Origin of the sequence: Campylobacter concisus (assembly GCF_003049085.1) — a bacterium.
GTDB classification, from domain to species: Bacteria; Campylobacterota; Campylobacteria; order Campylobacterales; family Campylobacteraceae; genus Campylobacter_A; species Campylobacter_A concisus_H.
The window spans coordinates 287751-403093 of the sequence record NZ_PIQX01000001.1; the positions used below are offsets into that span (position 1 = coordinate 287751).

115 protein-coding genes, 2 tRNA genes and 2 pseudogenes (2 of these 119 cut by a window edge) are annotated in these 115343 nt (G+C 36.9%); 29 read left to right on the forward strand and 90 right to left on the reverse strand.

All coding sequences use genetic code 11. The annotated features are described in order from the left end of the window. The 6 genes in view from hemA to CVT13_RS01495 are tightly spaced (at most 48 nt apart) and all read right to left on the reverse strand, a layout consistent with a single transcriptional unit that may run on beyond the window. Positions 1 to 57, reverse strand: partial view of a glutamyl-tRNA reductase gene (hemA, locus tag CVT13_RS01470; protein ID WP_107811358.1) — the 5' end (the start) only. 1227 nt of this gene lie to the left of the window's left edge; the window shows 57 of its 1284 coding nt (coding positions 1-57); it begins with the start codon at positions 55 to 57; its stop codon lies beyond the left edge, outside the window. Beyond that, positions 57 to 950, reverse strand: coding sequence for a polyprenyl synthetase family protein (locus CVT13_RS01475; protein ID WP_107811359.1), 894 nt, complete (start codon positions 948 to 950; stop codon positions 57 to 59). The genes hemA and CVT13_RS01475 overlap by 1 nt, the downstream gene beginning before the upstream one ends. 10 nt (positions 951 to 960) lie before the next feature. Next, on the reverse strand, positions 961 to 1392 hold the full coding sequence (locus tag CVT13_RS01480; RefSeq protein ID WP_107811360.1) for a hypothetical protein: 432 nt from the start codon (positions 1390 to 1392) through the stop codon (positions 961 to 963). Further along, entirely contained in the window at positions 1385 to 1639 is a 255-nt protein-coding gene (locus tag CVT13_RS01485; RefSeq protein ID WP_107811361.1) for a DUF2018 family protein, read from the reverse strand. The genes CVT13_RS01480 and CVT13_RS01485 overlap by 8 nt, the downstream gene beginning before the upstream one ends. Positions 1640 to 1687: 48 nt before the next feature. Continuing rightward, positions 1688 to 2311, reverse strand: coding sequence for an HAD family hydrolase (locus tag CVT13_RS01490; protein ID WP_107811362.1), 624 nt, complete (start codon positions 2309 to 2311; stop codon positions 1688 to 1690). Then, positions 2308 to 2640 carry a hypothetical protein gene (locus CVT13_RS01495; RefSeq protein WP_103569806.1) on the reverse strand — a complete coding sequence of 111 codons (333 nt, stop codon included), beginning with the start codon at positions 2638 to 2640 and terminating at the stop codon, positions 2308 to 2310. The genes CVT13_RS01490 and CVT13_RS01495 overlap by 4 nt, the downstream gene beginning before the upstream one ends. A 107-nt stretch (positions 2641 to 2747) precedes the next feature. On the opposite strand from CVT13_RS01495, the gene CVT13_RS01500 reads away from it, so the two are divergent. Beyond that, the gene (locus CVT13_RS01500; RefSeq protein ID WP_107811363.1) at positions 2748 to 4019 is read left to right on the forward strand and encodes an O-acetylhomoserine aminocarboxypropyltransferase/cysteine synthase family protein; all 1272 of its coding nucleotides are present in this window, start codon (positions 2748 to 2750) and stop codon (positions 4017 to 4019) included. A gap of 609 nt (positions 4020 to 4628) precedes the next feature. Here CVT13_RS01500 and CVT13_RS01505 read toward each other — a convergent pair. The 5 genes from CVT13_RS01505 to CVT13_RS01525 form a co-directional block, all read right to left on the reverse strand. Beyond that, complete coding sequence (locus CVT13_RS01505; RefSeq protein ID WP_107811364.1) at positions 4629 to 6071, reverse strand: potassium/proton antiporter; 1443 nt, start codon at positions 6069 to 6071, stop codon at positions 4629 to 4631. A 20-nt stretch (positions 6072 to 6091) separates the two neighbouring features. Next, entirely contained in the window at positions 6092 to 6529 is a 438-nt protein-coding gene (locus CVT13_RS01510) for a pyridoxal-5'-phosphate-dependent protein (protein WP_107811365.1), read from the reverse strand. Positions 6530 to 6560: 31 nt separating this feature from the next. Next, on the reverse strand, positions 6561 to 7802 hold the full coding sequence (locus CVT13_RS01515) for an ArsS family sensor histidine kinase (protein ID WP_107811366.1): 1242 nt from the start codon (positions 7800 to 7802) through the stop codon (positions 6561 to 6563). Next, positions 7802 to 8479 carry a response regulator transcription factor gene (locus tag CVT13_RS01520; protein WP_103579602.1) on the reverse strand — a complete coding sequence of 226 codons (678 nt, stop codon included), beginning with the start codon at positions 8477 to 8479 and terminating at the stop codon, positions 7802 to 7804. The genes CVT13_RS01515 and CVT13_RS01520 overlap by 1 nt, the downstream gene beginning before the upstream one ends. Positions 8480 to 8576: 97 nt before the next feature. After that, a complete protein-coding gene (locus CVT13_RS01525; protein ID WP_107811367.1) occupies positions 8577 to 9980 on the reverse strand; it encodes a Do family serine endopeptidase in 1404 nt (467 codons plus the stop codon). A 156-nt stretch (positions 9981 to 10136) separates the two neighbouring features. On the opposite strand from CVT13_RS01525, the gene CVT13_RS01530 reads away from it, so the two are divergent. The 3 genes from CVT13_RS01530 to CVT13_RS01540 are packed head-to-tail and all read left to right on the forward strand — an operon-like array spanning position 10137 to position 13040. Beyond that, positions 10137 to 11033 (forward strand): DnaJ C-terminal domain-containing protein, encoded by an 897-nt coding sequence (locus CVT13_RS01530; protein WP_107811368.1) that lies wholly within the window; start codon positions 10137 to 10139, stop codon positions 11031 to 11033. Positions 11034 to 11036: 3 nt separating this feature from the next. Beyond that, on the forward strand, positions 11037 to 11411 hold the full coding sequence (locus CVT13_RS01535; protein WP_084041465.1) for a heat shock protein transcriptional repressor HspR: 375 nt from the start codon (positions 11037 to 11039) through the stop codon (positions 11409 to 11411). 3 nt (positions 11412 to 11414) lie between these two features. After that, positions 11415 to 13040, forward strand: a complete 1626-nt coding sequence (locus tag CVT13_RS01540; protein ID WP_107811369.1) for a cation:proton antiporter — start codon at positions 11415 to 11417, stop codon at positions 13038 to 13040. A gap of 103 nt (positions 13041 to 13143) precedes the next feature. Here the strand turns inward: CVT13_RS01540 and CVT13_RS01545 are convergent, their stop codons facing one another. The 3 genes and pseudogenes from CVT13_RS01545 to secA all read right to left on the reverse strand — a co-directional run. Beyond that, positions 13144 to 14343 (reverse strand): ABC transporter permease, encoded by a 1200-nt coding sequence (locus CVT13_RS01545; protein WP_107811370.1) that lies wholly within the window; start codon positions 14341 to 14343, stop codon positions 13144 to 13146. A gap of 51 nt (positions 14344 to 14394) precedes the next feature. Then, positions 14395 to 14496, reverse strand: a pseudogene (locus CVT13_RS10625) (SEC-C metal-binding domain-containing protein); the annotation flags it as partial. Positions 14497 to 14604: 108 nt separating this feature from the next. Further along, positions 14605 to 17001: pseudogene (gene secA, locus CVT13_RS01550) on the reverse strand (preprotein translocase subunit SecA); the annotation flags it as partial. A 97-nt stretch (positions 17002 to 17098) separates the two neighbouring features. Between secA and lolA the strand changes: the two are divergent. After that, a complete protein-coding gene (gene lolA / locus CVT13_RS01555) occupies positions 17099 to 17611 on the forward strand; it encodes a LolA-like outer membrane lipoprotein chaperone (RefSeq protein WP_054196481.1) in 513 nt (170 codons plus the stop codon). A 26-nt stretch (positions 17612 to 17637) separates the two neighbouring features. Here the strand turns inward: lolA and CVT13_RS01560 are convergent, their stop codons facing one another. From CVT13_RS01560 to CVT13_RS01585, 6 genes are read right to left on the reverse strand one after another with little or no spacing between them, the layout of a single operon-like run. Beyond that, entirely contained in the window at positions 17638 to 18177 is a 540-nt protein-coding gene (locus tag CVT13_RS01560; protein ID WP_107697831.1) for a hypothetical protein, read from the reverse strand. Beyond that, positions 18174 to 19493, reverse strand: a complete 1320-nt coding sequence (locus tag CVT13_RS01565; RefSeq protein WP_107811372.1) for an ATP-dependent DNA helicase — start codon at positions 19491 to 19493, stop codon at positions 18174 to 18176. Before CVT13_RS01565 ends, CVT13_RS01560 begins: the two co-directional genes overlap by 4 nt. Then, on the reverse strand, positions 19494 to 21503 hold the full coding sequence (locus CVT13_RS01570) for an SH3 domain-containing protein (protein WP_107811373.1): 2010 nt from the start codon (positions 21501 to 21503) through the stop codon (positions 19494 to 19496). Continuing rightward, entirely contained in the window at positions 21500 to 21994 is a 495-nt protein-coding gene (locus CVT13_RS01575; RefSeq protein WP_107811374.1) for a chemotaxis protein, read from the reverse strand. Before CVT13_RS01575 ends, CVT13_RS01570 begins: the two co-directional genes overlap by 4 nt. Beyond that, a complete protein-coding gene (locus tag CVT13_RS01580; RefSeq protein WP_107811375.1) occupies positions 21987 to 22433 on the reverse strand; it encodes a DUF523 domain-containing protein in 447 nt (148 codons plus the stop codon). Before CVT13_RS01580 ends, CVT13_RS01575 begins: the two co-directional genes overlap by 8 nt. Next, on the reverse strand, positions 22430 to 23296 hold the full coding sequence (locus CVT13_RS01585) for a D-amino-acid transaminase (RefSeq protein ID WP_107811376.1): 867 nt from the start codon (positions 23294 to 23296) through the stop codon (positions 22430 to 22432). The genes CVT13_RS01580 and CVT13_RS01585 overlap by 4 nt, the downstream gene beginning before the upstream one ends. Before the next feature lie 104 nt (positions 23297 to 23400). Between CVT13_RS01585 and CVT13_RS01590 the strand changes: the two genes are divergently transcribed. Then, positions 23401 to 23904 (forward strand): hypothetical protein, encoded by a 504-nt coding sequence (locus CVT13_RS01590; protein ID WP_021090515.1) that lies wholly within the window; start codon positions 23401 to 23403, stop codon positions 23902 to 23904. Between the two features lie 137 nt (positions 23905 to 24041). Here CVT13_RS01590 and CVT13_RS01595 read toward each other — a convergent pair whose 3' ends face one another. Both CVT13_RS01595 and rsmH read right to left on the reverse strand, forming a co-directional pair. Then, complete coding sequence (locus CVT13_RS01595) at positions 24042 to 24335, reverse strand: hypothetical protein (protein WP_021090986.1); 294 nt, start codon at positions 24333 to 24335, stop codon at positions 24042 to 24044. Positions 24336 to 24337: 2 nt separating this feature from the next. Next, the gene (rsmH, locus tag CVT13_RS01600; protein ID WP_107811377.1) at positions 24338 to 25261 is read right to left on the reverse strand and encodes a 16S rRNA (cytosine(1402)-N(4))-methyltransferase RsmH; all 924 of its coding nucleotides are present in this window, start codon (positions 25259 to 25261) and stop codon (positions 24338 to 24340) included. A 127-nt stretch (positions 25262 to 25388) separates the two neighbouring features. Between rsmH and CVT13_RS01605 the strand changes: the two genes are divergently transcribed. From CVT13_RS01605 to ftsZ, 4 genes are all read left to right on the forward strand, one after another. Further along, positions 25389 to 25976, forward strand: a complete 588-nt coding sequence (locus tag CVT13_RS01605; RefSeq protein ID WP_084041477.1) for a class II aldolase and adducin N-terminal domain-containing protein — start codon at positions 25389 to 25391, stop codon at positions 25974 to 25976. 139 nt (positions 25977 to 26115) lie between these two features. Continuing rightward, positions 26116 to 27573, forward strand: a complete 1458-nt coding sequence (locus CVT13_RS01610) for a peptidylprolyl isomerase (RefSeq protein WP_107811378.1) — start codon at positions 26116 to 26118, stop codon at positions 27571 to 27573. A 6-nt stretch (positions 27574 to 27579) separates the two neighbouring features. Further along, a complete protein-coding gene (gene ftsA / locus CVT13_RS01615; protein WP_021090773.1) occupies positions 27580 to 29007 on the forward strand; it encodes a cell division protein FtsA in 1428 nt (475 codons plus the stop codon). A gap of 14 nt (positions 29008 to 29021) precedes the next feature. Next, positions 29022 to 30161, forward strand: a complete 1140-nt coding sequence (gene ftsZ, locus CVT13_RS01620) for a cell division protein FtsZ (protein ID WP_103624034.1) — start codon at positions 29022 to 29024, stop codon at positions 30159 to 30161. 89 nt (positions 30162 to 30250) lie between these two features. Here ftsZ and CVT13_RS01625 read toward each other — a convergent pair whose 3' ends face one another. The 16 genes from CVT13_RS01625 to rpmH all read right to left on the reverse strand — a co-directional run bounded on the left by CVT13_RS01625 (position 30251) and on the right by rpmH (position 45027). Next, complete coding sequence (locus CVT13_RS01625) at positions 30251 to 30544, reverse strand: metal-sulfur cluster assembly factor (RefSeq protein ID WP_021091019.1); 294 nt, start codon at positions 30542 to 30544, stop codon at positions 30251 to 30253. 3 nt (positions 30545 to 30547) lie between these two features. Next, positions 30548 to 31738, reverse strand: a complete 1191-nt coding sequence (locus tag CVT13_RS01630) for a peptidase M50 (RefSeq protein WP_107811379.1) — start codon at positions 31736 to 31738, stop codon at positions 30548 to 30550. A gap of 1 nt (position 31739) precedes the next feature. Next, positions 31740 to 32078, reverse strand: coding sequence for a hypothetical protein (locus CVT13_RS01635; protein WP_107811380.1), 339 nt, complete (start codon positions 32076 to 32078; stop codon positions 31740 to 31742). A gap of 73 nt (positions 32079 to 32151) precedes the next feature. Next, on the reverse strand, positions 32152 to 33192 hold the full coding sequence (gene msrB, locus CVT13_RS01640; protein ID WP_107811381.1) for a peptide-methionine (R)-S-oxide reductase MsrB: 1041 nt from the start codon (positions 33190 to 33192) through the stop codon (positions 32152 to 32154). An 80-nt stretch (positions 33193 to 33272) separates the two neighbouring features. Further along, positions 33273 to 34805, reverse strand: a complete 1533-nt coding sequence (gene purH, locus CVT13_RS01645) for a bifunctional phosphoribosylaminoimidazolecarboxamide formyltransferase/IMP cyclohydrolase (protein ID WP_107811382.1) — start codon at positions 34803 to 34805, stop codon at positions 33273 to 33275. Positions 34806 to 34835: 30 nt separating this feature from the next. Further along, a complete protein-coding gene (locus CVT13_RS01650; RefSeq protein ID WP_107811383.1) occupies positions 34836 to 35402 on the reverse strand; it encodes a hypothetical protein in 567 nt (188 codons plus the stop codon). Beyond that, positions 35403 to 36137 carry a TerB family tellurite resistance protein gene (locus CVT13_RS01655; RefSeq protein WP_107811384.1) on the reverse strand — a complete coding sequence of 245 codons (735 nt, stop codon included), beginning with the start codon at positions 36135 to 36137 and terminating at the stop codon, positions 35403 to 35405. Between the two features lies 1 nt (position 36138). Beyond that, positions 36139 to 37200 (reverse strand): SDH family Clp fold serine proteinase, encoded by a 1062-nt coding sequence (locus tag CVT13_RS01660; RefSeq protein ID WP_103618700.1) that lies wholly within the window; start codon positions 37198 to 37200, stop codon positions 36139 to 36141. Between the two features lie 3 nt (positions 37201 to 37203). Next, positions 37204 to 39393 (reverse strand): phosphoribosylformylglycinamidine synthase subunit PurL, encoded by a 2190-nt coding sequence (gene purL, locus CVT13_RS01665; RefSeq protein ID WP_107811385.1) that lies wholly within the window; start codon positions 39391 to 39393, stop codon positions 37204 to 37206. A gap of 274 nt (positions 39394 to 39667) precedes the next feature. Next, a complete protein-coding gene (locus CVT13_RS01670) occupies positions 39668 to 40255 on the reverse strand; it encodes an NAD(P)H-dependent oxidoreductase (RefSeq protein WP_107811386.1) in 588 nt (195 codons plus the stop codon). 41 nt (positions 40256 to 40296) lie between these two features. Continuing rightward, the gene (gene mnmE, locus CVT13_RS01675; RefSeq protein ID WP_107811387.1) at positions 40297 to 41622 is read right to left on the reverse strand and encodes a tRNA uridine-5-carboxymethylaminomethyl(34) synthesis GTPase MnmE; all 1326 of its coding nucleotides are present in this window, start codon (positions 41620 to 41622) and stop codon (positions 40297 to 40299) included. Then, positions 41619 to 42677 carry a Jag N-terminal domain-containing protein gene (locus tag CVT13_RS01680; RefSeq protein ID WP_107811388.1) on the reverse strand — a complete coding sequence of 353 codons (1059 nt, stop codon included), beginning with the start codon at positions 42675 to 42677 and terminating at the stop codon, positions 41619 to 41621. Before CVT13_RS01680 ends, mnmE begins: the two co-directional genes overlap by 4 nt. Next, entirely contained in the window at positions 42677 to 44230 is a 1554-nt protein-coding gene (gene yidC / locus CVT13_RS01685; RefSeq protein ID WP_107811389.1) for a membrane protein insertase YidC, read from the reverse strand. The genes CVT13_RS01680 and yidC overlap by 1 nt, the downstream gene beginning before the upstream one ends. A 1-nt stretch (position 44231) precedes the next feature. Beyond that, positions 44232 to 44573 carry a membrane protein insertion efficiency factor YidD gene (yidD, locus tag CVT13_RS01690; RefSeq protein ID WP_087576887.1) on the reverse strand — a complete coding sequence of 114 codons (342 nt, stop codon included), beginning with the start codon at positions 44571 to 44573 and terminating at the stop codon, positions 44232 to 44234. Then, on the reverse strand, positions 44570 to 44905 hold the full coding sequence (gene rnpA, locus CVT13_RS01695) for a ribonuclease P protein component (protein ID WP_080658720.1): 336 nt from the start codon (positions 44903 to 44905) through the stop codon (positions 44570 to 44572). The genes yidD and rnpA overlap by 4 nt, the downstream gene beginning before the upstream one ends. Next, positions 44893 to 45027 (reverse strand): 50S ribosomal protein L34, encoded by a 135-nt coding sequence (rpmH, locus tag CVT13_RS01700; RefSeq protein ID WP_002940373.1) that lies wholly within the window; start codon positions 45025 to 45027, stop codon positions 44893 to 44895. The genes rnpA and rpmH overlap by 13 nt, the downstream gene beginning before the upstream one ends. A 122-nt stretch (positions 45028 to 45149) precedes the next feature. Here rpmH and CVT13_RS01705 point away from each other — a divergent pair, with 122 nt between their 5' ends. Beyond that, positions 45150 to 45803: a uracil-DNA glycosylase gene (locus tag CVT13_RS01705; protein WP_107811390.1), complete on the forward strand. Its 654-nt coding sequence runs from the start codon at positions 45150 to 45152 to the stop codon at positions 45801 to 45803. Further along, positions 45800 to 47050, forward strand: a complete 1251-nt coding sequence (locus tag CVT13_RS01710; protein WP_107811391.1) for a hypothetical protein — start codon at positions 45800 to 45802, stop codon at positions 47048 to 47050. The genes CVT13_RS01705 and CVT13_RS01710 overlap by 4 nt, the downstream gene beginning before the upstream one ends. Positions 47051 to 47094: 44 nt before the next feature. Here CVT13_RS01710 and CVT13_RS01715 read toward each other — a convergent pair whose 3' ends face one another. From CVT13_RS01715 to CVT13_RS01780, 14 genes are all read right to left on the reverse strand, one after another. Beyond that, on the reverse strand, positions 47095 to 47484 hold the full coding sequence (locus CVT13_RS01715) for a YbgC/FadM family acyl-CoA thioesterase (RefSeq protein ID WP_107811392.1): 390 nt from the start codon (positions 47482 to 47484) through the stop codon (positions 47095 to 47097). 9 nt (positions 47485 to 47493) lie between these two features. Next, positions 47494 to 48615, reverse strand: coding sequence for a hypothetical protein (locus CVT13_RS10165; RefSeq protein ID WP_159071094.1), 1122 nt, complete (start codon positions 48613 to 48615; stop codon positions 47494 to 47496). A 10-nt stretch (positions 48616 to 48625) separates the two neighbouring features. Beyond that, entirely contained in the window at positions 48626 to 49819 is a 1194-nt protein-coding gene (locus CVT13_RS01725; protein WP_107811393.1) for a Cj0814 family flagellar-dependent secreted protein, read from the reverse strand. A 116-nt stretch (positions 49820 to 49935) separates the two neighbouring features. Then, entirely contained in the window at positions 49936 to 50460 is a 525-nt protein-coding gene (locus CVT13_RS01730; protein ID WP_107811394.1) for a threonine/serine exporter family protein, read from the reverse strand. Next, the gene (locus CVT13_RS01735; protein ID WP_107811395.1) at positions 50453 to 51235 is read right to left on the reverse strand and encodes a threonine/serine exporter family protein; all 783 of its coding nucleotides are present in this window, start codon (positions 51233 to 51235) and stop codon (positions 50453 to 50455) included. Before CVT13_RS01735 ends, CVT13_RS01730 begins: the two co-directional genes overlap by 8 nt. Next, positions 51219 to 51698 carry a DUF4149 domain-containing protein gene (locus CVT13_RS01740; RefSeq protein WP_107811396.1) on the reverse strand — a complete coding sequence of 160 codons (480 nt, stop codon included), beginning with the start codon at positions 51696 to 51698 and terminating at the stop codon, positions 51219 to 51221. The genes CVT13_RS01735 and CVT13_RS01740 overlap by 17 nt, the downstream gene beginning before the upstream one ends. A 10-nt stretch (positions 51699 to 51708) precedes the next feature. Next, positions 51709 to 52521 (reverse strand): peptide chain release factor N(5)-glutamine methyltransferase, encoded by an 813-nt coding sequence (prmC, locus tag CVT13_RS01745; RefSeq protein WP_107811397.1) that lies wholly within the window; start codon positions 52519 to 52521, stop codon positions 51709 to 51711. Next, complete coding sequence (locus CVT13_RS01750; protein WP_107811398.1) at positions 52511 to 53713, reverse strand: M48 family metallopeptidase; 1203 nt, start codon at positions 53711 to 53713, stop codon at positions 52511 to 52513. Before CVT13_RS01750 ends, prmC begins: the two co-directional genes overlap by 11 nt. Before the next feature lie 11 nt (positions 53714 to 53724). After that, positions 53725 to 55098, reverse strand: a complete 1374-nt coding sequence (locus CVT13_RS01755) for a sodium-dependent transporter (protein ID WP_107811399.1) — start codon at positions 55096 to 55098, stop codon at positions 53725 to 53727. Between the two features lie 179 nt (positions 55099 to 55277). Further along, complete coding sequence (locus CVT13_RS01760) at positions 55278 to 55718, reverse strand: hypothetical protein (protein ID WP_107811400.1); 441 nt, start codon at positions 55716 to 55718, stop codon at positions 55278 to 55280. 105 nt (positions 55719 to 55823) lie between these two features. Continuing rightward, a complete protein-coding gene (locus tag CVT13_RS01765) occupies positions 55824 to 56624 on the reverse strand; it encodes a 3'-5' exonuclease (protein WP_107811401.1) in 801 nt (266 codons plus the stop codon). Then, positions 56621 to 57268, reverse strand: coding sequence for a ribulose-phosphate 3-epimerase (gene rpe / locus CVT13_RS01770; RefSeq protein ID WP_107811402.1), 648 nt, complete (start codon positions 57266 to 57268; stop codon positions 56621 to 56623). The genes CVT13_RS01765 and rpe overlap by 4 nt, the downstream gene beginning before the upstream one ends. A gap of 9 nt (positions 57269 to 57277) precedes the next feature. Next, positions 57278 to 58600 (reverse strand): hypothetical protein, encoded by a 1323-nt coding sequence (locus CVT13_RS01775; RefSeq protein WP_199907261.1) that lies wholly within the window; start codon positions 58598 to 58600, stop codon positions 57278 to 57280. A 47-nt stretch (positions 58601 to 58647) separates the two neighbouring features. Next, complete coding sequence (locus CVT13_RS01780) at positions 58648 to 59394, reverse strand: hypothetical protein (protein WP_107811404.1); 747 nt, start codon at positions 59392 to 59394, stop codon at positions 58648 to 58650. Between the two features lie 173 nt (positions 59395 to 59567). Between CVT13_RS01780 and rpmB the strand changes: the two genes are divergently transcribed. The 3 genes from rpmB to CVT13_RS01795 all read left to right on the forward strand — a co-directional run bounded on the left by rpmB (position 59568) and on the right by CVT13_RS01795 (position 61236). Further along, positions 59568 to 59759 (forward strand): 50S ribosomal protein L28, encoded by a 192-nt coding sequence (gene rpmB / locus CVT13_RS01785; RefSeq protein ID WP_021090707.1) that lies wholly within the window; start codon positions 59568 to 59570, stop codon positions 59757 to 59759. Between the two features lie 23 nt (positions 59760 to 59782). Further along, on the forward strand, positions 59783 to 60913 hold the full coding sequence (locus CVT13_RS01790) for a potassium channel family protein (RefSeq protein ID WP_021090478.1): 1131 nt from the start codon (positions 59783 to 59785) through the stop codon (positions 60911 to 60913). 116 nt (positions 60914 to 61029) lie between these two features. Next, on the forward strand, positions 61030 to 61236 hold the full coding sequence (locus CVT13_RS01795; RefSeq protein WP_084041511.1) for a YdcH family protein: 207 nt from the start codon (positions 61030 to 61032) through the stop codon (positions 61234 to 61236). 19 nt (positions 61237 to 61255) lie between these two features. Here CVT13_RS01795 and epsC read toward each other — a convergent pair whose 3' ends face one another. The 13 genes from epsC to yajC all read right to left on the reverse strand — a co-directional run bounded on the left by epsC (position 61256) and on the right by yajC (position 76133). Then, positions 61256 to 61807, reverse strand: a complete 552-nt coding sequence (epsC, locus tag CVT13_RS01800) for a serine O-acetyltransferase EpsC (protein ID WP_087576869.1) — start codon at positions 61805 to 61807, stop codon at positions 61256 to 61258. A gap of 4 nt (positions 61808 to 61811) precedes the next feature. After that, positions 61812 to 62717, reverse strand: a complete 906-nt coding sequence (gene cysK / locus CVT13_RS01805) for a cysteine synthase A (RefSeq protein WP_107811405.1) — start codon at positions 62715 to 62717, stop codon at positions 61812 to 61814. Between the two features lie 118 nt (positions 62718 to 62835). After that, entirely contained in the window at positions 62836 to 63504 is a 669-nt protein-coding gene (locus CVT13_RS01810) for an endonuclease III domain-containing protein (RefSeq protein WP_107811406.1), read from the reverse strand. Continuing rightward, positions 63501 to 64265 carry an ATP-binding protein gene (locus CVT13_RS01815; RefSeq protein WP_107811407.1) on the reverse strand — a complete coding sequence of 255 codons (765 nt, stop codon included), beginning with the start codon at positions 64263 to 64265 and terminating at the stop codon, positions 63501 to 63503. Before CVT13_RS01815 ends, CVT13_RS01810 begins: the two co-directional genes overlap by 4 nt. Beyond that, positions 64262 to 67207: a transcription-repair coupling factor gene (gene mfd, locus CVT13_RS01820; protein WP_107811408.1), complete on the reverse strand. Its 2946-nt coding sequence runs from the start codon at positions 67205 to 67207 to the stop codon at positions 64262 to 64264. The genes CVT13_RS01815 and mfd overlap by 4 nt, the downstream gene beginning before the upstream one ends. Beyond that, the gene (locus CVT13_RS01825) at positions 67188 to 68390 is read right to left on the reverse strand and encodes a Mur ligase family protein (RefSeq protein WP_107811409.1); all 1203 of its coding nucleotides are present in this window, start codon (positions 68388 to 68390) and stop codon (positions 67188 to 67190) included. Before CVT13_RS01825 ends, mfd begins: the two co-directional genes overlap by 20 nt. Further along, positions 68387 to 69961 (reverse strand): GGDEF domain-containing protein, encoded by a 1575-nt coding sequence (locus CVT13_RS01830; protein WP_107811410.1) that lies wholly within the window; start codon positions 69959 to 69961, stop codon positions 68387 to 68389. Before CVT13_RS01830 ends, CVT13_RS01825 begins: the two co-directional genes overlap by 4 nt. After that, positions 69942 to 70481, reverse strand: a complete 540-nt coding sequence (gene lptE / locus CVT13_RS01835; protein ID WP_107811411.1) for an LPS assembly lipoprotein LptE — start codon at positions 70479 to 70481, stop codon at positions 69942 to 69944. Before lptE ends, CVT13_RS01830 begins: the two co-directional genes overlap by 20 nt. Before the next feature lie 3 nt (positions 70482 to 70484). After that, on the reverse strand, positions 70485 to 72950 hold the full coding sequence (leuS, locus tag CVT13_RS01840; RefSeq protein ID WP_107811412.1) for a leucine--tRNA ligase: 2466 nt from the start codon (positions 72948 to 72950) through the stop codon (positions 70485 to 70487). An 8-nt stretch (positions 72951 to 72958) separates the two neighbouring features. Further along, positions 72959 to 73297, reverse strand: a complete 339-nt coding sequence (locus tag CVT13_RS01845; protein WP_021090699.1) for a DUF6394 family protein — start codon at positions 73295 to 73297, stop codon at positions 72959 to 72961. A 9-nt stretch (positions 73298 to 73306) separates the two neighbouring features. Beyond that, positions 73307 to 74278 carry a protein translocase subunit SecF gene (secF, locus tag CVT13_RS01850; protein WP_103589472.1) on the reverse strand — a complete coding sequence of 324 codons (972 nt, stop codon included), beginning with the start codon at positions 74276 to 74278 and terminating at the stop codon, positions 73307 to 73309. 2 nt (positions 74279 to 74280) lie between these two features. After that, complete coding sequence (gene secD, locus CVT13_RS01855) at positions 74281 to 75861, reverse strand: protein translocase subunit SecD (RefSeq protein WP_107811413.1); 1581 nt, start codon at positions 75859 to 75861, stop codon at positions 74281 to 74283. Further along, positions 75861 to 76133, reverse strand: a complete 273-nt coding sequence (yajC, locus tag CVT13_RS01860) for a preprotein translocase subunit YajC (protein WP_021090619.1) — start codon at positions 76131 to 76133, stop codon at positions 75861 to 75863. Before yajC ends, secD begins: the two co-directional genes overlap by 1 nt. Between yajC and CVT13_RS01865 the strand changes: the two genes are divergently transcribed. After that, entirely contained in the window at positions 76109 to 77401 is a 1293-nt protein-coding gene (locus CVT13_RS01865; RefSeq protein ID WP_199907263.1) for an apolipoprotein N-acyltransferase, read from the forward strand. The two genes, yajC and CVT13_RS01865, sit on opposite strands and share 25 nt — an antisense overlap. A gap of 41 nt (positions 77402 to 77442) precedes the next feature. On the opposite strand, the gene metK is transcribed toward CVT13_RS01865, so the two are convergent. Next, entirely contained in the window at positions 77443 to 78648 is a 1206-nt protein-coding gene (gene metK / locus CVT13_RS01870) for a methionine adenosyltransferase (protein WP_107811415.1), read from the reverse strand. Positions 78649 to 78785: 137 nt separating this feature from the next. On the opposite strand from metK, the gene sstT reads away from it, so the two are divergent. From sstT to CVT13_RS01935, 13 genes are all read left to right on the forward strand, one after another. Next, the gene (sstT, locus tag CVT13_RS01875; protein WP_413784293.1) at positions 78786 to 80153 is read left to right on the forward strand and encodes a serine/threonine transporter SstT; all 1368 of its coding nucleotides are present in this window, start codon (positions 78786 to 78788) and stop codon (positions 80151 to 80153) included. Positions 80154 to 80240: 87 nt separating this feature from the next. Beyond that, positions 80241 to 81962: a M3 family oligoendopeptidase gene (locus CVT13_RS01880; protein ID WP_107811416.1), complete on the forward strand. Its 1722-nt coding sequence runs from the start codon at positions 80241 to 80243 to the stop codon at positions 81960 to 81962. Between the two features lies 1 nt (position 81963). Beyond that, positions 81964 to 82413 carry a hypothetical protein gene (locus CVT13_RS01885; protein WP_107811417.1) on the forward strand — a complete coding sequence of 150 codons (450 nt, stop codon included), beginning with the start codon at positions 81964 to 81966 and terminating at the stop codon, positions 82411 to 82413. A 51-nt stretch (positions 82414 to 82464) separates the two neighbouring features. Next, positions 82465 to 84534 carry an ATP-dependent helicase gene (locus CVT13_RS01890; protein WP_107811462.1) on the forward strand — a complete coding sequence of 690 codons (2070 nt, stop codon included), beginning with the start codon at positions 82465 to 82467 and terminating at the stop codon, positions 84532 to 84534. Beyond that, on the forward strand, positions 84531 to 85352 hold the full coding sequence (truB, locus tag CVT13_RS01895; RefSeq protein WP_107811418.1) for a tRNA pseudouridine(55) synthase TruB: 822 nt from the start codon (positions 84531 to 84533) through the stop codon (positions 85350 to 85352). Before CVT13_RS01890 ends, truB begins: the two co-directional genes overlap by 4 nt. Further along, positions 85346 to 85576 (forward strand): carbon storage regulator CsrA, encoded by a 231-nt coding sequence (csrA, locus tag CVT13_RS01900; RefSeq protein WP_021090864.1) that lies wholly within the window; start codon positions 85346 to 85348, stop codon positions 85574 to 85576. Before truB ends, csrA begins: the two co-directional genes overlap by 7 nt. Beyond that, the gene (locus CVT13_RS01905) at positions 85573 to 86316 is read left to right on the forward strand and encodes a 4-(cytidine 5'-diphospho)-2-C-methyl-D-erythritol kinase (RefSeq protein ID WP_107811419.1); all 744 of its coding nucleotides are present in this window, start codon (positions 85573 to 85575) and stop codon (positions 86314 to 86316) included. The genes csrA and CVT13_RS01905 overlap by 4 nt, the downstream gene beginning before the upstream one ends. A gap of 14 nt (positions 86317 to 86330) precedes the next feature. Beyond that, positions 86331 to 86783, forward strand: coding sequence for an SsrA-binding protein SmpB (smpB, locus tag CVT13_RS01910; RefSeq protein ID WP_035167311.1), 453 nt, complete (start codon positions 86331 to 86333; stop codon positions 86781 to 86783). Between the two features lie 8 nt (positions 86784 to 86791). Beyond that, positions 86792 to 87388 carry a thioredoxin gene (locus CVT13_RS01915; RefSeq protein WP_107811420.1) on the forward strand — a complete coding sequence of 199 codons (597 nt, stop codon included), beginning with the start codon at positions 86792 to 86794 and terminating at the stop codon, positions 87386 to 87388. 62 nt (positions 87389 to 87450) lie between these two features. Further along, on the forward strand, positions 87451 to 87885 hold the full coding sequence (gene flgB, locus CVT13_RS01920) for a flagellar basal body rod protein FlgB (RefSeq protein ID WP_107811421.1): 435 nt from the start codon (positions 87451 to 87453) through the stop codon (positions 87883 to 87885). A gap of 8 nt (positions 87886 to 87893) precedes the next feature. Further along, complete coding sequence (gene flgC / locus CVT13_RS01925; RefSeq protein ID WP_054196420.1) at positions 87894 to 88394, forward strand: flagellar basal body rod protein FlgC; 501 nt, start codon at positions 87894 to 87896, stop codon at positions 88392 to 88394. Next, positions 88394 to 88687, forward strand: coding sequence for a flagellar hook-basal body complex protein FliE (gene fliE, locus CVT13_RS01930; protein ID WP_021090507.1), 294 nt, complete (start codon positions 88394 to 88396; stop codon positions 88685 to 88687). The genes flgC and fliE overlap by 1 nt, the downstream gene beginning before the upstream one ends. A 7-nt stretch (positions 88688 to 88694) precedes the next feature. After that, positions 88695 to 90527, forward strand: a complete 1833-nt coding sequence (locus CVT13_RS01935; protein ID WP_107811422.1) for a peptidoglycan D,D-transpeptidase FtsI family protein — start codon at positions 88695 to 88697, stop codon at positions 90525 to 90527. A gap of 96 nt (positions 90528 to 90623) precedes the next feature. On the opposite strand, the gene CVT13_RS01940 is transcribed toward CVT13_RS01935, so the two are convergent. From CVT13_RS01940 to rpmG, 24 genes are all read right to left on the reverse strand, one after another. After that, positions 90624 to 91124, reverse strand: a complete 501-nt coding sequence (locus CVT13_RS01940; RefSeq protein WP_234411946.1) for a hypothetical protein — start codon at positions 91122 to 91124, stop codon at positions 90624 to 90626. 54 nt (positions 91125 to 91178) lie between these two features. Beyond that, positions 91179 to 91610 carry a fatty-acid--CoA ligase gene (locus CVT13_RS01945; RefSeq protein ID WP_084108329.1) on the reverse strand — a complete coding sequence of 144 codons (432 nt, stop codon included), beginning with the start codon at positions 91608 to 91610 and terminating at the stop codon, positions 91179 to 91181. Next, on the reverse strand, positions 91611 to 94826 hold the full coding sequence (ccsA, locus tag CVT13_RS01950) for a cytochrome c biogenesis protein CcsA (RefSeq protein WP_107811423.1): 3216 nt from the start codon (positions 94824 to 94826) through the stop codon (positions 91611 to 91613). It lies immediately after the preceding gene. A 45-nt stretch (positions 94827 to 94871) separates the two neighbouring features. Further along, on the reverse strand, positions 94872 to 95429 hold the full coding sequence (locus CVT13_RS01955; protein ID WP_087578611.1) for a c-type cytochrome: 558 nt from the start codon (positions 95427 to 95429) through the stop codon (positions 94872 to 94874). A 92-nt stretch (positions 95430 to 95521) separates the two neighbouring features. Then, entirely contained in the window at positions 95522 to 96769 is a 1248-nt protein-coding gene (locus CVT13_RS01960) for a major outer membrane protein (protein WP_107811424.1), read from the reverse strand. 255 nt (positions 96770 to 97024) lie between these two features. Then, the gene (locus CVT13_RS01965; protein ID WP_107811425.1) at positions 97025 to 97462 is read right to left on the reverse strand and encodes a hypothetical protein; all 438 of its coding nucleotides are present in this window, start codon (positions 97460 to 97462) and stop codon (positions 97025 to 97027) included. Between the two features lie 133 nt (positions 97463 to 97595). Continuing rightward, positions 97596 to 98183: a hydrogenase-4 component G gene (locus CVT13_RS01970; RefSeq protein WP_107811426.1), complete on the reverse strand. Its 588-nt coding sequence runs from the start codon at positions 98181 to 98183 to the stop codon at positions 97596 to 97598. Between the two features lie 82 nt (positions 98184 to 98265). Continuing rightward, a complete protein-coding gene (locus CVT13_RS01975) occupies positions 98266 to 98700 on the reverse strand; it encodes a Dps family protein (protein ID WP_021090517.1) in 435 nt (144 codons plus the stop codon). Between the two features lie 150 nt (positions 98701 to 98850). Beyond that, positions 98851 to 99228 carry a rhodanese-like domain-containing protein gene (locus tag CVT13_RS01980; protein ID WP_103580606.1) on the reverse strand — a complete coding sequence of 126 codons (378 nt, stop codon included), beginning with the start codon at positions 99226 to 99228 and terminating at the stop codon, positions 98851 to 98853. A 380-nt stretch (positions 99229 to 99608) separates the two neighbouring features. Continuing rightward, positions 99609 to 99685, reverse strand: a tRNA-Arg gene (locus CVT13_RS01985). Between the two features lie 76 nt (positions 99686 to 99761). Further along, positions 99762 to 101840 (reverse strand): elongation factor G, encoded by a 2079-nt coding sequence (fusA, locus tag CVT13_RS01990; protein WP_021090828.1) that lies wholly within the window; start codon positions 101838 to 101840, stop codon positions 99762 to 99764. Between the two features lie 12 nt (positions 101841 to 101852). After that, on the reverse strand, positions 101853 to 102323 hold the full coding sequence (gene rpsG, locus CVT13_RS01995) for a 30S ribosomal protein S7 (RefSeq protein ID WP_021090980.1): 471 nt from the start codon (positions 102321 to 102323) through the stop codon (positions 101853 to 101855). A gap of 78 nt (positions 102324 to 102401) precedes the next feature. After that, complete coding sequence (gene rpsL, locus CVT13_RS02000) at positions 102402 to 102800, reverse strand: 30S ribosomal protein S12 (protein ID WP_021090705.1); 399 nt, start codon at positions 102798 to 102800, stop codon at positions 102402 to 102404. Between the two features lie 131 nt (positions 102801 to 102931). Then, positions 102932 to 103321, reverse strand: coding sequence for a DoxX family protein (locus tag CVT13_RS02005; protein ID WP_107811427.1), 390 nt, complete (start codon positions 103319 to 103321; stop codon positions 102932 to 102934). Between the two features lie 121 nt (positions 103322 to 103442). Beyond that, positions 103443 to 107957 (reverse strand): DNA-directed RNA polymerase subunit beta', encoded by a 4515-nt coding sequence (gene rpoC / locus CVT13_RS02010; protein WP_021091033.1) that lies wholly within the window; start codon positions 107955 to 107957, stop codon positions 103443 to 103445. Further along, positions 107944 to 112089: a DNA-directed RNA polymerase subunit beta gene (gene rpoB, locus CVT13_RS02015; RefSeq protein WP_107811428.1), complete on the reverse strand. Its 4146-nt coding sequence runs from the start codon at positions 112087 to 112089 to the stop codon at positions 107944 to 107946. The genes rpoC and rpoB overlap by 14 nt, the downstream gene beginning before the upstream one ends. Before the next feature lie 118 nt (positions 112090 to 112207). Then, on the reverse strand, positions 112208 to 112588 hold the full coding sequence (rplL, locus tag CVT13_RS02020; protein ID WP_021090592.1) for a 50S ribosomal protein L7/L12: 381 nt from the start codon (positions 112586 to 112588) through the stop codon (positions 112208 to 112210). Between the two features lie 29 nt (positions 112589 to 112617). Then, entirely contained in the window at positions 112618 to 113103 is a 486-nt protein-coding gene (rplJ, locus tag CVT13_RS02025) for a 50S ribosomal protein L10 (RefSeq protein WP_072594865.1), read from the reverse strand. A gap of 105 nt (positions 113104 to 113208) precedes the next feature. Further along, positions 113209 to 113910 (reverse strand): 50S ribosomal protein L1, encoded by a 702-nt coding sequence (gene rplA / locus CVT13_RS02030; protein WP_107793183.1) that lies wholly within the window; start codon positions 113908 to 113910, stop codon positions 113209 to 113211. A gap of 59 nt (positions 113911 to 113969) precedes the next feature. After that, a complete protein-coding gene (rplK, locus tag CVT13_RS02035; RefSeq protein ID WP_084040690.1) occupies positions 113970 to 114395 on the reverse strand; it encodes a 50S ribosomal protein L11 in 426 nt (141 codons plus the stop codon). 10 nt (positions 114396 to 114405) lie between these two features. Beyond that, positions 114406 to 114936 carry a transcription termination/antitermination protein NusG gene (gene nusG, locus CVT13_RS02040; RefSeq protein ID WP_021090793.1) on the reverse strand — a complete coding sequence of 177 codons (531 nt, stop codon included), beginning with the start codon at positions 114934 to 114936 and terminating at the stop codon, positions 114406 to 114408. A 17-nt stretch (positions 114937 to 114953) separates the two neighbouring features. Continuing rightward, positions 114954 to 115133: a preprotein translocase subunit SecE gene (secE, locus tag CVT13_RS02045; protein ID WP_035167317.1), complete on the reverse strand. Its 180-nt coding sequence runs from the start codon at positions 115131 to 115133 to the stop codon at positions 114954 to 114956. 17 nt (positions 115134 to 115150) lie between these two features. Continuing rightward, positions 115151 to 115226 (reverse strand) — tRNA-Trp (locus CVT13_RS02050). 13 nt (positions 115227 to 115239) lie between these two features. Beyond that, positions 115240 to 115343, reverse strand: partial view of a 50S ribosomal protein L33 gene (gene rpmG / locus CVT13_RS02055; protein ID WP_107793184.1) — the 3' portion only. It continues 55 nt past the right edge of the window; 104 of the gene's 159 nt are visible here — the last part of the coding sequence; the start codon falls outside the window, past its right edge; its stop codon occupies positions 115240 to 115242.

A 115343-nucleotide genomic window follows, 5' to 3' on the forward strand; every position in this document is an offset into this window, starting at 1 on the left:
TTCTCTGACAGAAATATCAGTGTTTTTATATGTAAAACTTATATCTAAATAGTGCATTAAAATTCCCTATCTATCATGCTTTTTATGATCCCTTCAAGCTCGGCGTTTTTATACTCTCTTATCGATTCTATCGCTTCAGTCCCAAGCCTTTTTGCCTCGCTTATAGCTTTGCTAACCGAGCTAGTTTTATCAAAATTTTCTTTTAGCCATGAAATTTCACTCGCGTTTAGCTTCTTTGACCAAAGCGATCTAAGCTTTGCCCTGCCAGCTTCGTCTAAGCTCTTATAAAGATAAATGTAAGGAAGTGTAGTTTTGCCTTCGACAAAGTCATTGAGTGCTGGCTTGCCAAGCGTTTTCTCATCTTGAGTTATGTCTAATATATCATCCACGATCTGAAAAGCAAGACCTAAATTTTTGCCATAAATTCCAAATTTCTCGCTATCTTTGCCAGCTAGCTTTGCTCCGCAAATAGCCGTGGCTTCTATCAAAACAGCTGTTTTATAGTAGATCATTTTTAAATATTCTTGCTCGTTTTCATTAAAATTTTCAGCCATTTTCACATCCATCATCTCGCCGATACTTAGCTTGCTGACTGCATCTGAGATGATAGCTGCGATGCTTGAATCAAATTTTGTAAGCTCAAAATAAGCCTTTGAGTAGAGAATATCACCTAGCATGACTGAGTTTTTACTGCCAAAAAGTGCGTTTATGCTTGGTTTGCCACGTCTTATATTTGCCTCGTCTATGACGTCGTCGTGTAGTAAGCTTGCAAGGTGAATAAGCTCGATGATAGCGCAAAGTTTAAGAGAAATTTCGCTCTCGCCTGCGATCTTTAAAAGAAGTTTTGAGCGAAGCTTTTTGCCAGAGCTTATCTTTAAAAACATCTCAAACGCCTCTTTGTAGCCAAGCTCGCTTATAAATTTGCTCATTATTTCATCGATTTTATCCATTTTTATCCTTCTATTTAGCCTCTTGCGGATCTCTAAAACCCACATCCACACGCTTACTCTCATCTAGCAGCACCACCCTAAAATGCGCCTTTTTATCCCTAAAATCAATAAATGATATATAAAGGCTCACGCTCTCGTTTGGCGGCATCATAAAATCAGGCAAAACTCGCTGCATGTAGGTGTTTTGTCCTTGTCTTAGCGAAAAGACCATCTGCCTTGGATAGCGCCTAAAAAAGCTTTGCACGGTGATATTTGTGCTATCAAACAGCGTCCAGCGAAAGTCAAACGTCTCAACCCTTTGAGTTCGCTTCTCAGTTATAAAAACTCTCGCCCACTCATCTTTTTTAAGCTCAAATGTATGTACCGAACTTGGGTCAAAATTTGGCTCTTTTGCAAAGACAAGAGCGGCTAGCAAAGCAATGAGCGCAAAAATTCTACTCATTTTGGCTTAAAATTTCTCCGCTAAGCTCGATATATAGGTCATTTACTCCGTTATAAATTTTATCTTGCTCTGAAGCTATAAAATTTCTGATATCGTCCTCGCCAACGCCATGCTTTTCGCAAAGCTCGCTCATAGCCACAAATTTCTCAAAAATTTTATCTATCTCGTTTTTAACCAAAACGGCATTTGCATTAAACAAAATGTCATAAAATTTATCTCTCGCACTGCCCTCAAATATATCTATCATCGCTGTTTCTTTGAAAATTTCTTAAGATTATAGCCAATTAAAACTAAGTTAAAAATTTAATATTATCTCCCATGCCTCGCTAACATTTTTGGCGTTATACGTGGCTGTTTTGCTCTCCTCGCCAAATCCCCAGCAAACTTGCACATAAGGCATATTTGCATTTTTGGCAGCTAGCTCGTCTTTTAGGCTATCTCCTATAAAGATCGCTTTATCGGCTCCAGTTTTACTAAAGGCCAAGTGAAGCATCGCAGGATCTGGCTTTTGCGGTATCTCCTTGCTAGCGCCGATGACCTCGTCAAATAGCTCAAAAATTTCATTTTTCTTTAAAATTTTCTCTAACGTATCGTGCGGTGCGTTGCTTGCCAAAACGACCTTATAGTGAGCATCTTTGCACTTTTGTAAAAGCTCTTTTACGCCATCATAGGTACTCGCACACTCATCGTAAAATTTCTTAAATTTCTCTTCAAAACCCTCTTTTAAGCTCCTACTTGGCGTGTCGATGCCGTAAAACTCAAGGGCTAAATTTCTACCTGGTTCATTAATCGCTTTTATGATAAATTCTTTTTCAAGTGGCGCTAAATTTAGCTCATCTCTCACTTCATTTACCGTTTTATATATCGCCTCGCCGCTATCGATCACCGTGCCATCCATATCAAAAATAACTACTTTCAATCCTCATCCTTAAATTTATTTTTATGCTTTTCTTTTTTATATGTCTTTTGATTTTTTAGCTTATCAAGTAGATTTGCCGCCTTTAAAAGCTCCTCTTTTGAGGCGTTTTTGATAAGCAAATTTATAAAATTTTCTAGCGCCTTTGAGTATGGCTGGTCAAGATAAACAGCTTCGACTTTTTCGATGACTTTCGCATTTTTCTCAACTCTTTGGCGAAATTCGCTCTCGTCAAAGTCATCTCTTTTTAGCCCGTTTATCGCTGATTTTGCAAATTTTTCTAGCGCACGAAGATATTTTACACGCTTAAATTTGTCCGTGACTTGGTTCAAATTTTTCCTTTTTTTTGGCAAATTATATCAAAATTTGATTTTATCCCCTAAATTTTGGCTTTGCTAATGTATAATTTACGCCAAAATTACTTAAATAAGGAGCAAAAATGAGGCAAGAAACCGCTGCGATCCACGTAGGCTACGACACAAACGAGGGCTTTGGCACGATGGCTGTGCCTATTTTTCAAAGCACAGCTTATGACTTTGGAAGTGCCGAGACAGCAGCTGCTAGGTTTGATCTAAAAGATAGTGGCTACATCTACACAAGACTTAGCAACCCAACGACAGATATCTTTGAAAAAAGGGTCGCCGCACTTGAGGGTGGAGCCGCTGCGATAGCGACTGCAAGCGGTCAGTCAGCTTTGTTTTACAGCATTATAAATTTAGCCCAAGCAGGCGATAATATCATCATCGCTAAGAAAATTTATGGCGGCACGACGGTGCTTTTTACGCACACGCTGAAAAGATTTGGCATAGAGGCTAGAGTCTTTGACAGCGACACAGCTGATGATCTGGAGAGTTTGATAGATGATAAAACAAGGGCTATATTTTTTGAAACGCTTTCAAATCCGCAAATTTCTATCCCAAATATCGAGAAAATCGTAGAAATCGCAAATAAATATGGCATCATCAGCATCACTGATAACACCGTGCCAACGCCTATCATCTTTCAGCCACTTCGCCACGGTGTCGATGTTTGCGTGCATAGCGCTAGCAAATATATGAGTGGTCAGGGCCTTAGTCTAGCAGGCGTGGTCGTCAGCGCAAATCACCTAAACGAAAAGCTAAAAGGCAACAAGAGATATGAGCACTTTAACGTGCCAGATGCGAGCTATCACGACATCGTTTATGCTGATATGACCGACAACTTTGACATCTACACGCTAAGAATGAGGCTTGCCATCGTGCGCGACATCGGCGCTGTGATCTCTCCGTTTAACTCTTGGCAGCTCATACAAGGGCTTGAAACGCTCGCTGTTAGGGTTGAGAGACACTCTCAAAACGCGCTAAAAGTGGCTAAATTTCTAAACTCTCACAAGCATATAAAAAGCGTGGCATACCCAGGGCTTGCCGACAACGTAGATCATGCAAAGGCGCAAAAATACTTTAAAGATGGCATGGCAAATGGACTATTTTGCTTTGAGACTGATAGCTTTGAGCGTGCAAAAAAGATGCTAGAGCGCGTAAAACTCTTTAAGATCGTAGTAAATATCGGCGATACAAAGTCGCTCATCACACACCCAGCCTCGACAACTCACCAGCAGCTAAGCAGCGAAGAGCTCATCAAAGCTGGCATCACAAAAGAGCTGATAAGAGTTAGCATAGGTCTTGAAAACGCCGAGGATCTGATAGCTGACCTAGCCCAAGCCTTAGAATAAAGAAATTTCTAGCTCATTTTTGGGCTAGAAATTTAACTCAACTTTTAAACCTTCTGTATGCTTTTGATCAAAATAATAAATCAATGTAATTTTTCTCATATACTGAAAATGCGCCACATCGCATAGCTTTAGTTAAAGGTCTATCGAATTTTAAAATTTCATAAACGATTAATTTCAGCTCTGATTTCAGTGTCAAGCTTTGCGAAACCAAAATTTAGTAGTCAATTCTTGCGAGTGAATGGAATTTTAAAATTTGCAAAAATATTTTTTAGAAATTTAAAGTTTTGTTTCATCAAAATGGAGACAAAGGGGGCTTGAATTTTACTTCGCAGGCTCGCAACTACGCGGCAGATACGAGAAGTCGTCTCCTTGTCTCTCTTTTAAATCCACTAAAACCACTCGAATATTGGAGGTAGCACGCAAAGGTGCTAACGCACCGCATGCTATTAAAAACTCTGGCAAATTTTAAAATTTATGAGCGAGCATATCACGGCTCTAAATTTAGTGCTAAACGAAGTGTAGCCTAAATTTAGTAGTCTGCTAAGGCGAATGAGTAAAGTTTTAAAATTTACAAAGAGAAATAAAATGTGGCAATTTTTATCAAAAATTTTAATATGTCAAATACTTAATCGTGTCTTGATAAAGCACTTGATTTTCGCATTGTATCAGTAACAGGTCATTTTCTTCAAAGATTGTTGAACCAGTTGGCTTTTGATACTCATTTTTTCGTTTTATTAAGATTATTAAAAATTCGCTTGGAAGCTCTAGCTGAGCCAAATCTTTACCAATTAGTTTTGAGCCATAGTGGATAGTATGCTGACGAAGTGTGTAGCTTAGGATCGGAGAGTTTTCTACCGGCTTAACATCCTCTTGTTCGCTCTCTTTGGCCTTAAATTTATCAGCCGCAAAGCCAAGCGACATGCCCTGTATCAAAATAGAAATCAAAACCATAAAAAATATAATGTTAAAAATCATATCCGCATCACGTATGCCATCTACATAAACATAGGTAGCTAGCACCACTGGCACAACACCTCTTAATCCAACCCAAGAGATAAAAATTTGCTCATTTATCTTAAATTTTGAAAATGCAAGCGATGCAAAGACACCAAGCGGTCTTGCAAAAAACATAAGCCATAAGGCCAAAATAAGCGCCATTAGTGCCGTTGCTGGAAGCTCGGAAGGATTTACCAAAAGACCAAGCGTCAAAAAGACAACTATCTGCATAGTCCAAGCGATACCATCGTGAAAACCGACTAAATTTTTCTTATGAGAAAACTCTTTTTTGTTTATGAAAATTCCAGCAATATAAACAGCCAGGTAGCCATTACCACCAACCTTAAAGCAAAGTGTGTATAAAAGCAATATCCAAGCGATAGAAAAAACTGGATAAAGGCCCCAGCTTTTTAGGCGAAGTCTATTAAAGATGGCTGGCAAAGCAACGCCAAATAAATAACCCATAGCGATGCCTATACCAAACTGTTTAACCAGTGTAATCGCCCACTCTGACGCACTTGGAGTGCTATTTAGTGAGATCATTTGAACGATCGTCATAGTTAGAAATATCGCCATTGGATCGTTTGAGCCAGATTCAAGTTCAAGCAATGGTGCAATGCTATTTCTAAGTGAAATTTTCTTAGCTCTTAGTATGGCAAATACCGCTGCTGCGTCTGTTGAGGAGATAATGGAGCCTAGCAAAAAGGCCTCCGCCCAGGTAAAATCAAGCAGATATTTTGCAACTGGAGCGATAGCTAGTGCGGTTAAGAAAACACCAAGTGTAGCAAGCGCTAAACCTCTACCAAAAATCGGTTTAATCGCTGCAAAATCAGTATCTAGCCCACCAGCGTAAAGTATAAAAATAAGTGCTAGCATGCCGACATTTTGAGCGATCACTTGATCATCAAAATTTACACCGAGCAGCCCATCTGAGCCAGCTAGCATACCAACGCCTAAAAATATTATTAAAGATGGAATTCCAAATTTATCAGAGATCTTACTTAAAAGAATGCTAGTTATAAGCAAAACTGCAAAAAATAGTAGTAAATTCTCCAAACAAACTCCACAAAATTATATTAAATCATGCTTTCAAAAGCTTCAAATTTTTCTTGATTTGAAAGCATTTCAAGCAATACGCCATAATTATCTTTTATCTCATCTTGAAGCTTAGTAGTAAGCTCTTTAGCGTTTCTTCCATCTTTTGGATAGCTTACTATCAAATCAATTGGCTCAGCGTTTAAAAACTCCTGAATACCTGATAATAGTTCGCTAGCTCCTCTTTCATTTGTTCCATGAAGCACGACCACATAATGCTCATTCTCTCTTACAACAACATCAGCTTGTCTTAAAAATTTTTCAAATAGTTCACTATACTCTTTAGTACTTGGCAAAGAAAAATATATCAAAGATAAATTTTTTGCATAATCTTTTACATTTTTATAACGATTTATAAAAGCTATTTCAAGATCTATTATTGATAAGATATCAACTGGTGAGAAAATTTTTGCTGCCATTTTTAGCCCTCTTTTGTTTATTATGTTTTATTTAAGTCACTATTATATCTTGTAAATTTTCAAAAACAAAGACATTCATTCCGTTTTTGTATTCGTATCTAAATTTGAGTCCATGAGCATCAAGTATATTGCTAACAATATATAAACCTAGTCCAAAACTCTTTTGTGTATCCTCTCCTTTGATAAATGGCTGGATATAAAAGTCAAGATCATTTTTTAGCTTCTCACCTTGAGTTATAAATTTCATATGGTCCTTGCTAACAACGATATTTACGTGCTTATCAGTTGAATATTTTATGCCATTATCTATCATATTTTTTATAGCAACTGAAAATAGTTTGAAATCAACAAGCACTCTAACCTCATCAAGCTCACTGACACCAACACACTCTTTTTCAACCATGGCTATATCGATAGCCTCATCGATGAGATCCCTCATAAAACATGGCGTTTTATTGCTAAGTCCTATTTTTGATGTTATCTGCTCGATCGCTGCAAGCTCGTTTATCAAATTTTCAAGCTTGTGAAAGACAGAGATTAGCCTTTCTTGATTTTTACTTTTTTCTATCATTTGAGCGGCGATTAGCCCTTTTGTGATAGGAGTTTTTAACTCATGCATTATGTTTCTTAAAAAAAGATGCCTTGAGTCATTAAGCGCCTTGATCTGACAAACCGCCTCATAAAATGCTTCAGAAACTTCAGAAATTTCATCCTTGCCGTTGCCAACATTTTGTACGCCATCAAGCTCACCATTTGCAAATTTTACGATCTGACGCTTTAGCTTTCTAAGTGGTTTTATCTTATAGATAACAAAAATATAAGCACCTAGCAAAATGACCGCAACCACCAAAAAAACAGCCTTTATCACCTCGTATCTGTAAGGCTGAAATTCCTTATCCATTAAAAGCTTTAGCTCGTCTAAATGCTCAATCCTTAAGTAATGATGCTTGTCATAAAGCAAGATCGCACTTGAGCCTAGATCGCTTGAAATTTCTTCTAAAACGGTTGCTTGTTTTAAAATTTCATCTTTTCTCTTCTCGTCTATTATCTCTGGCATATCGATATTTGAAAGCTGGCGGTCGTACTGAGTTTTATTTATAATGCCACCCATATAAAACAAATTTGTCCTAGCAACGTTTGAATATTTGTTATTTAGCTCTCTTGTATAGTTTTGCTTATCAAAGCCCATGAGCCACAAAAAAGCTAAAAATATCGAAACGAGTGCAAGGGCAAAGATAAAAGTTATGGTTATAAAAATAGACGATCTTGGCATCAAAGAACCAATTTATAGCCGATACCGCGGATCGCGTGGATGTATTTTGGCTCTTTTGGATTTTCATTTAATTTTTGGCGAATCCTGCCGATGATGACATCTATACTTTTGTTTGAGCTATCTTCATTTATGCTCTCGCAGTTATAGATGAGTTCCTCTCTAGTAACCGCTCCGCCCTCTTTTAAAAGTAGGTATTTTAAGATATCGTATTCTGCGGCAGTTAAATTTAGTACGTTTCCTTTAAATAAAATTTCACGCTCAAATTCTTTTAAAACCAGGTCTTTATTTAAATTTCTCGCCTCACTTGCTGGGGTGATACTCTGCCTTCTTAGATGACTTTTGATACGAGCCAAAAGCTCTTGTGGATCATATGGCTTTGGCAAATAATCATCTGCTCCGTTATCAAGAGCATTTACCTTATCTGTTATATCATGTCTTGCACTTGATATGATAATAGGAATATTGTGATTTTTCCTGATCTCTTTACAAACTTCCAATCCATCCATACCAGGCAATGTAAGATCTAGTATAACTAGGTCAAATTTACTTGTATTTAGCGTAGATAGTCCGATATATGGCTCTTCAGCAGTTACTACTTCAATATCGTAGTTTTCTAGATATTCAGTTAAAATTTCAGCAAGCTCCATATCATCTTCTATCATTAAAATTCTAGTCATGATCTTTCCTGTTGTAAATTTATTTTTAAGGATTATAGCAGATTAAGATTTTAAAAATTTAAAAGGGTTAAGAGCTGAAATTTCAGCTCTTAGATGATTATTTTATAACAAGGCCTTGTATGATACCACCGCGATTTATCCACACTAGTGTCTTTTTACCTTTTGTATTTTTGATTGTATTTGCAAATGTTTGAAGATCTTTTATACTCTCTTCACCAACTTGCACGATCACATCGCCTCTTTCAAAGCCAAAGTCTTCAGCTTTTGAGCCTGATTTCACATCAGTTACTAGCACGCCTTGAGTATCTGGGCTGATTTTGTATTTATATCTTATCTCATCACTTAGATTGCTAACGCTAAGTCCTTCGATGATAATGCTTTTTGCTATGTCTTTTGAATTGTGATCAGCGTTTGCAAGCTTGATTTTTGCATTCATTATTTTATTTGATCGCTCGTAAGTTATATCAACGCTGCTATTTGGAGTTAGTGAACCGATGAAATTTTTAAGATCATTTGCGTTTTTTATAGCTTTGTCGTTAGCTGATATTACCAAATCGCCTCTTTTTAGCCCAGCCTCATCTGCTGGCATGCCTTGCTCTACGCCACTTATTAAAGCTCCCTCTTTATTTGTATAAAGCTCTTTTTGCTCATCAGTTAAATTTGCAATCGTAACTCCGATAAAGCCACGCTCGATCTTGCCGTCAGTTACCAGCTTTTTAGCGATATCTTTTACCATATTTGATGGAATAGCAAAGCCAATGCCGTTGTTGCCACCACTTTTTGAAAGTATGGCTGAGTTTATTCCAACCAAATATCCTCTACTATCAACCAAAGCGCCACCTGAGTTTCCAGGATTTATCGAAGCGTCTGTTTGGATGAAATTTTCATATTGATTAAGGCCGATATTATCTTTATTTAGCCCTGAAATGATACCTTGAGTGATGCTTTCACCAACGCCAAATGGATTACCTATTGCAAATACGACGTCTGCATCAAGCAGCTTTGATGAGTCTGCAAAAGTGATCGCATTTAGTCCGTTTGCTTCTATCTTTACGACGGCTAGATCGGTTTTTGGATCACTTCCTATTAGTTTGGCTTTATACTCTTTGCCACCATTTGCAAGAGTTACGACTATTTGATCGCTATCTTCTATAACGTGGTTATTTGTAACGATATATCCATCATTTGAGATAATAACGCCAGAGCCAAGCGAAGTAGTTTTTTCTTTTTCTTTTGGTTTTGCAAAGTTAAATCCAAAAAATTCATTGAAAAAAGGGTCGTTAAACATCTGCTCAATACCAGCGTTATTCACCGTTTTTGTAGTTGAGATATTTACAACTGAAAGCTTTGCCTGAGAGATCGAGTCATAATAAGAAAGTACGCTATTTTTATCGCTAAGTGGCGAGACTCTCGTGATATTAGAGTTAGCTTCATTAAATTTAATATCAGCCCCCACTAAAAAAGAAGCTACTACTAATGAAATTAGCACAATCTTTTTCATTTTTTTTCCTTTAAACTAAAAATTTTTGCAAATTATAAATATAGTGAAAAAATAAAATCTTAACACTTTTTCTTGTTATTAAACAAAAATAAACTTGACTTGCATAGACTAAAGCTTTGTGATATAATCCGTATCAAAAAAATATAAGGAGAATATATGAGTGAAAGCTTATATGAGACTTTAGGGGTTTCAAAGGGTGCCTCAAGCGACGAGATAAAAAAAGCTTATAGAAAACTTGCTAGAAAATATCACCCAGACATCAATAAAGACCCTGGAGCAGAAGATAAATTTAAAGAGATAAATGCTGCTTATGAAATTTTAAGCGACGATAAAAAACGAGCTCAATACGACCAGTACGGCGATACTATGTTTGGCGGTCAAAATTTCCACGACTTTGCTAGTAGTTCAGCCGATATGGGTGATCTAAATGAAATTTTAAAGAATATCTTCTCAGGTGGCTTTGGCGGTGGTGGAGCTAAATTTAGCAGCGGATTTGGTAGTAATTTTGGTGGATTTGACGGATTTAGTAGTGGTGGATTTGGATTTGGCGGAGCTGATCTAGACATAAATGCAAAAATTTCTATACCATTTGACGTGGCTGTAACTGGTGGCGAACATAAGGTAAATTTTAATGGCGAAAGCATTAAGATAAAAATTCCAAGCGGCATAGAAGGTGGCGAGAAACTTCGTGTAAAAGGCAAAGGCAAGAGTGCTGGTGGTCAAAAAGGCGATCTTATACTTGCTATTAGCGTTGAGCCAAGCGACGAGTATGAAAGAGTCGGAGACGATCTTTATAAAGATATAGAAATTCCACTAAAAACTATGCTTTTTGGCGGAAAAGTCGATGTGCATACTTACAAAAAAGATGTCACGATTAAGATCGCTGAGAACTCAAAAACAGGTACAAAGATCCGCCTAAAAGGATATGGTGTGCAAAATAGAAAGAGCGGAATTTATGGCGATCTTTACTTAAAAGCCAGGGTAAAACTTCCAAATATCAGTGAGCTTGATGAAGGCTTAGTAAAAGAGTTAAAAGAAAAATTACCGGAGTAAAAAATGCAAAATTATGAAGAACCACTTTTTTTAATAAGCGTTGTTGCAAAGGTTTTAAGCATACATCCACAAACTTTAAGACAATACGAAAGAGAAGGACTTATCGAGCCATCAAGAACAGATGGCAAGATGAGGCTCTACTCACAAAAAGACGTTGATCGCGTAAAAACTATACTAAATTTAACACGCGAACTAGGTGTAAATTTAGCCGGCGTTGATGTGATACTTCAGTTGAAAGAAAAAATTGACGATTTAGAATCAACTATTGATGAGCTAAATAAAAAATTGCACGAAGCTACCAGCCAAACTAGCACAAAAAGATCGCTCGTAAAAAGAAAAAGTAGCTTTGATCTAGTCTTTTATGAAGGTAAAAAATAATTTATGGAACAAATTTTAGAAGGTTTCTTGCTTGTTGCAGCGATCTCAGTCGCATTAAATGTCATTTTTAAAAAATTTCAGATACCAACCATCATCGGCTACATCGTAACAGGTACGCTTATATCAGAATTTTTCAACCTAAAAAGCAATGATGAAATTTCTCATATCGCGGAATTTGGTATCGCGTTTTTGATGTTTACCATTGGGCTTGAGTTTAGTTTTAAGCACTTAATGGGCATGAAAAAAGAGGTCTTTTTAAACGGTGGCTTACAGGTTTGTTTAAGTGGCTTTATAATGGGCGTTATGCTTTATTATGCCCTTCACTTAAAAGACGAAACGGCACTTATTGCAGGTCTTGCGCTTGCACTCTCATCAACTGCGATCGTGTTAAAGACGCTAAACGATAGTGGCGATGTGAGTAAAATTTACGGCAGAAAAGCACTTGGAATTTTACTATTTCAAGATATTGCCGTCATTCCTATTTTACTTATGATTGATATGTTTAGCTCGCAAGATGCTTCAATAAATGAGCTTTTGCTAAAGACATTTACAAGTGCGATTATTCTTATCGTTGTACTATTTTTACTTGGTAAATATGTCATCAACTGGATATTTTATAAAGTTATTCAAACAAATTCGCAAGAGGTTTTTATAGCTACGATTTTATTTATGGTCGTTGGCTCTAGTACTTTGGCTCACTTTTTTGGCTTCTCATACTCTTTGGGTGCATTTTTGGCCGGTATGATGATGGCTGAGACACAGTATAAACACCAAATCGAAGTTGATCTCATACCTTTTAGAGATTTGCTCTTAGGGCTATTTTTTATAACCGTTGGTATGCAGATAAATTTTGCTGTCGTCATCTCAAGCATCTGGCTTGTTCTTGGCTTAGTATTTAGTGTCATGGTGGTAAAAGCAGTTGTCGTTTTTGCTATCTTAAACATCTACTTAAAGCGAAGAGTTGCTGCAAAAACTGCACTTAGTGTTTGCCAAATAGGCGAATTTGCACTAGCTGTTTTTGGACTAATGACTACTAGAAATTTACTTGATATACAAACAGCTCAAATTTTTATCGCAGCATCAGTTGTGTCGATGTTTGCCACGCCTTTTATACTTAAAAAACTAGACGCGATAGCAGACCTCATAGAACGTGAGATCGTTGTTGAACCAAATGAAACTCTAAAGCCGCAAAAAATCAAAAATCACATCGTAGTCTTTGGCTATGAAAGGCTTGGACAAGAGGTCGTTTTAAGACTAAAAGAGACAAAGCTTTTGTACCTTGTGCTTGATAATGATATTAGTCTAGTTGAGCTTGGCAGGAGCCGCGGGGAAAATGTATTTTTAGGTAACGTTCTTCAAAGCCACACACTTGAAAATGCCTGCCTAAGCGATGCAGCTGCTGTTATTATAACCGTTAATAATGAGCAAAGAGTGGAGCTCATCGCGCAAAAGATAAAAGACTACGGCGTAAATACCCAAACTATAATAAAAATAAATGGTGAGGGTAATAAAGATATTTTTGGTGAGCTAGGTAAAAATTTTCACCTAATAAATGAAGAGCGTGTCATGGCAAAAACGCTTGTGCACGAGGCTCTTCAATGCAAAATCGATCATGATATAAGAGCATAAAAGTATAAATTTATTCTAGAATTTTACAAGTTTATGTTCGGTTTTAAAATAATCTTTTAAAAATAACTTTTACAAGCAATGAGTAAGCCTAAGTCTCTAGGCTCTACTCATTTCTTAAAGTTTGAAGCACATTTACTTCTGTGGCTTTTTTAGCTGGATAGTAAGACGAGATAGCCACGATAAATACAGCTCCAACTATAATAAGCACAAGGTCGATGGTTGAAAGCTCGAGTGGTAGTTTGCTTGAGCCATAAACGTCAGCTGGCAGGTCTATAATGTTGAAATTTCCAAGTAAAAATAGCCCTAAAAAGCCAAGCGCTAAGCCAAATATAATGCCACCCCCGCCGATAACTAGCCCTTGATAAAAGAAGCTCCTTTTTATCTCGCCTTTGCTAGCTCCAAGTGCTAAAAGCAAAGCAATCTCTTGCCTGCGGTTCATCACAGTCATTAGCAGTGAGCTTATTATATTTAGTGACGCCACAAGGATGATTAGCATCAAAACGATAAAAAGAGCTCTTTTTTCAAGTGCGAGTGCTGAGAAAAAGTTGCCATTTTGCTCCCACCAGCCAATGGCAACCGTGCCTGCTGGAAGCCCATCGCGCACCCTTTTTATATCATCAAATGGCTTATTTGAAAAGATGTGAATTCCATCATAAACACCCTTTGGATAGTCTAAAATTTTCCTTAATGCATCAACTGAAGTATATGAAAATGCCTTATCGTAGGCGATTAGCCCAGATGTAAATGAGCCGCCGATATCAAAGCGCTTCATCTTTGGCGTTAGTGAAAAGCCAGCTGGGTCAGCCTTTGTAAAGATAAGCGTTAGTTTTTCATCATTTCTTAGTCTAAACTCACTCGTTATACCACTTCCCACAAGTATCTCAAAACCCTCTAACTCTTTGTCTTTTAAAGCTTCGTTTACGACTGAGTTTATCTGCTTTTCATCTTTAAAATTTACGCCATAAATTAGCCCGCCTTCAAGCGCATTTGCCGAGCGGTAAATGACCTGCGTGCTGATATATGGACTAAATTTAAGGTCGCTAAATTTAGCCTTTAGCTCATCTACAAAGCCATCATCGATCGATCCTTTAAAGGCGCTTTGAACGGTTATAGGATAGTTCATCGTAAAAAGTTTGCGCTCAAATTCTTTGTCAAATCCGTTCATAATAGCCATAGCAACTATTAAAACCATAAGACCGATGCTAACACCAAGAAAGGCAAGCAACGCACTTAGAGCGATAAATGGCTGAGTTTTATCAAATCTTAAATATTTAAAAAGTAGGTACTTTGGTAAGCTTGTCATCAAATAGCCTTTAAAAGATTAAGGCGCTTTGGCGCCTTAAAAGTAGAAATTTTAAGCAAATATGCCTTTTTTAGGGCCACTTTTGCCGTGGCAATCTTTATATTTTTTACCGCTTCCGCAAGGGCATGGAGCGTTTCTTGGTATCTTTTTTTCTGGCGTGAAATTTTCATCTTCACCTTGGTTGTTGTAGTTTAGAGGCTCATTTTCAGCATTTTGACTAGCTTCTAGCATCATCCTAGCTTGCTCTTCTTGCTCCTCACGGCTCTTAAATCTTACAACCTGAAGCGTTTTAACGCTCTCAGTTTTTAGTCTGCCAACTAGCTCCATAAAGAGGTTGTAGCTCTCTTTTTTATATTCAACTAGCGGATCTTTTTGATTATACCCTCTTAGACCTATACCAGTTTTTAGGATATCCATCTGATAGAGGTGCTCTCTCCACGCATTATCAAGTACTTGAAGGTATAAAATTTTCTCTATATCTTTTCTTTGCTCTTCGTTTAGCACGCTCATCTTTTCGTTATATCTAACCTCTAAAATTTGCGCTATTTTCTCTACTAGTTCATTATACTCTAGTCCTTTTAGCTCGCTCTCGTCGATCTCTTCGCCGCAGTCCGCAAGGATGATAGAGCATAAATTTTTAATGTCATAGTCATCTTTCAAGCCGCCATGGAAAATTTCAGCCGTATCAAGTAAATTTGTAGCGTATTCAACTCTGTTTTGAGCTATCTTTTCGCTCATATCGTAGTTTTTATCAAGTAGCTCATCGCGGTATTTATAGATAGTCTTTCTTTGTTCATTTGCCACGTCGTCATACTCAAGCAAGTGCTTTCTAGCCTCAAAGTGCAAGCTCTCGACTTTCTTTTGAGCATTTTCAACAGCTCTTGTCACCATGCGGCTTTCGATGCTTTCGCCCTCGTCGATACCAAGCCTATCCATGATCGCTTTTATGCGGTCGCTACCAAAAATTCTTAAAAGATTATCCTCCAAGCTTAGGTAAAATCTACTCATGCCAGGATCGCCCTGACGTCCAGCACGGCCACGCAGCTGATTATCTATCCTTCTACTTTCGTGCCTTTCGGTGCCGATGATATATAGACCGCCAAGGTCTCTCACCTCGTCATTTATCCTGATATCAACACCACGTCCAGCCATGTTTGTAGCGATAGTTACAGCGCCTTTTACACCAGCTTGCGCGATGATCTCAGCCTCTTTTTCGTGATTTTTAGCATTTAGCACAGAGTGTGGGATGCCAGCTTTTTTAAGCATCTCGTGAAGCACCTCACTACGCTCGATACTTGCAGTTCCTACAAGCACTGGCTGACCTTTTTCGTGAGCCTTTTTGACTTCGTCGATGACAGCTTTAAATTTCTCATTTTGAGTTTTGTAGATAAGGTCGTTTTGATCGATCCTCTTAACTGGCACGTTTGTAGGTATCGAGATAACTTCAAGATTATAAATTTGAGAAAACTCAGTAGCCTCTGTCTGAGCCGTACCAGTCATACCTGCAAGTTTTTTATACATTCTAAAGTAGTTTTGATATGTTGTGTCAGCTAGTGTTTGGCTCTCTTCTTGGATTTTTACGCCCTCTTTTGCCTCAAGTGCTTGGTGAAGCCCCTCACTAAAGCGTCTGCCCTCACTTAGACGTCCTGTAAATTCATCAACGATGACAACCTCGCCATCTTTTACGACGTAATGAACGTCTTTTTCAAAGAGATTGTGCGCCTTTAGAGCTTGATCTAAGTGGTGGCTTAGCACGGCATTTTCAAGGTTGTATAAATTTTCAACCCCAAATAGCTTTTCAGCCTTGCTTATGCCAGCCTCTGTGATCATTATCGTTCTATTTTTTTCATCTACTATAAAATCCCCCGTTGGCTTTGAGCCTGGCACGTTTGGATCGGCCGGAGTGCCTCTAGTAAGCTGTTTTGCGACTTGATCAGCTCTTATGTAACCATCAAGCGTGCGGTTTGTTGGGCCAGAGATTATAAGCGGCGTTCTAGCCTCATCTATCAATATACTATCGACCTCATCCACGATAACGAAGTTGTGGCCTCTTTGCACCTTTTGACCAGCTTCAAATTTCATATTGTCACGAAGGTAGTCAAAGCCAAATTCTGAGTTTGTGCCGTATGTTATGTCAGCGTTATAGGCAGCTTGCCTAACCTCATCATCGTATCCGCCACTTAGTATCACATCGACGCTTAAGCCTAAAAAGTTATAAAGCTCGCCCATTTGCGTCGCGTCACGCTTTGCAAGGTAGTCATTTACTGTTACTACATGCACACCCTTGCCACTCATCGCGTTTAATATAACTGGCAAAGTCGCAACCAAGGTCTTACCCTCGCCTGTCTTCATCTCAGCGATCCTGCCCTCGTTTAGCACCATGCCGCCTATTAGCTGAACATCAAAATGGCGCATCTTAAGCACCCTTTTGCTAGCCTCTCTAACTAACGCAAAGACATCATTTAAAATTTGATCCAAAGTGACTTTCTCTTCGACAACTTGGGCTTTTAGCTCGTTAAATTTAATCTTAAGCTCATCATCACTCATCTTCTCATAAGTAGGCTCTAGCGCGTTTATCTGCGCCACACGTTTTATGTATTTTTTGACTTCTCTATCGTTTTTCGTGCCAAAAATCTTTCTAAATACCGATGAAATCATTACTTTACCTTCCTAAATTTTTAAACTTTGGATCTTAGCATAGTTTAACTATTTATTTAATTAAACTGGGCTAGAATACGCCAAAAAAGGATAAAAAATGAGAAAATTTTTAGTTGCATCTCTTGTCGCAGTTTGCTCATTTGGCGCTGGCTTAAATTTTAAAAGCCTGCAAAGTGACTTTACGCAAACTGTTTTTAGCGAAGGCAAAAGCATAAATTACAAGGGTAGATTTTACGCAAAAAACGACAATACTGCACTTTGGATATATGAAAGTCCAACGCCAAAAAGAATTTATTTTAACAAAGAGCGTGTGATCGTAATTGAGGACGAGCTTGAGCAAGCCATCATTTCAAAGCTTGATGATACGCCAAATTTGACGCAAATTTTAGCTCACGCAGAGCAAATTCAACCAACACTTTATAAGGCGATATATGACGGAGTTGAGTACTTTATAACTATTAAAAACACACTTCCAACGACGATTGACTATAAAGATAAACTTTCAAATAAAATAAAAATCACTCTAAGCAACCCTGTAAAAGATGCGCTCATTCCACAAGAGACGCTAACTCCTGTCATTCCTCAAGGTTACGACATCGTAAATCAATAAATTTGGCTAGCTTTAGCCAAATTTATTCACTTCTCTCCGAAGTCTTTTCCAAATTCCTGCACGTTATTTAGATCGATAGGCTTTTGAACTACATCATTTGGATCTGGCGAAATGATGATCTCATTGCCCTTTTTCTTCTTTTCTGGTTTTGTTACAATCTCTTCATTAACGCTTGGATCGGAGCATAAATTTTGGCTTTTTATTGCTTTTATGATCTCGCTTAGTTCAAGATTATTTATCACTTTTATATTTAAGATAAGCACATCATCGATATCAAGAGAGTGCTTTTTGGCTGCGTATTTTATGAAAAGCTCTTTAAATTTCTCTTTTCCCATTGAGGTTAAAATATCTTCCACGTAAAAGCTACCAACTATTATGTTTAAAGTATCAAGCACGTAGGCTTCATTCTCCTCCACATCACGTCCGACAACTTCAAGGTTCATATTTATCTTTTTTGTTAAATTTTGTCCAGCTTTTGAGTAGATATCTGTTTGAAAGTCACTCACTTTTAGCACGTCTGCGAATGCAAAAACGCCAAAAACAAGGCTTAAAAATAGCTTTTTCATAAACTCTCCTTAATATGCAAAAATACGTTTTCTTGGTAAAATTTCTTAACTTCGTCGTCAATTTTAACCACTTTTCTTAAATGCTGCCTAAAATCACTTTTCTTATCATAAAAAAGTTTTAAATTTTTAGGACTTACTGCGCGAGAAAGTGCGACATAGAGCTGTCCTTTGGCAAAAATGTGGTTGATATTACAAATGAGCGAGTTTATGCTCATTCCTTGAGATTTGTGGATAGTTAGAGCGTAAGCAAGCTTAAATGGAAACTGGTAGAGTGACGCCTGTACATTTTCTTCGATCTCATCTTCGTTTAAATTTAACGAACTAAATATATAAGCGGCTTTTTCTATCTCACAAATTTCGCCACTATCTTTTTTCACGATCACGCTTAAAATGACTCCGTTTTCTTTTAAGATTTGCATGATCTTACCTTGCTCGCCGTTATAGTACTCACCCCATTTATTTGACGTAAAGATGATCTTAGCGCCTATCTTCATCTCCAAATCTCTTGAGATATTTAGTGTATTTGCCCATTTTTCAAACTCTTTTTTATCTAAATTTTCATCCAAAATGCTTACATCTGAGTTTGAAATTTCAAGTGGCGTGCTAAGCTCTGAAAGCCTTTTTTGATTTAGCATTTCAGCCTCGGCGTTTCTGCCAAAAAGCACGCTCGTATCATCATCTGGCTCTATCTTGGTCACTCTTAAACTCTCTATATAGCTCATTATTTCATCATCTAGCTCGCCTACTCTAAGACGAGAGAGAATCTCGTAAAATTTAAGATCGTTTGTACGTTTTGAGATTAGTAGTTCAACATTTGTAAATTTCATATCCTCCCACGCACTGGAGTTAAAAGCGTATAAAAAATTAAAAAGCCTATTTTCGTTTTGCTCCTTTTGCACTGGCGGAAGCTGATAAAAATCACCCACTATAAGCACCCTGCCTTTAAATTTGGAAGTAAGTAGTCGGTATCTTATCATCTCCATTAAATCTGAGCTCACCATTGAAATTTCATCGATTACTAGTAGATCACAAGCATCTAGCATATTTCTTAGCTTGCTTAGTTTGTCTTTTTGATGATAGTCAAAGCGCCTTAGCTCCTCATAGTCCTTGCAGTAGCCAAATTTAAAAAAGCTATGCAAGCTAACTCCTCCAAGGCTAACGGCACTTATGCCAGTTGAGCCAAGGATTATGACGTTTTTAAAATTTTCTTTGTAGTGTCTGATGATGGAGGCAGTTAGATAGCTCTTGCCAACACCGCCACCGCCTGTTAAAAAGACGTTTGAGCGAGATAAAATTTCTAAAATTTGCTCTTTCATCTACTCAAACATCTCTGGGCGATACTCAAAGTGCATCGTATCAAAGTGCTTCCAGCGTCCACCCCAGATAAATTTATGTTTTTCAAAAACACGCACTATCTTTTCAGGGATGAGGTTTTGGTAGCCCTTGCTCCACTGCCAGTAGTGGCTCTTTTTCACATTTATATCAATCGCAATACCGTAGCTGTGCGGACTCAAGCGGTTTGTGCCAGCGATGATGCGCCATTTAAATGTCCCACCTGGATCTTTTAAATACTCAAGCGAGCTCGCATCACTTTTTACCATATCGTTTAGCTCATTGCTTACGTCTTGCAAAGCAGCTGCGGCTCCATTTTTAGAATTAAATTGTAACTTTAGCGCAAGGCTATCTTTTAGCCAAACGACATCTACCAAATTTGCTTTTACCTCGCTCTCGCTTGAGCCATAAATTTTGCCTAAAAGCTCGTAGTTTCTACATCTGCCAGCATCACTTAGTGTGGTGCTAAGTGGCGAAAATGCAGCGTAATCAAGCGCATTCATATCCTCTATATCAGCACCGATACTACACTCATCATCTTTTTGTTTAAAGTCATCATAGACAAATATTGTTCCATCACCAAATTTGACCAAATTATCCTCAACCTTAACATCATAAGCCCTTTGTAAAGCTAAAATTTTTCTAGCTTTATCGCTTATTACATTTTCGGGCTTTATCACATTTATAGAATCGACTTTTGAAATGAGCAAATTTGAGTTTTGTATATCACTTCTGTTTTGTCCGATATTTAACGTAGTTACTGCCGTAGCACCGATTAATGCTCTGCCGTTATTTTCGGTTTTTAACCCCCAAGCATCATGCACCACATATATATCATCACCCTTGTATCCAGCATAAAGCATGATATGCCCTGGCAGATGCACAAGCGTAAGATATGGCACACCTTTTTCTTTTATCTCTTTTGTCTTAGCAGCGTTATTAAGTCCTTTTAGATCAAATTTTTGTCCCATATTTGCTTGGGCTCTTGAGTTTCTAGGCAACCACACGCCAAAACTTGCTAGCAAATCTTTGGTGAAAAGTGAGCAATCCCTTAACTTATCGACCCCACCCCAACCATAAGGCTGAGTAAGAAGAGAGCTAATAAGTGTTTTTAGATTTGAGTCATTAAATTTAAGAGGAAAAAGAGCGCCAACAGACTTTGGCAACACAAATTCTCTCAAGAGATTTCTCACATAAATTTTACCATAGTAGTTTTTACTATCCTGCGCCAAAACGGGCAGTATCGCTCCAACCCTTGAATAAAACAAGAAATTTCCAGCCTTGTCATAAACTGGCATCTTGTCCGTTTTTATAGTCACAAAACTTGACTTTTGATAGGCATTCGCCTCATCATCGCTTATAAATTTTATATCCTCGACCTTTACCCAGCCCCAAACCGCATCATCGCTAACAAATGCCCATGCCCTATCTTTAGAAAGATGTGAGATAAAAAGTGGATGAGCGATGCTTAGGGTTGATTCTTGTAGATAATCAAACGGATAGCCCTCGCCTGGAGTTTGCGGATTTAAAAATATCGGCTCATCGGTTGGAAAATTTCTTAAAGCTGTGTTTGCCGAAGTTAAAGCATAAGCAGAGATGCTTGAAAGAGCTGAAAAATTTGCATTGTCCTTTTGTGCGTCAAACCAGCTTTGTGGGATCTGTCTAAAATTTGAGCCAAAATACTTTCTCTTTTCGCTTGGCTTATATATATTAAATGCCCAAAAGACATCATTTGGATTAAATTTTACGCCCCTTAATGTAAAAACCTTAAACCTTCTTTTTAAAATTTCTTCTTGGTCAAAGCTTGCGCTTTGCATATTTTGCGGTAGCGACGAGGCGTCTTGCTTCATTTCAAAATCAAGCAAACTAATGCGTTCATTTGGCTTATATACATTTTCATCTGGTAAAGAATTTTGCACACTTGGCTTTGGCTGGGTCTGTGAACATCCCAAAAACAAAGCAACGCTAAATGCTAAAAATATACCCTTTTTCAACTTTTTTCCTTATCCTTAAAAATAGCTTCGACGATCAAAACAAAAATATAAAACATCTTTTCATCGTTATTTTTACAAATTTGCTTCATAGTCTCATTCTCACTTTTTACTTTTATGTCATTTGATTTTAAAATTTCTACAATATCAGAGCCAAATTTCTTTGAAAGCTCGCCAACTTTTACATCATTTAGAGCGTTTAAAAACCTAGTTGTATTGCAGTCCATCTGCACTGGCTTGTGATTTAAGATATTTTTAAACTCAAGGCTTAGTTTCTTTAACTTTTTCTTCTTAACATAACTATGGACAATCGTCAAAACAACCAAACTAAAGCCAAAGAAAATGTGTAAATTCAGCGAATTTTCACTCATCTCCCCATTTAAGAAAAGAACGCCGCTCATAAAAAGACCGATCACACAGATAAAAAGCAGCAACAAGATGATGTACTTAAAAATCACCTCAAGTATAATGTTGTCTTTTAGCCTATCAAACATCAAGCCCTACTATCTCATCTTCGCTTAATACTAAAATTTCATTTTCTTTTAGCAGTTTTGCTGTGATGCCATCGCCTAAAATAAGCCTCTTACTAAAGCTTCCGTCATAAATTTGCCCACTTCCACAACTTGGACTTTTTGATTTTAAAATAGCCTTTTTGCAACCATTTAGTTTGGCTATCTTTAGGCAAATTTCTGCTCCATTTTTGAAATTTTCACTCACATCTTTGCCTGAAAATTTACAAACAACCGCACCATTTTTCATCTCAGCCGGTTCTCTTGGCGTGCTAAGTCCACCATAAACTTCAGGACAAACAAAAAGCAGATGAAATCTCTTTGAAATTTCATCTAAAACATCTTTATTTAAAAGATTATTTTCGCCGTTAAATTTACAATTTATGCCGACTAGGCAAGCACTTATTAGGATTTTTTCTTTCAAAGTCCAGCTTCTTTTAAAAGTTCACCAGCATAAATTTCTCGAAGTTTGCTTGAAATTTCTCCTACTTTTGCACCATTTATCGCCTTGCCATCAGCATAAACGACTGGTAATAGTATGAGCGTTGCAGCCGAGATAAAGACTTCATCAGCACCATAAACTTCATCCATGCTAAATTTTCGCTCCTCTATCTTAAGTCCAATATCTTTAGCGATCCTTAAAAGTCTCATACGGCGAATTCCTGGCAAAATTTCATTTGAAAGTGGTTTTGTGATTAAAGTTTTATCCTTGATAATAAAAGCACTTGAGCTGCAACCCTCTGTGACAAAGCCATTTTCCACCATAAAGCCCTCATATGCACCTTTTTTGTGAGCTTCATTTTTAGCATAGCACTGAGCTAGAAGCGAGATTGATTTGATATCGCGCCTCTTCCATCTGATATCCTCGACACTTACCACCTTTATACCAGTTTTTGCAGTAGGATTGTTTAAAATTTCACTCTCGTAGCAAAAGATAAAGACGCTTGGTGTTAGATTTTCCATAAAATAGAAATTTCTAAACGCTACACCTCTTGTTACTTGCATGTAAATTCCGCCCTCTTTTAAGGCGTTTTTAGCGATTATCTCGTTTAAGATTGTCTCAAATTTTTCCTTTTCGTATGGCAAGCTTATATCTATCTCATTTAAGCTTCTTTCAAATCTCGCCCAAAATCCATCTTTATCAACCATTTTTGAATTTATTACAGGCACAACCTCATAAATTCCATCGCCAAATATAAATCCTCTATCAAAAGCACTAACTTTTGCCTCGTCTTTTTGCAAAAATTCTCCATTTAAAAAGACGGTTTGTAAAGCTTGATCTGCCATTTTTAGCTCCTTAAATTTTGGGCAAATTGTATCTAATTTTGTTTGAATTTATAGATTCTTAGATATAATGAGCCAAAATTTTAAAGGTAAAAAGTCTATAAAAAATGCAAGAAACTTTAAAAGATAGAATCATAAAAAACGTTTTTTTTGTTTCAAAACAGCCAGTTTTATTCAGGGATCTACTTGAAGCAAATGCCCTTTTTAACGAAGGTATGCTAATAGATGGAGCAAAGCTAAATTTTAGATTTAATCACATCAAGCTCTATCAGATTTACGCACTTATCTGTTTTGTCATTTTATTTCCATTGTTAATCATCACGCATCATTTTTTAGCAAAAACTGATGCACACATATCGATAATAGCGACTGCTGTCGTTACTTCGGCCGTTTTTATTGGCTTTGATATGTTTAAAGTTTGGGCAAGAAGAGAGATAAGTCACGATCTTATCAAGAAAGCTTGGAGTGTGCATTTTCCTTATTTTAGCTATGAAAAATACTCAAGCAAGGTCGAAGAAATTTATAATACTGCTATAAAAAACGACATATCAAAAAAAGATTTAGAACAATATATATATGAAAAGCTAATCTCTCAAAAAGAGAGTAATTAATTAGCAAGTTAAGCTTGGCTTTGTTTATTGAGCTAATTTTATTTTTGTGCAGTTATATACAAAATAGCTATATTATTTGCCAATATAATTGAATCGCAAAAATTTAGATGAGAATAAATAAAGCTTTAAATGTTTCGTTATTTCCATTGGCGCTCTTGCATATTGTTTAAAATTTGATTTTTATAACGTAAATTTTCAAGCTTTATATTAAGAGCTCTATTTTCCTCTAAAAGCATATCTCGCTTACCGCTAATGTCCGCTATATCTCTACTTATATAATAAATTTGATTCGCTATGTAAATTTTTGGCAAAAATATAGCTAGAGCTATAAAAACAGCTAAATAGACCATCACTAATGTCTTAAAGCTTAAATTTACCTCACGTTTTTGCTCCTCGTCGTGAAGCGTTAGTAGCTCTTCTTTTTCTTGCATTTTTATCCCTTTATCTTAAAAACCCGCAGTTTTGCGCTCTTGCTTCGTGAGTTTATCTTTAGCTCATTTTGGCTTGCTGTTAGTGGCTTTTTTGTCAAAATTTCGCCTAATTCGTGGTTATTTCCGCACTCACATCTATAAACACCAGGTAGGCAGATACAGCTATTAGCCCATTTTTTAAAGCGCTCTTTTACGATCCTATCTTCAAGCGAGTGAAATGTAATAATCGCCACAAGACAATCTTTAAACCCACATTTTTCTATACTATCAAGTAAATTTGTTAGCTCATCTAGCTCTCCATTTACCTCTATCCTGATGGCTTGAAAGGCAAGTATTGCAGGGCTAACTCCACGCCCTTTTATATGGGCTGTACCTATTAAATTTGCAAGCTCTTTTGCACTCGTTATCTTGCCTAAATTTCTAGCATTTATAATCTTGTTTGCGATCCCGGCAGCATTTTTTAGCTCGCCATAATCTCTAAAAATTCTAACCAACTCATCAAAAGAGTAATCATTTACAACATCATATGCGCTAAAATTTCGCTCTTTGTCCATGCGCATGTCAAGCGTACTTGAGCCAAGACTAAAGCCTCTATCATCTTTATCTATCTGAAGTGAGCTAACACCGATGTCAGCCAAAATTCCTCTAACATTTAAAATTTCTTCTTGGCTTAGCTTACTAGTCAATTCAGAGAAGTTACTTTTATAAATTTTAACCCTACTACCAAATGGCTCAAGTTTTTTTAGTGAAAAATTTATAGCTTCATTATCTCTATCACAGGCAATTAAATTTAAATTTTTATTTTGAGACAAAATGGCACTGGAGTGTCCGGCATATCCAAGCGTGTAATCTATAAAATTTCCATTTAAATTTTTAAAAAAAGATAGAACTTCATCAAGTAAAACACTGATATGTGGACTTTGCAACACTGCCTCTTTATAGTAAATAGTGTGGAAAATTTATCGAAATTTTACTTAAAAAGCTATCATTACACAAAATTTTACATAAATTTTAAGATAGCTTAAATATAATCGCTTAAATGTAGGAGAAAAAATGGAGCTAGAACACTCAATAAATGAGATAAAAACGATATCACTTTCTATGTTTAGAAAGAATTTTTTTGGCGTCTTTCACGGCTCGATTTCGGCAAGAGTCGAAAAAAATCAATTTATAATCAATAAACAAAATGCCATTTTTGATAATTTAAAAGATGATGATTTGACACTTCTTTCATCAAAAAAAGACTATCGCTGGAATGAAGCTAGTCTTGATGCTGATATACACTTAAATATTTATAAAAATATAAATGAGGCAAGATTTGTTTGCTACGCGATGCCACCATACGCAACTGCCTACGCAATGAAACATGAAAAAATTGTACCGAAAGATTATTTTGGGTATATGAGATTTGATAAAATTTCTGTTTATGATCCAAAACAATATGATGACTGGTATGAACGTGCAGAAACTGAAATTTATAGATATATGGTTGAAAAAAATACAAACATTATTATCATTAAAGGATATGGTATTTATGCATACAGCAGAAGCCCACAACTTCTTGCAAAAGAGATAGCTTTACTAGAAAATAGCTGCAAATTGCTTCATTTAACTAGTGGTTATAGCGATTATAGTATTTAAAAATTTTGCTAACAATACTAAAAAATTGTTAGCGAAATCCTCCACAAAGATATTTTTAAAGCCCCTATTTTAAGCTTATTTAAGGCAATTTTATATAATATATCATACAAATTTCGTTAGTCTTTTAAAGGAAAATTTAATGTTGTCTTGGATGCAAAAACATAAAAAATACCTAGTTGTTACCATTTGGGTAAGTACAATAGCCTTTGTTGGAGCAGGCTTTGTAGGCTGGGGAGCATATGATTTAAATAGCAATCGAGCCACTTCAGTAGCAAAAGTAGGACACAGAAATATAAGCATTCAAGAACTGCAACAAAAATACGATAGTTTGTATCAATACTACAATAATCTTTTTGATGGTAAATTAACGCAAGAAAAGGCCAATGAGTTAGGCTTACAAAATGCTGCACTTCAGGCTACAATTCAAGAGAATTTACTATTAAATTTTGCAGACGATATAGGTCTTAGTGTTAGCAAAGATGATATTTTAAAATATATAATCGTTGATCCAACATTTCAAAAAGATGGTGCTTTTGATAAAAATTTATACTATGATATTTTAAGAAGGGTCAGAACAAATCCAACCGATTTTGAAGAAAATTTAAAACTAACAATACTACTTGATAAGCTTAGAACTATTTTAAATTTACCAGCTAGCAAAGAAGACATTGCAATGATGGAAGCAAGCTTTTTTATGCAAGACAAATTAGCAATACAGATAATAAATGCTAATCAAAGTGATATAAAAATAGATGAAAAAGAGCTAAAGGATCTTTGGGAAATAAATAAAAACAACTATATGACAAAGACTATATACGGTCTAGAAACATACTTTATAGAGTCAAATAAAAATGATGTAAATCAAACTACTTTGAGTGACTACTATAACGAAAACAAGGAGAGATACAAAGGCCCTGATGATAAAATCAAATCATTTGACGAAGTAAAGACTGAAGTTGTCAAAGACTACAATATTGAGAAAAGTAAGACCGATGCTTTAAAAAAATATACCTCTATCAAAAAAGCTGAGCTTGCAACAAATGAATTTGTTAGTATAAATGAAGATAATGCGACATTCTCGCTCGATGAAATAAAAGGGGCAAAAGTTGGTGAGGTGATAAAACCGTTTACATATAAAGATGGATATTTGATAGTTAGAGTAAAAAGTATAACTCCTCCACAACCTATGAGTTTTGAACAAGCAAGAGCAATGGTGCTTGAAATTTACAAAGATAAAAAGAAAAAAGAAAACCTAATAACCATAGCAAAAGAGTCTTTACAAAATTTCAAAGGAACTGATATAGGCTTTATCAGTAGAGATATAAATGGCTCTATCTTAGGACTAAATGAAAGTGAAACTAGAGCTTTTGTTTCTCAACTTTTTGAAACTAACAACAAAAAAGATTATGTTATATTAGAAGACAAGGCCGTTATATACGACATTTTGGAACAAAGGTTGCTTGTAGATAATATAGATAATAACTATAAGCAAATAACACAGCAGAACGTTACAATGCTTAAAAATAATGAGCTAATAAAAGATTTAACAAACAAACTTAAAAAATACTATGAAGTTAAAGAATATATCAAAAGGTAATTTATCTTGAGTACAAAAATTTTAGGTATAGATATCGGCTCTTTCCAGATTTGTGCAGTAATAGCACAACATGATGAAAATGGTATTAAGATAATTGGAATTGGAACTGAAAAAACGCAGGGAATAAGAAAAGGTGTTATAACTAATATTGAACAAGCTGCAAAGTCGATAAAAAATGCATTGATAGAAGCACAAAGAGTTGCAGGAACACGCTATGAAAAAGTCATAGTTTCTATTTCTGGTGCGTATACAAAAAGCGTTGATAGTAGCGGTGTAGTAAATATACCAAATCATGAAATAGGTATAAAAGAGATTGAGCGTGCTATGCAAATGGCCGATCATACGGCTGACATACCTCATGAATATGAAAAACTACATGTTCTTCCTTATAATTTTAAAGTAGATGGGCAAGAACATATTGAAGATCCAATAGGTATGAACGGTAGTAGGCTAGAAGTTCAAACACATATTGTTACAGTACAAAAGTCATCTATTAGCAACCTAAGAAAAGCCGTAAATTTAGCAGGTGTTCAACTAGATAATATAGTGCTTTCAGGATATGCTTCTGCGATAGCAACATTAACAAAAGATGAGAAAGAACTTGGTGCCGCACTTGTTGATATGGGTGGTGCGACTTGTAATCTTGTGGTACATTCTGGAAATTCTATAAGATACAATGAATTTTTACCTGTTGGCTCAGCAAACATTACAAATGATCTTTCTATGGCTCTGCATACACCTCTTCCAAAGGCAGAAGAGATAAAATTAGGTTATGGCGCTTTAATAAATAAGTCAGTTGATCTAATAGAGCTCCCGATCCTTGGAGATGAAACAAAAAGCCACGAAGTTTCACTAGACATAATATCAAATGTTATATATGCCAGAGCAGAAGAAACTCTTATGGTACTTGCTAAGATGCTAGAAGATAGTGGCTATAAAGATAGCATTGGTGCTGGAATAATACTTACTGGCGGTATGACTAAGCTAGAAGGTATTAGAGATCTTGCATCCGCGATATTTGACAAAATGCCAGTTCGTATAGCAAAACCAAAAGAGATGGATGGATTATTTGAAATTTTAAGAGATCCAGCAAATTCTTGTGCTATAGGACTTTGTTTATATGGTGCTGGCAACTTTAGCCCATACGAGATTGATTCTGAGAAAAAAATGAGATACCAAGGGGAAATAGCCTCAAAACCAAAAGCAAATTTTAGAAATGTTTTTGTAGAAGAAGAAAATGTGCAAAATTTTGGACAAGAGGTGCAGGATCCAAATGAAAAAGAGGATAGTTTTTCTGATAAAGATTTTGAATTAGAGATAGCAAATAAATCAAAAAATAAAGAAGAGCTTGCCAATATTGCAGATATTAGCAAACAAGAAAAAAAGCCAAATGCTTTTGCAAAATTTTGGTATAGTATTACACAATTATTTTAAGGAGAATTTCAAAAATGAGTAGCTTCACAGTAGAAGAAAATAAAAGCATCTATGGTGCAAAGATAAAGGTCGTAGGTGTAGGTGGAGGTGGTGGCAATATGGTCAACCATATAATAAGAGTTAATCCGAATTTAAATATAGATCTTATTGTTGCCAATACAGATGCTAAGGCTCTTGAAAATTCTCTTGCACATACGAAAATTCAACTAGGCGAGAAAACAACAAAAGGTCTAGGTGCAGGCATGAGACCTGAAATAGGAAAAGCTGCTGCTGAAGAGAGCTACGATGAAGTAAAAAGTGCACTTGAGACATCAGATATAGTTTTTATCGGTACAGGACTTGGTGGTGGAACTGGTACAGGTGCTGCTCCAGTAGTTGCTCAAGCTGCAAAAGATATTGGTGCACTAACAGTTGCGGTTGTTACTATGCCTTTTATGTTTGAAGGAAAAAAACGTAGAAAACTGGCTGATTGTGGTCTTGAAGAGCTCAGAAAAGAAAGCGATTCTATTGTTGTCATTCCAAATGATAAGCTCCTAACATTAATTGATAAAAATGCTGGCATAAAAGAAAGCTTTGAAATGGTTGATGAAGTACTTGCAAGAGCCGTCAATGGTATGAGCACGATCGTGCTTGATTCAGGAAAAAGCGATATAAATCTAGACTTTGCAGATGTTAGAACGATTATGAGCCATAGAGGACTAGCTTTAATGGGTGTTGGCGAAGCAAGTGGCGAAGATGCAGCACAAGAAGCTATAAAAAATGCTATACAATCACCACTTCTTGATAATATGACAATAAATGGCGCATTTGGTATTTTAGTTCATTTTAGAATAAGCCCTAGTTGCCCACTAGCTGATATCAATAATGCGATGAGCATTATTCATGAGGCAGCAGATGAAGATGCTGAAATTATATTTGGTACAACAACTGATGACAAAATAGAAGATAATAAGGTTGAAGTTACAATAATAGCCACAGGTTTTCAAAGCTCACAAAAAGAAACTGAAAAAAAAGATGAAGTACAAACTTCTAATGCAAACGATATCATAAAAAAAGAGCGTATATTAAGACTTAAAAAAGTTAGTGGTGGATATGACGAAGACTATATGTCACAACTTGATGTGCCATCATTTATGCGCCATCAAATGGACTAATAAAAAACAAACTCCTTAAAATTTCTAGAGAGCTTTTGCTCTCTAGCTTATTAAAAATTTACAAACTTTCAAATCTAAAAACTTAAAATTTAAACTCCAAGTTGTGCTTTTACAAAATCGCTTGCCATTTGTATATTCCACTCAGGCTCCCAGACAAGATCGATCTCGCACTCTTTGACACCTTCTATATCAAGCACGGCAGTTTCTACCCAGCCAAGTATCATTTCATGTAGTGGGCAAGATTTAGTTGAAAGCGTCATAGTAACTTTTGCTTTGCCATTTTCATCGCAGCTCGCATCGTATATAAGTCCAAGCGAAACGATATCAAAGCCAACTTCTGGATCAACGATATTTGACAGTGCGTTATAAATTTTTTCTTTCATTTTTTATCCTTTAAAACCAGTAAATCTAAAAATATTTATTATATTTATCGACAGCAAAACTATACTAATAGCTATAAAAATCATACCTGCTTGCACTAAAATTTCTAGCTCAAAGCAAGTTGAGAAAAGATAGCAAAGAAGCGAGATAGCATTAAAAGCTATACCAAAATAAGCTATCTTTTTTAGTATCATGGCATCAAGAAGTGGCACTTTTACCTTTCCAACAAAAGGTGCTACATAGTGATACCATATGAGAAATGGTGCGATCTTATAAAGATGAGCTACAATAAAAGCAAACAAAAAGCCATATATTAAAAAATATGCAGCTAAATTTAATTTATCCAAAGCTATAAAAACAGCAGCACCAAGCAAAGCCACCAACGAAAACACTATATTTACATTCCAGTAATCATACGCCTTTCTAACGCGCTTTTTTAAAATATAAAGTGCTTGAGCTATAAAAAGTAAAGCTGCCACGCATATTGACAAAATAGACAAATTTTCATTAAAAGCTAGTAAGATACCACCCAAAATATAGCATGCTAGTGAGGCTTTACTAAGTGCAAATTTTAGATCGTGAGCCAATGCAAACATAGGTAGGAGTACGCTAGCAGCTCCAAGTATCACAAGAAACACAAATCCCAGTACAAAATAAACGTGAAATTTTAGTGTCATCTCAAAATCAAGCATCAACGTACCGCCAAGTATCATAAGCAAGCAAAAACCAAGCGTTATTCCAATTATCAAAAAGATAGCTGAAACAAAAAGTGCAAAGGCCGCAAAGCTCTTTTTTTCATTATCCATAAAGCTTAATGCATAAGTCGTTGCAAAAAAGGCAAGTGAGCAAAAAAGCAAAACTCCACTAATTTGTAAAATTTTAGCCTCAGCAAATAACATCCCGTAGCACATGCCCAGCAACGATAGACAAAAAATAGCCAAATTTAAAATAGCACCTTTTGCGGTAAAAAATGGCTTTTCTAAGATGACTGAGGTTAGCTGATAAAGTGCTCCGATGATAATACTCATAACAAAGCCAACAAAAAATATATGCAAAAAACCAGCTGTATTTAGCGAGCTAATCGCATCAAAATCTGCATAAAAGAATGCTGGCACACTTAATGCCAAAAACAAAATTCCAGCAATAAAATATCCACCAACTAGCTTAAATGGTGGTGCATAAGTATTTAAAAGCATCTTAGTGGCAAAGACTCGTATCTACGTCTTCTATATTTGCGCCGTCTTTTAGGCTAAAAACCATCTTTACAGCCCCACTATCTATATCTTCACGCTCTATATCAAAGCTCTTATCTATCTTTGGTATAAGACCAGCTGGAAATTTATGATTTAGCATCATAATTTTTGTATTTTTATCAGCAAATTTAATAGCGATTAATGCATTGACCATTGGCTCTGGCGGCACGCAAGGACGTGAGTCAAAGCCAACAAAATTTACACCATTTTCACTAAATTTATAAAATGGCACGGTTGCACCATCAACATTAAACTGCTCCGCGTTTTTGAAAAAATCGCTCATTTTTTCTCCTTTTAATTTTGGAGAATTATACTCTGATTAAACTTTTTAAACTATTGATTTGCTTCAACAAAAGCTATTTTACGTAAGGTATAAATTCCTCGTATCCAAGCCTAGCCATATCTTCAAGTGGTATAAATTTAAGGCTTGCGCCGTTTATGCAATATCTTAGCCCACCCTTATCGCTTGGGCCATCGTCAAAAACATGTCCAAGGTGCGCATCGCTATTTTGAGACTTAACTTCGACCCTTTTCATCATAAACGAGTTGTCCTCCTTATACGAAAGAGCTGTTGTCGTGATAGGCTTTGTAAAGCTTGGCCAGCCACATCCTGCATCAAATTTATCCGCACTTGAAAAAAGTGGCTTTCCGCTTATTATATCTACATAAATGCCTTTTTGATCAAATTTATCATACTCGCTGCTAAATGGCCTCTCAGTCGCCGCTTCTTGTGTCACAGCATACTGCTCGCTACTTAATTTTTTCTTTAGCTCATCTTTACTAAGCGGCTTAAATTTCGCCTCATCGTAAAGTGGTTTATCAGCTAAACCTAGATCGATATGACAATATCCAAAAGGATTTTTATCAAGATAGTCTTGATGATACTCCTCGCCTAATATGAAATTTTTAAGTGGCGCCACCTCAACTACGATCTTATCTTTAAATTTCTTTTGCTCTATTTTCATAAAGCTCTCTATCGTTGGTAGATCACTTTCACTAACATAGTAAATTCCGCTTCTATACTGCCTACCGACGTCATTGCCTTGTTTATTTAGCGATGTCGGGTCGATTACTCTAAAAAAATGAGCCAAAATTTCAGCCAAAGCGACTCTATTTTCGTCGTATTTTACATAAAGTGTCTCAGCATGATCACTCTCATGAAGCTCGCGGTAGCTAGTATTTTCGCTCTTGCCATTTGCATAGCCTACCTTTGTATCCACTACGCCAAATATCTTTTTAAAATATCCCTGCATACCCCAAAAGCAACCACCTGCTAGATAAATTTCTTTTAAATTTTGCCCTGCCATCGTCTGCTCCTTTATAAGCTCATCTTTTGCCATCAAATTTAGACCAAAAAACACTGCTGCCATTAAGATAAATTTTAAGATCTTTTTCATTCTATCTCCTTTCATTTTTGAAAGATTATACGAAAATTAAAGTTATAAAGTGTGAAGAAAGGGGCAAGCGCCCCTAAATTTTAGTGTAAAAAGTGTCTAACGCCAGTAAAGTATAGCGACATGCCATGCTCATTGGCAGCCTCTATCACCTCATCATCTCTGATGCTGCCACCTGGCTCGATGACACATTTTACGCCGACCTTACTAGCGATGTCAATGCTATCTCTAAATGGGAAGAACGCCTCACTTGCAAGTACGCAGCCACTTAGATCGATCTTTAGCTCTTTTGCCTTTGCCACGGCCGCACGAGCAGCATCAACGCGGCTTGTCATACCCATGCCAATAGCTACCATTGCGCCGTCTTTTACATAAACTACACAGTTGCTCTTCGTTAGCGCAGCCACTTTCCACGCGATCTGAGCATCTTTTAGCTCGCTACCAGTTGCAAATTTCTTGCTCATTTGCTTCATATTTTCAAGCTCTTCGTCTTTTACATAGTCTCTTTCTTGAAATACAAATCCACCATCAACGTGCTTAAAGTCAAATTTATCATTTGAGCGAACTAAAAATTTATTGTCTTGAGTGAAAATTTTGATGCGTTTTTTACTCTCAAATACTTTAAGCGCAGCATCATCTACGTTTGCAGCGATGATTACTTCAACGTAAATTTCATTTATCTTTTTTGCTAGCTTCTCATCAAGTGTGCCATTTATTGCAACCACACCGCCGTATGCCGAGATCGGGTCGCATTTTAGTGCAGCTCCGTAGCTCTCAAGCAAATTATCTTTTACCGCAAAACCGCAAGGATTAGCGTGCTTGATGATAGCCACAGCTGGCGCGTCATCAAAGCTAGTTGCAAGCATCAATGCGCCATTTATATCGGTCATATTATTGAAACTTGCCTCGCCTTTTAGGGCTCTAAAGTTGTTCGTAAAGAAATAATCAAACTCATAAAGTGCGCCTTTTTGGTGTGGATTTTCTCCGTATCTTGTATCAAAAACCTTGCTTCCAACGATAAATCTAGCATCACCAAAACCGCCATTAAATCTATCATTCATATAGTTTGCGATCATGCTATCATAGGCCGCTGTATGCTCGAATGCCTTTATCATCAGCGATCTTCTAAACTCAAAATCATCGCTTTTCTCTTTTAGGCGCTTTAAAATTTCATCATAATCAAGCACGCTTGTAACTATAAGTACGTCTTTAAAATTTTTAGCAGCACTTCTTACCATGGCTGGGCCACCGATATCGATATTTTCGATGATCTCAGCAAAGTCATCAGTCCTAATTGTAGTCTCTTTAAATGGATATAAATTTACGCAAACCAAGTCTATGCCCTCGATGCCATGCTCTTTTGCCTGAGCCACGTGCGTAGAGTCGTCACGTTTGTACAAAATGCCACCATGTATCTTTGGATGAAGCGTCTTTACCCTGCCTTCAAACATCTCCGGTGAAGCTGTAAATTCACTAACCTCAGTTGCTTTGACACCCTCGCTCTTTAAAAGTTTGTAGGTTCCACCGGTTGAAAGTATCTGCCAGCCAAGCTCTTCTAGCCCCTTTGCAAACTCTACAATGCCCTCTTTATCGCTAACGCTAAGCAACGCTCTCATTTTTTCTCCTTTAGATTGATTAAATTTATTTTATTTCTCTGACAAACACATCGCTTTTTCAAGCACAAGTAGCCCCATAGCTGTATCTTTTTTAATATTTTGTTCCGTTATGCTTTCAAGTTTTTTTAAATTTTCATCGCTTGATTTTATGGCAAAATGACTATTCTTATTTAAATTTTCTAGCTTGCCATCAACGATATCAACACTAAAAGCATATCTTGAAATTTGTCTGCCATTAAAGTAGCTAGAATTTAACACGTTTAAATTTACAGCCTCTTTTTTGTCAAAGGCCTCACATATAGGTCTTTTTGAGCTAAATTTGACGACCTTTATGCCGCCTTCATCTGAAAATATATACTCTTTAAATTCATTTAAATTTTTAGTCTTTACAGCCTTAAAACTACTCTCCATGCCACTATAGCTGGCTAGAATAATACTAACACTACTTGTTTTGTTGTAGTCGCCTATTTTTTTACCATTTTCAAAAAGTGTGCTATCTTTTAGTTCAAATTTGAACTCATTGCGATTAAGATCGGTCACACTTAGCTCTTTGCAAAAGGCAACCGCCGCCAAAAGCAAAATAGCAAATTTCTTCATCTAAGCTCCAAATTTCTCTTTCAAACGCCCATAAGCCTCATTTATCTCTTGAAGCTTTTTGGTTGAGCGCTCTATCACCTCTTTACTCTCGCCCCTACCCATTAAAATGTCGGGATGATACTGCCTTACAAGCTCTTTATAGCGAGCTTTTACCTCTTCAAGATTTGCATTTTTGTTAAGCCCTAAAACCTCAAATGCATCTTTTTCTTGGACCATTTCATCGGGATTTGCCTCAAATTTTGAGCCATAAAAGCTATCAAATTTAAAGATGATCTCATCAAGTGTTTCTTTATCAATGCCAAATCCATAAGCGATATTTCTAATGACAGCTTGCTCGCTTGCATTAAACTCACCATCAATATAAGCCAAATTTAGAAAAAATGTGAGTCTGGCGACACATATATCGTAGTTTAGATTAAAAGCACTCTTGTAGTTTCTAGCGGTTTCGTAGGCGTTATCTACATTTTCTTTTTGGCTCTTATAAACCTCTTTTAGATACTCACGCACACCGCTAACGCCGCTAACTTTCTGGCTTAGATCATCTAGCACTTGAGTGATCAGCCTAGCCTCTAGCTCGCTAACTCTGCCGTCACTTTTAGCTACTTTTGCAAGCAGTGAGACTAGAAATTTAGCCTCATCTACATCTGCTTGTTTCTTGCGGTTACTACCTATTTGGACATTCATAAAGAGAAATATCGCACCGCCTAATATCAGTAAAAACAGGACTCCAGACATATTACCACAAGTGATAGATAGTATTTTTTATTTTGCCATTTACTAGTTCGTTTTTACGCCAAGAGCTCTCGTCATTCATCACATTCCAGCGGCGCTCTTCAGGGCGGTAGAACCAGTCCTTGTCTATTTGATAATAAATTTGCTTGCCATTTGTTTCAATGATGTTTGCGATATTGTTATCGTGGTAGCTATTTTCATCGTAGTCGGTAAAAGCTCGCTGACCCATCTCAGAGTAAAGTAGCGTTAACTCTTGAAGCATTTCATTTAGATCATCATCCATCTTTTTTACATGAAGGCCGATCTCGTGTGCCTCTCTAAATAGGATCGGATATTCATGAGCTGGGTAGTCGCCATTTAGCCTTTCAGAAATTTCTGCGATCTTTTTATCATCATCGATGTGATACCTAAGAAGCTCGGTGCAAATCTTAAGCGATAGTGAGCTAGCACGATCAACCGCACCAAAGACTAGCGGATGGATATACTCATAAAGTGAGTTATAAGGGTTTGTGTCGTTTGGTCTGTCTTTATCTTGCTCTTTCCAAAGTTTGACCACACGACTAAGTTCGTCCATCGAAACGCTCACAAGCTCATTGCCTTTGTTTGTCGGGCTAAGCTCGTGTTTTAGTGAAGTATCAACAGGCGTTAGATAGGCAAGTGGTCCCATGACGATCTCATTTGCGCCAAGTGCCATCATGGTAGCAGCTGAGGCGCAGTTTGCAGGTATTAGGGCTATTAAATTTTTGCAGTAATTTCTAAGTGTGGTTATGATCCTAAGAGCGGCAATACCGCTTCCGCCGTCACTTTTTATAAAAAGATAAGCAGTATCTATCTTTTTGCCCTTTAAAATTTCATACATAGCACTCGCATCGTTGCCGCAAACGCTACCAGCATTTGAATTATAGTAAGTTATCAAGGTGGCGTTTAGTCTTTTTTCGATCGATTTTATTAAATTTTGCGTCTTACTAAAAAGTACTGGCGGCTTTGCTACGCCTCGTTTTTCAACTTGTTCTGCTTCCTTTTGCTCATTTTCAGCCTCAGCAACCTTGCTCTTTTTTAAAGCCATTTCTTAATCCTCTTTTCTAACGATTTTTGCAAACTCATTTAGATAAATTTCTCTTATCTCATCCACGCTCTCATCGATATCATTTAGTTTAAATCTCTTGCCACCACTAACGCCGATCTTTTCAAATTTCACACCAAATTTAGCTGCAAGCGCTTCAAATTTAGCCTCGTCTTTTACTCCCACAACTGCTCTTGAAAAGCTCTCATCAAAGATGAAATTTGGCTCTTTAAATTTCACTTCGCAATTTACGCCGATGTTTGAGATGCTAGCCATTTTTGCTAGCGTAATAGCAAGGCCGCCTACTCCTACGCTATTTGCAAACTCTAAAATTTGCTCTTTATTTGCTTCGATCACTAGGTCCCAAAGAGCTCGCTCAGCTTTATAATCAACCTCTTTTAGCTTTCCGCCAACCACGTTAAATAGCGCCTTTGCGTAAAGCGATGCAGCAAATTCTCCACTTGTCTTACCAAGTAGGTAAATCGCTCTGCCTTCGCTTAAAAAAGTGCTTTTTAGATTTAAGTTTGCATCTTCATTTACGCCAACTGTAACAATGGCTGGTGTCGGATAGACGCTCACGCCATCAGTATCGTTATAAAGGCTCACGTTGCCGCTAACGACTGGTGTATTTAGCTCATGGCAAGCCTCTTTTATGCCTTCACATCCCTCTTTAAACTGCCACATTACCTCTGGATTTTGTGGATTGCCGTAGTTTAGGCAGTCGGTGATCGCAAGTGGCACAGCGCCACTCATCGCTACCTTTCTACCAGCTGCCGCGACGGCTCTTGCAGCGCCAATTTTAGGATCAACGAAATTTGCTCTAGGATCGCACTGTGCAGCCATAGAGACGGCCTTTTTAGTGCCTTTTACTCTAATACTTGCAGCACCCAAGTGGCCAGGCTGTTTTATTGTGTTTGTTTGGATATTTGCGTCGTATTGGTCGTAGATAAAGCTTTTATTTAGCACTTCTGGCTCTTTTAAAAGCTTGAAAAATGCGGTTTTGTTATCAACATTATTTGGAATTTCTAAATTTGCTATCTCATCAAGATATTTTGGACGTGCAACTGGGCGGTCAAGCACCGGAGCTGCCTCGCTAAGTGGTCCGATAGGAATTTCACCTGCAAGCTCATTATGCCAGTAAAGCTGCATCACGCCGCTACTTGTGACCTCGCCAATGATCTCAGCGTCAAGGTCCCATTTTCTAAAAATTTCAAGCACCTTTTGCTCATAGCCTTTTTTAGCGCATATTAGCATACGCTCTTGGGACTCGCTTAGCATTAGCTCATAAGGCGTCATGCCAACTTCGCGCATCGGCACGCGCTCTAGATACATCTTCATACCGCTGCCACTTCTGCCAGCCATCTCAAAGCTAGAGCTTGTAAGTCCTGCTGCGCCCATATCTTGAATGCCGATGATGTAGTCTTTTTTAAAGAGCTCTAAGCACGCCTCCATGAGCAGTTTCTCGGCAAATGGGTCGCCCACTTGTACCGTTGGGCGAAGTGATTTATTTTCGTCATTAAAGCTATCGCTCGCCATAACAGCGCCGCCAAGTCCGTCCCTACCGGTCTTTGAGCCCACGTAAATAACTGGGTTGCCCACACCTTCAGCCTTGCCATAGAAAATTTCATCACTTTTGCAAAGTCCAAGCGCGAAGGCGTTGATTAGGATATTGCCATTAAAGCTAGGATCAAATGTAGTCTCGCCGCCGATCGTTGGGATGCCCATGCAGTTGCCGTAATGCCCTATGCCAGCGACACTTCCTTTTAGCAAATATCTATGCTTTTTGGCTAGTTCACCCTCGCCTCTTATCTCGCCAAAACGAAGCGAGTTCATGTTCGCAACAACTCTTGCGCCCATCGTAAAGACGTCTCTTAAAATTCCACCAACTCCAGTGGCAGCACCTTGAAACGGCTCGATAAAGCTTGGATGGTTGTGACTCTCCATCTTAAACACAGCCGCAACCCCGTCTCCAACGTCGATGACACCGGCATTTTCGCCAGGTCCTTGGATGACCCAAGGGGCCTTTGTCGGAAAGCCGTTTAGGTATTTTTTGCTTGATTTATAGCTGCAGTGCTCGCTCCACATCGCCGAAAATATGCCAAGCTCTAGTAAATTTGGCTCGCGTCCTAAAATTTTTAAGATCTCTTCATACTCTTCGTCGCTGATTTTATGTGCTTGTATGGTAGCTTTATCCATTGATGTAACCTTTTAAGAATTTTAGGCCATTTTACAATCTTGCTTATAAAAAGTTACTAAAAAGCCTTTTGAAATTTAGCAGAATAAAGCATTATTGAGAGAATTTTGCCTACTTTGATAAGGCCTTTTTTGTAGTAGCATTTTTAAAAATTTATGCCAGTGTTTTATTTTAACTAGCATAGCAATAAAAAGTGGCAAAATTTTCAAACCTAGCTCGTAGCTATTTTGTTGCCACTTTTATTTATATTTGCAGTTTTATTTCTGGTTTAAATTTCTATTTCGTATTTTTAAAAACTTTTTCAAGATGCGCTTCATACTCTTTTATGTATCTTGGTACATCTGGCATCTTGATCACATCATTGCACATAAAATATGGAAGTGGCTTCATGCCCAAAAACTCATTTACCTTTCTAAAATGAAAATAAACCCCATCGATCCCGCGCGCTTCAAAAAACTCGTTTGGATCGCTAAATGCCTCAGCTGGAGCATTCCAAGTAAGGCTTAGCATAAATTTCTTTTCATTTAGCAAGCCGCCCTTGCCGTAGTTTTTAGTTGGATCGACCCTGTGCCTGCCATCACTCGTATAAAGCTTGCCGTGGCCTGCGGTAAAGACCTCGTCGATATATTTTTTAACTATCCAAGGCTCACCCATCCACCAAGCTGGCATCTGCCAAACTACTGCGTCCATCCATAGAAATTTCTCAACTTCAGCCTCGATATCATAGCCTTGATATATCACGGTTTGCTTTATCTCGTGACACATTTTTACGAGCTTCTCACATGCAAGGTCGTGAAGTGTTTGATTTAATCTGCCATCTGAGTGGGCAAATTTTTTACCGCCATTTATAAGTAAAATTTTCATCGTATCTCCTTAAAAAATGAAAATTTTAACCAAAAAAACTATCATTTTCCTAAACAAAAATGGCTAAACATCTCGTCTAAAATTTCACTTCTCTCAAATGGCTTTGTGATGCTTGCAAGCGCCTTTATCGCACTATTTAGCTCATAAGCAAAAATTTCTAGTTCATCTTCGCTGAGCCTCAAAAACGCTCTTTTTAAAGCCTCACTCGCCTCTTTACAGCTTAAAATTTGGCGGTTTGAGCTTAGCATGATCTCATCAGTATCTTGCGTCTTGAGATATTCCTCAAGCTCTTTTAAAACTACGCTCGTATCAGTTTTTGCTGAAATTTTGATAGCACCCTCTAGCTCTATGTCAAATTTAAATGCAAGATCGCTTTTGTTTAGGATAAAAAAGGCTTTTTTGTTTGAGTTAGAAACGAGCTTTATTATCTCTTTGTCTTGCTCATCGCTTGGATTTGAGCCATCAAAAATAGCCAGGATAATATCAGCCTCGTTTATAGCAGAAATAGAATAGTTTATACCGATTTGCTCGATCTTCCCAGCATCTTTTCTGATGCCAGCGGTATCTATTATACGAACTAGATGTGAGCCGATCTTGAAATTTTCTTCTATCCTGTCTCTAGTAGTGCCCGCCTCGTCGCTAACGATCGCCCTCTCGTATGCCAAAAATGAGTTTAAGATAGAGCTTTTGCCAACATTTGGCTTACCAACGATAGCGATCTTAAAGCCATCTATCAGTCCTCTTCTTTGCTCGCTAAGAGTTGCTATGCGCTCTAGCTTCTTGCTATTTTTTAAAAGCATCTGCTTAGTCTGCTCTAGTAAATTTGCTGGCAGATCATCATCAGCATAGTCAATCATCGTCTCAACAAAAGCAAGAGTTTTGACCGCTTCGCCCCTGATCTCGCCTACAAATTTACTAAGATCGCCTTGCATCTGGCGGGTCAAAATTTTAGCAGCGATCTCGCTTTTTGAAGTGATGAGCCCTTGCATAGCCTCAGCCTTGGCTAGATCCATCTTGCCATTTAAAAATGCTCGCTTGCTAAACTCGCCTGGCATAGCAAGCCTAGCACCAGCCTTTATTAGTTCATTTAAAATTCTCTCGCTCACCATCACGCCGCCATGAGTTTGAAACTCGACGATATCCTCGCCTGTGAAGCTTGATGGAGCTTTAAAATATATAACGATGCCCTCGTCTAAAATTTCATCATCAAGGGAGTAAATTTTGGCTAGTTTTGCGTATCTTGGCTCTAAATTTGAAAGTTTAAGAAGTTTTAAAGAGGTGGCCAGAGCGTCCTTACCACTAAGCCTTACGATAGAAACTGAGCCGATGCCATAAGCTGTGGCAAGGGCTGCGATAGTTTCACTCATTTTTTGAAAAAGTCATTTACAACGACAAATTTGCCGTCATTGCCACTTTTTATGCCGACATATTTATCTGGAAATTTTTCGCGAAGCTTTTCAAGCGCGATCTTGACCAAAACCCCGTCAAGTGGCTTTGTTTGAGCTCTGCCACTATTTTGCACACGCTCGATCACGCCATTTAGATATTGATCCATCATCGCTTCTTGATTTTGCAAAAATTGCGCGATTTCAAGGCGGATAGCAAGGTTGTATTTTGAGTTTAGCCAGTTATAAAGCATGTAAGATATCGCTTTATACCTATAACCTTCTTTACCTATAAGTAGAGCCGCATCAGCTCCATCAAGCTCTATAAGCACCGTTTCATCGTCAAATTTGCTAACTTCAATTTTACTAATATCAAAACAACTTGCCTTAAAAAGACTATTCATGCCCTCTTTGATCTCAGGTAAAATTTTATCAAAGTCGATTGTTGCTTTTTCTTTTTTTTCTTTTTGTAAAGCTTGAGCCGCACTATCTTCATCAGTTTGGTTAAAATTTTCAATAATAGAATTATCTAAAATATTTTTAGGAGCATTTTTGCTAGCTTGTGGCTCCTTTATTTCTTTTGGCTCGTCAAGTCTCTTTATCACATATCCTGGTTCAGCTTCTTCACCCTTTTGAGCAAACGCATCTTTAGCTAGAGCTTCATTTTTTTCACTTAAATTTGACTTTTCATTTTTATGTTCTTTTTGCTCAAATTTAGTTTCGCTTTTTTCATCTCTATGTTTTTTAGGGCCTCGCTTTTTATCACTATGATCGTGTTTTTTAGCTTGCTTTTTATCTTCTTTTATAGCCTCGTTCTCATCATTTTTTTTAACAAAATTTTTATCATTTTTTGGCTTGTGTTGTGGTTTTGGCTGATTTTCTAAATTTGCTTCAATGATCGCACTTCTTTTAAAAAATCCAAAAAAACCACTGCTTGGATGCTGTAAAACTTTTATATCAAGCTGAGTTACTGAGCAGTTAAGCTGCTCGGCTGCCTTTTGAAATGCCTCTTGAAGGGTATTTGCTTCTATTTTCATTAAGCCTTTACCTCCGTAGCTTTTTTATGTTTTTCAAAAAGTTTGTTTACAAATACTTGTTGAACAACCGAGCAAACGTTATTTACAAACCAGTAAAGTGTAAGACCAGCTGGGAATGTCACAAAAAAAAATGTAAATATAAGAGGTAAAAATTTCATCACCTTTTCTTGCATAGGATCAGCAAATGTCGTTGGTGTAAGCTTTTGCTGTAAAAACATCGTTAGACCCATCAAAATAGGTAATACAAAATATGGATCCATTACTGAAAGATCATGTATCCAAAGTATCCAAGGAGCACCTTTTAGCTCGATCGCATTTAGTAAAACGCGGTAGATCGCAAAAAATACTGGTATTTGAAGCAAGATCGGCAAGCATCCACCCATTGGATTTGCGCCATGCTTTTTATAAAGTTCAATCATATGAACTTGCATTTTTTGCTTATCATCTTTATATTTTGTCTGAAGCTCTTTTACCTTTGGAGCAAGCTCTTTAAGCTTGTTCATGGATAACATACCCTTATATGTAAGTGGGAATAAAACTATCCTTATAACAAGTGTTAGCACAACTATTGCCCAACCCCAGTTGCCAATGTAGTTATGTAGGAAATTCAAAAATGCAAACATCGGTTTTGCTATAAATGTAAACCAACCATACTCAATAACGTCGTTTAATCTCTCGTCCATTGAGCTTAAAATTTTATGCTCTTTTGGTCCGATATATGCGCCTAATTTTAAATTATCATTTGCCTTTACAAAAAGAATAGGATTGTTGTTAGAATCTTTATCTACGGCTACTTCAAATGGTTTTTCAAATGAGTAAAATAGCGTCGTATAGTATCTATCAGATGCGGCCGCTATTGTGGTATTTGCATAGTTTTTAACCTCTTTGGCGTCACCATCTTCTATGATGTTTAGGCTATCGTCTGTGTTTCTAAGCATCACGCCATGAACTGTGTAGCTATCTATCGCGATATTTGGTCTAAAACCAGGAGTGATGAAATAATCAACATTTTTACTTAAATTTACTTCAACTTCATATCTACCATTTGGGTAAAATTTGATATTTTTTGTGACTGTAACTCCATCCAAATTTTGAGTAAGTTTTATAGTTTTAGGCTCGCTACTGGCATCTATCTCACTAGCATCACTGCTATATGCAACCTTAAAAGCATCAGTATTTAAAGTACTATCGTTAAATCTAAGCTCAAGTGGCAATGGATTTTGTGAAACAAGCTCGATTTTGTTACCATCTTCTGTTTTATACTTATCTTCAGTTAGATAGAATTTTGAAATTCTTCCTAGCTTATCTATTTTTGCTTCGTAGCTTTGACCTTTGATAGTAGCGATTATCTCATTTGAGACCAAATTTCCATTTGATTTTGGTGTATTTTGATTTATATTTGGAGCTTTATTTTGATCTATTGTTTGAGACATTGTAGTTTGGTTTTGCTCAGGTATCACTCTTTTTGGCATAAAAAAATCATACACTATAAAAAACACAATAGATAAAAGCGCTGCAAGAAGCAACCTTTTTTGCATAGACATCTGTTCCATTTTAATTTTTTTCCTTTAATTTATCTAATACTTTTACGACATAAAATTTACTATTCTGACAAGGGACAAACCAAAAATTTACATTTCTGGTATCACTTTTTTGAGATATAAAACATAGGTTAAATTTTTTGTAGATGATTGGGTAGTTGATACCGCCTTTAAAAAGCTGATTACATTTTAAAATTCGCATGAAGGTTGCAAAAAAAGCAGAAAAAAAACTATTTGTTTGAAATTCCCAAATCGCGTATTGTGAACAAGTCGGGTAATAGCGACAGCTTTTTGGTAGAAGTATGGAAATATATTTTTGATAAAAAGCGATAGCTTTAATCGCAATTTTTTTCATTTTAAACATCCCATTTTTTTTGTAGACCAACTTAAATTTTTACAAATTTTTTCAAATGAAATTTCTGTAATTCCATTTTTTGCGATCATAATATATGTGCCATCTTTTAATTCACTAGAAATGTTAAAAAAAGCGGCTCTCAAAAGTCTTTTAGCTCTATTTCTAACTACCGCTTTTCCTACTTTTTTACTAGCAACTACTGCTATTTTTTTTTCATTTGTTGGTTTATAAAAAATAATGCAAGCATCACAATGCCACTTGCTAGCCTCTTTATAAACTTGAGAGAATTCTTTTGAGCCGCTTAACGACTCAAAACCAGCTAAGCAGCCAATCTTTTTCTACCTTTGGCACGTCTAGCGTTTATTACCTTTCGTCCATTTTTAGTTTTCATTCTTAAGCGAAAGCCGTGAGTGCGTTTTTTAGGGGTTTTATGAGGTTGATAAGTCCTTTTCATTTCTATCCTTAAAGTTAATATAAAAATTGGGATTTTATCAAAGCAATACTTAAATTCCTTTGAATAACTTAGCTTAAAAAGCCACAACTCAAACTTTAAGCAAATCAAGTTATAATCCAAAAATGAATTTTAATAAAGACAATAGGCTTTTAAAAAAATTATTTTTCTTAAAACTAATTGGCTATAAGTTTATTGATAAAAATTTTCTTAGTCTAAGCAATTATCATGATTACAACAATATTGATGAGCTAAACCGCGAAGTAAAAAAATGTTCTCTTTGTTCTTTGCGAAACAGCTCAAAAGGCGTAACAGCCGGTATCGGCAATGAAAATAGCAAAATCATGTTTATATTATTTTCTAAAAAAAGTGGCTCTTATGAAAATAACAGTAAAAAATTTTTAGAAAATGCCATAAAAAATAGTTTAAATTTAGATATAAAAGAAATTTATATAAGTTCTCTACTTCGGTGTGAAATTTCACAAAATGATGATAAAAGTCCGATTTTAAGCCGTTCTATTGAACTTTGTCGTCCTTATTTGTTTGAAGAGATTAGACTGATAAAGCCAAAGATAATCGTGACTTTAGGGGAAAAAGCTTTTATGCATTTATATCCGAATTTATTATTAAAAGGCGGATTTGCAAGCATAAGAGGTAGTATTTTAAAAAATGAAAATAGCCTTATTTTACCAACGTTTTCGCCAGAGTGGATCAGCAAAAATCCTAGTTTTGAAAATATTTTTATAGATGATTTAAGAAAGATCAAAGGACTGATATGAGAAAAATTTTACTTTTTTTAGCCATTTTTTCGACTATTTTTGCATCGCAAGATGAGATAAATTTTGAGAGTAATGTTACAAAAAACCAAAGTCTATCAAGCATACCTCCAGCAAAGATTACTTATATAAATTTAGAACCAGAATTCTGTGATAATGCCTGCTTAAATGAGCTTATCAAGGCTGATTTACTGGCTAGTTTTATGGCGAGATTTGAGCCAACAAAAATAGACGATAACGCTCTTTTAGAGCTTTATATCTCTCTTGGTGGTGAAGCTATTTTAAAAGTTAATAAAAGCGGCAAAATCGCTGTAATCATTCCACAAAAGATTATAAAATCTTATGCAAATGTTGTATCAAATGCGGTCTTAAGCTATGTCTTAAAGCAAGACGCAGATATTGAGATCAAATTTATAAATAGCAACGATGAAAGCCCACAAAGTCTTACAAATGCTATGCAAACGGCTAGAGTCCAAGGTTTTAATTATTTTATCGCAGCCCTTACATCAAATGGTGCAAACATTATAAATTCGCTAGTTCTATCAAATGAGCTTATCTACATTCCAAGCGTTCATAGCTCTTTTATCATAAATCCAAAGCCAAATTTGATCTTTGGCGGCATTGATTATAAAGACCAAATTTCAGCTTTGCTAGCTTACTCGAATGAAAAGATAGTTGCATTTGATGATGGTAGTTCATTGGGACAAAAGCTAAATGAATATGTCCGCATGCAAAGTAACGATTATCATGAAGCCTCTATCGTAGGCAAAGATATAAATTTAAACGATACTTTAAGCAAAAAATCCAAATTTGATAATGCAAGTATATTTTTAAACATCCCAATCGTCAAAGCTTCTCTTGTAGCAACGCAGATGAGGGGCTTTGAGATAAAACCATACGCACTTTTAAGTACACAGATAAATTTTTTACCAAATATCTTTAATGCCATCGCACAAAGAGATAGACAAAATCTTTTCATTGCAAACTCACTAAATCCTATTAACGACTTATTTTTGGGGCTTGGTGATCTTTTTGATGTAGATTTTAGATATTCACAAATCGGCTATTCAAGCGCTTTTGGTGCCGAGTATATATATACAAATTTTATAGATAAAAGTGCTGATAGAATTTTTACCGAAAGAGTTGAAAACTCACAAGTTTTATATGGAGTTAAAATTTATAACGCAAAAGGCGACCACTTTAACGAAGCAAATCAAGAAATTTTGCTCGATCAAAATAGCTCAATGTAAAAGCACAAAGTGGCTAAAGCTAAATTTCTAAACTTAGCCACGATCTAAAATTTAGAATTCTCCAAAAATTTCTTTATCTCATCATTTATCTTAGCAAGCTTCTCTTCTTTCATAAAGGCTAACGTAATCGTCGCTCTAAAAAGTAGCTTTTCGGTATTTTTGTCATCAAATTTATAAATTCCTTGCTCCAAAACAAGACTAGCTTTTTTAAGCTCTAAAATTTTGGTTCTAACAAATACTTCATCGCCAAGCACAGCAGAAGCTATAAATTTAGCCTCAAGCGACGAAACTACAAAGTATCCGCCCTCTTTTGTAAAATTTAATCCAGCCTGAAAAAATGCTTCACTTCTAGCTCGCTCGCAAAATTTAATGTAGTTTGTATGATAGACTATGCCACCAGCATCGGTATCTTCGTAGTAGATTCGTATTTTCACGGTATTTCCTTAGACTTTTACATTAAGCCCAATTTTACTAAATTTTCTTAAAAGCTCCATTATATCCGTTCCTTTTTCTTGTTCGGCTTTGATAAATTTCTCGAAAAACTCGCGCTTTATATCCTTATAAACATAGGTTTGGCTTTTACTCGTCGCTTTGATCGGTTTAAATTTCTTTTCTTTTGCGGCGTCTGCTTGCGCTTCTTCTTTGACCGTTTCGTCAAAATCGCCTTTTTTTAGCGCGATTTTTTGAAGCGCGTCTCCGATGCTTTCGCCGTTTTTAAATAGGCCTTTTAGAAATTTAAAAAACTCTTTTTTGCTCGCTTCGTCCGCGTAGCTCACGCGAGTTTCGAGATCTTGCCCAAGAAGCGTAATACGCTCTTTTGCGGGCGTTTGGTCGAAATTTAGCGCGCCGTCCTTGAGCAAAATTTTGACGTTTGCGTATTCGCCTAGGATTTTATTTGCCGCGTACTCGAGCCATTTATCTTTAAATTCCTCCTCGCTCATATCTGAATCCAGCAGCTTTGAGGCCTCGGCGTCCATTGCCACACCGCTACCGCTACGCATGAGCCCTAAGCCAAACCCGCCCAAATCCACATCAAATCTCTTCATAAATTTATCCACGCTAAAGACGTCCCGCCTAAATATATCGGACGGATCGCCCGCCTGCGCTATCAGAGCTCGCGTACTATCTACGAAACTTTTTAGCTCGGCGGCTTTTTCTTTGCTTACCGATGAGTCAAGCCCGTTTATCTTGCCCCAGACGCTTATTTTATCGTCTCTCGTGTAGCCGCTTAGAGAAAATATCCTCCTCACGGCTACCGGCTCGTTCGGATTTAGGCCAAGCTCCTTACGCCATCCGTCCTCCAACTTATCAAACTCCATTTTCGCACCCAACCACATACTTAATTTTTTACCGGTTAGCTTCTCGGGATCAACGTTATCCGCCCAAATTTTGAGTTGGCCATAGTCTAGTTCGTCGGGATTTACGGTATCGTAATCAATCCGTGCCGTTAAATTTGGTGCTAAATTCGCTACCTCTTTTTCCTCATGCGTCTTTAAATTTTGCCTGCGAGCGCCGCTAAAATCGAAATTTGCATTTGCGTTAAATCCGTTTACGCCGCCTATCATATTAATCCTTTCAAGCCTTTATATCCACGCTCTTAGCGTTAAATTTCATCATCGCCTCAAGTTCTTCTAAATTTTTTCTAGTATTTTGCTCTAGCTCTTTGTCGTATTTTCTGTTTTTACCCAGCATCTTTTGCGTTCGCTTTTCTTGCTCTATTAGCTTTTCTAGACGTTTTTGCACCTCTTTCATATCCTCTTGCATTATTTCAAAGAGGCTTTTTGATTCTTTGCCGTCGGAAGTTATGTTAGAGTTGCCGCTTAAGGCAGTGCTACCGGGCAAAAGCGACTCTTGCATTTTTTGAAACGTTAGTACATATTCTCGGTAATCCTTGCTAAGCCCGTCAAGCTCGCTTCCTTTGATGCCATAGATATTGCGTGAATCAATAAAGGCGTCCAGCTTTTGTCTGTATTCTTTGCCACTTATGCTTTTGTCATAACCTTGCATCTTGCCCCAAACCGTAGTTTCGCCCTCTCGTACGTCTAAATTTGAGTTTATTACGGCTGCTATCAAGCCTCCTTTGGTTATGCTACCGTCAGGGTTAGTGTATCTTTCGCCGTGAGGATTTATAAACACGCTCACATTTTCGCTCTCTTTGCCGCCGTTATTGTTATCAAAGATATTGGTTGACGGCTTATATTGCGGCGTTGTTGTTAACTCATGATATGAACTATTAAAAAATAGCGTTTCCATATTGGTTTTCCCGGACTTATCGTCAAATGCGCTACGTGCCGACGTATAGTCGTAGATGTTTTTATTTACTTTAGTTACTTTTAGACTTGATTTTTCGTACTCGTATCCTTGAGGAAATTTGGCGAGGTCTTCTTTGTTAAAACTTTCTTTGGAATTTAAAACGTCCTCGCCGACTACTTGGGATAAAATTTTATATGCATTGCCGACTGTTTTTGCTATGTCGATTTTTGAAAACATTTTATTAAATGCGATCGCTTTATCATTTACGTTCACGAGCGATTTTAAGGTATCTGAGTGGATTTTGTAGTCCTTTGGGATACCTGCGGCTTCGTTAAATTCGGACGTAAAATATCCGTCCGTATCGACTTTGTAGCCTAAAACTTCGTTAAATTTATGCTCGACCGTATCCGGCTGCGAGATTTCATTTTTATATATGATTTGACTCTTTATGTTATGTTTTTCATTTAGCTGAAAATTTTTAGCGACGCTAGAAAATCCGCCGATACCGCTTAACATCATAAATCCTTTTGAAATTTGGTTTTAAGTTACATCGGCAAAATTGAAAAAATATCTAGTAAAAAATAATAAAAACTATCAAAAAGCCATACAAAATTTCTATGCAAAAGTTAAAATTATCCGCGCGTCTTTCTCGTCGCCAGATCGCACTTAGCGCCGCGAGTAATCATCAAGGACTGATCGTAAAATAAAATAAGCACCACCGAAACCCCAACGCCAAGCGCTAGCGAGACCGTCGTAGTCGTGATTGCGTTATCGAAAAATATGATTAGGTATTCGTTTTTCTTAGCGATATCAGTCTCGTTTAGAAATGAAAACAGCGCCAAAATGCCCTTGTACGCGTAGACTCCCGGCACCATCGGCAAAAGCGCCGGAAATGCGATGATCTCGGCGGGCGCTTTGAGCCGTTTGGCAAAGAGCATACCTAAAATCCCGCTTAAAAAAGAGACGATGAGAGTGGCGACGCTGATGTTAAAAAATCCCATCTGCATGATCCAAAAGCGGCTGGCGTGCGCAAATGCCGCAAGCAGCGCGCAAAATACAAGAGTTCTTTTAGGCGGCGAGCTAGCGTAGGCAAAGCCAAGACCCGCCACCGCGGCAAAGGCACCGTCTATGAGAGTCGCAGTCAAAAGCTCAAACATGTAAAATCTCCGCGCTGCTAAGCGAGAGCGTGATATAGACGCCCACCGCGATGCAAAGTATCAGGATGCCCGTGCTCACGGCCCTGCTGATGCCTACTAGCGTGTTGTCGTTTAGGATATCAAAGACCGAGTTTATGAGAAAAACGCCCGGCATCAAAAAGAGTATCGACGAGCCGATCGCCACGTCGCTAGTGTGCGTAAAGCCGTAAAATACGCCAAGATAGGCGATAAACGAGACTACAAACGAGGTCAAAACGTACTGGATTTTTAAATTTACGCCCATTTTAGCAAACGCAAATCTAAGGCTATATCCCACGAGCGTCGCGAAAAATACGCAAGCCACCGAGCCCGCATCGCCGCCGAAAAGCTTGCAAAACGCCGCATTTGCAAGGCTGATCAAAATAAGCGAGCTTGTAAATTTATTCGCACCTATCCGCATGACGCCTTCAAACTGTTCTTTGGCCTCGCCCAGGCTCAAATTTTCATCCAAAATCCGCCAGCTAAGCGACGAAAGCTCGGAAATACGGTTAAAGCTCACCTGCCCCAGCGGGATCTTTTTTACGTAAGTTCGGCGCAGGGAGTTGTCGGCCGAGTCCATGACGCTAATCGTAAAATACTTCACGAAAATCGTCACGCTAACGTCGTAGCCATAGCGCCTAGCCACGCGGTCGACGCACTTTTCGACGCGCGCGGTGTAGGTGCCAGCACTCACCATCGCGCTCGTGTATTCGGTTAGAAAATTTGTTAAGACTTGAATATCAGGCTTTGCGTTCATTTTGGCTAATCTTAAATTTCACAAAAAATAAAATAATTTGCAAAACAAGCATGATTTTCATCACATATTCACTCGCACTATGTATTTTGGCAAATTCAGCCGTCTGTGTCGCATCAACACCCAAATTTTGAGCGTAAACTATAAAAGGCGTAAAGAAAAATACAAAGCTCAAAGCTAAAGCCAAATTTAAAAAAGCAAGCATTAACATGCTAAATTTTAGTGAAAAAATAAGCTTTTTTCTAAGATCAAATAGCTCGCTAATCATTATAACTATGCTTATAAAAAGCAAAATATAATTAAATTTCAAAAATATCTTTGTCATCATTTGACCGCTCATAAAATGCGTAAGTACGCCATCTCCTATGATGTTTTGCGGGAAAAATATGACTGGCGCCACCAAAATACCAAGCGTTAGCTCAGCTCCTATAAGTACTGCCAAAAGCAAAAAATAAACTCCTCTCAAATTCTCTCCTTTATATTTTTAACTTCGCGCAAAAGCCTCTATCAAAGCCAGCCAAATCTTTGTAAAAACTATACTCAAAACCATTGGCCTCTAAAAAATTTTGCATACTTGCTTTTTGATCGTACCCCATCTCACAAGCAACGTTTTTGATATTGCGATCTTTGACTATGAGAATAATGTCTTTTAAGATTTCATCTCCTACTTCACCTCCAAAGAGCGCACTTTCTGGCTCATTTAGTACAAATTTACTAAGTTTATAGCTTCTTGCAATATATGGTGGATTTGAAACCAAAATATCAATATCTTCTAAAATTTCATCCACATAAGAGCAGTTTAAAAATTTGATCCTCCCACCTACATCAAATTTATCTGCATTTTTTTTAGCAAGCATCAAAGCTTTTTCGTTGATGTCTGTCGCTACGATATTTGCCTTTGTTTTTAGAGCTAGCATGATACTAACAATGCCGCTTCCTGTACCTATTTCTGCGATCTTTGGTTCATTGTATTCGCGTGAAATTTCTATTACTTTATCCACTAAAATTTCTGTTTCAGGTCTTGGGATCAGCACTCCGCTTTCCACATAAAAATCAAGCCCATAAAAGCTAGCTTTACCAGTTATATATTCAAGAGGCTCGTAGTTTTCACATCTTTTAACTAGAGCAAAATAGCCGCTGTCATCAAATTCTTCTTTTTGATTTAAAAATATCCATTCAATGCTTACATCAAGATAGTTCATAAGCAAAATTTTAGCAACTCTGCTTGGATTTTGACAAAGTGAGCTTAGCCTTAAACTAGCCTCTTTAAGAGCCTCTTCAATTTTCATTTTCCAGCTCGTTTATACGCTCAAAAAGGCTTGGATGCGAGTGATAGACGAACGCATAGAGCTGATGAACCTTCGGGAAGGCCTTGTTTTCGCTGCCTAGCTTTTTTAGCGCGCTTATCATGTCGGCTTTGTTTGAGACCTCGCCAGCGAATCTATCGGCGCCAAATTCGTTCGCGCGGCTAAAATACGAGCTCACCGGCGAAAATAAAAACCCGAAAATCGGCGAAAAAAGCAGCAAAAACACGATCATTCCGCCGCCTCCGCTATGAAGCCCAAGCGCTTGATACGCCGCGTCAGGGATGTTGCCAAATATAAAAAACATCGCAAAAAGCATAACCGCGCTTAGAGCGATCATTTTTAGGATATCTTTATGCTTAAAGTGCCCCAGCTCATGCCCCAAAACAGCGATTATTTCATCTAAGCTTAGCTTTTTAACGAGCGTGTCGAAAAGCACCACGCGTTTAGTCGTGCCAAGGCCGCCGAAATAGGCGTTTAGGCGGTTGTCGCGCTTGCTAGCGTCTATCGTAAAAACGCCGCTACTTTTAAACCCGCACTGCGCCAAAAGCCCTTCAATACGGCTTTTTAGCTCGCCCTCTTCTAGCGGCTGCATTTTGTTAAAAATTGGCGCGATGAGCGTCGGGTAGATGAGATTTATAACAAGCGCGACGGCAAAGCTAAGCAAAAACGCCCAAAACCACCAAAAATCACCCAAAAATCTAATGCAAAGCAGCACCAGCCACACAAATAGCGTGCCAAACACCAGCGTTAGAGCTAGCGTTTTAAGCAGGTCAAGCGCGAAAATTTTAGGCGTTACGTTTGAAAAGCCGAGCTTTTTATCCTTGACGAAGGTTTCGTAGATATTTAGCGGTAGTTCTAGCAGCGACGAAACGAGCAAAAATACCATGACCATAAAGACGTTATCGCCTATATCTCCCGTTTTATAGGCATGCCCCGATATCGCGCCAAGCCCCCAGCACGCCCACATCATAAATATCGCGGCGTGATAAAGTAGGCTAGCTATCTCAAATTTTTGATTAGTTATCGCTGCAGCGGCGGCGGTTTCATACTCCCCCTGCTCTAGCACGACAGCCGGCTTTTTAGCCTCCGCGCGAATAAAATTTATCTGCAAAATCGCCAAAATCGCCTTTACGGCAACGTAAAAAAAGTAAATACCGAGTAAAAAATAAAACATATTTTTACGCCCTATTTTAAAAAATTATCGTAAAACGAGCTGATAAAAAGCACCAAAATGATAAACGGTACGACAAATTTTATATACCAAAACCAGATATTTATTAGTTTTGCATGCTTTTCACTACCTTGCAAAATTTCTTTTTTTGCATCATCTTTTAGCACCCAACCTACGAATATTGCACACCCAAATGAAGTAAATACAAAAAATATCGTTGCGCTTATTGCATCATATGCATCAAAAATATTCTTACCAAAAATACTTACGTGACTTAGTATGTTTGTGGCCATTAGCGAAGGTAAATTTCCTAAAATAAATATACCTCCAAGGACTAAAAATATTGCTTTTTTACGTTTTATCTTAAATTTTTCTTGAAGTGTTGTGATTATTACTTCATATATTGGTAGCGATGTCGTAAGTGCAGCGATCATTAATAGTGTAAAAAATGCAACCGCGAAAAAACCACCAAATGGCATGTGAGAAAAAACAATTGGTAGCGATTTAAACACCAAACTTGGGCCACTATCTGGCGATACGCTGTAGCTAAAAAGAGAAGGGAAGATCATAAAGCCTGCAAGCACAGCGATTACCGTATTTAAAATGCCTGTAATGATAGAAATTTTAACCAAACCCTCATCCTTTTTCACAAAGCTAGAAAGCGTGATCATCACACCAAACCCAAGTGAAAGCGCAAAAAAGACTTGCCCCAAAACATCAACGAAAAGCTTTAAGTTTATCTTTGAAAAATTAGGCGTTAAGTAAAATTTTACGCCTTCTATTGCACCATCAAGTGTGATATTTTTAGCAATCATAATAAGCATTAAAATAAAAAGTAGTGGCATTAAAAATTTCGCTGATCGCTCGATACCACCGACCGCACCCTGTACCAAAATAGCGTAATTAACTAGCACAAAAACAAGCGTTGCAAAGCTGATAGCAAGTGGATTGCTTACGATATTTTGCTCATAAAACGCACTTGTCTCCTCAAAACTAACCACATGCGAGAGATCAAGCAAACCAAATGAAATTTGTGCGATGTAGTTTAGCACCCAGCCACCAATAACCATATAGTAAGCCATAATGCCAAAAGCACCAACAAGCCCCATCCAGCCAACGATCTGCCACTTTTTGCTGATCTTTTTGCCATTTATCGATCCACCAAAAGCATCCACAGCGTTGCATTTTAGGCGTCTACCGATCGCATTTTCAACTAGAATCATCGGTATGCCAATCACGATCATCGCGATACAAAACACGAGCACATAGGCGCCACCACCGTTTTGCCCGACTAGATACGGGAAACGCCACGTCGCACCAAAACCAACCGTAGCTCCTGCAACAGCTAAAATGTATGTGAGCCTTGAACTCCAAGATTTTCTATCCATCTTTTTGCCTTTGTGAAAAATAGGGATTATATAAAAAAAATGATTAAATTTTGCTAGCAACAAGCGGTGTTAGGATGCAAGCTCAGTTTTTTGTTAATTTTAAGAATTTTTACGAATAATTTTTCTTTCACGTTTTGTTTTTATGGACAAATTTAGACAACTGCTTAAAAATAAATTTATTAGTGCAAAACACCAAATTCTACATATCCCTCTGTTGCAATGAACAATATCCAGCCCTCCTTGGGACTACAAAAATAGTGATGCTCTGGGATATTTTCAACTATAAATTTTAAAAAATCGCAAAAATACTCAGACTTAAATTTAACCTCTATGCTTGTTATATTGTCGCCGATGTAGTTTATATCGCCACTTAAAATTTTACTTTTGATGCTTGGATTTGAGCTGAGAAATTTTTCAATGTCGGTAAAATTTTTATATTCAGCCGTTTTGTAACCTTTTAAATTTTGTAAAACTGGCTTTGAGCCAATGAAGGTCAAATTTTGTTCTATAAACTCTGCTCCATCGTTACTCACGCACCACTTATTGCTAAAATTTGATAAAAAAGCGAGCATCTCATCGTCAGCTGAGATAAAATTTGAAACTAAATTTTTCTGGCTCATTTGTCTCCTTTTTTTAAAATTTAGCAAAACTACCCACAATCCTTTAAAAACAAAGATCGCATAAAAATTAATAATTAAATTTAGGATTATGGATAATTTTTATCGCTAATTCGCACATAAAACCGGTTCGGGTTTTAGCTTCACGCTTGGAGCTGTTTTGCTAAAGCTTATGAGATCCTCTGTCGTTTGGATACTAAAAGGTAGGCGTGTGAGGCAGACTTTAAAAATTTCAGCAGCCGCTATTGCGTCATTTAGGGCTCTGTGGTGGGTATTGTTTATGCCAAGAAGCTCTTTTAGCGAGCCAAGTCCGTATTTTTGCGAAGCGATAGTGCGACGGCTAAGATCGATGGTGCAAAGCTTTCTATTTAGCAGCATGCCAAGGCCGATCTCATTTAGGCTATGAGAGATAAAGCCATAGTCAAAATTTACGTTATGCGCGATAAAGACGCTAGTTCCAAGAAAAATTTTGAACCGCTCAAGTACATTTAGCAAATTTGGCGCACCGACTAAATCGCTAGCCTTTATACCGGTTAGCTCAGTGATATTTTCAGGTACTTCAGGGGCTGCTATAAAGCTTTCAAAACGCCCTATCTCAATGCCATTTTTCATTTTTATTGCGCCTATTTCAATGATCTGTCCGCTCGTCGTACCGCCAGTCGTTTCGATATCAACCACGCAAAATTCCTGCTCGCTAATATCTCTAAACCTTGTGCCAAGCTCTATCTCATTCTCTTCATTTCTGGTGATGTCAAGCCCAAGAGTTCGCCACATATCAAGATCGCGCACGTCAATGAGTGATGAAATTTCTTCAATATCGCTAAATCTTAAAATAAACTCATGGTAGCCTAAATTTTGCTTGGCTAAAATTTCTATGCTATTTTCTAAACGCTGTTTTTTTGGTTTCAAAACTCAAGCTTTATGGCGCGAATGGCTTGTTCGTAAGAATTTGACGAGAAGATGTAGTTACCAGCCACCAAAATATCAGCTCCAGCCTCTTCAAGATCAGGCGCATTTAGTCCGTTTACACCGCCATCTACTTCGATCAGACACTTGGCGTTTTTTCGTTCTATCAGCTCTCTTAGCGACCTTATTTTTTCAAGCACGACTGGCATAAATTTCTGACCGCCAAAGCCAGGATTTACGCTCATCAAAAGTACCATATCGACTTCATCGATAATGTGTTCGATCGCACTAACTGGCGTATGCGGATTTAGCACGATGCCAGGGCCAACGCCATTTTTTCTGATGTGATCGATGAGCCTTAATGGATGCTTCTCTTCTTCGATATGAAAGGTTAGAAATTTTGGCTTTAGTGGCAAGAAAAGATCAGCAAAAAACGAGTTATTTTCAACCATCAAATGTATATCAAGTGGCTTTGTGGCTGCTTTAGCAACGGCATTTACCACAACTGGTCCGATGGTTAAATTTGGCACAAAATGTCCATCCATAACATCAACATGCACCAGATCGCACCCAGCCTCACAAATGGCTCTTATCTCAGCTGCCAAATTTCCAAAATCAGCCGATAAAATACTAGGTGCAACGTACATTTCTTCTCCTTACTTGGTTACAAATACAAAGCCTATTTCGTCATCTTTTACATCTAATCTATTCATGATGCCTACACTATTGTGATCGAAAAAAACATCATCGGATAAAATTTTAGGTAAGCTAACTTTTACTTTTATGCCTTTTTGCCAAAGATGAGTCAAAAATTTATCCGTAATGATACTAAAAATTTGAGAATATCCACTTAAATAATCATTTGAATCATTGCCTTCAGGCATAAAAATAGAGCAAATTTTGTCTAACTTATCTTTTTTTACTCCAAATAGTACTCTTGCGTAAATATCACCATAATACTGAACACAAATACGTAAATAATCGCACTCATCCTCTATGTCAAGCGCACTAACTTTGGTATCAACGCACAAAATTTCTTCTTCTGCTAACTGTGAGATAATTTTGCTCGCAATTTGCGTCACATAAGATGAAATTTGAGCAACGCTCTTGTTGATATCTACTGGCTCCGCATCAAAGTCTCTTTTTTTAAGATAAAAAATAGTGTCATCTTTGTAAAAGTCATTTAAATTTTTATAGATAAATATATTTACATCTTTAAGGTACGTTATTAATTCAATAGATAAATTTGATTCGTTTATGCCACAAAGCGAAATAAATGCACCTGATCTTTTGCTAATGCTAGCAAGTTTGATTAGAAATTTTGCACCCCTTATATTTAAAGCACCAGAAATATTTACCCATAAAATAAAAAATTTATATCCGATTTTTAGCATAATGTCATGAGCTGACATATCAAAATCTTCAATAAAATCTGAGTCCATAAAACTTTTTATGGCATAAACAACGACACCATCTTTTATAAAAGTATCTATCTGATTTTGTCTTAATCTCACATGATTTAGCTGTGACACTGCATAACTATATAAATTCTTTTTTTTATTAAACTCGATCGCATCTCTAGCCTCAACCACATCAAATGATCGATTTTTGAGATAATTAGCTAAATAGTGCTTGTACTGCTCAGTTGAGTTGTAAATAAATACTTTGTCATTTGCATTGTTTAGAAATTTATTTAAAAACAAGCTTGCGATATTTTCACTTTCAAACATCGAAATATTTAAAATATTCTTAACTGTTTTCATCATCAATTCATAAAAAATTTCATTGTAATCGCAAATCGCAAATACCACGCCAAGCTTTTGCGCTTCTTCGCTTAAATTTTCAATTACTCTACCAAGCCAAATAGGACTAAAAAATGTAACTTTTTTTAGTGAAAGCAGTATAGCGCTGATATCACGCGATGAAATTTGGTTTATATATTTTTCACTTAATTTTAATGGAACATTCTCTGCTTCCAAAAAACCAAAAGGCCTTATAATTACCATAGAACCATTAAAAGTTAATTTCATTTTTGTAGAGCTTTTTTAATAAATATAATGGTTTGCATCTCTGGATAAACATTGATATCTAAAATTTTATCAACTCCAAAATCATAAAATTCAGGCCTGCTGGACTCATAAGAGAGCAAAATCTCAAAAAAGCAAAGCATCTCTTTATCAATCTTGCTTAATGATTGTTTATTCATATTCATTGCTTTTAAAAAAATATCCCAAAGACTAAAGCCATATTTTTTTTGCAAAATTTCATTATAGCTTACATCAGAATACAAAATAACATCTGACATGCAAGATGGAAATTTCGAAAATAAATTCTCACACACTATAATACAGGCTATAGAATACGGAGCAAGCGATAAATAGTTATAGTGTTTTTCTTTAAAAGAATTTAATATCTTTAGCCAATCTGATAAAATTTTAGCATTAAGCTCGATTAAATCGACGATTTTAAAATTAAATACCTTATAAATTTTTGGGGATTTTAAAAATATAAAATAAGAAAGCACTATCGCTCTAAAAGTATCAATGCCAAGCATATTTGCTATTACTACCAAATCGTTGCCATCATAAGGAATATCAAATTTTGCACGTTTAAAAATGGAGCTAAAATAAGTTTTAAAAGATGCTATATTTTGTAAAGTAGCAACTGCCTCAGTTACATTACTAGCTAACAAAAAGTGCTCGACCTTTTCAAAAAGAGTTGGCATCTGTAAAACAAAATCAACATTTTTTTCGATTAACTCTTTACTAAGCATTTTGTATCACTCAAGATTTCTAAATATTTTTGCTATTTATAATTATAGGCAAAGGCGTTATTTTATCTAGATTATTAATAAAAATCAATTCTTTTAAAAAAGAATCTATTTAAGCATTACTTTTGTTTGTTTTAGATAAAATCAGCAGAAATTTTTGTTTATAAGGAAAAAAAATGTCAAAAAGATGTGCGATAACAGGCAAAGGACCGATGATAGGCAACAATGTGAGCCACGCTAACAATAAAACTAAAAGAAGATTCTTGCCAAATCTTAGAACGATTCGCGTTACACTAGAAGATGGTACTACAAGAAAGATAAAAGTTGCTGCTTCTACTCTAAGAACGATGAAGAAACAATCAAACTAAGAATATAAAATGAAGAGGAATTTATGTCTTTTCTCTCAAGACTTTTAAAATTCCTCAACTGGTCAAACTCTACAAAACCAGAAATAAGCCTAGATACTGAGCTTTACGAACAATTAAAACCTTTTAGATTTCCACTAATTTCAGTCGTATTACTGTTACTTTTTGGAACATTAGGTTATGTCTTAATAGATAATTTCTCGCTAATAGATGCCTTTTACCAAGCTGGCATGACTTTTACAACAGTTGGTTTTACCGAAGTTGCTCCAATAACTCCAAAGGGCAGAATTTTTACTATCACGTTTATACTTATTGGTTTTATTATATTTACACTATCGATTGGTATTGTGGTTGAGGTTTTAAAAAGAGGCACATTAATTAGCATTTTAAAGGAACGACGCATGCTTTATAGGATCGCAAGACTAAAAAATCACTTCGTTATTTGTTATCACAATCTATACACAATCGAACTTAGTGCTCAATTTCGCGAAAATCATATACCTTTTGTAGTGGTCGATGATAGAGAAGATATCGCAGAGCTAGCTCAAATTTATAAATATCCATATTTCATAAAAGCTCAGCCACACACACAAATTGCCTTTTTGAAAACACATCTATCAAGCGCAAAAGGTCTTATAACTCTTAGCTCAAATATTGCTGATAACATCGCCCTTATAGCATCTGTAAGACTTTATGAAAAAGAGATAGGTCGCAGAAAGCCTTATCATATCATCACAAATGCAGAGACAGAAGACGATACGCAAAGATTAAAAAAATTAGGTGCTGACAATGTAGTAAGCCCATCTCGATTAGTCGCGCAGCGGTTAAGTGCTATGAGCGTAAGGCCAGATATGGAAAATTTATTAGAACAGTTTTTGTATACAAAAAATTCACCCATCGATATAGAAGAAATTCTTGTTCCTGATTACTCTTGGATAAGATTTAAAAGATTAAAAGAGACTCATCTACGAAACATAACAAATGCAGACATAGTGGGTATTAGAGATATAAATAATAATTTTGTACCAATGCCAAATGGTGACACATTAGTGGGGACAGGATCAAAGCTTTTAGTCATCGGCACCGTTGATGGAATACGTCTAACCAAGCGCGTTGTAAAAAGCAAACATAAACCTGAAGAATTCAAATACGTATAAAATAATTTTTTCTACTTGCCTTTTTTTAAAAATTTAAGCAATGACTTGGTGCTTATTTTATATCCAAGCATTTACAAAGTCTTGATAAAATTTCTCAAATTTTTATAGGAGCCGATATGTTACATGAATATACAGACCTTATAAATGAGCTAAAGAAAACCGATGCTCGTTTTGCTACTCTTTGCAAAAAACATGATGAGCTAAATAAAAAAATAGATGAGAATCTAGCAAAACCATCAGAGCTTGATGGTTTAAAGAAAGAAAAATTAAAACTAAAAGATGAAATTTATGCTCAAATTTTAAAATACAAAGAGCAAAAATAAATTTATTTAAATTCTAAAATTAGATAATAAATTCTGGTTCAAATTTTGTCCCATTTACTCGAACTATTCTTGCTGGTATACCAACGACTGTCGCGTTTGCTGGGACATTTTTTAACACGACTGAATTTGCACCGATCTTAGCATTTTCACCGATCGTTATGGCACCTAGTATCTTTGAGCCAGCTGCGATAGTCACACCATTTTTTACAGTCGGATGCCTTTTGCCACACTCTTTTCCGGTACCTCCAAGTGTTACTTGATGATACATCATTACATCATCGCCTATCTCAGCTGTCTCACCGATAACCACACCCATACCATGATCTATGAAAAATCTCCTGCCGATCTTTGCTCCAGGATGGATCTCGATGCCCGTTAAAAATCTTGCAATTTGTGAGATGAGTCTAGCTAGAAAAAAACGTTCTTTTTTATATAAAAAATGAGAAATTTTATGAAACAAAACCGCATGGATGCCAGGAGTGTTTATAAGTATTGCCAAAAAGCAACACTTATGTACTGATGGATCTTTTTCACGAACAGTTTGAACTAGCTCCTTTAGGCTCTCCCACATATTTTTATGCTCCGTAAAGCTCTGTGCTTAAGTATCTTTCGCCATTATCTGGAGCTATGAAAAGTACTTTTTTGCCAGCGCCAAGTCTTTTAGCTACTCTTTTTGCAGCCACGTAAGCAGCACCACCACTTAAACCTATCATGAGTCCATCACTTTTAGCGATTGCTCTAGCTGCGTTTAGCGCATCATCGTTGCTTACTTTTTCTACTTCACTAACTAGGCTCATATTCATAGTATTTGGTAAAAATCCGGCTCCAATGCCTTGAATTTTATGCGGTCCTGGGTTACCACCACTTAAAACCGGCGATGCTTCAGGCTCAACTGCGATGATCTTAGTATCATAGCCCTTTTCTTTTAAAATTTTTGCTACGCCACTTATTGTGCCACCTGTACCAACGCCAGCTACAAAGGCATCAAGCTTGCTAAAATCAGCCACAATTTCAGCAGCTGTTGTTAGTTCGTGAGCTTGTGGGTTATACTTGTTTTCAAACTGGCTTAGCATTACGTGATTTGGCTGAGCTGCTAGCTCTATAGCTCTTGCGATCGCTGCTTTCATGCCACCAGACGCTGGAGTAAGCTCAAGCTGTGCACCATAAGCAGCTACGATCTTACGTCTTTCGATACTCATGCTCTCTGGCATGCAAAGTATCACTTTAAAACCAAGTGCAGCACCGCACATCGCTACACCAATGCCAGTATTTCCGCTCGTTGGCTCAACGATAGTATCACCATGTTTTAGCGTACCGTCAGCTAGCATCTTAGTTATCATATTAAATGCGATCCTATCTTTTACAGAGCCACCTGGGTTAAAAAACTCTAGTTTTACGTAAATTTCGGCTTCATCAGCACCTGTTTTTATCTTTACAATAGGTGTATTACCAATCGTTTTAACGATGTTATCGTAAATCATCACTCCTCCTAAACTAAATAAGATAAATTTTGTGTAAATTTAGCACAGAATTTTAAAATAGACTATAAAAAGCCCCGATATTTGGCAAATTTATAAATAGTTGTTACATATTAGTAGTTTAATTTTTAATGCTGCTTAATATTTTTTGACCATTTTGGCTTAAGATTTTACCTTTGAAATTTTCCTTGCAAAACTCCAAAATAAGAGCGTGATAGAGTTTTAAAATTTCAACCTCATCAAATTCCTCGCTATCAAGAAATTTATAAATTTCATCATAATCAAGCGAGCTAAACCACTCAGCCGCCTCGTCATAGCTCTCAAAAATGTAGTCAAAATATGCCATTATCCTAAGCGCGTAAGCATCAACGACCATATAAGGCTTGCCGCAAGCATATGCCAGTATCGCGTCGCAAGTCTCGGCTCCAACGCCTTTTACGCTTATTAGCCACTCACGGCTGGCATTTTCTTTAAAATTTTCAAAGCTCTCGAATTCATTTTTTATAGCCAGACAAAGCGTCTTTAGTCGTTTAGCCTTTGTATTATAAAAGCCACTTGGCTTTATAAGTGTGGCAAGCTCACTGTTTTCAAGAGAACAGATGCCATTTAGGCTATCTTTACCTGCATTTTTTAGATTATTTAGCGCTTTTTCTACGTTTTTCCAGTTGGTATTTTGCACTAAAATAGCACCTAAAATAACCTCAAAAGTACCCTCGTCTGGCCATTTTAGCTCATCAAAATTTCTACTTTTGTGATTTAGCAGAGCCAAAAACAGATCAGTTGATCTCATTTTAAATTTTCTTTAAAAGTTAGATAAAACTGCTTTGCTGTCCTACCACTTCTGCTGGCTCTTAGCGTGGCAAAATTTTTAGCAAGCGTATGAAGCTCCTCTTTGTCACCTGCGTAGTCTTTGAAGTAAAAATCAACCATTTTTAGGTACTCGTCGTAGTTACCTTGATAAAAGCTGATCCAAAGGCCAAAGCGATCTGAGAGAGAAATTTTCTCCTGAGCTGCGTCGCTGTAGTGAATTTCTCCGTCAATTAGCTCTGAGTTTTCATTTTCACTTTTAAACTCACTTATTAGATGTCTACGATTTGATGTAGCGTATAAAAGGACGTTTTTTGGTGGCTTTTGGATAGAGCCATCCATAATAGGCTTTAGAAATTTATACTCATTGCTGCCATTTTCAAAGCTTAGATCATCGCAGAAAATGATAAATTTAAACTCGCTTTTTCTGATCTCATCGATGATGTCGCCAAGGTATTTTAGATCCTCGCAACCGATCTCAATGATGCGAAGCCCAGCTTTATAAAATTTAGTAAAAACAGCCCTTACAAGGCTTGACTTGCCACATCCTCTCTCACCCCAAAGAAGCACGTGATTTGCATCCTTACCTTTTATAAAATTTAGAGTATTTTTCAGCAAAATTTCTTTTTGTTTCTCTAGCCCATAAAGCGAGTCGATATCGACAAAATCGATATCCTCAACCGGCTTTAACATCCCTTTTGTACTTTTATAAATCGCTGCGTACTTCACACCCCAATCTATCATTTCTTATCCTTTCTTAGATAGACCAAAATTTCAGCCAAAACATCATCATCATCCTTGCTATGTGACTTTAGCCTGATCTTCTCATCATCATTTTTTGTTATTAGTATGTTTTGCTCGCTGTTTGAGATCGTTTTTATGCCAGCTTTTAGAGCTAAAATTTTAATGATGATGACATCTAAAAACTGCTTTGTAAATGTATCTATCTTGCCAAATCTATCCTCAAGCTCGCTTTGTATCTCATAGACCTCGCCAACCTCTTTGCACTTGCTAAGGCGCCTATAAATTTCAAGCCTTAGTCTATCTTCTCTTATAAATTCTTGATTTAAAAAGGCGCTCACACTAAGCTTTAGATCGATCTTGTCAAGCTTTGCGGAGTCTTGATTTAGCAGTTTGTTTATCTCATCTTCTAGCATTTTTAGATATAGCGAGTAGCCAATAGCCTCGATGTGGCCACTTTGCGCCTCGCCGATGATGTTACCACCACCTCTTATCTCAAGGTCGTGATATGCTAACACCGAGCCAGCGCCCAAAAATGAGTTGCCCTCAAGTGCAACAAGTCGTTTTAGCGCGTCTTTACTAATGGCATCTTTATCTTCCACCAAAAAGTAGCAGTAGGCCTGCTTGTCGCTTCTACCAACTCGTCCACGCAGCTGATGCAGGTCAGCCATGCCAAATTTATTAGCATTTTCTACGATTATGGTGTTTGCATTTGGCAAGTGGATGCCGCTTTCAACGATGCTGGTGCAAAGCAATAAGTCATATTCGCCTCGCTCAAATTTCATCATCTCATCTTCAGCTATTTTTGCATTTACCTTTGAGTGAAGTATCAAAATCCTAAGCTTTGGCAAAATTTTTCTTAGCTCATTTGCTGTCTGCTCGATGTCTGCGATATGGTTGTGGATGTAAAAAGTCTGTCCACCACGTCTTAGCTCACGCATGATCGCCTCTTTGACGACCTTTTCGTCCCACTCTCTAACACTTGTTCTCACATCTAGTCTCGAGCTTGGCGGAGTGGCTAAAATGCTATATGTTTTTATCTTGCTAAGCGCCATATTTAGGCTTCTTGGTATCGGTGTGGCGCTCATACTTAAGATGTGTGAGTGCTGAGAAATTTCTTTTAACTGCTCTTTTTGTTTAACGCCAAATTTATGCTCTTCATCAACCACTATAAGCCCTAAATTCTCAGCCTTTACACCAAGAAGCGCATGCGTTCCCACGCAAACTATTGGCTCATTTTCTTTTAGTGCTTTTTGTAGGCTCGACTTCTCTTTGGCACTTGAGAAGCGGTCCAACCTAAAGACCTTTATGCCAAATTTGCTAAATCTTTGGCTTAGTGTCTTGTAGTGCTGTGAGCTAAGAAGCGTCGTTGGCACAAAGAAAAATGCGCTAAAGCCTGATTTTATGCAGGTAAATATAGCATTCATAGCAACTTCAGTCTTGCCAAAGCCAACATCTCCACTAAGCAGCCTATCCATGACCTTGCCGCTTTTTAGCTCATCTTTTATATCATTTACTGCTTTTTGCTGGTCGCTCGTGTATGAAAAACCAGCGTCTTGGACAAAATTTAGATAAGAGATGTCTTCTTTTTGCAAAATTTTACCAGTCACAAGTTCTCTTTTTGCAGCCATTGCTACGATCTTTGAAGCGATCGCGAAGAGTTTTTCTCTAACCTTTTCTTTTATCTTGGCAAAATTTGCCTTGCCTAAGCGATCAAGCACCGCCATAGAGCCATTTTGAGCGATGTAGCGGTCTATCAAATTTAGATGTTCAACCGGCAAAAGAAGCTTGTCGTCATTTTGGTAGGCGATAACCACAAATTCTTTCGTCGCGCCCAAAACCTTGATCTTTTCAAGGCCCAAAAAACGTCCTATACCATAGTCTTCATGCACGACGTAATCATTTACTTTTAACTCGTCTACCACAAGACTTGAGCGTTTAACTCGCCTTTTTTTCTCAAATTTATTTAGTGAAACGACTATCTTGTCGCTTGAAGTTATATTTACCACAAGAGGCGAAATTTCAAGCTTTACATTTGTAAAGCCATCAAGCTCATAACCCTTAAAAAGTCCCTCATTTCTTGAAAGAACGGTTATGCTTTTGCTCTTATTTAGCTCGAAAAAGTCAAAATTTAAAGTGACCTCTAGATCTTTAAAGGTCTTTGGTTCGGGTAAAATTTCAATGCCCTTAAATTTCTCCTCTGGTGCGTCATAAATTTCAAAATCGATCTTTTTAACAAGCCTTGAGTCAAAAACTTTTAAATAGTCACTAAAGCTATCGATCGCCCAAAATCCAAGCGAATTTAGGTCGCTCACCAAGGCGTCGCTTTGCATATCCTCGATCTTTTGGCTGACCTTTTCAAACTCGTCTTTGCTCAAATTTGCGATAAATGGCACGATCTCGGCCTCGCTTAGCTCAGCTTTATTGCTAATTTGCGTGGCGGTGTTATAATTTCTTATGCTCTCTACCTCATCGCCAAAGAGTAAAATTCTAACAGGATCATCCATATTTACGCCGTAAATGTCGATCACTTCGCCACGAATGCTAAACTCGCCAACGCTCTCAACGATATCGACGCACTCGTAGCCAAAGCGTATGAGCAAGTCGGCAAATTCGCTTAAATTTAGATTATCTTTTAGCTTAACAGTTGAGCTTTCTAGATTTTTTTGTGTTGGAAGTGGGTTTAAAAGCGTGCTAAATGGGCTTATGATGATCTTTTTGCCATCAAATTTATAGTATTTGCTAAGCACGGATGAAATTTCAAAAAGCTCTTCGTTAAAGCTTCTTAGATCATCGCCCTTTTTAGCTCTAAAATCAGGTAATTTAAAAGCGTTAAAGCCAGCAAAACTGGCCGCATCAGCACAAAGTGCCGCCTCTTTGTCATCTTCACAGATGAGAATTTGTGGGGCGTGCGTTAAAAGATACTCATAGACCTTTGCTTGCATAGTACTCTTTTAAAAAGGCTTCGGCTAGATGAAATGAGCCAAAGGCTAGATAAATTTTGCCGGTTTTTGCCTCTTTTATATCGTTCATATCGCTTGGCTCAAACTCTCTATGTGAAATTTCAAGCTCGTTTAGCGCTTTATTTATGAGCTCTCCGCCAAGCTCCCTGCCCTCGCAGTGGTAGTGATAAAGCAGCACATCCTCAACGACTGGCTTTAGAGCTGCCAAAACCGCCTTGAAATCTTTATCTAAAAATGAGTTATAAACTAGAGTTAGCTTCTTGTCACTAAACTCTTCTTGGCTAAATTTCTTAGCCACAGCCTTTGCGCCAAGCTCGTTGTGACCGACATCAACGTATAAATTTGAATCGATCTTTTCACATCTACCTCGAAGCGTGAGAGCGCCAAGCTTTTTTATGTCTATGCTGTTATCTAAAATTTTAGCAGCGGCGTAGGCTAGAGTTAAATTTGAGCGTAAAAATTCCGGTAAGTTATATTTGTCAGCGTATCTTGCTATCTCATCTAAATTTTTAGCAGTTAAGATTTCTCTTGGAAGGCTTAAAGCTGCCTTTTTCTCGCTTGAAATTTCTTTTGCTATAGCGATACTTATCTCGTTCATTTCGTCATTTAAAATAGCTCTTGTGCCCATAGCCTCAAACTTCGTGCGTGAAATTTCTTCTAAACTATTTCCAAGAACTGCCGTGTGATCGAGCCCAATAGGCGTAAAAATGCTTAACTCTTTTTCAAAAACATTTGTCGCATCAAGCACACCACCCATACCAGCTTCGCAGACAAAGTAGTCGCAACCCTCAAAAAGTACAGCTGAAAGCAATGTCATATACTCAAAATAGCTCGTTTTTATCTTGTATTCATCGCTTAGAAGTCCTTGCAAACGCTCATGAGCTGCCTCTAAAATTTCATCACTAGCGACCTCGCCTTTTAGCCAAAATCGCTCGTTAAATTTAAATATATGAGGGCTTGTATAGTGCCCGACTTTTGCACCGTTTTGGCTTAAAATTTGCGCTAAAAAGCGGCCAGTGCTACCTTTGCCATTTGTGCCGATGATGTGAATAATCTTAAATGGCTTTATATGCTCTTTTATAGTCGCATACGCTCTAATAATCCTGCCATAGTCAATCTCTTTGTAGTAAAGTGGTTTGCCATCAAGAAATTTAGCTAGGCTCATTTTTCCTCGATTATCTTTGGCATTACTTGATTTCTACCATTTTCTTTTGAGAGATAAAGCATCTTGTCGGCAGCCTCAAGCGTCATCGTCTCGCTTAAATTTGCACTTCTTGTCGCTATACCAGAGCTGATAGTAACCTTAATACGCTCATTTTTATAGATAAATTTAAAATTTTCTATCATACTTCTTAGCTTATCCCCAAATTTAACACTATCTTTTAAGCCAGTGCTTGGAAGCAAGATTACAAATTCTTCACCACCATATCTACCAACAAAATCAACCTTTCTAGCATTTTTCTTAAGCACTTGAGCCACTGCTGAAAGAATAACATCTCCAGCCTCATGCCCATAAGTATCGTTTATGCTTTTGAAAAAGTCAATATCAACAAAACATATAGAGTAATCAGTCCCATAACGTTTATACGCTTCTTCAATGCGTTGAATCTCATTCATCAAAGCACGCTTAGTAGATACTTTTGTCAAAAAGTCCTCTTTGCTCTCCAACTTAGCTTCTTCAAGCTCTTTTTCAAGACTATTCACTCTGTTTTGAAGCTCTAAAATAGTAGCTTGCCTATTGTGCATCTCGACACCAAGCTCTTTGCTCTCGATCTCCAAAGCACCAGCGATCTCAATAAGCATGCTTCTTACTTGATCAATACTGTTTGTATTTAAATTTACATTTTTAAGATCATTTTTAATGCTTTTTACTTTATCAGAACTACTTTGTGAACTAACCGCGATATCAGAAATTCTCTCGCTTATATTTTGCAAGACATTATTTAGTGAACCAACTTTTTCTATGATTTCTGTTCTATCTTCTTCTATTCTGCGATCAACAAATGCCTTTACCTTTTCTTGAAATTCTTTGCTATTTAAGGTCTTAGGATTTTGCTTCAAAGTACTTCTTATCGTGCTAAGCTCTTCATCAAGATCCTTTGTAATAGAAGGTTCAAGAGTAAGGCTTAAAAGCTGAATCAAAACATCCTCTTCGCCATCTTCATCTTTTTGTGTAAGAAATTTCTCAAGTTCAGAACTCATTGTCTTTAAATCATCAAAATTTCTAACACCATAATATTTCAAAAATTCTAAAAATTCAGTGTCGTACGAGCTAACAAAATCAAACCATCTAAGGCACATTTCTTCAAGATTTTTCTCATCATATCTTCTGGCAAGCAGCTGCATACTTTGCTCTGCTAAGCTTTTTGCATCTTTATTGTGAAGCATTGAGATAGCTTGGAGAATTCTTCTAGCAAATGCGTTTAGTGATTGTAATTTTTTATCGTCAGCCGCAAGTCCTGCTCCCTGTTGAGCACCTCTAGAGAGCCTGGCAGTCATAAAAGCGACAAACTCATCGACCGTCTTTATATGAAGGCTTAGGGCTTGATTTTTATATTCATCACCAAGCCTTGAGATATATTTTTCTATCTTTTTACTCTCTTCTGTCGTAAAGCCGTATTTTTTAGAAATTTCATTATAGACTTCAGTGTAATTCTCTGGCGTTAGCATCAAATGGCGATCTTTGATCTCATTTAAGGCTTCCTTGACTATTTGACTAACGGTTACTGCTGCCATTTCTATATCCTTTTACCGCTAAACTTGCGATATACTCATCAAAGGCTTCTTTTGATGCCTCTTTGATAGCTTCGTATTTTTGAGTATCACTAAGAACGCTGTCAGCAAATCTTACATCTTTTTGACGTCTTGCGACACTAAAGTCATACTCGCCAGTGGCTGGAATATCAACTACGCTACCATCTTTAAATTTAGTCTTATAATTTAAGCTTAAATGTGCTTTATATGACGTAATGTAGCCAAACTCATCATAAATAATTGCTTCGTAATTTAAATCTTTTACCGAAATAATTATCGAAGTATCAGCACTCTCTTTACTTGATAAATCTTTATTTAGCCTTGCGACCATACCCTCTTTTACAGCATCCTTTATCCAAACACTATTTTTTGGCTCTTCTTTACTGATAATCACATCAACGTAAATTTTATCGCCCACTAGATCATGTGTGATCTTTGAAACCGGCTTATAACCACACCCGCAGATAAATATCGCAATAAAAAACGCTAAAAAATATCTCAAAATTTATCCTTTAATGACAAAATTTACTAATTTGCCTTTTATATAAATCTCTTTTAAAATTTCTTTTCCTTCAAGCCATTTAGCCACATTTTGCTTAGCTAGCTTTAAAATTTCACCCTCGCTCTCGCTTGCTGCCACTTCAAACTCGGCTCTTTTTTTACCATTTACTGTAACTGCAAGAGCGATGCTATCTTTTACAAAAACCTCTTCTTTTACAGCTATCTTTGTGAAATTTTTTCTGCCAAAAAGCTCTTCGCTAAGCTCATTTGCAATATGCGGCACGATAGGCTCGAGTAAATTTAAGATGATAAAAAAGCCCTCAGCATTTACATCTTCGTTATCCTGCGCATTTATGGCATTTAGTGCCTCCATGCAAGCAGCGATCAATGTATTAAAAGCAAATGTGTCGCTAAAAACCTCGGTTGATTTTTTAAGCGCTTCATAAATTTTTAGCCTTGCAAATTTCTCATCTTTGTTTAGGCTTTCATGGTCTATCTCAGGCAGTTTATCTATCTTTTTGATAGTTTGTGCCTTCTCCCAAAGCCTATTTAAAAACCTAAATGCACCCTCAACTGCACTATCGTTCCACTCAAGCTCTTTTTGAGGAGGTGCTGCAAAAAGGATAAATAGTCTTGCCGTATCGGCGCCATATTTACTGATAATATCGTCAGGATCTACGACATTACCCTTGCTTTTGCTCATCTTTTTGCCATCTTTTAAGACCATGCCTTGAGTTAGCAAATTTTCAAATGGCTCATCATCTCTTAGATAGCCCAGATCTCTTAAGACTTTTTGGAAAAATCTAGCGTATAAAAGGTGCAATATCGCATGCTCGATACCGCCGATATACTGATCTACATTCATCCAGTAATTCACGCTCTTTTCGTCAAGTGCTTTTTGCTCCCAAGTCTTCTCATCACTTGCAAATCTAGCAAAATACCAGCTACTCTCCACAAACGTATCCATCGTATCAGTCTCTCTGATCGCATCTTTACCGCATTTTGGACACTTTGTAAATTTCCAAGTTGGATGTTTATCTAAAGGATTGCCCTCACCTGTGATCTCGACATCTTCAGGTAGTGCGATAGGTAAATTTTCCTCTTTTTCAGGCACTACGCCGCAGCATTTGCAGTGCACGACAGGTATCGGCGCACCCCAGTATCTTTGGCGAGAAATTCCCCAGTCTCTTAATTTATAGTTTGTAATCCTTTTACCTAAACCATCTTTTTCAAATTTTTCTATTATGAAATTTTTAGCTTCTTCTGAAGCAAGTCCATTTATAAGCTCAGAATTTATAGAAATTCCATACTCAGAGTATGCTTTAGAACCGTCGCTCTCGCCCTCAAGCGGCTTTACGACTGGCTTTATAGGAAGATTAAATTTACTTGCAAACTCGAAGTCTCTTTGATCATGTGCAGGGACAGCCATAATAGCGCCACTGCCGTAGTCAGCTAAGATAAAATTTGCAACCCAAACTGGGATTTTTTCATTGGTAAGTGGATGAACGACGTAAATTCCTAAAAATTCCCCGTCTTTTTCGCTCGCTTGGCGCTCTCTTGGGCTTTGATTTAGGATTGCTTTTATCTTTGTCTTTTTGTTTTCATCAATCTTATCACTCTCAAGCAATGCTTTTACAATAGGATGTTCAGGTGCAAGGGCTGTGTAGCTAACGCCGTAAATCGTATCAGCCCTTGTAGTAAATACCTCAAAGCCGTCAAATTTACCACCTAAAGCCTCTCTTGAAGCTTCATTAAGATAAAATTTAAACTCCAAGCCGTAGCTTCTGCCGATCCAGTTTTCTTGCATTGTAATTACTTGATTTGGCCATTTGCCTTCAAGAAGCTTCAAATCATCAAGTAGCTCGCTAGCGTATTTTGTGATGTTAAAGTAATATCCTGGAAGCTCTTTTTGTACAACATCATTACCACATCTCCAACATTTGCCATCCTCTACCTGCTCATTTGCAAGCACAGTTTGATCGTATTCGCACCAATTTATAATTGCATTTTTTCTATAAACAAGCCCTTTTTCAAACATCTTTATAAAAAAGCTTTGCTCCCATTTTGTGTAAAGTGGGTCAGACGTAGCTAAAATTCTCTTTTTAGAAAATGAAAAGCCAAGACTTGCTAGCTCTTTTTTCATATAGTCGATATTTTCATAGGTCCAAATTTTAGGGTGAATTTTATGTTTTATGGCTGCATTTTCAGCTGGCATGCCAAAGCTATCAAAGCCAATAGGATGAAGCACGTTGTAGCCGCTTTTTCTATATGACCTAGCCAGCGCATCACCGATAGAGTAGTTTCTTACATGCCCCATATGTATGCGTCCGCTTGGATATGGAAACATGCTTAGGATATATTTTTTTGGCAAGCTTAGGTCATCCTTTGGTTCAAATTCTTCATTTTTATCCCAAATTTCTTGCCATTTTTTTTCTATCTTTAAAGGCTCATATTTTCTCTTTTCAGCCATTTTTTCTCCTAAAATTCTTCTTGAGCTTTGCTTGATTCTATTAAAACCAAGGCTAGTGAAAATATATTTGCGATGACTGCGCCAATAGCCAACGAATAGCTAAGTGTTATATTTTCAGAGACTTGCAAAATAACAAAAGCTGGTATAAGGTGTAAATCAGCAACCAGCGAACTTGCAAAAAGCTCAGCTGAGAGTAAATTTTTAACACCGATCTTAAGTAGCGTTGAAACCAAATTTATACTAGCTGCCACAAAGAGTGCAATCTCGTTTTTATCATATAAAAACTCCGCCGTGGTCGTAAGACTCATCAGCGCAAAAAATATGTAGATAACTTTTCCCCAGTTCATTATCCCTCCTTACACAACACCTTTCTCAAACATAGCACGCTCTTTTTCGCGCTCTTTTTTTATCTTTTGTTTTTCAGTCTCTCTGCTTCTAAAATGCTCGATGCTAAATTTAAACCAGATAAGAAACGGCGAAGAGATGTAGATCGAGCTGATCGTTCCTATGACAATACCAACGATAAGAATAAATGAAAATCCATGTATCATATCTCCACCAAATAAAAATAACACTAGAACTGTCATCATAGTAGTGGCTGAAGTTAAGATAGTCCTTGAAAGTGTGGCTGAGACTGACTCATTGATAACGCCCTCGATATCAGTTCTCTTACTCTCTTTAATGCCTTCTCTGATCCTGTCAAAAATAATGATCGTATCATTTAGAGAGTAGCCAAGCACTGTTAATACAGCCGCTAATGTATCCAAATTTACATCAATATTAAATAGCGAAATAGCACCAACAGTTATAACTATATCGTGAATTTCAGTTGCGATCGCAGCAAGCGCAAATCTCCACTCAAATCTAAATGTGATATAGATCAATATTCCAATTAGTGAAATTCCAAGAGCCATTAGACCTTTTTCTCTAAGCTCATCACCAACCTTTGGTCCAACGATATCAACACGTCTTACTTCAAAATTTCCAGTATCTTTTAAAATTTGCTTTATCTCAGTACCAATGTCGCCAGTTAAATTTGAGCTTGAACCTGAAAATCTAATAACGGCCTCATCTTCGCTTCCAAACTCAGTAACAGAGGCGTTTTTAAGCACCTCATTTGTGCCAAAAGCATCACGAATTTTATCAAGTGGCGCTTTGGTGTCGTATTTTAGCTGAATAAGCGTACCGCCAGAGAAGTCAATGCCGTAGTTTAACCCCTTTGTAGCAAGTAAAACAATAGAGCCAACAAATAAAAATATAGAAAATGCTAGTGAAGCAAATCTAAAACGCATAAAATCATAAACTTTTGCTTTAGTAAAAATTTGCATCATTAGCTCCTTTTATAACCAAACCAAAGTCTGGTATTTCCACTTTTTTCTATCTTATCCATAGCAGCATCAAACATGCCATGAGTACCAAGTATAGCTGTTAGCATCGAAGCCATGATACCTATTGCCATTGTTACTGCAAAGCCTTTAACTGGACCAGTACCATAAGCGTAAAGCACCGCAACTGTGATGATAGTAGTTAAGTTTGAGTCAATAATCGCACTCATAGCGTGCTCATAACCCTTTTGCACAGCTGTCCTTATCGCTACACCTTCACGCAAAAGCTCACGTATACGCTCATTTATGATGACGTTTGCATCAACAGCCATACCGATCGTTAGCACGATACCAGCCATACCAGGTAAAGTAAGCGTCGCTCCAAAAAGTGCCATCACAGCGACTAATATAACGACATCTGCAACTAGTGCAATATTTGCAAAAATTCCAGAAATTCCATAATAAACTAGCATAAATAACACGACTAAGATAGATCCAGCAGCAAGTGCTACCATACTTTGGTTGATACTCTCTTGTCCCAAAGATGGACCAACGCTTCTTTTTTCCAGCATCTTAACAGGGGCTAAAAGTGCACCGCTTCTAAGAGCGATTGCTACGTCGTGAGCCTCATCAAGAGTAAAGCCGCCACTAATCTGACCACTACCGCCACCTATTCTTTCATTTATAACAGGAGCTGAATAAACTTTGCCATCAAGCACAATAGCAAGCCTTTTGCCAACATTTGCACCAGTAAAATCACCAAAAATTCTAGCGCCCTCTGAGTTAAGAGTGAAATTTATAATAGGTAAGTTATTTTGCTGAGAAAATGCAACCTTTGCATCAGTTAGCATCGAGCCATCAAGCACTGGGATATTTTTAACGACATATTTTACACGGTCATTTTTAGCATCTTTAAAGATCACATCGCCGTAGCTCTCAGCTTCAGCCTCACTCATTGTATTAGCCTGATCTTGTCTTTTATCATCAACTGCCATAAGCTGCAAGTGAGCAGCCTTTGCGATAAGATCTCTTGCTCTTTGTTCATCCTCTTCAGTCTTTATACCAGGAAGCTCAACTAGGATATTATCTTTGCCCTGTCTGGCAACAGTTGGCTCAGCTAGACCAAACTGATCGAGTCTGTTTCTAATAGTTTCAACAGCTTGCGAGATCGCATATTCGATCGTATCCACTCTTTCTTGTTCTGTTAAAGATATGCTGTAATTTAAACCATCTTTTTTGATATCAAGCCCCTTTATCTCAGCTAGTGCTTTATCTACTTTTGGAGCTTCGTCGCCATCAAGAAGAGTAAAGTCAATGTTCTCTTCTTTAATCTTAAATTTATCAATTAACACATCTTCTTTTTTAGCATAATAACTTATACTTCCAGCTATTGATTTTATTTTTGAGTGAATAGCTTCGCTCGTTTCAACACCAAGCAGCATATGAAGGCCGCCTTGAAGATCAAGGCCAAGTGAAATTTTAGCTCCACTTTGTGTTTGAAAAAAAGATGGCACCGAAAAGCCAAAACCAAAAATCAAGGCTAATATTAAGATAATTAGCCTATATGTGACTCTTGCGTTACGCATTATTTATCTTCGATCTTTTTAGCTACAAACTCGCGTGCTATGCGAACGATTACATCATCGTTAAGTTTAACTTTGATAAAATCATTTTCGGCTTTAATCACTTCGCAGATAAGTCCGCCATTAGTTATTATCTTATCACCTTTATCAAGAGCTGCGAGCATTGCTGCATGGGCTTTTTGTTGTTTTTGTTGAGGTCTAATAACCAAAAAGTAAAATATGGCGAAAAGCACAACAAGAGGTAGTAATGATGTTAAAAAATCAGCGTTTTGCATGGATTTCCTTATTTGTAAGATTTTTAAATGGGCATTTTAGCACTAAAATTATAATAAAAGCCTTTGTCGGTGCTTTTTTGCTCTCCAACTTTATTTTTTTAAGCCTCTTTGAAAATTTACTCTTAAATTTTATCTCGCCATTTTTAACTTTGACCGGAATTTACATCATCATAAATTTAAGCAGAGCTGGTTTTTTCGCAGCTGGATTTTTCACAGGAATTTTGTGGTTTTATTGGATCAGCTTTAGTTTTATCTACTATGAGCTCGTTTGGCTTATACCGTTTGTCATTCTCTTTGTAGCATTTGTTTACGGATTTATGTTTTGGATAGCCTCTTTCCCAAGTTTTGTAGCACTTAGAGCCATTTTGCTATTTTTAATAAGCTACGTGCATCCATTTGGCTTTAACTGGTTTAACCTTGAAGCGACACTTGTTTTAGGCGCTTTTGAGCCAAGCACTAGAGGGCTTATATTTATATTTTTAGCAGCTATTTCTTTGAGTTTAAAAGGTAAAATTTTAAAATTTATCCTAGCTTTCATCTGCCTCATCGCCGCTTTGCAGTTTAAAAGTAACGAAGCAAAGACTCTGCCATTTGACGTGGAGCTAGTAAATACCAATGTCGCTCAAAGAGTGCGCTGGGATAAAAGCTTGCGCATGAAATTTACAAATGAAAATTTAGACTTGATAGGCAGCGCCATAGCCGAGCAAAAACGCCTTATCGTCCTTCCGGAGAGCGCATTTCCGTTATTTATGACAAATGAGCCACTGCTTATTGATGAGCTAAAAGAGCTTTCAAAAAAGATAACTATCGTAGCTGGTGCGCTTGCCTATGAAAATAAACAAATTTATAACTCTGCATTTTTGTTTCAAGATGGCACTCTAAGGCGAATGGATAAGAAATTTTTAGTACCATTTGGAGAAGAAATTCCTTTGCCAAAATTTATGCAAGACGCAGTAAATAAGCTATTTTTTGGCGGAGCTAGTGACTTTAAAATGGCTGAAAATTTTAGCGACTATGAGATAGACGGAGTAAAAATTAGAAACGCTATCTGCTATGAAGCGACAAAAGAGGAGCTTTATAAGGGCGAATTTGACGTGGTTGTCGCTATCACAAACAATGGCTGGTTTGTGCCAAGCAGTGAGCCTGTGCTTCAAAGAGTGCTTATAAAACACCTTGCTACAAAGTATAATAAAGCGGTCTATCACAGCGTAAATGGCTCAAAAAGTGAGATCATAAAGCCTAAAAAAGCATTTTGGGATGAGTTTTAAAAGAAATTTAAAGTGGCTTTTATATAAAGCCACTTTTTTGATTATTTTTTTAGTAAAGCCTTGAAAGTATCAACCGCATCAAGCTTTTCCCAAGGGTATTTTGCATTTCCCACTTGACCTTTTGCAGCTACTTTTGCATATAAAAATGTCTCTTTACTTGGCTTATCAAGACCAAATTTATTTGTTATCCAGCGAGGTGTTAGAGAAAAATGCTCGCTTACAAAATTTGAAAGCATATCGTCATTTACGCCGTTTGCGTGAGTTCCCATAGTATCAACACTAACTGAAGTTGGCTTTGCAACGCCTATTGCATAGCTTATCTGAACGATACACTTTTTGGCAAGGCCAGCTGCGACTATGTTTTTAGCTATCCAGCGCGCTGCGTAAAGTCCGCTTCTATCAACCTTTGTGTAGTCCTTGCTTGACTGAGCGCCACCACCTATCGGACTATATCCGCCAAAGCTATCGACGATTAGTTTTCTGCCTGTTAGACCGCTATCGTGAAGTGAGCTGTGATTTACATATCTGCCTGTTGGGTTTATGTAAATGATCGTTTTTTCTTTATTATATAGCTCTTTTGGAAGACCAGTTTCGTCTATTAAATTTTGAATTAGTGTGCGAAGCTCTTCTATCTTCATAGTCTCCACGCAAGGTGCAGAGACGACGATAGTGTGGATACTTTGAGGTTTGCAGTTTTCAAAGTTATCTTTGCTACCGTAATCAATCGTAACTTGTGTTTTTATATCAACGCCAAGTTTATCAGGGTTTGCTTTGGCAAATTTATATACTTTTTCACAAAGCATTCTTGCGTAAGTTATAGCTGCAGGCATAAATTCTTTCGCCTCGCAGCTTGCAAAACCAAACATGATGCCTTGATCGCCTGCTCCGATCTCGCCACTACTTTGATCAACACCTTGATTTATATCTGGGCTTTGTTGATTTATGCAAACTTTAACCTCAATATCATCTGGATGCAAGCACTGCTCTTTTGTGAAATTACTCTTTCCATCATATCCGATATGCGCAAGAGCATCTTTTACGATCTTTTCATAGTCTTTATAAGAGAGCTTTACCTTTGAGTTTATCTCTCCACCTATTACTATGTTTTTCCCAGCTACAAAAACTTCGCTTGCAACACGACCATTTGGATCTTGTGTCAAAATAGTATCCACTATGCTATCAGCGATTATATCAGCACATTTATCTGGATGACCCGGACTTACAACTTCAGAGGTAAATAGATACATTTTTATCCTTTTATTAACTAAAATTTTGTGCAATTGTAACAAATCTATTTAAAAGGCTTATTAATCTTTATCAAATTCTTTATATTTAAAAATTGTTTAGCTAAAATCAACAAAAAACTAATTTATTAAGGTGTCAAATGAATATGCTTAAAAACATAGCAAGAAGATACGCCGACGGAAATTTGATAGTTCAAATTTTAGTTGGTATCATCCTAGGTGCCCTAGTTGGCTTTTACACACACTACGAAGCAGCTCCTTATAACAAGATCTCAGCTAAAATTCAAACTATTCAAAACGAAAGTGGTTTGAGCGTAGATGAAGTTATAAAAACTCACCTTAGTCAAGATGAAGCCAAGCAGCTAAGCGAAGCCAAAGAAAAAGCTAGTTCAGCCGATTCTATCGCAGCTTCAGCTTCAGTTTTAGGCGATTTATTCAAAGGTGCTTTAAAAGCTATCGCACCAATTCTTGTCTTTGTTTTAGTGGCGACATCCATCATTTTAAGAGATTTTGGTCATACAAAAGGTATGCAAAAGATCATTACACTCTATCTAATTGGTACATTTTTAGCAGCCGTTGTTGCAGTTATTGCTAGTTTCTTATTCCCAGTGGAGCTTTCTTTAAAAGGTCTTTCAAGTGCTGATATGTCAGCGCCTCAGGGAATTACCAATGTTTTAAAAGATCTCATTTATAAAATGGTCGAAAATCCAATAAACGCCCTTGCAAATGGCAACTATATAGGCATCATCACCTGGGCAGTTGGTAGCGGTATAGCACTTAGAAATTCCACAGCTGAGACCAAAAAAGTATTTAAAGACATAAGCGATGGTGTAACTCATATTGTTAAATTTATCATTAGACTAGCTCCATTTGGTATTTTTGGCATGGTAGCTATTAGCATTCATGAAACTGGATTTGAGGTACTTGCAGGATATCTAAAACTAATTTTAGTTCTTGTTGGGGCAATGCTTGTTGTCGCATTTATCATCTACCCAGCCATGGTTTTTGTATTAACTAGAAAAAATCCTTATCCACTTGTCATGATCTGCCTAAAAGAGAGTGCTATTTCAGCATTTTTTACAAGAAGCTCAGCCGCAAACATCCCTGTAAATATGGCACTTTGCAAAAAGCTTGGTCTAAAAGAGGAGCTTTACTCTATCTCTATCCCACTTGGAGCTACCATAAACATGGGCGGTGCGGCAGTTACCATTAGTATCCTAGCGCTTACCGCGGTAAATTCTATCCCATCTATCACAGTTACATTTGGCGATGCGCTACTTCTTTGCTTTATCTCAGCTCTTGGTGCATGCGGCGCTTCAGGTGTGGCTGGTGGCTCACTTCTTCTAGTGCCATTAGCGTGCGGTCTTTTTGGCATCAGCAATGACATAGCAATGCAGTTTGTTACAGTTGGCTTTACCATTGGTGTTATCCAAGATTCAGTTGAAACCGCATTAAATAGCTCATCTGATGTACTTTTTACAGCCGTAGCTTCAGAGACTTCAAACTAATATTCATAAAATTTCAGCTAAATTTTGGCTGAAATTTTACTTTTATCCATTTTTTTGTAAAATATCCCAAAAATTTAAAGGATAAATATGCAAATTTGGGATCTAAAAGCACTTTTTGCAAACGAAAAAGAGTGCGAGCAAAACGTACTAAATTTACAAAAAGAGTGCGAGAAATTTAAAGATAAATACCTAGAAAATTATGAAAATTTAAAAACAGACGAGTTTTTAAAGGCATTTGGCGAATATGAAAATTTGATAGCTAAAATTTCAAAAGTAATTACTTACGCTTTTTTAAATTTTGCCAAAGATACAAGCAAGGGCTCATTTTACGCAAAGATCGATGAGATAGCAACAAAAGCGAATGAAAATTTGATATTTTTTGAGATCAAATTTAATGAGTTTAGTCCTAGAAAACAAGAAGAAATCATCAAAAGCTCCAAAAAATATGGCTACTATCTAAGCAATCTCGCTAAAGCAAAACCGCACCAATTAAGCGTTGCCGAAGAAAGGGTACTACTTCGCACTGCTAGCACTGGAGCTGAGGGCTTTTCAAGGCTTTTTGATGAGAGCATGAGCAAGATGAGGTTTAAATTTAAAGGCGAGCTTTTAAATGAAGAGGAAATTTTAGCAAAGCTTCATGACAACGACCAAAGCGTGCGAAAACTAGCTGCCAAGAGCCTTTCAAACGAGCTTAGCAAGCACCAGCACCTTCTTGGCTACATATATAATATGATAAAAACTGATCTAAAAACGAGCTGCGAGCTGCGAAATTTCAAGCTTCCTGAAGAGCCAAGACACCTTGAAAATCAAATCACCAAAAAAAGCGTTGATTCGCTCATTGCCGTAACAGAGAAAAATTTTGACCTAGTTGCTAAATTTTACGAGCGAAAAAAAGAAATTTTAGGCCTTAAAAAGCTTTATGACTACGATAGATACGCGCCTCTTAGCAGCGAGGGGGAGTATAAATTTGATGAGTGCAAAAAGATAGTTTTAAAGGCGTTTGGGACATTTTCACCTAAATTTGGCGAGATTGCCAAAAGTGCCTTTAGTGACGGCTGGATTGACGTTTATCCAGCACCAAACAAGCGAGGTGGCGCGTTTTCTCACTCAGGATCAAGCGACACGCATCCTTATGTTTTGCTAAATCACACCAACCAACGAAGAGACCTTTTCACGCTAGCTCACGAGCTTGGCCATGCCGTGCATCAAAAACTCTCATATAATGTAAGCTACCTAAACTCAGACACTCCGCTAACCACGGCTGAGACGGCTTCGGTCTTTTGCGAAATGCTAGTTTTTGATCACATTAAAGACGGCCTTAGCAAAAAAGAGAAAATTTCACTGCTTGCTGGTAAGATCGAGGATATATTTGCCACACTTTACCGCCAGATAAATTTCACCACATTTGAGCGAGCCGTGCACGCACACGAGGGCGAGATCAGCCTAGATGAGCTAAATAAAATTTGGCTAAAAGAGAGCAAAAAGATGTTTGGCAAAAGTGTCACGCTAAATGACTACTACAAAATTTGGTGGAGCTACATCCCGCACTTCATCCACACGCCATTTTACTGCTACGCCTACTCTTATGCGCAGCTTCTTGTGCTTGCACTTTTTGGACTTTACAAAAGCGGCAAATGCGAAAATTTTGTAGAAATTTACACCGAGTTTTTAAGTCTTGGCGGCAGCCTTAGCCCAAAGGAACTTGTAGGTAAATTTGGCTTTGACATAGATGATAAAAATTTCTGGCAAATCGGCATAAACGAGGTTAAAAAGCTAGTAGATGAGTTTTTAGAAATTTCAAAGGATTAAGATGTTAGACGAAATTTTAGATGATGAGAAATTTTCACTTTTGATGAAGATGCACGTCTATGAGTGCATTGATTTTTTGCTTGAAAAAGGGGTAAATTTCTCAGTTATGGCAAATTTACCGCTAGTTAGCTTTGAGCCAAGCCTGCCAGATGAGATAAGTGGAAGCTTTAGCATGCCAGTCATTATGTTTTCACTTGGCGGCTATACGCTTGAGAGTGCGAGGCTAACGCAAGATGAGCTTAGCTTTGAGGCTGGCTTTGGTAGTGAGAATTTTGCCTCTGTGGTCTCTTTTCCACTTGGTGCAGTAGTTCAAATTTTGGTTGAAAATAGCCCGATCCTTGTAAATTTTTCTATTCATAAGCCCAAAGAGAAGCAAGCAGACCGTACAAAAAAATCAGTTTCAGTCTTTTTGCAAAACCCAAAAAATAAAGATATATTTAAGAAAAAATAGTAATTTTAAGCATTTTTGGTTAAAATCAAAAGAAAATTTAAAAAGCAAAAAATGGAAAAATTACTATCAAATTTAAACGAATCTCAGTGCGAAGCAGCTACTCATATAGATGGTCCGATGCTCATACTTGCAGGAGCTGGTAGTGGCAAGACAAAGACCATCACAACTAGGCTTGCCTACCTCATCGGCGAGGTCGGTATAGACGCGGCAAATACACTAACTCTTACTTTTACAAACAAAGCCGCCAACGAGATGCGTAGTAGAGCCATGGCGATGCTAAGCCAAAGCGGTAAAAACTATTCGCCGCTACTTTGCACATTTCACAAATTTGGACTTTTGTTTTTAAAACTCTACATTGAAAAGCTTAGCAGAAAAAATAACTTCGTCATAATCGACACAGATGATAAAAAACGTATCATCAAAAGCTTTGAAAGTCCAGTCGCAACTGCAATTTTGTCAAGTGAAATTTCAAACTATAAAAACTCACTTTTAAGCGTCGAAGAGGTCTATAAAAACGCAAATTTCTCTTCATTTGACAAGAGCAAAGATAACTTTTACAAACAAGCTGCTCAAATTTATGAAAAATATGAAGATTATCTCAAAACAAATAATCTTGTTGATTTTGACGATCTGCTGGGGCTTACATATAAAATTTTAGACGAAAATGAAGATCTTGCTAGAGAAATTTCAAACCGATACAAATACATAATGGTCGATGAGTATCAAGACACAAACGACCTTCAGTATAAACTGCTAAAAAAGCTCTGTCTATGCCACGAAAACATCTGCGTCGTAGGCGATGATGACCAGAGTATCTACGGCTGGCGTGGCGCAAAGATTGATAATATCTTAAATTTCAAAGATCAGTTTAAAGATGTAAAGATCATCAGACTTGAGAAAAACTACCGCTCAAGCGAGGCGATACTAAAAGCTGCAAATGAGCTGATAGATCATAACCGCAACCGCCTTGGTAAGAAGCTTGTGGGTACAAAAGGCGAAGGCGAGGCTGTAAATTTGATAGAGAGCTTTGATGAGAGCGTCGAGGCTGGCAAGATCGCAAAATGCATAAAAGAGCTCTTAAGCAAAGGCGTGCAGGCAAAAGATATCGCGATCTTATACCGCATAAACGCGCTCTCTCGCTCGCTTGAAGATGGGCTAAATAAAGAGCAAATCGCCTATAAAATGGTCGGCGGAGTTAAATTTTACGAAAGAGCCGAGATCAAAGATATCATAAGCTACCTAAGACTGATAAACAATCCAAGCGATGATTTTTCAATAAGGCGCATCATAAACCGCCCAAAACGAGGACTAGGCAAAGTTAGTCTTGATAAGCTTGAAAAAATGGCATTTGATGGCAAAATTTCTATCTTTGAAGCGATCTCAAATATCTCTGATAACGACGAAGCTTTTAGCAAAAAGGTAAAATCAGCCCTTCTTGAGTTTGCAAACAACCTTAAAGAGCTTCAAGAAAGCAGCTCGGTTTTTGACCTGATAGATAAATTTGAAGCAAAATTTGGCGTGAAAAAATACTACGAGAGCTTGCCAGATGGCGCTGAAAGAGCGGCAAACATCGACGAGTTTTACGCTGTTTTAAAAGATCAGATCAAGCAAAATCCAGGCTTTGATCTGGAGGAGTTTTTAAACGAGATCACGCTAACAAGCGAGCAAGACGGCATTAGCGACGAGGCTATTAGCATTATGAGCGTGCACGCGAGCAAGGGACTTGAGTTTGAGCACCTTTTTGTGATCGGCCTTGAAGAGGGATTTTTTCCGCTCATTGGCGATGGTAGCGACATCGAAGAGGAGCGCAGGCTCGCTTACGTGGCAATAACAAGAGCCAAAAAAACTCTTAGCCTAAGCTTTGCAAATTCGCGCTTTTACAAAGGTCAGCGCACAAGGCTAAATAAAAGTAGATTTTTAAGCGAGAGTGGTATCACGCATGGCTCGCTGGTTATCGAACAGAGCAATGAATTTAAAAAAGGCGACCTTGTTAAACATAAAATTTTTGGTATCGGCAGGGTGAGTGCGGTTAGCAAGATCAAAAAAGAGTTTAAGCTAACTATAAATTTCGGCGGCAATGTAAGAGAAATAATGTCAAGCTTCGTGGAAAAGGCCGTATGAACGCCATCTTCGTGGCAAACAAGCCTGCTGGCATGAGCTCAAATCACTTTTTAGGACGACTAAAGAGAAAGTATGGCGTTAAAAAGGCTGGATTTTCAGGCACACTTGATCCATTTGCTAGCGGCTGCCTAATAGTCGCTTTTGGATCGTATACGAAATTTTTTAGATTTTTAGATAAAAGTCCAAAAGTCTATGAAGCTACGATCTGGCTAGGGGCAAGTAGTCCTAGCATGGATAATGAAAATATCAATGAAATCTCAAATGTAAAAGAGATAAATTTAGAAAAACTAGAAGCCATAAGAAGTGAGCTGACTGGCAAGATAAGCTACATCCCGCCAAAATTTAGCGCCAAACATGTAAATGGTACAAGAGCCTACAAGCTAGCTAGAAATGGCGAAGAATTTGAGCTAAAGACAGAAACGATGGAAATTTTTGATAGCCAAATTTTAAACTATTCGCATCCATTTTTAACCATTCGTCTAAGCGTAAGCGAAGGAAGTTATATCCGTTCGTATGCAGAAATTTTTGGAAAAAAGCTTGGTTATAATGTAACTTTAAGCTCATTAAAAAGGATAAGTGAAGGCAAATTTTGCTACGAAAATGAAAAATTTTTGAATATTTGTGATTTTTTAAACATTCAGAAAAATACATACTTTGGGGATATAAACGATATCCTTGATGGTAAGAAATTAAAAATTAACGATTTTGAAACACAAAAGCAAGGAATTTATTTGCTAAATTATGATAAATTTATGAGCGTAATCCAAATCACGGATGATACTATAAATTACACTCTAAATAAGGTTGAAAAATGTTAATCCTAGCAAGAAAAGAAAATGAAGAAATTTTAATAGGAAATGACATAAAAGTTGTCATAGTAAATATTTCAAAAAATACCGTTAAACTCGGTATCGAAGCACCACGAAATACAATGATACTAAGAAGCGAACTAGCAAATGATATCAAAAACGAAAATATCCATGCCACAAAAACTGCAAGTGAAGCCGATATCCACGAGCTAGCAAAAAAAATCGAGAAATGAAAAGCTTTGCAAAGATCAATGTCTTTTTGAAGGTAGTTGGCACCAGAGGCAACTACCACGAAATTTTATCGCGCTTTATCCTCTGTGAGCAGCTTTTTGACGAAATTTATTTTAAAAAGTCAGATTCTTTTGCCATAGAATGCAATAACCACGATATAAAAGATAACATCATCCAAAAAGCGGTAGATGAGCTAAAAAGAGCTGGCTTTTCAAACGAGCTCGACGAGTTTTTTAGCTCTCATAAAATCATCATCAACAAAAATATTCCAATAGGTGCGGGCCTTGGTGGAGGTAGTTCAAACGCTGCCACCTTTTTACTAATGATAAATGACGAGCTAAATTTAAATATAAAACGCGAGAATTTGATGCAGATTGCTGCCAAAATAGGTGCAGATGTCGCTTTTTTCGTAAGTGGCTACAAGGCAGCAAATGTAAGCGGTATAGGTGAGATCATAGAAGAATTTGATGACGAAGTGCCGGATTTAAATATCTTCACGCCAAATATTTTTTGCTCTACGCTGATGGTTTATCAAGAATTTAGAAGCAATTTCTTACAATACATAGACGTCAATGCTGCAAAAAAGATGCAAAATTTAAAAAGTAAAGAGCTACTTGAAATTTATAAAAACGAGGAGCTAAACGATCTTTTTGCCCCATGTTTCAAGCTCTATCCACAGATGAATGAGTTTAAAGATAAATTTCTAAGCGGCAGCGGCAGTAGCGTATTTAGCGTAAAATAAAAGGTAAAATTTTGATAAAAGATCTAGCAAAAAACAAAAAAGCTTTGCATGACTTTAGTATACTTGAAACCTTCGAGGCTGGCATCGTTTTAAAAGGCAGCGAAGTCAAGGCTCTAAGGGCTGGCAGAGCAAATTTAAAAGATAGCTTTGTGCGTGTCATAAAGGGTGAGCTTTTTTTATTAAACGCCCATATTAGCTATCTTGAGACTACACATAGCGCATTTCGTCCAAATGAGCGAGCAGCCAGAAAACTTTTGATGCATAGAAAGCAGATTGATAAAATTTTCGGTCAAGTCTCACAAGATGGGCTTACTCTAGTTGTTTTAGCACTTTACCTAAGCGAAAAAAACATCGTAAAAGCAAGACTAGCCCTTGCAAAAGGTAAAAATTTACACGATAAACGCGAGACTCTAAAAAGACGCGAGGCAGACAAAGAGGCAAGAGCTGCCATAAAAAGATACGTTTAAGGGATAAGATGAAGAATTTGCTTGTTTTAATAATCACTTTATTTGCTTTTTTTGGTTGTGGTGAAGATGAGAGCGGTAGTGTAAATTTTAAAGAATTTAGTCCAAATGAAGAGGTTAAACTTGTGGATGTAAGCGGCAAGGAGCTTACTTTAGTTAGAAAAGATCACGGCTTTGCCATCAAAAATGATGAAAATAAGGTTTTAATGATCGACATTTTTGGTACATTTTGCCCGCCTTGCCAAAAAGAGGCAGCCGAACTTACAAAATATCAGCTTGAAAACAAAGATAAATTTACACTAATTGGACTAACTCATTTTGAAAATGTCACAAATGAGTATGTTTTGCATGAATTTATGCAAAAATTTAATGCCTACTATTTCATAACAAACGATCAAAAGATAAATGACAGACTTGCCGAACAGATCGTAAGAGACATCGAATATAAACACGAGATCGCACTACCTTTTAAAGTAGTGATAAAAAATGGCGAATATCAAATTTTAACAGACGTAGATAGCGGACAATACGGGGTAAAATACTATCTTGGTGGTATAAAAGTCACAAAAATGAAAGAAGATCTGGCAAAAATTTATGAGACAAAATAAATTTGCCCTATATTTGGAACATCGTTTGCTTATAAAAATGTGAAATTTCATAAGGATTTTAAATGTTTGTTTTAGATAAATCAAAATCTAGCCCACTTGTTGAATCAGCTCTTGCAGGCAGAGAACTACGCCAAAAACTAATCTCTGGCAATCTTGTAAACGTTGATACACCATTTTATAAAGCTAGAGATATAAGATTTGAAGATGTTTTAAAAGAAAAAGCAAATGAAATTTATAACACTTCAAGCCAAAAAAAGCTACAACTTGCTAAGACAAACGAAGCACATATGGCTGTAGTTGATTTTCCAAAAAGCGACACAGCTCAAATTTTCTTGCGCGATGGTCATATGGCTAGAAATGACGCAAATACAGTCGACCTTGACGTGGAAACAACAGAAATGGGCAAAAATACAGTTATGATAAACGCCCTTGATAACGCCTACAAGGCTCAAAGCAATATCTTTAAAAGCGTAATAGATGCAAGTGCTAAGAACTAGGAGAGATGATGTCATATTTAAATGATTTTGATATTAGTGGATACGGACTAAGTGCGCAACGCTTCAGGATGAACGTCATCAGCTCAAACATAGCAAATGCTCAAACCACAAGAACGGCTGAAGGTGGACCATATAGAAGACAAGAGGTGATCTTTAAAGAGATGAATTTTGATAAAATTTTAAACGATCAGCTTAAAAGCTCACAAAGTCTACTCGAGTATGAAAATCCGCTTGACGACCCAAGCTCACCAAGAAACGCTCACCCTGCCCTAACTAGCGTGATCGTGGATAAAGTAGTGCGTGATGATAAGGACTTTCAGCTAAAATACGACCCAAGCCACCCAGACGCAAATGCAAATGGCTACGTCGCATTTCCAAATATAAATCCGGTCATTGAGATGTCTGACCTACTTGAAGCAACAAGGGCATATCAAGCAAATGTGGCAGCCTTTCAAAATGCAAAAACAATAGCACAAAGTGCGATATCACTTATTTCAGGACAAGCATAATGATAAATAGTATAAATTTAGACAAAATAAATAAAAATGAAAATTCAAATAAAATAGCGAAAGCAGGCGAAGAAGGCGGCTTTGAAAATGCTTTAAACGACTCTTTAAAAGAGCTAAATAAAGTCCAAATCAACGCTGATAAAGCCATAGCCGATCTTGCAACTGGCGAGGTAAAAGATCTTCACCAAGCTGCTATTGCGATAGGCAAAGCAGAGACTAGCATGAAGCTTATGCTAGAAATTCGCAACAAAGCACTAAGCGCTTATAAAGAAATTTCTAGAACACAAATTTAAGTTATTAATGAATTCCAGAAAATCAAAAATAACCATACTTTTTTTATTAATTACTTTTGGAATTTCAATATTCGTACTTGTCATATTTTATAGAGCAAGTATCGAGCGAAAGCTTCCTAGACTTCAAACAAGCGATATAAATACGGCAATTCGTGGCAATATAATCACAAAAGATGGCTTTAGCATCTCTTCAAGCCAAAAGCTCTACAAAGTAATGCTTGATACTAGGAACATCGATCCTAATAAAAAAGAGATGTTTATCAAGCTATATTCGCTTTACAGTGGCGACGATCCAAACAAAGTAAGAAAGATCATAAATGGCACAAAAGGCATCGTTACGCTCTCATATAGTATTGATGCAAAGGGCGCTACCTACCTTCAAGAGCTCTCAAGAAAGCTAAATCGCAAGAGTATTTTGGTTTCATACCTTGATCCAAAAACAGGCCTTGCTTCATTTCAGGGCATGAGAGTAATGGAGAGTGGCCAAAATCGTAAATTTATGTCAAAAGACGCCCTCACACCAGCTATTGGCTACGTGAGCAAAACTGAAAGTGACGCACTTACAAAAAGCAAAGGCGTAAAAGGCCTTGAGAGATATTATGAAGATTATTTAGCTCCTATACAAAATGCAAAAATTTTAGGGCCTCGCGATATTGGAAATAATATTATTTTAACAAGTGACTCAAATTTAGCAACAAGAGTAGATGGCTACAATGCGGTGCTTTCTATACCGCTTAAATTTCAAACCAAACTAGAGCAAATTTTAGATGAAAAGCGTGAATTTCTAGATGCAAAAGAGTTAGTTATATGCATAATGAATAGCAAAAATGGAGAAATTTTAGCCCTAGCCTCTAGCTCAAGATATGATCCTTCGAATATAAGAAAGCAAGATTATAGCGCTCTAAATTCGACCGTTAGTGAATATGCTTATGAAGTTGGCTCGGTTTTTAAGCCATTTATATTTTCTATCTTACTTCAAGAGAAGAAAGTAAATCCATTTGAGCTTGTAAATACCTATAATGGCCGATACCAACTTGGCAAAAGGATAATCAAAGATACCCATCCAGAGCCTTTTATGAGCGCTGAAGATATAATCGTACACAGTTCAAACATCGGCATGATTCAGCTTGTTGAGCGTTTAAATGGGCCACAAATTTATCAAGGACTTTTAAATTTTGGCTTTTCAAGAAAGACTGGCATAGATCTACCTTACGAGCAAGTAGGTATGATGCCAACAGTTACAAAGCTAAACTCATCGACATATAAGGCGACTGTGAGCTACGGATACGGCTTGCAAGCTACATTTATGCAGCTTTTAAAAGCCTATAATACATTTAATAATAAAGGCATTGAAGTTACTCCTCACATGGTTGCCTACTTAGAGAGAAATGGAAAAAGATACGATTTGCCAAAGTCCGAGCCAGCTCAAGTTATATCACAAGAAACCGCAAAGATAATGAAGAGAATTTTAATAAAAACGGTTGAGAAAGGTACTGGACTAAAAGCCTTTACGCCAGGGCTTGAGATAGGTGGCAAGACTGGAACTGCACACATTGCTTCAGGTAGTGGTGGATACAGCAATACATACAATGGCTCATTTTTTGGCTTTGCAAATGACACAAGAGGCAATAGTTACACAATAGGCGTTTTAGCAAGGGATCCTAAAAAACCTTACTACTACTTCGGTGCTCAAAGTGCCTTACCTATGTTTAAAAAAGCAGTTGATCTGATGATTGAGGATGGATATTTATTTCCTGATGCAAATGTAATAGCTGAATTTGAAGCCAAAAAAGATAAGCTTAAAAACGATAAGACAAAACAAAAGCCTGCTTTGGACTAAAATTTTAAAACAAGAAAGATATAAAAATTTCTTTTGCTTTTATTGCTTTTAATAAATTTCTCTAATTACAAAGTCTTTAATGCTCTTAAAATACTTTTAGTTTCTAATAGCAATTAAATTATAAATGGAAAATCTAAACTGATCAAAAAGATTTAAGTCTTTAATATTTTTAGAAGTTATCTCTTTGTCATCTTTGTAGTTTTTTCCGCCTAAAAAGAGCAGACAAATAAGCGGGGTAACATAATTAAATCTTAAGAAAAGCGCTACGATACAATGAAAAAAGCCGTAGTTATATCTGATACAAACATAAAAACCATAAATTATATAAGCTATCATTAGAATCAAAAAAGCATAGAATATAAAGCCTAAACCAACATAATCTGAAATATTTAAAAAGCTACAAACTAAAATAAAAGTACCTACCAAAGCAGGTAATATAATGATTGGAAAAATTAGATGAAGTCCGATTAGATCAAATTTACTCGCATAAACCTTTATGTTATATCTACCTGCAGGAATTATCAAAAATATAGGCAATACGATTGAAAAGAGAATAAGAAATATCACATACATAGAATCAATATCATAAGAACTCATTTTTATACCAAATTTAATTTTAAGATATTTTAACTACACTTTTTTTGAATAAATTTATCTACGATTTTTACGATTTTCTATGCCAATTTTCTCACTCTCTTCTATTTCAACAATGTAGCTTGGATTTTTCTTTTTAGCCTCTTTGTCTAAAAAACTAATGAGCTTTGCATCAGAATTTTTATGAGAGCAGATTAAAATTATAAAATTTATATAGTTGTTTGCCTCTTTTGGCATGACTTGGTTATTTTTAGCTGGTATACTAAAATTTCCTACAAAAATTTGAATAAGTTCGAAAAGCTCGTTTTTACTTAGGCTATTATCACCGGCAAGCTTTTCAAGCTTTTCGATTGTTATCTCTTCTTTTTCTAATGCAAGCTCCTTTATTTCGGCGCTATAATCTCTATTTCTTAAAAGTAGATAGATTAACGCGCAAATTGCAATTAATAGCAATACAATAAAGAAAACTATTAAACCTTTTATTAGCATCTAAAGCCTTGAGCAAAGTGAGCGCTTTGTAAATGCTAAAACACTCATAAGCACCATTATTACGATACTAATCCAGACAAAATCAGGCACTGGTAATGGATCGCCAGCTGCATACGAGTGCATGCCAGCTAAATAAAAATTTACGCCAAAATAAGTCATAATAATCGACCAATAAGCAAAGAATGAAGCCACCGCAAATGCATACTGGTTATTTAGCTTTGGAATAAATCTTATATGAAGAACTGCAGCATAAACAAGTATCGAAACTAGCGCCCAAGTCTCCTTGCTGTCCCAGCCCCAATATCTGCCCCAACTCTCGTTCGCCCAAACACCGCCCAGGAAATTTCCAAGAGTAAGTAAACTAAGTCCTAGTATCATAGCCATCTCATTTATGCGGGTGGCTTCGAGGATATTGCGAGAAATTTCTGGATTTGGTTTTTTCTTATTTTGCAAAATGATAAGCAATAGTGTAAAGCCACCAAGTAACGCGCAAAGCCCTAAAAATCCATAACTTGCAGTAATAACAGAAACGTGTATTGTTAGCCAGTAGCTTTGAAGCACTGGCACAAGTGTAGTGATCTGCGGATCCATCCAGCTAAGGTGCGCAACAAACAATGTAACACCAGCCAATATAGACGTAAGAGCAAGAGCGATAGGGCTACGTTTTGCAAAGACGATACCAGAAAATCCTAGAGCCCAAGCGATATAGACCATTGATTCATAAGCGTTACTCCAAGGCGCATGCTCAGCAATGTACCAACGAAGCCCAAGCCCAACAGTATGAGCAAGAAAAGCTAGTAAATTTATAGCATATACGATCTTTACAATACCGTTCATAGTAACTCTTGTAAGCAACCATTGAACCACATAGCCCAAAAAGACAAGCAATTTTGCTATATTCTTTACAACTCCTTTTCCTTTAAATTTTGGAATTGATATATTTACAGTTCTATCTATTTGACCTTTTGGAATTAACATTTTGATAAATACAAAAAACAAAAGCACAAGGCCTGTTAAAAGATAAACCGGTGTCAATCGCTCAAAAATTTGAATTTTATTAAACAAAATTTCTATATTTATCTTTTCTTCACTAGGCATTACAGCAGAGCCATACTTTTGCTGATAGGCTGAAATTTTATCAAGTGCAGCATCAGCCTTGCTCCAATCATTATCTTTTGTTGCCGCATCAACTGCTGCAAAATACTCTCTCATCATATTAATGACTAGATCGGCCTCTTTAGGCGGAAAGTACATCATTGCACTAGCAGGCGAATACCAAGAGTTTGATGGATCATCTTGTTTTGGAAAAATTTTAAAAATTTCACCAATAAATATCATATAAAAAACATTCAATCTCTCATCGATCTTGATTACGTCTTTATCAAACGTATTGCGCGATCCAGGGTGCTTGCGATTAGCAATTTCGGCAAATTTTGTGAGTTTATATTCACTTCCGCCATCTTTTGTGGCTCTAAAAAAATCATTAAAACTTGCATACTTTGCATTTTCATCTATGCCAAGCTCTTTTTTTAGCTCCTTACTTTGTCCAAGTGAGATAATTTTTTCACTTCGCCAAAAATCAGGCGTTACCATTATTGAAAGCGTCGCTTGGTTTGAATTTAGACCACCTATACTCTCGCCTCTGTGAATTTTGTTTAAAACCTCTTTACTAAGCGTATCAAATGGCTTCATTCTACCATCTGAGCTTTGCACAATAAGTCTAGAAAGCTTTTGTGTGTGCTCTTTGCTGATATTAGGTAAAAAGTCTTCAGCCTTTAATGAGCTAAAATTCAAACTTAAAAGCATAATGGCAATGATAGCAACAACCTTTTTACCACCTTTTGTTGATTCATTGTCGATTAACTTAGCTAGCTTTCTAAAACGACTACCAGGATTTACAACATTTAACACAAAGCCAAATCCAAGCAAAAAGTAGCCAATATAAGTTGGTATCTTGCCTGGATCTTTATTGACAGAGAGAATGGTTCCTTTTTCATCTGTATCGTATGAACTCTGGAAGAATCTATAGCCATCATAGTCAAGCACATGATTCATATAAATTTTATAGTCAAGCCCCGACATGTTTGTATCATCTTTTACAATAACTTCACTTGAATAGCTCATAGGCGAATTTGAGCCAGGATATCTTTTAAGCTCAAAGTCTTTTAAGTATAAGCTAAACGGAAGTTTAACTTGCTGTGCGCCCCATGAAGCATTAAATTTTTGTCCAGCCACAGCCAAGCGTGAAGGCTCTGTTAGGTTATAAAAAATATGCATCTCTTTACTCTCGCCTTTATAATTTAATTCAGCTATCAAGGCGTTAAATTCGCTATCTTTTGTGCTAACTAGCTTTCTTAAAGCATGAGTCGAAACTAATCTTGGAGCAAAATTTATATTTGAAATAGTATAAAGACTGCCCATGCCAAAATCATTTACACTACCAGCTTTTAACTCAGTTTTTGAGCTATCACTCATTGTAAATTTTGAAAGATCAGTATTTGAAGTAACTGTGAAATTTCCGTCCACTAATTTAAAAAGCACATATTTTTTACTCTCATCTGGCTTAGCATTAAAGATAAAACTAATATCTGCAACTCTTGCTTCCTCTTCTTCTAACAAGAAGATTTCTTCACTTTCACTCTCGTTTGAAACCACAAATTCCACTACTGGTTGCCCGTTTTTATCATCCACAAACTTATAACTTGCATTTGGCACAAATTCTTTAAATTTTAAATTAGCTTCATTATCTGCTATTTTTAGCTTTAGATCAAAACCTTTTTTTGCATCAGAAATTCCTAGTGGCAAAGCAGCGCTTATCTCTTCTCCATTATCGTTTAATGCGGTTAAATTTAAATAGGATATTTTTGTCGTAACGATATTTGACTGAGTTTTTTCTCTTATATGCATATCAGCCTCAAAGCCAAGATATCTTGTTATACCAGCACCGATTAAGATAACGATAAAACCAAGGTGAAAGGTAAGCGAAGGGAGTTTTTTGGGATCGATTAAGTTGTATCTAAAGATATTATAGGTCAAATTTATACCAAGAAGTAGTTGAATTAGCGCAAACCAGCTGGCACCATAAACATAGTACCATGCAGCTTCTGTACTAGTTTTACTTTCTATTATCGTAGCGGCTCCGCTAGCTATGGCAAAGATTATCATCAAAATGATAGCTGAGCCCATACTTAAAAATAATGATTTTGGATTTAACATCTGCTTCCTTTTATTTATATTATGACAAAGCCACCAAAGTGAAAATTATCTTAAATAACTGCCTTGCTTTGTTTGAGTAGAGACCGGTTTGTTTTCATTTGTGTCTTGTTCAGCAAATGCATCTTTGCCTTTTAGATAGGCAAGAATCGCACCAAGGTCATTATTTGAAAGAATTTTGGCTTGGTTTTGCATTACATTTTTACCGCTTCCACCAAAACTTGAGTCACTTCTATAAGAGATGATGCTATCTTCAATATCCTTAGCATCCATATTTTTTAGAGGCGTTGAACCAAATGGCCTTTTATCAGCATTTTCACCATGACAGCTAGCACATTGCTTTTCATAAAGTTCCTTACCTAAAGAAACACTATATCTGCCCTTTCTATCAACACCTAATTTTAAAATTCTATTATCTTTATAGCGTCTTGGATCTTCATCAACGTAAACATTTACTTTTTCATTTCTATCATTAGCCTGCTTTTTTGCCATTTCAGCAAGTTCTTTACCAAACTCACCACGAGCTTCTATATAGTAGACTTGTGAAGCTGCAAAGGCATTTGCCACCAAAAAACACGCCAAAAAAGAAATTTTAATACTTTTCATAACTTTCCTTAAAATTTTGCTCTAAATTTAAAAATCCCGGATCAGATTGCTCCGACCCGGGATTATATCATAAGTTGATTAATGAGCTACGATTAGAATGAGTATTTAGCCTCAAATCTGAATTTATCTTCTTTTGTCTTCTCATCACTAGGTAATTTGTGAGTTTGGAAAGAATAGAATGAGCTAAATGTTAGCTTTTTGTTGTATTGGTAAGCAAATCTTGGAACAAATTCTTCTATTTTCTCTTTTGTATCTTGATTATTTGCTCCTGCAGTTTTTATATTACCTTTTACATAATCCAAACCAACTGTAAATTTATCAAATGTATATGCACTTGTTGCATAGAAAAAGTTACCTTTACCTTCTGTAAGCGTCCAATCAAATACATCTTCACCAGCATCTATTAGAGAACCTTGATCTTCAAAACTAAATGATGTTGCGCCCTTATCTTGAACTTTCCAACCTATATAACCAGCAGATAAATCAAGACCAAATAGTGAAGCTGAAAGTTCACCAGCATAGAAGTTACCATCATTGTATTTATCACCATGTGATGAATATACATGTTTTTTTGCTTCTTTATCAGCTGAGCTATTTACGTAGTTGATTCTACCACCTAAGCTAATATCATCATTAATAGCAAAATTTGCTGAAACATCAGCTGCAAGTAGGTCAGCTAGATTTGTTAGGCTAGCATACCATAGTTGGAAGTTAATAGGATCATATGAGCCAGCGATACCAGCTGCATATAGATTTCCGACATCATAACTACTTAGATAGCTGGTTACCTTATATAAATCACCATCACTTTCAGTATCATCACCTTCAATAGCATCAAAAGCTAAAGCTGTTAGAGTAAGACCTTCTATATCTTCATTTACTACTCTTACGCCAGTACCGATAGCATCATCAGTAAAGTATGAGCCGATCTCTTGTTTACCAGCTGTTATAGTAGTGTTGCCAGCTTTATAGCCAAGATAGAACTGATGAACTTTAAATGGATCAGTTGTATTAGTTTTATCTGTTCCTGCGCCTGCATTATCGCCTGAGCCATCAGTAGCATTATATCTTAAACCGATAACTCCAAAGAAGTTATCATCGATAGCAGCTTTAAAATTTGCGATCATTTTAAAGTTATGACCATCGCCATCGTTAGTTCCATTCTTTTTTGAAACATTATCTTGTGACTTCTTGTATTCATGAGTATGAGTATATCTATATCTTGCAAATCCTGAAAGATCTACATTTTTTATAGCTTCTTCAAGTGGAGTAGCACTTGCTACACTTGAAAATGCACCTAAAGCAACCAAAGTGGCTAAACTAATTTTTGTTAGTTTCATTTTTTCTCCTTTTAAGGTTTTGTGCTGACGATTATAATCAATAAAATTTAACATGAAGCTTAAAATTTTTAATTTCAGTTACCGATCGTTTACCGTAATTAATCAAAAATAGATAAAAGTTGATAATTTTAAATAAAACAAGGACAAAATTTTAAAGGAGTAAAAAGAAAAAGGGGCTGTTGCTTTGCCCCTTAAAAGGAGTTCTAGTTTTGATTGCTGTTGAAATTATATAAGCAAGCAGTAAATCAACGGTAATTAAAAAGAAATTTTTTCCTCTTTTGGCACTTCGATATTTGTTTTTACATTTTTTCTTTTAATAATCACTTCATTTTGTGGCTTTTTTATACCATTATATAAGCCACTAGAGCTACCTTCTTTTATAAGAAGCATATCTATAAGCTTATCTGCATAAAAGGTCGCATAGACCAAGTCGCCTTTATCATAATAGTATTTACTTGCACAAAAATTTGCTTTATTAAGTTTATGGTTTTTTGTATCGCTCGCCACTATTTCATAGCAGTATTTTGAATCTTTATAAGTAACCTCTTTTATAAAACCTTTGATCGAGCTTTTTACTGGTGTATTTTGCATGACCTGTCTTGGCTGTTTTCGCACTGGTGGATTGTCCTCAAAAAATGAGCAACCCAAAAACATGATAGCAGTTGCCAGTGGAAGTAAAATTTTAGCTTTCATCTATTCTCCTTAGTGTAAAACGGCGAAGTATAACTTTTAAGATTAAATAAATTTTGTGGGAAATTAAAGGCTCGTATCTAAATTTATATACACGATCACACAAATTTATCTTAGGCGAGCCTGCCTAAAATAGTTAAGCTGAAACATTTAAAACGTTACCGCCAAGCTCGGCGATCTTTTTATCAAGTGTCTCAAGGGTCTTTTCAATAGTCTTTTGTGAAATTTCAGGAAGCTCACCTCCCCAAATTTTCTTCGCATCCTCAAAACCCTTTGCCACGCCCTCTCTACCAGCTTTTAGTTTTTCCACGTCATCACCTGCACCATTTAGCACAAAGCTAGCTATCCTCTCAGCCGTATTTGCGATACCAAAAAAACCATTCTCACTAATAAGATCATTTGCCTCGTCACTACTTAACTCATTTAAAGATTTACCATTATAGCCGATACTTGCAAGATCAAGTCCTGATAAAATTTCTGATAAATTTTTAGGCGCATTAAAGCTTAAGCCACCTTGGGCTAATAAATTTGAACTACTACTTTTAACGATCTCTTTTTGATACTGCAAAAAGTAGCTATTTGAAATATCTTTGGCTGTTAAATTTGTAATTTCAGACTCTTTTTTAGAGATATCCTTTTCATCTTTATGAAGTGAAATTTCTGATTTTACATTTTCTTTTAGGCTTGAACTATTATATGAGTTTGCGATTTGAGAAATCTTCATTTTGGCTCCTTAAATTTTATAAAATCAATATCGCCAAAAAGTAGAATTTATTTAGATAGAGCGGGAAAACTCCCGCTAGTAGTTATTTGCTAAGTGTTGCGTTTAGCATCCAGATGGCTTTTTCAAATTTAGCTATTTGATCTTGTGCGTACATCTGAGTTGTTGTATCGCCTTCTGCAAGCTCGTCAAGCTTTTTAAACTCGCCCAAAAGGTGTTTATAATCGGCCAAGACGATCTCTAAAACCTCAGTTGGAGTATAAATTTCTTTTGGCTCGTGTTTGATATGAGTAACTTTTGCTAGCTCCTCAGCCTTAACTATAGGTCTGCCACCAAGCATAAGAGCTCTCTCAGCTGCATCGTCAAATATCTCACTCATGTCTTCATAAGCTTTTTCTGTGTATTCATGAACACTAAAAAATTGAATACCTTTTACATTCCAGTGAAGATCGTGAAATTTAATATAAAGTGCATTTGCATCAGCCTGAATAACATTTAATTGTAAAATAACTTTTGACATTTTGTCTCCTTCTTTATTATAAATATGACGAAATTATATATAGCTAGAGTTAATCAGTGGTTAATCAAATAATAAATTTTATTATTTGATATAAAATTTGACTACAAAATAAATTTATCTTGTAGTCAATGTAGGATCACAAAAATTTATCTATTTTTTATAAGGCGTAGTTTTATAGCCTTGCTCGATCAAGCTACTCATACCTCCATCTAAATTTATTATCTTAAGATCCGAGCTATCTATCGCTGCTGCTGCTGCTGTGCTTCTTCTGCCACTTCTACAAACAAGAGCAATAGGTTTTTTGACATCAACTGCCTTTGAAAGCTCCTCTAAAAATGCGCTCTTATCGTTTGGATTAAAAGTTATAGTCTTTGCACCTGCGATAACGCCAGTCTCTTGCCACTCAGATGGAGTTCTTATATCGATAATCTGATCATATTTTTTGATCTCATCTGGGCTTATATTAACAGTTTTAACATCAGCTGACAACATACAACAAACAGCTCCTAAAAGTAAAATTTTTTTCATCTACTCTCCTTAAATAAATTTTTGAAATGTTAGCACGGATTATTAAATATATAAAAATTTTTGTTGATAAAATTTATTAGTTTAGATAAAAATTAATAATATAACGTGTTGATAAAAAAGCTAAGCACACTACGAATGCATATATAGATAAACCAACTAGATTGATGAAAAATATAGCTGCTTACTATTACACATTTTTTATAAAAATTTTTCTTTGATTTTAGTAATCTTATTTTTAAAAGTCTATTCTTTGTGTTTTTTCTTTTACTCTATTTACTGATCAGCATAAGAATATTTTTTATAAAATACTGTATCTCATTGCACGTTTTAATATTTTAAAAAATACTTGTTTGGGCACTTTGTATTTTACGATTGTATGATGGTGTCCCCAACAGGGTTCGAACCTGTGACCTTAGAATTAGGAATTCTACGCTCTATCCAGCTGAGCTATGAGGACAATTCATATTTTTGTAGATAGATTTTATAAGGATTTAATTTTTAAAGGACAGATTGCTCTGTCCTTCTTTAGCTAATTAGCCATTTCTCTTTTTAATGATCTCATCACTTACGTTTTTAGGAACCTCTTCGTAGTGATCGAATTCCATTGAATAAGTTGCACGGCCTTGAGTCATTGAGCGAAGATCTGTTGAATAGCCAAACATTTGAGCTAATGGACAATAAGCTGCAATGATCTTCACACCATTTCTATCATCCATTGAATTTACTTGGCCACGGCGTTTGTTAAGGTCGCCTATAACATCACCCATATACTCTTCTGGAGTTTCAACTTCAACCTTCATCATAGGCTCAAGAATAACAGCACCTGCCTTTCTAGCACCTTCCTTAAAGCCCATTGAAGCAGCAAGCTTAAATGCCATTTCAGATGAGTCAACTTCATGGTAGCTACCATCAAATAGCGTAACTTTAACGTCTTCAACTGGGTAACCAGCAAGAACACCACTTTGAAGTGCCTCTTTGCAGCCTTTTTCAACAGCTGGAATATATTCTTTTGGAACAACACCACCTTTGATATCATTAACAAACTCAAATCCACTAGCAGCTGGAAGCGGCTCAATACGTAAAAATACGTGACCGTATTGACCACGACCGCCTGATTGTTTAGCATACTTATATTCTTGCTCAACCGTCTTACGAATAGTTTCACGATAAGCAACTTGTGGTTGTCCAACTTCAGCATCTACCTTAAATTCACGAAGCATACGATCAACTATGATCTCCAAGTGAAGCTCACCCATACCGCTAATAATAGTTTGACCACTCTCTTCGTCTGTACTAACTCTAAAACTTGGATCTTCTTGAGCTAGTTTTTGAAGTGCTATTGCCATTTTTTCCTGGTCTGCCTTTGTTTTTGGTTCAACCGCAACACTAATGACTGGCTCTGGGAAGTCCATTCTCTCAAGGATAACTTTATCTTTCTCGCTAGCTAGAGTATCACCTGTTAGAGTATTTTTTAGACCAACAACAGCGCCGATCTCACCAGCAAAAAGCTCAGTAATCTCTTCACGTTTATTTGAGTGCATTTTTAGCAAACGACCGATTCTCTCTTTGCAGTCTTGAACTGTGTTGTAAGCATAGCTACCACTTTCAAGGCTTCCTCTATAAACACGGATAAATGTTAGCTGTCCAACAAATGGGTCAGTCATAATCTTAAACGCAAGAGCGGCAAATTCGCCATCATCTGTACTTTCAACAGTCACTTCAGCGCCATCTTCATAAACACCATTTATCGCAGCGATCTCATCTGGAGCTGGTAAATAATCAACAACAGCATCAAGCAGAGGTTGGATACCTTTGTTCTTAAACGCAGTTCCGCAAAGCATAGGCGTAATAGTCATTCTCAAGCAGCCTGCTTTTATGCCTTTTTTAATCTCTTCTTCACTTAGCTCTTCACCAGCAAAAAATTTCTCCATCAAGCTATCATCTGTCTCTGAAACTGCTTCGATTAGTTTTGCACGGTATTCCTCTGCTTTATCTTTAACTTCAGCTGGAATTTCTTCTTCAACATAGTCAGTTGGTTTTTTCTCATCATTCCAAACGTAAGCTTTCATTCTTACAAGGTCAACCACACCTCTAAAGTTATCCTCAGCACCTATAGGAATTTGAATAGGAATTGGGTTTGCTTTTAGTCTTTCCCTGATCTGCTCTTCAACTCTAAAGAAATTTGCACCAATTCTATCCATTTTATTAACAAAAACAATTCTTGGTACATGATATTTATTTGCTTGTCTCCAAACAGTCTCTGATTGTGGCTGAACACCACCAACAGAACAAAACACTGAAACAGCACCATCAAGGACACGCATAGAACGCTCAACTTCGATAGTAAAGTCAACGTGTCCCGGAGTGTCAATTAGGTTTATTTGATAACCCTTCCAAAATGCCGTAGTTGCAGCCGAAGTAATAGTAATACCACGCTCTTTTTCTTGTTCCATCCAGTCCATGGTAGCAGCACCATCATGAACCTCACCTATTTTATGGCTCATACCAGTAAAGAATAAAATTCTCTCACTAGTAGTTGTCTTTCCGGCATCAATATGAGCCGCAATACCGATATTTCTTACCTTATGTAAAGGCGTTTTTCTCTCTGCCATACTAATTCTTTCTTACCAGCGGTAGTGAGCAAATGCTTTATTAGCCTCTGCCATCTTGTAAGTATCTTCCTTCTTCTTGAAAGATGCACCTTTTGAGTTTGCCGCATCTAAGAGCTCATTCGCTAGTTTATCTATCATAGTTCTTTCGCTTCTTTTTCTAGCGTAAGTTATAAGCCAGCGGATAGCAAGAGCTTGTTGGCGAGCTGGGCGAACCTCAACTGGTACTTGATAAGTAGCACCACCAACACGGCGTGATTTAACTTCTAAAATAGGTTTTACATTTTCAATAGCATCGTTAAAAACGTCGATGCCTTTAACCTCAGCATTTTTCTTTTCTATGGCTTTAATAGCACCATACATTATCTCAGTAGCGACGCTTTTTTTGCCATCATACATAAGAGAATTAATAAATTTAGTGATTATTTTATTTCCGTAAATCGGATCAGGTAAGACTTCCCTTACAGGGGCTTTTCTTCTTCTCATTTTGATCTTTCCTTCAAATTTTTATGAAATTTTACTCAAACGTTTGCAAATTTTAGCAACGTCTGCGAACCTAAATTTTTACTTTTTTGTTGCAGCTGCAGCGCCAGCTTTAGGGCGTTTAGCACCATATTTAGAACGAGAAACTGTTCTTTTTGCAACACCAGCAGTATCAAGTGCACCACGAACGATGTGATATTTAACACCTGGTAAGTCTTTAACTCTACCGCCGCGAACTAAAACGATACTGTGTTCTTGTAGGTTATGACCTTCACCACCGATATAGCTGATGACTTCAAAACCGCTTGTAAGCCTGACTTTGGCAACTTTCCTCAAAGCTGAGTTTGGTTTTTTAGGAGTTGTAGTATAAACCCTAGTGCAAACTCCTCTTCTTTGAGGGCACTCTTTTAACGCTGGAGATTTTGACTTAACAGTCACTTTCTTGCGTTCTTTTCTGACCAATTGATTTATGGTTGGCACAATAATTCCTTTCAACTAAATTTATTAAAAAGACCTAATTTTATTTAAAATAAACTTAAATAACGGTTAATAAGTTAGACTTACTCATCTAATTCTTGATTTTATAAAAACTCTGCTGTCTTTATTTTGTATTAATCTTGTTTGACAGCATATTTGCCACTACCTATCAAAAGAATACAAAGTGAAATAGCAATATAAAGATAGATAAGTTCCGATTTAAAGCCATTAACCTCATTTAATGCAAATAAATTTGTAAATCCATAGTACGAGTATAAAATAGTAATACTAGTGCCTAAAACTAGGATAGCACCCACTCTTGAATAAAAACCAATAATTAACATAATTGGTGCTAAGACCTCTCCAAGGTAAGAAAAATATGCCAAAAATCCAGGCAAACCAGCATTTACTAATATACCTTTTACCCCACTAAGTCCATGTAAAATTTTACCAAAACCATGCATAAAAAGGCAGATACCAAGTCCTAAACGTATAAATAAAAGTCCAAGATCAACGTTTTTCATAAATTCTCCATGATGTGATTTAAAGATAAGGATTTTATTAGGTGACAGTTAATAGCTTGTAAATTTTTAATTGATTTAATTCTATAAAGAGGTTAAGCCCCAAAAATAGGGGCTTGAAGTATTAGTTTTCTTTGATTTTTACTTTTTTATCCTTATAAAAACCAGTTCCAACTGGGATCATACGTCCAAGGATAACGTTCTCTTTTAGATCCTCAAGATAGTCAAATTTAGCAGCAATCGATGCTTCTGTTAAGACCTTAGTTGTCTCTTGGAACGATGCAGCAGAGATCACACTATCACTTCCGATAGCCGCTCTTGTAACACCTAATAGGATCGGCTCAGCAATAGCTGGTTCACCGCCCATGTTCATGATGCGCTCATTCTCTTCTTTAAATTTATTTCTTGAAACCATATCGCCAACTATGAAATTTGTATTTCCACTATCAACAATTTTAACTTGGCGAAGCATTTGTGATACGATGATCTCGATATGTTTATCAGCGATCGCAACACCTTGGCGACGATAAACTTGTTGAATCTCGCTAATCAAATAATAATGAAGCGCTTTTTCGCCAAGAATTCTTAAAATATCATGGCTTGAAATTAGTCCATCAGTTAGTTTCTCGCCAGCATGGACAAATTCCCCGTCTCTTACTTGGATCTGACGACTTTTCTCGATCAGATACTCAGCAGTTGTGCCATCTTCAGCTTGGATGATTATGCGCTCTTTTGAGCGAAGTGGCTTGTCAAATCTAACCACACCATCAATCTCTGCAACGATAGCTGTATTTTTAGGGCGTCTTGCTTCAAATAGCTCACTAACTCTTGGAAGACCACCGGTGATATCTTTTGACTTAGCGACAGCTTTTGGAGTCTTAGCCAAAATATCAGCCTGAGCTACTTCATCACCACTTGAGACAAAGATCGCAGTTTTTGGATCAAGCGGATACTTAATTAAATTTCCTTTTTTAGTAGCGATAATAATCGCAGGTTTTACACCGCTTGGCAAATACTCATTGATAACAAGACGTCTTTGTCCAGTCGCCTCATCTGCTTGCTCAGTCGCACTATATCCTGGCTCAATATCCTCAAAGCTAACCACACCAGCTTCTTCAGCAATAGTTGGAGTTGAATATGGGTCCCACTCAGCAATAATCAACTTATCATCTTTTTCAGGCAATGAGACTACTGTCGCTCTCTCAACTGCATCATTATCAGAAACTTGGATGATAGAATTTCTTGGGATATAGTGGCGAACCGCCTCACGTCCATCTTTATCAGAAACAACTACAAAGAAACCTTTTTCAGTTACTTTGTGACCTTTTTTGATATCTTTAACCCTATCAAGATAATCACCTTTTAATATGAAAAATTTAACCACACCATTTGCGTCGGCTAAAATTTTACGAGTTACAGGATCTCCGTCTGAAATTTTAAGTTCACTAGCGTATGGGATACGATTTGGGATATTCCAACCCTCTTTTATGATCTCAACGATACTTTCATTCTCTTTTACCTTATCGCCACTTACATAAGGTATATACATCTTTCCTTCGATCTTTCCGCTAACACCAGCTAATTCATTTGGCTTAGCAAGATCATTTCTTCTAATTGTATATTTAACCTCTTCTTTTTTACCTTTTATCACGATATTTACATCTTCGTGGGCATATTCGATCTCTATTTTGCCGTCAATCGTTGATTTAATCTTTGGCTCAACAAGTAGTACAGCCGCGCTTCTTCTATTTGCAACGATCTTCTTATCGCCATTATCATAAGTATTAAGGTTATAATATCTGATGAATCCCTCTTTTTGGGCGATTACTTGACGATCTTGTTGCTCAGTAGAAGCCGTACCACCGATGTGGAATGTTCTTAGTGTTAGCTGTGTACCTGGCTCACCGATAGATTGAGCTGAAATGATACCAACTGCTTCACCTGGTTTTACAAGTTTGCCCTCACCCAAGTTTAAGCCGTAGCATTTTGCACAAACGCCTTTTGGTGCCTTGCACGTGATAGGTGTTCTAATGCTTACTGATTTTATACCAGCCTCAGTTATAGCTCTAGCTTTTTCTTCATCAAGTAGCGTGCCTTCGCTAAATAAAATTTCATTTGTTATAGGATCGATCACATCATCTGCTAAAACACGGCCTAATACTCTTTCTTCAAGGCTTTCTATTAGCTCGCCACTCTCTGTAATATCTGTAATTTCAACACCCTCGTGCGTACCGCAGTCATGCATTGTGACTTTAACATTTTGAGCAACATCGATTAGTTTTCTTGTTAAGTAACCGGCGTTAGCGGTTTTTAGCGCTGTATCTGCAAGACCTTTTCTAGCTCCGTGGGTTGAGTTGAAGTACTCCATTATGTTTAGACCTTCACGGAAGTTTGAAATGATAGGCGTTTCGATGATCGAACCATCAGGTTTTGCCATAAGACCACGCATACCAGCTAGCTGGCGAATTTGTGCTGCACTACCTCTCGCACCTGAGTCTGCCATCATATAAATCGAGTTAAATCCGCCCTTATCATTTTGGATAAGTTTCATCATCTCGCTTGCAACGCTGTTGTTTGTATCTGTCCAGATATCAATGATCTTGTTGTATCTCTCACTATCTGTTAAAAGACCAGCGCCGTATTGCTTTTGAATTTCTCGAACTTTTTTCTTAGCTTCGTCAATATATTTTTGCTTGCTATCAGGTACGATGATATCAGCAATAGAGATAGAAATTCCTGCTTTTGTTGCATATCTAAAGCCTAAATTTTTAAGCTTATCAAGGAAGTCAGCCGTTACTTCAAGACCGCCATTTCTATAAACATAATCAACCAAATTTGCAATGTCTTTTTTCTTCATGATCTTATTCCACATATTTTCAGGAACAAAATCAGGAAGTATGGCTCTTAAAATCAAGCGACCAGCTGTTGTAAAGATGATCTTGTTATCAACCATTGTTTTGATTTTAGCGTGAAGACCAAGAGTATTAGCCTCTTCAGCGATCATTACTTCATCAACGCTTGAGAAAATTTTATTTGCGCCTTTTTCGTCATTTCTCTCTAGGCTTAAATAATAAATTCCTAAAACCATATCTTGTGAAGGAACTGTGATAGCCTTACCGCTTGCAGGAAGCAAGATGTTCATTGAACTAAGCATCAAAATTTTGCACTCAGCGATAGCTTCCTGCGATAGTGGTACGTGAACAGCCATTTGGTCACCGTCAAAATCTGCGTTGAACGCCGCACAAACTAGTGGGTGAAGCTGAATCGCCTTGCCCTCAACAAGCACTGGGTGAAACGCTTGGATGGAAAGCTTGTGAAGTGTCGGAGCACGGTTTAGCATAACTGGATAGTCTTTAACTACCTCTTCTAAGCACTCCCAAACCTCATTTGTCTTATCTTCTATCATCTTTTTAGCTTGCTTAACAGTTGTCGCATAGCCTTTTTCTTCAAGGCGAGCAAGCAAATGTGGTTTAAATAGCTCTAGAGCCATTTTCTTTGGAAGACCGCACTGATCCATCTTTAGCTTTGGACCAACGACGATAACAGAACGTCCAGAGAAGTCAACACGCTTACCTAGCAAATTCTGACGGAAGCGACCTTGCTTACCTTTGATGATCTCGCTTAGTGATTTTAGTGGGCGCTTATTTGCACCTTTTACTGCATTTGCTCTGCGGCCATTATCAAATAGCGCATCAACAGCTTCTTGAAGCATTCTCTTTTCATTTCTGATAATGATCTCAGGTGCATCAAGCTCAAGTAGACGTTTTAGACGGCTATTTCTGTTTATTACGCGGCGATATAGGTCATTTACGTCTGAAACAGCAAATTTACCACCATCAAGGCTGACTAGCGGTCTAAGATCAGGTGGAAGAACTGGCAAATTTGTTATCATCATCCACTCTGGACGGTTGCCTGAATTTAAAAAGCTCTCGATAACTTTTAGGCGTTTTACTATAGTCTTTTTCTTGGCCTCAGAATTTGTAGACTCCATCTCTTCTTTTAGTTGATTTAAAATTTCCATCAAATCAAGCTCGGCTAGCATATCATAGATGACCTCACCACCCATTCTAGCTGTAAAACCAGTCTCTTCGTATCTTGAAGCTAGGCTTTGATATTGTTCTTCATTTAAAACGTCGTATTTTTCAACTTTTTTAGAATTTTCATTGTCGTAATAAGCCTCACCAGCATTATCAACAATATATGCCTCATAGTAAAGTACGCGCTCAAGATCTTTCATCTTAATACCAAGAAGCGCACCAATACGGCTTGGCAAGAAATTTACATACCAGATGTGAGCCACTGGAGTTACAAGCTCGATGTGACCCATGCGAGAGCGGCGAACTTTAGATGTCGTTACTTCAACGCCGCACTTTTCACACTTAATGCCTTTATAACGCATCTTTTTATATTTGCCGCAAAGGCACTCGTAGTCACGGATCGGTCCAAAAATTTTCGCACAAAATAAGCCGTCACGCTCAGGTTTTAGCGTGCGGTAGTTGATAGTTTCTGGTTTTTTAACCTCACCATAACTCCAAGATTTTATCTTCTCAGGACTTGCTAAACGAAGTTGAAAAGCTTCAAAATCACGAGGTCTATGCTCTTCTTTTATCTCAACTGGTTTTAAATTAGTTAGTTTCATTTGTCTCATCCTCATCATATACTTCTACATCAAGAGCTAGTGATTTTAGCTCGTTTGTTAGAACAAAGAACGTCTCAGGGATACCAGTCTCAGGAACGTTTTCACCTCTTGTTAAAGCTTTGTAAGCAGAAAGTCTTCCCTCAACATCATCTGATTTTACAGTTAGCATCTCTCTTAGTGTATGAGCGGCACCATAAGCCTCAAGTGCCCAAACCTCCATCTCACCAAATCTTTGACCACCAAATAGCGCCTTACCGCCGACAGGTTGCTGTGTAACAAGGCTATATGGTCCAGTGCTTCTTGCGTGAACTTTTTCATCAACCAAGTGGTGAAGTTTTAGCATATACATACAACCAACATTAACACGTTCTCTTATCTTTGAGCCTGTGCGTCCGTCATATAGCTCGGTTTTACCATCGCTATCTATCTTTGCCATCTCAAATAGTTTTGCAAATTCGTCAGCCTTAACGCCTTCAAAAATTGGAGTTGCAAATCTTACGCCATTACTCCAATCTTTTGCATATTCAAGAAGCTTCTCGTCACTCATCTTGCCAAGAGCTTTTTTAGCGTCCATTAGCTTAGCAACACCTGCTATCTCTATCATCTTAGCTCTTAGCTCTTTTATCCACTCGCCTTTTTTGGTTTCAAAAATTTCATTTATCTGTTCGCCTAAGCGGTAGCCAACAAGACCAAGGTGGCTCTCTAAAATTTGACCGATGTTCATACGGCTTGGAACGCCAAGTGGGTTTAGCACGATGTCTACAATCTGACCGCTTGGAAGATACGGCATATCGACTTCTCTTACTATATTTGAAACGATACCTTTGTTGCCGTGACGTCCAGCCATCTTATCGCCGACTTTTAGTTTGCGTTTTGTAGCTATATAAACTTTTACAAGTTTTACAACGCCGCTTGGTAAAATGTCATCTTTTTCTAAAATTTCTATCTTAGCATCGTGCTCTTCTTTGAGCTTTTTCTTCTCATTTTGGAAGTAATTTTTTAGCTCGTCATATTTCTTTTGGATATCTTTTGAAAAGCTTTTAACGATAGCATTTAGAGTAAACCTATTTATATTTTCAAGATCGGCCTTATTGATCTTTGAGCCCTTTTTATACTCTTTTTTATTTACCTCTTGATCACTTGCTAGTGGATTTTTAGAAAGAAGTGCTGTAACTTTTAGCATCTCTTCGCGGTCTAGCATAAGTAGTCTATCGTGATGTTCTTTTTCTAAAAGAGTCTTCTCTTCTTCGTAAGCTTTATTTGTTCTGCTATCTTTTTCATAACCTTTTTTGGTGAAAATTTTAACATCAACAACCACGCCTTCCATCGAAGCTGAAGCGTAGAGCGATTTATTTACCACGTGGCCAGCCTTTTCACCAAAGATCGCACGTAGTAATCTTTCTTCTGGAGTTGGTTTAACTTCGCCTTTTGGAGATACTTTGCCAACAAGAATCATGCCAGGTTTGATCTCTGTACCAATTTTGACAATACCGCTCTCATCAAGGTGCATAAGCTCCTCTTCTTTGACGTTTGGTATATCTTTTGTTATCTCTTCAACGCCATCTTTTAGCTCACGAGCCTCGATCTCTTTTTCATAGATATGAACACTTGTAAAGGCGTCTTCACGTATCATTTTTTCACTAATGACGATCGCGTCTTCGTAGTTATAGCCATTCCAAGGCATAAATGCTATTAGTGCGTTTTTACCAATCGCTAGCTCGCCTTTTTCCATACTTGGACCGTCAGCAATTATTTGACCGGCAACGATTTCATCACCTTTTTTAACTATCGGATGTTGAGAAAAAGTCGTATTTTGGTTTGTTCTTAAATTTTTCTCCAAAGAGTAGTGATCGATATATGGACCAGCTTCGTCTTCGCCTAAAATGAATATATTTTTATTATCAACCTTTTCAACCACACCACTACGTTTTGCTTTTACGCTTTCCCATGCATCTCTTGCGATAACGCTTTCCATACCTGTTCCAACAATAGGAGCAGTTGAGCGAAGTAGTGGCACTGCCTGACGTTGCATGTTTGAGCCCATGAGAGCACGGTTAGCATCATCATGCTCTAGGAATGGAATAAGTGAAGCCGCAACACCAGCTATCATACCAGAACAAAGGTCGATCAGAGTAACATCTTCTCTACGCGCAAGCATCATCTCGCCATCTTTTCTAACCTCAATCAAGTCCTCAACGATGTGTCCATTTTCATCAAGTTTAGTTGATGCTGGAGCTATAACATTGCCCTCTTCTTGAGTTGCGGTTAAATAAACTATCTCATCAGTCACTTTGCCATCTACAACTTTTTTGTAAGGTGCTTCAACAAAGCCAAGATCGTTCACTTTTGCATAGGTTGAAAGTGTATTGATAAGACCAATATTTTGACCTTCTGGAGTCTCAACCGGACAAATTCTACCGTAGTGGGTTGGGTGAACGTCACGCACCTCAAAGCCAGCACGCTCTTTTACTAAGCCGCCCTCGCCAAGCGCAGATAGACGGCGCTTGTGAGTAACTTCACTAAGTGGGTTTGTCTGATCCATAAACTGGCTTAATTGTCCACCTGTGAAAAATTCCATAATCGTAGCAGTAATCATTTTTGGATTAATGAGGTCGTATGGCATAATCTCTTCGGTATTATTACTTAAACTTGTAAATTTATCGCGGATAGCCTTTTGCATCTTTACAAAACCGAGGTGAAGTTCGCTAGCGAGTAACTCACCAATTGACCTTATACGACGATTACCAAGATGATCTCGGTCATCAATGTGACCTTGTCCATTTTTAACTTTTATAAGATATTTTGCAGTTTTTATGATATCTTCACTTGTTAGTAAAGTAACATATTCTGGTACATCAAGTGAGAGCTTATGATTCATTTTCATACGACCAACTTTTGTTAAATCGTATCTCTCAGGGTTAAATAGCATATCATTTACAAAACTCTTTGCAGCCTCTTTAACAACTGGCTCTCCTGGTCTCATGACCTTATAAATTCTAATAGCCGCAAGATCATTTTCGTCATCCACGCCCTCAGTTTGTTTTAAAACCTTAAGCATATCGTTGTCAGCTATGAAAGAATTTATAATCGCATCATCAACACCAGCAGCAGAGTTATTTATAATCTCAATACTTTCATACTCAGCTAAAATCTTTGCAAGTTTATTCTCGTCAAGAGCAGATAGTGTATCATATAAAATTTCTCCACTCTCTGTATTTATTACAGGGTTTGCCAAATATCTACCAATAAGTGCTTCAACTGGGTATTCAACAAATTTTACTCCATCCTCGATCAACTTGTCAGCTTTTTTCTTAGTAAGACGCTTGCCCGCTTGGTGAAGAATTTCTCCATCTTCGTTTTTTATATCATATTCAACTCTTCCCAAATAATCTTCAGGATTAAAAAGAGTTAAGAATTTGTTATTTTTAATAATTAAATTTTGTATTGGATAAAACAACTTAATGATGTCTTGCTTTTTATATCCAAGCGCCCTAAATAATATAGTTACTGGCACTTTTCTACGTTTATTTATCCTAACATATAAAATATCTTTTGTGTCATATTCGAAATGTAGCCAAGAGCCACGATCAGGTATTATTTGAGCTGTATAAATTAATTTATTTGCAACAGTCGCGCTCTCTTCTTGTTTAAAAATAACACCTGGACTTCTGTGGAGTTGATTTACAACAACGCGCTCAACACCATTTATAATAAATGAAATTCTATCAGTCATTAGTGGAATTTCGCGTATAAAAATTTCTTGTTCTTTTATATCTTTAACACCGACTTTATCACCTGTCTTATCATCTTTCTCATGAACGATAAGACGTATTTTCATCTTTAAATTTACAGAGTATGTAAGACCTCTTTCTATACACTCTCTGATCGTATATTTTGGTTTTCCAATTTCTGAGCCAACATACTCTAAAGTCAAACGATTTTGCGGATCATGTATAGGGAAAATCGACTTAAAAACTTTTTCGATACCGCTTTCAGTTTGATTGTTATTTAGATTTAAAAAATTATCAAAGCTCTTTTTTTGTAGTTGTAGTAGGTTCGGAACGTCTATCTCTTTAACGACATTAGAGAAGTCAACTCTAAGACGATTTCCTGAGTATAAGCTATTTAACATTGCATCTACCTCGTGGTAATTTTGAAAGAAAAGTATAGCCTTTTAACAAGGCATCTAAAATTTAAAAAAGAGAGAGCCTTTGCCCTCTCTTGAAATATTAAGCTCAAATAATAAAAAATTATTTAAGTTCAACCTTAGCACCAGCTTCTTCAAGCTCTTTTTTAGCTGCCTCAGCCTCATCTTTGCTAACGCCTTCTTTAAGAACAGATGGTGTTCCCTCAACTGCATCTTTAGCTTCTTTAAGACCAAGACCAGTAAGCGCTCTAACAACTTTAATAACATTGATTTTCTTATCACCAGAATCAACCAAAACAATGTTAAATTCTGTTTTTTCCTCTGCTGCAGCTGCTGCACCGCCTGCTGCAACAGCACCACCAGCTACCATTACAGGAGCTGCACTAACACCAAATTTCTCTTCGAACTCTTTTACAAGTTCACTAAGCTCAAGTACAGAAAGATTAGATATAAACTCTAATACATCTTCTTTAGTAATTGCCATTTTTAATCCTTATTGTTTTTTAATTTAATTTAAGCTGATTGTTCTTTTTTCTCTTTAAGCGCATTCAAACCAATTGTAAAATTTTGAATTGGCGCATTCCAAACTTGTAAAAGCATCGCAATAAGCTCATCACGGCTAGGCATTTTAGATAGAGCTTTAACTTTATCAACGCTAGCAACTTCGCCATCAATATAAGCTGTTTTTATTTTAAAAAGATCAGCATTAGACTCTTCAAATTTTGCGGCTACTTTAGTTACTGCTAATTGATCTTCACTCCAAAGATAGATATTTGTATCTTTGAGTTCCATTCCGACTTTATCAGAATTTTTAAGAGCAATATTTGCAAGAGTATTTTTAATAACCTGAACTTTTACATTTTGTTCTTTAGCAGAATTTCTTAAAACTTCAAGTTTCTTTACTGAAAGGCCACGATAGTCACAAACTATAATAGCTTCAGCAGTTTTAAATTCACTCTCTAATTTTGCAACAACTTCAGTTTTTTCGTTACGTGTCACTTTTTCTCCTTTCCGACCGGCGATTTCAAGCAGAGCGGGTCGAATCAATTAAGCCCAATGGCCTCGGCTATCTCCAATCTAAGATATAAATTTTAATTTTTAGTTTTATTTTAAGTCCATAACTTCTTGAGTATCAAGAGCTATAGATGGGCTCATTGTCAAAGACAACGAAGCATTTTTAACATATCTACCCTTTGCGGTTGCAGGCTTATGTTTATTGATCGCTTTAATAAATGTTGAAATATTTTCATTTAATTGTTCTTTAGTAAAATTAACTTTACCAAGACCTGCATGTATATTTCCTTGCTTATCAACACGGAAATTTACTTGACCACTTTTTGCATTATTAACAGCTTGTGCAACATCCATTGTGACTGTACCAGTTTTTGGATTTGGCATTAATCCTTTTGGTCCTAAAATTCTACCGACCTTACCTACGAGACCCATTAGGTTTGGAGTAGCTATAAGAACATCAAAATTCATTATACCTTTTTGAATATCTTCGACCAAATCATCTGCACCAACAATATCAGCACCAGCTACTTTAGCCTCATCAGCTTTAGCATCTTTAGCAATAACAGCAACTCTTACAGTTTTACCTGTACCAGCTGGTAAAACTACTGAACCACGAACCATTTGATCAGCATGTCTTGGATCAACATTTAATTTTAATGCAATCTCAACTGTTTCATTAAATTTAGCAGAAGCTAGAGTTTTGACTGTATCAATAGCCTCACTAAGGTTATAAATTTTATCTTGCTCTACTTTTTTGAGCAATTCTTGAAATCTCTTACTAGTTTTTCCCATAAATTTCTCCGCATATATATTGCTTCCGTCTTTTGCTAATCAACCTGACGGTAAAGGTTTTAGTCTATTACTTCGACACCCATTGATCGAGCTGAACCAGCAATAATTTTAGCTGCTTGCTCTTTATCATTTGTATTTAAATCAACAAGTTTTTTCTCAACTATTTCTAAAACTTGAGCTTTTGTTAGTTTGCCTACTTTATTTTTTAAAGGATTATCAGTTCCTTTTGTTATACCTGCAGCCTTTTTAATAAGATCTGTAGCAGGAGGCTGTTTTGTAATAAATGTAAAACTTTTATCAGCATAAACAGTTATAACAACTGGAATATTAAATCCAACCATGTCTTTTGTTCTTTCATTAAAGGCTTTACAAAATTCCATAATATTAACACCTTTTTGTCCAAGAGCTGGACCAACTGGTGGACTAGGATTTGCTTTTGTTGCAGCAATTTGTAATTTTATTTCACCTATAACTTTTTTAGCCATTTCTTGCTCCTTAAATTATCTTCTCAACTTGTGAATACAAAATATCAACAGGGGTACTTCTACCAAAAATAGAAACATTAAGTCTAAGTTTACCATGTATCATGTCATATTCTTCCACAATACCTGTAAAGTTAGCAAAAGGACCTTCTGTTATACGAACACTCTCACCATCCTCAAAAAATATCTTAGGTTTTGGTGCAGCTCTTTTTTGAACTTTTTCCAAAATAGTATTTATATCTTTTTCAGATAATGGCGTAGGTTTTTTGGCCTCACCAATAAAACGTCCAACTTTTGGTAAAGATTGAATCCTGTGCCAAAGAGCCGTATCAAGATCTAAGCATGCAAAAGCATAACCTGGATAAAGAGTTCTTTCGTTGATTTTTTGCTTACCATTTTTTATTTCTATTACGTCTTCTGTAGGAACTATAATTTCTTTTAGTTGATCTTCTATTCCATGATCTTTTACTAAATTTTCAATTCCTCTTTTTACTGCCATTTCGCTTCCAGCGTAAGTCTGTATAGCATACCATTTATGTGACATTACTTCTTTTCCTTATATCATATAACTTTAGATAAAACAAAGGACATAATAACATCAACAAGAGCTAAAAAAAGTGATACAACAGCAACTACGATAAAAACTGCAAAAAAAGCGTTTCTAATTTGTTCTTTTGTAGGATAGATAACCTTCATTATTTCCAATTTAGAAAGCCTAATATAATTTATAATTTTTTCCATAATCTTAACCTTAGTCGTGGCAGGGCAAGAGGGATTCGAACCCCCAACCATTGGATTTGGAATCCAGCGCTCTACCGTTGGAGCTATTGCCCTAATAGCTTCTTAATTAACTTTTTAATTTAACTTCTTTATGAATAGTATGTTTTTTTAATCTTGGGCAATACTTTTTAAGTTCAACTTTATCCGTTGTAGTTTTACTATTTTTAGTTG

Coding starts and splice junctions, on each gene's coding strand:
- CVT13_RS01475 (WP_107811359.1), bottom strand. CDS start 950: ATGGATAAAATCGATGAAATAATGAGCAAATTTATAAGCGAGCTTGGC.
- CVT13_RS01480 (WP_107811360.1), bottom strand. CDS start 1,392: ATGAGTAGAATTTTTGCGCTCATTGCTTTGCTAGCCGCTCTTGTCTTT.
- CVT13_RS01485 (WP_107811361.1), bottom strand. CDS start 1,639: ATGATAGATATATTTGAGGGCAGTGCGAGAGATAAATTTTATGACATT.
- CVT13_RS01500 (WP_107811363.1), top strand. CDS start 2,748: ATGAGGCAAGAAACCGCTGCGATCCACGTAGGCTACGACACAAACGAG.
- CVT13_RS01510 (WP_107811365.1), bottom strand. CDS start 6,529: ATGGCAGCAAAAATTTTCTCACCAGTTGATATCTTATCAATAATAGAT.
- CVT13_RS01515 (WP_107811366.1), bottom strand. CDS start 7,802: ATGCCAAGATCGTCTATTTTTATAACCATAACTTTTATCTTTGCCCTT.
- CVT13_RS01520 (WP_103579602.1), bottom strand. CDS start 8,479: ATGACTAGAATTTTAATGATAGAAGATGATATGGAGCTTGCTGAAATT.
- CVT13_RS01525 (WP_107811367.1), bottom strand. CDS start 9,980: ATGAAAAAGATTGTGCTAATTTCATTAGTAGTAGCTTCTTTTTTAGTG.
- CVT13_RS01530 (WP_107811368.1), top strand. CDS start 10,137: ATGAGTGAAAGCTTATATGAGACTTTAGGGGTTTCAAAGGGTGCCTCA.
- CVT13_RS01535 (WP_084041465.1), top strand. CDS start 11,037: ATGCAAAATTATGAAGAACCACTTTTTTTAATAAGCGTTGTTGCAAAG.
- CVT13_RS01540 (WP_107811369.1), top strand. CDS start 11,415: ATGGAACAAATTTTAGAAGGTTTCTTGCTTGTTGCAGCGATCTCAGTC.
- CVT13_RS01545 (WP_107811370.1), bottom strand. CDS start 14,343: ATGACAAGCTTACCAAAGTACCTACTTTTTAAATATTTAAGATTTGAT.
- lolA (WP_054196481.1), top strand. CDS start 17,099: ATGAGAAAATTTTTAGTTGCATCTCTTGTCGCAGTTTGCTCATTTGGC.
- CVT13_RS01560 (WP_107697831.1), bottom strand. CDS start 18,177: ATGAAAAAGCTATTTTTAAGCCTTGTTTTTGGCGTTTTTGCATTCGCA.
- CVT13_RS01565 (WP_107811372.1), bottom strand. CDS start 19,493: ATGAAAGAGCAAATTTTAGAAATTTTATCTCGCTCAAACGTCTTTTTA.
- CVT13_RS01575 (WP_107811374.1), bottom strand. CDS start 21,994: ATGTTTGATAGGCTAAAAGACAACATTATACTTGAGGTGATTTTTAAG.
- CVT13_RS01585 (WP_107811376.1), bottom strand. CDS start 23,296: ATGGCAGATCAAGCTTTACAAACCGTCTTTTTAAATGGAGAATTTTTG.
- CVT13_RS01590 (WP_021090515.1), top strand. CDS start 23,401: ATGCAAGAAACTTTAAAAGATAGAATCATAAAAAACGTTTTTTTTGTT.
- CVT13_RS01595 (WP_021090986.1), bottom strand. CDS start 24,335: ATGCAAGAAAAAGAAGAGCTACTAACGCTTCACGACGAGGAGCAAAAA.
- CVT13_RS01605 (WP_084041477.1), top strand. CDS start 25,389: ATGGAGCTAGAACACTCAATAAATGAGATAAAAACGATATCACTTTCT.
- CVT13_RS01610 (WP_107811378.1), top strand. CDS start 26,116: ATGTTGTCTTGGATGCAAAAACATAAAAAATACCTAGTTGTTACCATT.
- ftsZ (WP_103624034.1), top strand. CDS start 29,022: ATGAGTAGCTTCACAGTAGAAGAAAATAAAAGCATCTATGGTGCAAAG.
- CVT13_RS01625 (WP_021091019.1), bottom strand. CDS start 30,544: ATGAAAGAAAAAATTTATAACGCACTGTCAAATATCGTTGATCCAGAA.
- CVT13_RS01630 (WP_107811379.1), bottom strand. CDS start 31,738: ATGCTTTTAAATACTTATGCACCACCATTTAAGCTAGTTGGTGGATAT.
- CVT13_RS01635 (WP_107811380.1), bottom strand. CDS start 32,078: ATGAGCGATTTTTTCAAAAACGCGGAGCAGTTTAATGTTGATGGTGCA.
- msrB (WP_107811381.1), bottom strand. CDS start 33,192: ATGAAAAAGATCTTAAAATTTATCTTAATGGCAGCAGTGTTTTTTGGT.
- purH (WP_107811382.1), bottom strand. CDS start 34,805: ATGAGAGCGTTGCTTAGCGTTAGCGATAAAGAGGGCATTGTAGAGTTT.
- CVT13_RS01650 (WP_107811383.1), bottom strand. CDS start 35,402: ATGAAGAAATTTGCTATTTTGCTTTTGGCGGCGGTTGCCTTTTGCAAA.
- CVT13_RS01655 (WP_107811384.1), bottom strand. CDS start 36,137: ATGTCTGGAGTCCTGTTTTTACTGATATTAGGCGGTGCGATATTTCTC.
- CVT13_RS01660 (WP_103618700.1), bottom strand. CDS start 37,200: ATGGCTTTAAAAAAGAGCAAGGTTGCTGAGGCTGAAAATGAGCAAAAG.
- purL (WP_107811385.1), bottom strand. CDS start 39,393: ATGGATAAAGCTACCATACAAGCACATAAAATCAGCGACGAAGAGTAT.
- CVT13_RS01670 (WP_107811386.1), bottom strand. CDS start 40,255: ATGAAAATTTTACTTATAAATGGCGGTAAAAAATTTGCCCACTCAGAT.
- mnmE (WP_107811387.1), bottom strand. CDS start 41,622: ATGAGTGAAACTATCGCAGCCCTTGCCACAGCTTATGGCATCGGCTCA.
- CVT13_RS01680 (WP_107811388.1), bottom strand. CDS start 42,677: ATGAAAATAGAAGCAAATACCCTTCAAGAGGCATTTCAAAAGGCAGCC.
- yidC (WP_107811389.1), bottom strand. CDS start 44,230: ATGGAACAGATGTCTATGCAAAAAAGGTTGCTTCTTGCAGCGCTTTTA.
- yidD (WP_087576887.1), bottom strand. CDS start 44,573: ATGAAAAAAATTGCGATTAAAGCTATCGCTTTTTATCAAAAATATATT.
- rpmH (WP_002940373.1), bottom strand. CDS start 45,027: ATGAAAAGGACTTATCAACCTCATAAAACCCCTAAAAAACGCACTCAC.
- CVT13_RS01705 (WP_107811390.1), top strand. CDS start 45,150: ATGAATTTTAATAAAGACAATAGGCTTTTAAAAAAATTATTTTTCTTA.
- CVT13_RS01710 (WP_107811391.1), top strand. CDS start 45,800: ATGAGAAAAATTTTACTTTTTTTAGCCATTTTTTCGACTATTTTTGCA.
- CVT13_RS10165 (WP_159071094.1), bottom strand. CDS start 48,615: ATGATAGGCGGCGTAAACGGATTTAACGCAAATGCAAATTTCGATTTT.
- CVT13_RS01725 (WP_107811393.1), bottom strand. CDS start 49,819: ATGTTAAGCGGTATCGGCGGATTTTCTAGCGTCGCTAAAAATTTTCAG.
- CVT13_RS01730 (WP_107811394.1), bottom strand. CDS start 50,460: ATGTTTGAGCTTTTGACTGCGACTCTCATAGACGGTGCCTTTGCCGCG.
- CVT13_RS01735 (WP_107811395.1), bottom strand. CDS start 51,235: ATGAACGCAAAGCCTGATATTCAAGTCTTAACAAATTTTCTAACCGAA.
- prmC (WP_107811397.1), bottom strand. CDS start 52,521: ATGAAAATTGAAGAGGCTCTTAAAGAGGCTAGTTTAAGGCTAAGCTCA.
- CVT13_RS01750 (WP_107811398.1), bottom strand. CDS start 53,713: ATGTTTTATTTTTTACTCGGTATTTACTTTTTTTACGTTGCCGTAAAG.
- CVT13_RS01755 (WP_107811399.1), bottom strand. CDS start 55,098: ATGGATAGAAAATCTTGGAGTTCAAGGCTCACATACATTTTAGCTGTT.
- CVT13_RS01760 (WP_107811400.1), bottom strand. CDS start 55,718: ATGAGCCAGAAAAATTTAGTTTCAAATTTTATCTCAGCTGACGATGAG.
- rpe (WP_107811402.1), bottom strand. CDS start 57,268: ATGTACGTTGCACCTAGTATTTTATCGGCTGATTTTGGAAATTTGGCA.
- CVT13_RS01780 (WP_107811404.1), bottom strand. CDS start 59,394: ATGCTTAGTAAAGAGTTAATCGAAAAAAATGTTGATTTTGTTTTACAG.
- rpmB (WP_021090707.1), top strand. CDS start 59,568: ATGTCAAAAAGATGTGCGATAACAGGCAAAGGACCGATGATAGGCAAC.
- CVT13_RS01790 (WP_021090478.1), top strand. CDS start 59,783: ATGTCTTTTCTCTCAAGACTTTTAAAATTCCTCAACTGGTCAAACTCT.
- CVT13_RS01795 (WP_084041511.1), top strand. CDS start 61,030: ATGTTACATGAATATACAGACCTTATAAATGAGCTAAAGAAAACCGAT.
- epsC (WP_087576869.1), bottom strand. CDS start 61,807: ATGTGGGAGAGCCTAAAGGAGCTAGTTCAAACTGTTCGTGAAAAAGAT.
- cysK (WP_107811405.1), bottom strand. CDS start 62,717: ATGATTTACGATAACATCGTTAAAACGATTGGTAATACACCTATTGTA.
- CVT13_RS01810 (WP_107811406.1), bottom strand. CDS start 63,504: ATGAGATCAACTGATCTGTTTTTGGCTCTGCTAAATCACAAAAGTAGA.
- CVT13_RS01815 (WP_107811407.1), bottom strand. CDS start 64,265: ATGATAGATTGGGGTGTGAAGTACGCAGCGATTTATAAAAGTACAAAA.
- mfd (WP_107811408.1), bottom strand. CDS start 67,207: ATGCAAGCAAAGGTCTATGAGTATCTTTTAACGCACGCCCCACAAATT.
- CVT13_RS01825 (WP_107811409.1), bottom strand. CDS start 68,390: ATGAGCCTAGCTAAATTTCTTGATGGCAAACCACTTTACTACAAAGAG.
- CVT13_RS01830 (WP_107811410.1), bottom strand. CDS start 69,961: ATGGCAGCAGTAACCGTTAGTCAAATAGTCAAGGAAGCCTTAAATGAG.
- leuS (WP_107811412.1), bottom strand. CDS start 72,950: ATGGCTGAAAAGAGAAAATATGAGCCTTTAAAGATAGAAAAAAAATGG.
- CVT13_RS01845 (WP_021090699.1), bottom strand. CDS start 73,297: ATGAACTGGGGAAAAGTTATCTACATATTTTTTGCGCTGATGAGTCTT.
- secF (WP_103589472.1), bottom strand. CDS start 74,278: ATGCAAATTTTTACTAAAGCAAAAGTTTATGATTTTATGCGTTTTAGA.
- secD (WP_107811413.1), bottom strand. CDS start 75,861: ATGCGTAACGCAAGAGTCACATATAGGCTAATTATCTTAATATTAGCC.
- CVT13_RS01865 (WP_199907263.1), top strand. CDS start 76,109: ATGTTAAAAAATCAGCGTTTTGCATGGATTTCCTTATTTGTAAGATTT.
- yajC (WP_021090619.1), bottom strand. CDS start 76,133: ATGCAAAACGCTGATTTTTTAACATCATTACTACCTCTTGTTGTGCTT.
- metK (WP_107811415.1), bottom strand. CDS start 78,648: ATGTATCTATTTACCTCTGAAGTTGTAAGTCCGGGTCATCCAGATAAA.
- sstT (WP_413784293.1), top strand. CDS start 78,786: ATGAATATGCTTAAAAACATAGCAAGAAGATACGCCGACGGAAATTTG.
- CVT13_RS01880 (WP_107811416.1), top strand. CDS start 80,241: ATGCAAATTTGGGATCTAAAAGCACTTTTTGCAAACGAAAAAGAGTGC.
- CVT13_RS01885 (WP_107811417.1), top strand. CDS start 81,964: ATGTTAGACGAAATTTTAGATGATGAGAAATTTTCACTTTTGATGAAG.
- CVT13_RS01890 (WP_107811462.1), top strand. CDS start 82,465: ATGGAAAAATTACTATCAAATTTAAACGAATCTCAGTGCGAAGCAGCT.
- truB (WP_107811418.1), top strand. CDS start 84,531: ATGAACGCCATCTTCGTGGCAAACAAGCCTGCTGGCATGAGCTCAAAT.
- csrA (WP_021090864.1), top strand. CDS start 85,346: ATGTTAATCCTAGCAAGAAAAGAAAATGAAGAAATTTTAATAGGAAAT.
- CVT13_RS01905 (WP_107811419.1), top strand. CDS start 85,573: ATGAAAAGCTTTGCAAAGATCAATGTCTTTTTGAAGGTAGTTGGCACC.
- CVT13_RS01915 (WP_107811420.1), top strand. CDS start 86,792: ATGAAGAATTTGCTTGTTTTAATAATCACTTTATTTGCTTTTTTTGGT.
- flgB (WP_107811421.1), top strand. CDS start 87,451: ATGTTTGTTTTAGATAAATCAAAATCTAGCCCACTTGTTGAATCAGCT.
- flgC (WP_054196420.1), top strand. CDS start 87,894: ATGTCATATTTAAATGATTTTGATATTAGTGGATACGGACTAAGTGCG.
- fliE (WP_021090507.1), top strand. CDS start 88,394: ATGATAAATAGTATAAATTTAGACAAAATAAATAAAAATGAAAATTCA.
- CVT13_RS01935 (WP_107811422.1), top strand. CDS start 88,695: ATGAATTCCAGAAAATCAAAAATAACCATACTTTTTTTATTAATTACT.
- CVT13_RS01940 (WP_234411946.1), bottom strand. CDS start 91,124: ATGAGTTCTTATGATATTGATTCTATGTATGTGATATTTCTTATTCTC.
- CVT13_RS01945 (WP_084108329.1), bottom strand. CDS start 91,610: ATGCTAATAAAAGGTTTAATAGTTTTCTTTATTGTATTGCTATTAATT.
- ccsA (WP_107811423.1), bottom strand. CDS start 94,826: ATGTTAAATCCAAAATCATTATTTTTAAGTATGGGCTCAGCTATCATT.
- CVT13_RS01955 (WP_087578611.1), bottom strand. CDS start 95,429: ATGAAAAGTATTAAAATTTCTTTTTTGGCGTGTTTTTTGGTGGCAAAT.
- CVT13_RS01960 (WP_107811424.1), bottom strand. CDS start 96,769: ATGAAACTAACAAAAATTAGTTTAGCCACTTTGGTTGCTTTAGGTGCA.
- CVT13_RS01965 (WP_107811425.1), bottom strand. CDS start 97,462: ATGAAAGCTAAAATTTTACTTCCACTGGCAACTGCTATCATGTTTTTG.
- CVT13_RS01970 (WP_107811426.1), bottom strand. CDS start 98,183: ATGAAGATTTCTCAAATCGCAAACTCATATAATAGTTCAAGCCTAAAA.
- CVT13_RS01975 (WP_021090517.1), bottom strand. CDS start 98,700: ATGTCAAAAGTTATTTTACAATTAAATGTTATTCAGGCTGATGCAAAT.
- CVT13_RS01980 (WP_103580606.1), bottom strand. CDS start 99,228: ATGAAAAAAATTTTACTTTTAGGAGCTGTTTGTTGTATGTTGTCAGCT.
- fusA (WP_021090828.1), bottom strand. CDS start 101,840: ATGGCAGAGAGAAAAACGCCTTTACATAAGGTAAGAAATATCGGTATT.
- rpsG (WP_021090980.1), bottom strand. CDS start 102,323: ATGAGAAGAAGAAAAGCCCCTGTAAGGGAAGTCTTACCTGATCCGATT.
- CVT13_RS02005 (WP_107811427.1), bottom strand. CDS start 103,321: ATGAAAAACGTTGATCTTGGACTTTTATTTATACGTTTAGGACTTGGT.
- rpoC (WP_021091033.1), bottom strand. CDS start 107,957: ATGAAACTAACTAATTTAAAACCAGTTGAGATAAAAGAAGAGCATAGA.
- rpoB (WP_107811428.1), bottom strand. CDS start 112,089: ATGTTAAATAGCTTATACTCAGGAAATCGTCTTAGAGTTGACTTCTCT.
- rplL (WP_021090592.1), bottom strand. CDS start 112,588: ATGGCAATTACTAAAGAAGATGTATTAGAGTTTATATCTAATCTTTCT.
- rplA (WP_107793183.1), bottom strand. CDS start 113,910: ATGGGAAAAACTAGTAAGAGATTTCAAGAATTGCTCAAAAAAGTAGAG.
- rplK (WP_084040690.1), bottom strand. CDS start 114,395: ATGGCTAAAAAAGTTATAGGTGAAATAAAATTACAAATTGCTGCAACA.
- nusG (WP_021090793.1), bottom strand. CDS start 114,936: ATGTCACATAAATGGTATGCTATACAGACTTACGCTGGAAGCGAAATG.
- secE (WP_035167317.1), bottom strand. CDS start 115,133: ATGGAAAAAATTATAAATTATATTAGGCTTTCTAAATTGGAAATAATG.